Here is a 115,343-nt window from a genome sequence, read left to right as displayed (position 1 = left end):
TCGGCTGGGGCTCCCCCCGACTGGCGCTCTTCATGGGCGACTTCGGGCTCAGCGCCGCCGCGCTCACCGCCGCCGTCTCCTGCCTCCTCTACGGCCGGGCCCACCGCGACAGCGCCCGCCCGGCCTGGCTGCTCTTCGCCTTCTCCTCCTTCATGGCGGCCGCGGGGAACGCCGTCTGGGGCTGGTACGAGGTCGTGCTCCGCACCGACGTGCCGGACTTCTCCGTCGCCGACCTCTGCTTCCTGCTCTTCGCGCCGCCCGCCATCGTCGGCCTCCTCGTTCTCGCCAAGAAGCCCGTCACCCGGGCCGGCTGGGTGTGCCTGGGGCTCGACGCCTGGCTCATCGGCGGCTCCCTGCTCACGCTCTCCTGGAGCCTCGCCCTCGCCCGCACCGCGCACGTCGAGGGCGAGTCCGTCTCCCAGGCCGCGCTGTCGCTCGCGTACCCACTCCTCGACATCGTGCTCGTCAGCATGGTCCTCGTCCTGCACTTCCGCCGCTCCCAGGCGAACCGCTCGGCGACCAACACCGCGATCGCCGCACTCGCCCTGACCGTGCTGTGCGACGCCCTGTTCACCTCGCCGCTGCTCCGCGAGAGCTACGCCTCGGGGCAGCTCCTCGACGCCGGCTGGTTCGCCGGCTCCCTGCTGCTGGCCTACGCGCCCTGGGGCGTGCGCCGCCCGCCGGACGGCGCGGCCGCCGTGCGCGGTCCCCGGCTCCACAGCCGCCCGGTCGCAGGCTCGCTCGCCGCCCTCACCCCGTACCTCGCCGCCGCGGTCTGCACCCTCGGCATCCTGTACAACGTCGTGGAGGGGCGCCGGCCCGACCGCGTCGTCGTCCTCACCGGCTGCACGGTGGTCCTCGCCCTCGTCGTACGGCAGGGCATCATGCTCCTCGACAACATCGCCCTCACCCACGAACTGGCCCAGAAGGAGAACCACTTCAGGTCGCTCGTGCAGGGCTCCAGCGACGTCATCATGATCGCCGCGCCCACCGGGACGCTCCGCTACGTCAGCCCGGCCGCCTCCGGCGTGTACGGACGGGACGCCGAGGAGCTCATCGGCTCCGAGCTCTCCTCGCTCATCCACCCCGAGGACCTCGGCGCCGTCGTCCACGAGGTGCGGCGCTTCCTCGCCGTCTCGCCCGCCGAGGAACCCACCACCCGGATCGAGTGCCGCTTCCGCTCGGGCCGCGGCGACTGGCTCAACGTCGAGTCGACCGTCAACCGGCACCAGGGCGGCCTGATCTTCAACAGCCGCGACGTCACCGAACGCGTCCGCCTCCAGGCCCAGTTGCAGCACAACGCCGAGCACGACCCGCTCACCGACCTGCCCAACCGGGCCCTCTTCACCCGGCGGGTCCGGCAGGCGCTCGGCGGCCGCCGCTCCTCCGACCCCGGCACCGCCGTGCTCTTCATCGACCTGGACGGCTTCAAGGGGGTCAACGACCGCCTCGGCCACCAGGCGGGCGACGACCTCCTCGTCCAGGCCGCCCGCCGCCTCCACGACTCCGTACGGGCCGGGGACACCGCCGCCCGGCTCGGCGGCGACGAGTTCGCCGCGCTCATCCTCGGCGACGGCGGCCGCGACCGGGCGGCCCGCCGCAACCAGGTCCAGGAGATCGCCGACCGGCTCCGGCTCACCCTCTCCCAGCCCTACCGCGTCGACGGGGGCAACGAGGTGCGGGTCGCCGCCTCCATCGGCGTCGCCTTCGCCGAGCCCGGCATCGAGGCCGGCGACCTGCTGCGCAACGCCGACCTGGCCATGTACCGGGCCAAGGCCGCAGGCAAGGACCGCGTCGAGCTCTACGCCCCGCAGATGCAGGCCGAGGTCGTCCGGCGCACCGAGCTGACCGCCCGGCTGCGCTCCGCACTGCACGACGGCGAGTTCGCCCTGCTCCACCAGCCGGTCGTCGACCTCGCCACCGGCCGGATCTCCGCCGTCAGCGCCCAGGCGCGCTGGCGCTCCAGCCAGGGCATCCTCTTCACCCCGGCCGAGTACCTCCGCGTCACCGACGACGGGGAGCGCACCGCCGAGCTCGGCCGCTGGCTCCTGGAGGAGGCCGTGGAGCAGGCCGCCGAGCGGGCGGGAATCGGACACCGCGCGCCCGTGTCCATCCGGCTCTCCGCCCGGCGCCTCCTGGACCGCTCGCTGCCGCTCGGCTCGGTCGAGTCGCTCCTCACCCGGCACGGGCTGCCGTCCGGCTCGCTGATCGTCGAGCTCGCCGACAGCGACCCCCGGACCTCCCTCGACGAGCTGGAGCAGCGCCTGGTCGCGCTGCGCAGGCTCGGGGTGCGGATCGCGCTCGACGGCTTCGGCAGCGGACACGTGGCGATCAACGCCCTGCGGAGGCTCCCCGTCGACATACTGAAGCTGGACCGGGGGCTCGTCGAAGGCGTCGTCGAGTCGGCCAGGCTCCGCAAGATCACCCGCGGGGTGCTGCGCATCGCCGGCGAGCTCGGCATGCAGACCGTCGCCGACGGAGTCGACGTCCCGGAGCAGGTCGTCGCCCTGCGCGCGATGGGCTGCACGCACGCCCAGGGCATGGCCTTCTCGGGCCCGCTCGACGAGTACCGCCTGCGCAGGGCCCTCGTACGGGACGAATACCCACTGCCCGGAGCGGTCCCGGTCCGTGTCGGAAACCGTCCCCCGATCGGCTCACATACTGAGACGCCTGTCCCACCCACTTGACAGTGGTGAGGCCGGAGAGGGAGGGTCAGTGCCATGCGCACCCGAATTCTCGTACTTGGAAAGCGCGTCGGCTGAAGCCGGGCCTGAAGAAAGCCCGCTTGAAACGCACCCGACGCGCTCCCCTCGCTTGCCTCACGGCACGAGGGGTTTTTTGTTGCACCGGCTCACCCCAAAAACGACGCAAACCCCTGCAAAACACCTCGCAAAAACCCTCTGCTTCGAGAAGAGATGCTGATGACCGAGCAGGCCACCGGGCACCATCCGCAGCCGCGGCCCCGTAACGGCGCGCAGCCCGCCACCACCGTCGAGCACGTCACGGGTGCGCAGTCCCTCATCCGTTCTCTCGAGGAAGTGGGCGCCGACACCGTCTTCGGCATTCCCGGCGGCGCGATCCTCCCCGCCTACGACCCGATGATGGACTCGCAGCGGGTGCGTCACATCCTCGTCCGCCACGAGCAGGGGGCGGGCCACGCCGCCACCGGTTACGCCCAGGCCACCGGCAAGGTCGGCGTCTGCATGGCGACCTCCGGCCCCGGCGCGACCAACCTGGTCACCCCGATCGCCGACGCGCACATGGACTCGGTCCCGCTGGTCGCGATCACCGGCCAGGTCGCCTCGAAGGCGATCGGCACGGACGCCTTCCAGGAGGCGGACATCTGCGGCATCACGATGCCGATCACCAAGCACAACTTCCTCGTCACCAAGGCCGAGGACATCCCGCGGACGATCGCCGAGGCCTTCCACATCGCCTCCACCGGCCGCCCCGGCCCGGTCCTGGTCGACATCGCCAAGGACGCCCTCCAGGCGAAGACCACCTTCAGCTGGCCGCCGCAGACGGACCTGCCCGGCTACCGCCCGGTGACCAAGCCGCACGCCAAGCAGATCCGCGAGGCCGCCAAGCTGATCAGCGCCGCCAAGCGGCCCGTGCTCTACGTCGGCGGCGGTGTCATCAAGTCCGGCGCCACCGCCGAGCTGAGGATCCTCGCCGAGCTCACCGGCGCCCCGGTCACCACCACCCTGATGGCGCTCGGCGCGTTCCCCGACAGCCACCCGCTGCACGTCGGCATGCCCGGCATGCACGGCGCGGTCACCGCCGTCACCGCGCTGCAGAAGGCCGACCTGATCGTCGCCCTCGGCGCCCGCTTCGACGACCGCGTCACCGGCAGGCTCGACAGCTTCGCCCCGTACGCCAAGATCGTCCACGCGGACATCGACCCGGCCGAGATCGGCAAGAACCGCGCCGCCGACGTCCCGATCGTCGGTGACGCCCGCGAGGTCATCGCCGACCTGGTCCAGGCCGTCCAGGCCGAGCACAGCGAGGGCAACAAGGGCGACTACACCGCCTGGTGGAGCGACCTGAACCGCTGGCGCGAGACCTACCCGCTCGGCTACGACCTGCCGGAGGACGGCAGCCTCTCGCCGCAGCAGGTCATCCAGCGCATCGGCCAGCTCGCCCCCGAGGGCACGATCTTCGCCGCGGGCGTCGGCCAGCACCAGATGTGGGCCGCCCACTTCATCGACTACGAGCAGCCGGCCACCTGGCTGAACTCCGGCGGCGCCGGAACGATGGGCTACGCGGTCCCCGCCGCGATGGGCGCCAAGGCCGGCATGCCGGACCGCACGGTCTGGGCGGTCGACGGCGACGGCTGCTTCCAGATGACCAACCAGGAGCTCACCACCTGCGCCCTGAACAACATCCCGATCAAGGTCGCCATCATCAACAACGGCGCCCTGGGCATGGTCCGGCAGTGGCAGACGCTCTTCTACAACCAGCGCTACTCCAACACGGTCCTGCACTCCGGACCGGACGACATCCAGGCGAACAAGGGCACCCGCGTCCCCGACTTCGTCAAGCTCTCCGAGGCCATGGGCTGTGTCGCCCTGCGCTGTGAGGACCCGGCCGACCTGGACAAGGTCATCGCCGAGGCCAACGCCATCAACGACCGCCCGGTCGTGATCGACTTCATCGTCCACGAGGACGCCCAGGTCTGGCCGATGGTCGCCGCCGGCACCTCGAACGACGAGGTCATGGCCGCGCGGGGCGTCCGCCCCGACTTCGGCGACGGCGAAGACGACTGAGCGCGCAGAGCGAAAAGGAAGAGACCCAGACATGTCCACCAAGCACACGCTCTCCGTTCTCGTCGAGAACACGCCCGGCATCCTCGCCCGGATCGCCGCCCTGTTCTCCCGCCGCGGCTTCAACATCGACTCCCTCGCCGTGGGCGTCACCGAACACCCCGACATCTCCCGGATCACCATCGTGGTCGGTGTCGAGGACCTGCCCCTGGAGCAGGTCACCAAGCAGCTCAACAAGCTGGTCAACGTCCTGAAGATCGTCGAACTCGAGCCCAGCGCTGCGATCCAGCGCGAGCTCGTCCTGGTGAAGGTCCGCGCCGACAACGAGACCCGCTCCCAGATCGTCGAGATCGTGCAGCTGTTCCGCGCCAAGACGGTGGACGTCTCGCCCGAGGCGGTCACCATCGAGGCCACCGGTTCGAGTGACAAGCTCGAAGCGATGCTCAAGATGCTGGAGCAGTTCGGCATCAAGGAGCTCGTGCAGTCCGGCACGATCGCCATAGGGCGTGGCGCCCGGTCCATCACGGACCGGTCCCTGCGGGCCCTCGACCGCAGCGCCTGAGAGTCGTCGACGGTCAACCGCCGGTCCGTCCGGCGGTCCGACTGACGAGACCCGAAAACTTTCCTCCCGCACCCCGCCGTACGGTGGGACGCAACACCAGCACCTCAAGGAGAATCCCAGTGGCCGAGCTGTTCTACGACGCCGACGCCGACCTGTCCATCATCCAGGGCCGCAAGGTCGCTGTGATCGGCTACGGCAGCCAGGGCCACGCCCACGCGCTGTCGCTCCGTGACTCCGGCGTCGACGTCCGCGTCGGTCTCCAGGAGGGCTCGAAGTCCAAGGCCAAGGCCGAGGAGCAGGGCCTGCGCGTCGTCTCCGTCGCCCAGGCGGCCGAAGAGGCCGACCTCATCATGATCCTGACCCCGGACCCGATCCAGGCCCAGGTCTACGAGGAGTCCATCAAGGACCACCTGAAGGAGGGCGACGCGCTCTTCTTCGGTCACGGCCTGAACGTCCGCTACGGCTTCATCAAGGTGCCCGAGGGCATCGACGTCGCCCTGGTCGCCCCGAAGGGCCCGGGCCACCTGGTCCGCCGTCAGTACGAGGAGGGCCGCGGCGTTCCGTGCATCGCGGCCGTCGAGCAGGACGCCACCGGCAAGGCCTTCGACCTGGCGCTCTCGTACGCCAAGGGCATCGGCGGCACCCGCGCCGGCGTCATCAAGACCACCTTCAAGGAGGAGACGGAGACCGACCTGTTCGGTGAGCAGGCCGTCCTCTGCGGTGGCACCGCGGCTCTGGTCAAGGCGGGCTTCGAGACCCTGACCGAGGCCGGCTACCAGCCGGAGATCGCCTACTTCGAGTGCCTGCACGAGCTGAAGCTCATCGTCGACCTCATGTACGAGGGCGGCCTGGAGAAGATGCGCTGGTCGGTCTCCGAGACCGCCGAGTGGGGCGACTACGTCACGGGCCCGCGGATCATCACCGACGCCACCAAGGCCGAGATGAAGAAGGTCCTCGCGGAGATCCAGGACGGCACCTTCGCCAAGGAGTGGATGGCCGAGTACCACGGCGGTCTGAAGAAGTACAACGAGTACAAGACCCAGGACGCCAACCACCTCCTGGAGACCACCGGCAAGGAGCTGCGCAAGCTCATGAGCTGGGTGAACGACGAGGAGGCGTAAGCCTTCGGGCCGGGGGCCGGACACCGTGTCCGGCCCCCGGCCGCATCGTTGGACACCCCGTCCAACCACGGACGGGTGATCCTTCCAACGAGGCGCATGAACAGCGCCGATGCACCACTACACTGCTCAACAACATCGCGTCTGGCCCACAGCGTCGTGCGCTTTCACGCGGCAAGCCCCCTCCACCGCCTGCGGCCGTCGGGACGGCCGTCCGCACTGCCTCTGTGAGGACTCACGTGAGCTCGAAACCTGTCGTACTCATCGCTGAAGAGCTGTCGCCCGCCACCGTCGACGCCCTGGGACCGGACTTCGAGATCCGGCACTGCAACGGCGCCGACCGGGCCGAGCTGATCCCCGCCATCGCCGATGTGGACGCGATCCTGGTCCGCTCCGCGACCAAGGTCGACGCCGAGGCCATCGCCGCCGCGAACAAGCTCCGGGTCGTGGCCCGCGCCGGTGTCGGTCTGGACAACGTCGACGTCTCCGCCGCCACCAAGGCCGGCGTGATGGTCGTGAACGCCCCGACGTCCAACATCGTGACCGCGGCCGAGCTCGCCTGCGGCCTGCTCGTCGCCACCGCGCGCAACATCCCGCAGGCCAACACCGCGCTGAAGAACGGCGAGTGGAAGCGCTCGAAGTACACGGGCGTCGAGCTCAGCGAGAAGACCCTCGGCGTCGTCGGCCTCGGCCGCATCGGCGTCCTGGTCGCCCAGCGCATGTCCGCCTTCGGCATGAAGATCGTCGCGTACGACCCCTACGTGCAGCCGGCCCGCGCCGCCCAGATGGGGGTGAAGCTGCTGGCCCTGGACGAGCTCCTGGAGGTCGCCGACTTCATCACCGTCCACCTGCCCAAGACCCCGGAGACCATCGGTCTCATCGGCGACGAGGCGCTGCACAAGGTCAAGCCGTCGGTCCGCATCGTCAACGCCGCGCGCGGCGGGATCGTGGACGAGGCCGCGCTGTACTCGGCCATAAAGGAGGGCCGGGTCGCCGGCGCCGGCCTCGACGTGTACGCGAAGGAGCCCTGCACGGACTCCCCGCTCTTCGAGCTCGACCAGGTCGTCTGCACCCCGCACCTCGGCGCCTCCACGGACGAGGCCCAGGAGAAGGCGGGCATCGCCGTCGCCAGGTCGGTTCGCCTGGCGCTCGCGGGCGAGCTGGTCCCGGACGCGGTCAACGTCCAGGGCGGTGTCATCGCGGAGGACGTGAAGCCGGGCCTGCCGCTCGCCGAGAAGCTCGGCCGGATCTTCACCGCCCTCGCGGGCGAGGTCGCGGCCCGGCTCGACGTCGAGGTCTACGGCGAGATCACCCAGCACGACGTGAAGGTGCTCGAACTCTCCGCGCTCAAGGGCGTGTTCGAGGACGTGGTCGACGAGACCGTGTCGTACGTCAACGCCCCGCTGTTCGCGCAGGAGCGCGGTGTCGAGGTGCGCCTGACGACGAGCTCCGAGTCGCCCGACCACCGCAACATGGTCACCGTGCGCGGCACCCTGTCGGACGGCCAGGAGGTCTCGGTCTCCGGCACGCTGGCCGGCCCCAAGCACCTGCAGAAGATCGTCGCGGTCGGCGACTACGACGTGGACCTGGCGCTCGCCGACCACATGGTCGTGCTGCGCTACGAGGACCGCCCGGGCGTCGTCGGCACCGTCGGCCGGATCCTCGGCGAGGCCGGTATGAACATCGCCGGCATGCAGGTCTCCCGCGCGGAGGAGGGCGGCGAGGCGCTCGTCGTGCTCACCGTGGACGACACCGTCCCGGCCTCCGTGATCGCGGAGATCGCGGAGGAGATCGGCGCGGCCTCGGCCCGCTCGGTCAACCTGATCTGACGCACGCCACCTCGTACCCGGTCTCTAGACGCTCGTCTTACACAAGCGTCTAGAGACCGGGTACAGTGCTGTCATGGGACACAAGGAAGACCTCCTCGAAGGCGCCAAGCGCTGCCTCCTGGAGAAGGGGTACGGGCGGACCACGGCACGCGACATCGTCGCCGCCTCGGGGACCAACCTCGCCTCCATCGGCTACCACTACGGCTCCAAGGACGCCCTGCTCCAGCAGGCCTTCCTCGCCGTCACGGAGGAGTGGGGGGAGCGGGTCAGCCTCCCGGACGGGGAGGAGGAGGGCGCCGTCACCCTTCCGGCCGATCCGTACGAGCGCTTCCGCGCGACCTGGGCGCAGCTCATCGGCGCCGCCGAGGCCAGCCGCCCGGTCTGGAAGCTCCAGACCGAGGTCGTCACCCGGCTCGACGACGACGAGAAGCTCCGCGAGGCGATCAAGGAGCCGCAGCGGGAGGGCCGGCTCGGCATCGCCGAGGGCATGCTCGGCATCGACCCGGAGGCGGAGCCGGAGAAGGCCCGGGTGGCCGGACTGCTGCTCCAGGCCCTGGCGACCGGCGTCATGATCCAGTGGATGGTCGACCCGGAGACGGCGCCGAGCGCGGACGACCTCACCGAAGGGCTCAAGGTCCTGATGGAGGGTCGGTAGGGGCGGATCCGGTCGGAGCCGTCGCCTCCGCCGGCGTCGGGCTGCTGTGATGGCCGGGACCACGGGAGTCCGGAGTCCACGCCAGGAGGCATCCATGCGCACGCGCCGCCGCACCACCGCGATCCTCGCCGGGTTCTTCGCCGCGGGCCTGCTGATCGGGGCCGCCGCCCAGCTCGCGAAGGTCTCCGCGGACGCGTCGGCGGCGCGGACGGTCGCCGTGAACGGGGCGGAACCCGTCGTCGCCTGACGCGGACCGCTACAGCCGGGCCGCCTTGAGCGCCATGTGCAGCAGCAGGCGGTCCTCGCCGGCGTCCAGATCGAGGCCGGTGAGCTGTTCGACCCGGGAGAGGCGGTAGTAGAGCGTCTGCCGGTGGATGCCCAGGGCCGCCGCCGTGCGGCCCGCCTGGCCCGCGTGGTCGAGGAACACCTCGGCCGTGCGGGCCAGTTCCGTGTGCGCCGGGGTGAGCAGCGCGCGGACCGCCGGGTCCGGCTCGGCCGGGGGCAGCGCGGTGAGCAGCCGGTACGGGCCGATGGCCGCCCACTCGGCGACCGGCCCGAGCGCCGGCTGCACGAGCGCGGCCCGCGCCCCGGAGCAGGCCTCCCGCCAGGCGGTGTCGAGCTCCGCGAGCCCCCGCCGGGGGGTGGCCACCCCCGCGACGGCGGAGCCGCGCAGCCGGGTCGCCGCGGCGGTGGCGGGGGAGAGGTTGTCGGCCGACCGCAGCCGCACGAGGACGGCGAGCGCGCGGGCCGCCCCGCCGTCGGTGGGGGCGGAGCCCGGGACGTAGGGGCTGGGGGCGGCGTCGGGGGCGGCGCCCGCGATGGCCCGGCCGGCGCCGGCCCCGGTCCGGCCCACCGGGCCCGAAGCCTGTCGGCCGTAGCCGGTCTGAGCTCCCGGGCCCGACGCCTGCCCGCCGGAGGCGGAACCGGGGCCGCTCGTGGTCCCGCTCCTGCCCGCCGGGCCCGGCGCCTGCCGGCCCTGGCCCGCTCCCGTCGCCGCACCCTGGCCGAGGGGCGGGCCCGCCGCCGGGCGCCACGGCAAGGCGCACAGGGCCGCCGCGCCCGGGATCGTGCGGGGGGACGGGGTGTCCTCCGTCGGCCAGGGGGCCAGGCAGACCAGCGTGTGGAGGCCCTCCGCGTCCGGGCCGAGGGCCGTTCGCAGGGCGGTGAGGGCCATGTCGTACTGCCAGCCGCGCTCCGCCGTCAGGGCGGCCCGCAGTTCCCGGGAGAGGTCCGCGCCCGCCCGCTCCTCGTCGGCGAGCAGCTCGCCGATGCGGGCGGCGACCTCCATCGCGGCGGTGAGCTGCGCGTGCGAGGGGCCCGGCTCGGCGTCGAGCAGCCACACGTACCCGAGGACGACGCCCCGGTGGCGTACGGGCAGGCAGATGCGGTCCCGGAAGACGCCCGCGTCCGGGGCGGCCGGGATGCGGACGGGGCCGGTCGCCCGGGTGATGCCGAAGCCCTCGAACCAGGCGCGGACCGCGGGGGAGGACTTCCGGGTCAGGATCGAGCGGGTCCTGACCGGGTCCATCGCGCTGTCGTCGTCGCTGTCGTGGGCCCCGAAGGCGATCAGTCCGAAGTCGCGGTTCTCCAGTGTCGCCGGCTCGCCGAGCAGCGCCGAGATCTCGTCCACCAGCTCCTGGTAATCGCCCTTCACGGCCACATTCTCGCACCCGGCGCCGCGCCCGTCAGACAGATGTATGAGGCGCGGGCCACGGATGCGTGACAGCTGTAGATGGCGGACGATCGGAGCGATCCATAGGTTTCACGGTGGTTCTCCGTGCTGTTCCCGGTTCGTTCCTTTGGTCCGGTTACGGCCCCGTCCTACCTTTGCCCTCTGGAGGTGCCCCGTGCTGGGTCCCGTGATCCTCGCCGCGTCGCGCAGCGACAAGATGCGCCGTATCGTTTCGGCCGCCCCCGGGACCAAGCAGGTCGTCGCCCGCTTCATCGCCGGCGAGACGGTCGACGACGTCGTCCCGATCGTCTCCGAGCTGAGCGGCCGCGGCCTGGAGGTCACCCTCGACGTCGTCGGTGAGGACATCACCACCGTCGAGCAGTCGTACGCCGCCCGGGACGCCTACCTGGAGCTCATCGGCCGCCTCAAGGAGCTGGGCCTCGGCGCCCGCGCCGAGATGTCCGTGAAGCTGTCGATGTTCGGCCAGTCGCTGGAGAACGGCCACGAGCTGGCCCTCGCGAACGTCCGCCCGGTCGTCGCGGCCGCCGCCGAGATCGGCACCACCGTCACCCTGGACGCCGAGGACCACACCACCCTCGACTCGATGTTCGCCATCCACGAGGAGCTGCGGAAGGACTTCCCGCAGACCGGCTGCGTCATCCAGGCCTACCTCTTCCGCACCGAGGACGACGCCCGCCGCCTCGCCGCGAACGGCTCCCGCGTCCGGATCGTGAAGGGCGCCTACAAGGAGCCCGAGTCCGTCGCCATCCAGGACAAGCCCGAGATCGACAAGGCGTACGTCCGGATCATGAAGATCCTGATGGACGGCGAGGGCTACCCGATGATCGGCTCGCACGACCCGCGCCTGATCTCCATCGCCCAGGAGCTGGCCCGCCGCGCCGGGCGCAAGCTGGACGAGTACGAGTTCCAGATGCTGTACGGCATCCGCAGCGAGGAGCAGAACCGCCTCGCCGCCGAGGGCCACCGCATGCGCGTCTACACCGCCTACGGCACCGACTGGTACGGCTACTTCATGCGCCGCCTGGCGGAGAAGCCGGCCAACCTCCTCTTCTTCGTCCGCTCCATCCTCACCAAGGGCTGAGCCCACCTCTCACAAGGAGTCACGAGCCTCATGGACGCTGTCACCCAGGTCCCCGCTCCGGTCAACGAGCCGGTGCACAGCTACGCCCCCGGTTCCCCCGAGCGGGCCCGTCTGGAGACCAAGCTCAAGGAGCTGGCCGAGAACCCGCGCGAGCTGCCGATGACCATCGGCGGCGTGAAGCGCCTCGGCGGCGGCGAGGAGTTCAAGGTCGTCCAGCCGCACAACCACAAGGCCGTCATCGGCACCTTCCGCGGCGCCACCCAGCAGGACGCCCAGGACGCCATCGACGCCGCCCTGGCCGCCGCCCCGGCCTGGCGCGCGATGTCCTTCGACGACCGCGCCGCGATCATCCTGCGCGCCGCCGAGCTGCTCGCCGGCCCGTGGCGCGAGACGCTGGCCGCGTCCACGATGCTCGGCCAGTCGAAGACCGCGCAGCAGGCCGAGATCGACACCCCGTGCGAGCTCGTCGACTTCTGGCGCTTCAACGTGGCGTACGCCCGCCAGATCCTCGCCGAGCAGCCGCCGGCGAACTCCCCGGGCGTGTGGAACCGTCTGGACCACCGCCCGCTGGAGGGCTTCGTCTACGCGATCACGCCGTTCAACTTCACGGCCATCGCGGGCAACCTGCCCACCGCCCCCGCCCTCATGGGCAACGTGGTGGTCTGGAAGCCGTCGCCGACGCAGACCCACTCCGCCGTGCTCCTCATGGAGCTCCTGGAGGAGGCCGGCCTGCCGAAGGGCGTCATCAACCTGGTGACCGGCGACGGCATCGCCGTCTCCGAGGTGGCCCTGAACCACCGCGACCTGGCCGGCATCCACTTCACCGGCTCGACCAAGACCTTCCAGCACCTGTGGAAGACGGTCGGCAACAACATCGAGAAGTACCGCTCGTACCCGCGGATCGTCGGCGAGACCGGCGGCAAGGACTTCGTCGTCGCCCACCCCAGCGCCGACCGCGCCGTCCTGAAGACCGCGCTGAACCGCGGCTCCTTCGAGTTCCAGGGCCAGAAGTGCTCCGCGTCCTCCCGCGCGTACATCCCGGCGTCCATCTGGAACGACGGCTTCAAGGAGGAGTTCGCGGCCGAGATCGACGGCATCGCCATGGGTGACGTCACCGACCTGTCGAACTACATCGGCGCCGTCATCGACGAGCGTTCGTTCGCCAAGAACAAGGCGGCGATCGACCGTGCCGCGGCCGACCCGAGCTGCACGATCATCGCCGGCGGCACCTACGACGACTCGGTGGGCTACTTCGTCCGCCCGACCGTCATCGTCTGCGACGACCCGGAGAACGAGGTCTTCAAGGCCGAGTACTTCGGCCCGATCCTCGCGATCCACGTCTACGAGGACGACAAGTACGACGAGATGCTGACCCAGATGGAGTCGGTCTCGGACTACGCCCTCACCGGCTCGGTCATCTCCGGCGACCGCGCCGCCGCCGCGTACACGATGGAGAAGCTCCGCTTCGCCGCGGGCAACTTCTACATCAACGACAAGTCGACCGGCGCCGTCGTCGGCCAGCAGCCCTTCGGCGGCGGCCGCGCCTCCGGCACCAACGACAAGGCCGGTGCCCCGCAGAACCTGATGCGCTGGACGCTGACCCGCGCCATCAAGGAGACGCTGGTCCCGCCGACCGAGTACGGCTACCCGCACATGGGCTGACGCCCGCCCGTCGCGCGAGCGGCCCCTGATCACCGCCCCCCTCCCCGGTCCCCCAACCGAGGACGGGGGCGGTTCTCATTCCCCCGCGTGCCGCTTGAGGAAGTCGCCGATCAGCTCCGCGATCGCCGGCGCGTGGGTCTCCAGGGCGAAGTGGCCCGTGGGCAGGAGGTGGATCTCGGCGTCCGGGAGGTCGCGGCGGAAGGCCTCGGCGCCGGCGGGGACGAAGACCTGGTCGCCCTCGCCCCAGACGGCGAGGAGGGGGACCCGGGAGGTGCGGAAGTACTCCTGGAAGGCCGGGTAGAGGGAGAAGTTGGAGCCGTAGTCGGCGATCAGGTCCAACTGGATGTCGTCCTGGCCCTCGCGGGCCATCAGGGCGGCGTCGTGGTGCCAGGCGTCGGGGCTGAGCAGGTCCCGGTGCTCGGCGGGGACGCCCGTCTCGTACTGCCACCTGATGCCGTCCAGGGAGCGGATGGCGCGGACCGGCTCCTCCGTCTCGGGCGTGCGCTTCTCGATCAGGGCGAGGACGGGCGCCCAGGCCTCGGCGCCGAGGCCCTCCTCGTAGGCGTTGCCGTTCTGGGTGACGATCGCGGTGATCCGTTCGGGGTGCGCGAGCGCGAGGCGCAGGCCGATGGGGGAGCCGTAGTCCTGGATGTAGAGCGCGAACCGGTCCAGGCCGAGGGCCTCGGTGAACTCGGCGGTGAGCTCGGCGAGCGCGGCGAAGGTGTAGTCGAAGTCCTGCGGCGCCGCGCTGCGGCCGAAGCCCAGGTGGTCGGGGGCGATGAGCCGGTAGTCGTCGGCGAGCAGGGGGATCAGGTCGCGGAACATGTGCGAGCTGGTGGGGAAGCCGTGCAGCAGGAGCAGGACGGGGGCGTCGGCCGGACCGGCCTCGCGGTAGGCGATCTCGTGGCCCCGGACGGTGACGGTGCGGTGGTGGGTCGGCAGCACGGACATCGTTATAACCCCTTACTGGTCGCTCACTGGTTACGAGACGACTCAAGCAGGGATCGGTCTAACCTGTCAATGACTTTTTAATGGTTAGGTGGATGTGGGAGGGTGAGGCATGACCGTGAGGATCGCGCCCACCCATGAACTCGGGGCCGCCCGGCTCCGCTCCGTACGCGAGATGCTCGACACCGCCTTCGAGGGCGACTTCTCCGACGACGACTGGGACCACACCCTCGGCGGCGTCCACGCCTGGATCGAGGACGAGCGGGGCATCGCCGCCCACGGCGCCGTCGTGCAGCGCCGGGCCCTCCACCGGGGCCGCTCGCACCGCGTCGGATACGTCGAAGGGGTCGCCGTCCGGGACGGCCTCAGGCGGCGGGGGCTCGGCGGGGCCGTGATGGCCGAGCTGGAGCGGGTGATCGACGGCGCGTACGCCTTCGGGGCGCTCGGCGCCTCCGACGAGGGGGCCGCGCTCTACCGGGCGCGCGGCTGGCAGGTCTGGGCGGGGCGCCTCGAAGCGCTCGGGCCCGGGGGCATCGTCCACCTCGCCGAGGAGGAGGGCTTCGTCTTCCTGCGTCCCGCCGGCGGCCGTGCCCTGCCGGACCCCGCCGCCCCGCTGGTCTTCGACTGGCGGGACGGCGACGTCATGTGAGGGCGGGTCAGGCCCGGTTGCGGGCGCGGCCCGCGGCCGTCTCCAGGTGTGAGGTGTACGCGGCGGAGAGCGCCGACGTGAGGGCGATCGCGATCGCGAGCCCGGCCGAACCGAGCGCCCCGACGAAGAACGCCGTCAGCGCGCCGCCGACCAGGAGGCACCAGACCGCGAGCACCGCCTTGCCCCGGCGGCTCAGGAACAGCCACCGGTGCGGGGCGGCCGGAGGCCTGTCAACGGCGCCCTCGGGTCCCGCCGTCGCCGCGCGCGGCCGCTTGAAGTAGCCGTACACCAGCCACTCGCCGCACAGCTCCCAGCCCTCCGGCGTGAGCTCGTCGAGGAGGCGGGCCCGCCTGCGTCCCGCGATCACCTCGCGGCGGTACTCCCAGGTGAGCGCGACCCCGGGCGCCCGGCGGCAGACGAAGCGGCCGATGCCGTCCAGGCCCTCCACCTCCCAGCCCTGCGCGCCGTGGACGGCCAGCATCCGGCGGTCGTTGAAGAGGTCGGCGGTCCACGTCCAGTGCTCCGCCGCCCCGTCCGGCTCGCCGGGGGCCGGGGCGAGCCCGCCGAGGCTCGCCGCGAAGGCCTCGGCCGGCCCGAACTCCTCCTCCGGCGCGGTCCCCGTCTCCGCGAGGTGGCCGCGCAGTTCCTCGGCCGTCCGCGCGGCCTGCTCCTCGGGCACGCCCGCGGCGCGCAGCGCGTCGGTCAGTTCGGTGAAGTAGGCGACATGGGCGTCGGTGGTCATGGTGCGGTTCCCCCTGCGTGCAGTTGCGTCCGTACGGCCCGGTGGAACTCCGACCAGGCCTCGCTCTCGGCCGCGAGATACGTCCGGCCCTCGCCGGTGAGCCGGTAGTAGCGGCGCCCGGGCCCGCGCTCGGCGGCGCGGAACTCGGCCTCCACCAGACCGGCCTGCTCCAGGCGGTTCAGTACGGGATAGAGCGTCCCGCCCTTGATCTCGCCCAGGCCGGCCCCGTCGAGCGCCTTGGCGATCTCGTACCCGTAACTCTCGCCGTCGGTCAGGCAGGAGAGGACGAGCAGGTCGAGGACTCCCTTGAGCCAGCTGGGTCTGCGGTCTGCGGCCATGGGCACATCTGATCACTACCTAGGTAGGAATGCAATCTAGATGCCGTGGCTGAGTGTGCCGTCTCAGATAGTAGGAAGTCCGAGTAATTGTGGAGACAGATGCGGAGCCCTGCCCTAGCTTTGTAGGAGCCGAACGTCTCGCTTCATCAAGCGAAGGGCGGTCGAGAGCGCGATGCCCTGTGCAGGCAACCCCTGCGGCGGCGCTCCCCGCCCCTTCCGGCGCCTTCGATCACCACTGATCTCCGCACATCCGGATCACCACTGATCTCAAGGAGTCGATCCCCCATGGCCACTCAGACCGCCCGCCGCGTCCGCCACTCCGCCAACCGTCCCAGCGACGAGGCCCGTCAGAACGCCGCCGCCGCCCTCCAGCGTGCGCTCGACCGCCGTGACAACGGCGGTTCCACCGGCCACTGATCCTGTTCCACTTCCGTTCCGCGACATGGCGCTTCGTCCACATGGTGGACGTCACGTGTCAGACGATGGGACGAAGAGTAGGGTGCCGACATGTCTCACAGCATCAATCTCGCAGTCATCCCCGGCGACGGCATCGGCCAGGAGGTCGTGGCCCAGGGCCTCAAGATCCTCGCGGCCGTCCTTCCCCAGGACGTGAAGCTGGAGACCGAGGAGTACGACTTCGGCGCCAAGCGCTACCACGCCACCGGTGAGACCCTCACCGACGCCGACCTCGACTCCCTCAAGAAGCACGACGCCATCCTGCTCGGCGCCATCGGCGACCCGTCGGTGCCGTCCGGCGTCCTGGAGCGCGGCTTCCTGCTGAAGCTCCGCTTCGCCTTCGACCACCACGTGAACCTGCGTCCCTCGAAGCTGCTCCCCGGCGTCGCGACCCCGCTCGCCGGCCAGCCCGAGATCGACTTCGTCGTGGTCCGCGAGGGCACCGAGGGTCCGTACACGGGCAACGGCGGCACCATCCGCAAGGGCACCGAGCACGAGGTCGCCACCGAGGTCTCGGTCAACACCGCCTTCGGTGTCGAGCGCGTGGTCCGCGACGCCTTCGCCCGCGCCCAGGCCCGTCCGCGCAAGAAGCTGACGCTGGTCCACAAGAACAACGTGCTGACCTTCGCCGGCCACCTCTGGACGAACATCTTCACCAAGGTGGCGGCCGAGTTCCCCGAGGTCACCACCGACTACCTGCACGTCGACGCCGCGACGATCTTCCTCGTCACCGACCCGGCCCGCTTCGACGTCATCGTCACCGACAACCTCTTCGGCGACATCATCACCGACCTCGCCGCGGCCGTCTCCGGCGGCATCGGCGTCGCCGCCTCGGGCAACATCAACCCGAGCGGCGAGTTCCCGTCCATGTTCGAGCCGGTCCACGGCTCCGCGCCGGACATCGCGGGCCAGGGCAAGGCCGACCCCACGGCCACCGTCCTCTCCGTCGCCCTCCTGCTCCGCCACCTCGGCTACGAGGCCGAGGCCGCCCGGGTCGAGGAGGCCGTCGCGGCCGACCTCACCGAGCGCGGCGACTCCGTCCGTACGACGGACGAGATCGGCGACGCGCTCGCCGCGCGAGTAGCGAGCTGACCCGCGCCGACTGACAGCAGACAGCAGCCGCCGGGTCGCACCAGTGCCCGGCGGCTGTCCCATGCGCGGCCGCGGGGCCCCCCCGAACGCCGGACCGCGCCACCCGTTTTCCGCACAGGTCCCCACGGGCGATAATCGAACGTGGGGCCGCGGCATACGGGCACGCCCGTACGCCTGGCTCGTCAGGGACGACAGTCCCCGTCGACGGCGTGCGCGCGCGGTCCTCCCCATCACAACCGGTGAAGGACACGCACTCATGACGACGCCCACGATCGAGCTCAAGCCCTCCTCCAGCCCGCTGTCCGCCGCGGAGCGCGAGGCGATCCTGGCCAACCCGGGATTCGGCCGCTACTTCACCGACCACATGGTCACCATCCGGTGGACCGAGGGCCGCGGCTGGCACGACGCCCAGCTCGTGCCGTACGGCCCGCTCTCCCTGGACCCGGCCACGAACGTCCTGCACTACGCGCAGGAGATCTTCGAGGGCCTGAAGGCCTACCGCCGCCCCGACGGCTCGGTCGCCACCTTCCGTCCCGACGCCAACGCCCGCCGCTTCCAGCGCTCCGCGCACCGCCTCGGCATGCCCGAGCTGCCGGTGGAGACCTTCATCGAGGCCTGCGACGTCCTCGTCCGGCAGGACGAGGCCTGGGTTCCCGAGCACGGCGGCGAGTCCTCGCTCTACCTGCGTCCGTTCATGATCGCCACCGAGGTCGGCCTGGGCGTCCGCCCGGCCAACGAGTACCTCTTCGTCGTCATCGCCTCCCCGGCCGGCGCCTACTTCCCCGGCGGCGTCAAGCCCGTCTCCATCTGGGCCTCCGAGGACCGCGTCCGCGCCGTCCCCGGCGGCGTCGGCGACGCCAAGACCGGCGGCAACTACGCGGCCTCCCTGCTCGCGCAGGCCGAGGCGGCGGCCAAGGGCTGCGACCAGGTCTGCTACCTCGACGCGGTCGAGCACAAGTGGGTCGAGGAACTCGGCGGCATGAACCTGTACTTCGTGTACGGCGCTGTGTCCAATGAAAAGCCGAAGATCGTCACCCCGACCCTCACCGGTTCGCTGCTCGCGGGCGTCACCCGCGACTCGCTCCTCCAGGTCGCCAAGGACCTGGGCTACGAGTCCGAGGAGGCCCGCGTCTCCATCGACCAGTGGCAGGCCGACACCGAGAACGGCACCCTCACCGAGGTCTTCGCCTGCGGCACCGCCGCCGTCATCACCCCGGTCGGCACGGTCAAGTCGGCCCGGGGCGAGTGGCAGCAGTCGGGCGGCGAGCCCGGCGAGGTCACGCTGAAGCTGCGCGAGGCGCTGCTCGCCGTCCAGACCGGCAGGGCCGAGGACACGCACGGCTGGATGCATAAGCTCGGCTAGTCGTCAGTCCGCCTGGACCAGGGCTTCCGGGGCCGTCGTCACGGTCTCGGGAGCCCTGTTCGGCGTCAGGACGGCGTACAGCGCGCCGCCCACGATCCCCGAGAACACGAAGCTGCAGTCGATCCCGCCCGTCAGGGCGAGCAGCGGCCCCTCGTAGAGGGGTGTCGACACCGCGGCCAGGCCGACCGCCGCGCCGACCGCCCAGGAGAAGGTGGCGCGCGGGTGCCAGCCCGCCGAGAACCAGTAGGTCCCGCCGCGCGAGCGGTTGTTGAAGACCTGGAGCGCCTCCGGGTCGTACGCGCCGCCGCAGCGCGCGTGCCCGATCAGGGTGATCACCGCCCACGGGGTCCCGATCGCGGTGAGCAGCAGCACGAACGAGGTCATCGCCGTCTGGGCGTCCGAGGCGAAGTGGCCGAGGAAGACGAAGGCCGTCGCCACGGCCGCGACGACGAGGGTGGCACGCGCGCGCGTGGCCTTCGGCAGGATGGCGTCGAGGTCGAGGCCCATCGAGTACAGCATCAGCCCCGCGTTGCCGACGGAGCCGGCGGTGGCGGCGATCAGGAGCGGTACGAGGTACCAGACGGGGGACGCGGCGACGAGCGGGCCCGCGTACTCCAGGCCGCCGCGCGCCGCCAGCGCGGTGAACGTGCCGAAGAGCTGCGGGACGAGCAGGCCGACGGTCAGGCCCAGGCAGGTGGCGCGCCACACGGTCTTCGCGCTGTACCGCTCGGGGGAGACGTACCGGGTGTAGTCGCCGAGCAGGGTGATGAAGGCCACGGGTCCGCTGAGGCCCGCCGCGACGGCGGAGAGCAGCCAGGTCGGCCAGAAGGAGCCGAGCAGGTACGGGGTGTCCGGGACCGCTGCCGTGGTGAAGTCCCCGGCGTAGGCGGCCAGGCCGACGGCGAGGAGCACGGTCATGCCGATCGCGAGCGCCTTGCTCAGTCGGAGCAGCAGCCGGTAGCCGTACACCGCGCCGACCACCGTACAGGCGGCGAGGAACGCGTAGACGGCGGCGTGGGCGGCGCCTCCGGTCGGCAGGCCGACGAGGCGGGCGAGCGTGCCCACCATCACGTCGCCGCCGATCCAGAGGGTCAGCGCGGTGTAGCCGAGCGAGAGCAGCAGCCCGACCACGGAGCCGACGAGCCGGCCGCGGACGCCGAAGAAGGCGCCGGAGGACGTGGAGAGGTTGGTCGCGGTGCGCAGGGACACGAGCGCGAGCGGGGCGGTGACGGCGACGCCGACGAGGGTGCCGGTGATCACCGAGGTCACCGAGGCCCAGAAGCCGAGGCCGAAGGAGACCGGCAGCCAGCCGAAGACGATCACCCCCAGGCAGAGGTTGGATCCGAGCAGGATCGAGACGAGGTCGCGGGGGCCGCTGGTGCGTTCGGCCTCGGGGATGGTGTCGACTCCGCGCTGTTCTATCGGCATGAGGACTCCCTGCGGGGGCGGGTGTGGCAATTTTAGAGCGGCGCTCAATGTGACCTACGCCTGTCGGTGACGTCAATGCTTGGAGACTCGCGTCTCAACATTTAGAGTGTCGCTCAAACGTGTCGGAACTGCAGGAGGTGTTTGGGGCGTGCGACTGACCCCCACGGAACGCGATCGGCTGCTGCTCTTCGGCGCCGCCGAGCTCGCCCGCGCCCGCCGGGCCCGGGGCCTGCGGCTCAACGTGCCCGAGGCGACCGCGCTCATCGCGGACACCGTCTGCGAGGCGGCCCGCGACGGCAAGCGACTCGCCGAGGCGATCGAGGCGGCCCGCTCCGTCCTCGGCCCCGACGACGTCCTGCCCGGCGTCGCCGACGTCGTCACCGAGGTCCACGTCGAGGCCGTCTTCGACGACGGCTCGCGGCTCGCGGTCGTCTCCGCCCCCATCGGCGGGGGTCACCTGGGCGCCGAGGCGCCGGGCGCGCTGCTGCCCGGGCCCGGACACCCGGAGCCCGAACCGGCGCTCACCCTCCCCGTGCGGAACACGGCGACGGTGCCCGTGAGCGTGACCTCCCACTTCCACTTCTTCGAGGCCAATCCGCGCCTGGACTTCGACCGCGCCGCCGCCTACGGCATGCGCCTCGCCATCCCGGCCGGAGCCTCCTTCCGCTTCGACCCGGGCGGCGAGGCCGAGGTGGGGCTCGTCCCGATCGGCGGCGCCCGCGTCGCCATCGGCTTCGCGGGCCTGGTCGACGGCCCGCTGGACGCGCCCGGCGCGAAGGAGGAGGCCCTGCGGCGCGCGGCGGCCTGCGGCTACCTGGGAGTTCTGCCCGAGGAGGAGAAGGACTGATGGACCCGTACGAGTACGCATCCGTGCACGGCCCGCGCGCCGGCGACCGGGTCGTCCTGGGCGACTCCGGGCTCGTCGTCCGGGTCGAGTCCGACTCGCAGAAGCCGGGGGACGAGTTCCTCGCCGGCTTCGGCAAGACCGCCCGCGACGGCCTCCACCTCAAGGCCGCGGCCGTCCGCGAGACCTGTGACGTCGTGATCAGCAACGTGCTGGTGATCGACGCGGTGCTCGGCATCAGGAAGACGTCGATCGGCATCCGCGAGGGCCGCATCCACGCGATCGGGCGGGCCGGCAACCCCGACACCCTCGACGGGGTGGACGTCGTCGTCGGCACCGGCACCTCGATCGTCTCCGGCGAGGGCCTCATCGCCACCGCCGGAGCCGTCGACACCCACGTCCACCTCCTGTCGCCCCGGATCATGGAGGCCTCGCTCGCGAGCGGCGTCACCACGGTCATCGGCCAGGAGTTCGGCCCCGTCTGGGGTGTCGGGGTCAACTCGCCGTGGGCGCTCAAGCACGCGTTCGGCGCGTTCGACGCGTGGCCGGTGAACATCGGGTTCCTGGCGCGGGGTTCGTCCTCGGACCCGGCGCCGCTGGTGGAGGCGCTGGCCGAGGGCGGGGCCTCGGGCTTCAAGGTGCACGAGGACATGGGCGCGCACACCCGGGCCCTGGACACCGCGCTGCGGGTGGCCGAGGAGCACGACGTGCAGGTGGCGCTGCACTCGGACGGCCTGAACGAGTGCCTGTCGGTCGAGGACACCCTGAAGGTGCTGGAGGGCCGGACGATCCACGCCTTCCACATCGAGGGCTGCGGCGGCGGGCACGTGCCCAACGTGCTGAAGATGGCGGGCGTGCCGAACGTCATCGGCTCCTCCACCAACCCCACGCTGCCCTTCGGCCGCGACGCGGTCGCCGAGCACTACGGGATGATCGTCTCCGTCCACGACCTGAAGACCGACCTGCCCGGCGACGCGGCGATGGCGCGCGACCGGATCAGGGCCGGGACGATGGGCGCGGAGGACGTCCTGCACGACCTCGGCGCGATCGGGATCACCTCCTCCGACGCGCAGGGGATGGGAAGGGCCGGCGAGACCGTACGCCGGACCTTCGCCATGGCCGGGAAGATGAAGGCCGAGCTCGGCCCGCTGGAGGGCGACGGCGCGCACGACGACAACGCGCGCGTGCTGCGCTACATGGCCAAGCTCACCGTCAACCCGGCGATCGCCCACGGCCTGGCCCACGAGATCGGCTCGATCGAGGTCGGCAAGATGGCCGACATCGTGCTGTGGCGACCGGAGTACTTCGGCGCCAAGCCGCAGATGGTCATCAAGAACGGCTTCCCCGCGTGGGGGGTCGTGGGCGATCCGAACGCCGCCACCGACACCTGCGAACCGCTCGTCCTCGGCCCCCTCTTCGGCGCCCACGGCGCCGCGCCCGCCGACCTCTCCGTGGCCTTCGTCGCGCAGGCGGCCGTCGACCTCGGCTCCGACGCCATGCCCACCCGCCGCCGGCGCGTCGCCGTGCGCGGCACCCGCGGCATCGGCCCGGCCGACCTGCGGTTCAACTCCCGCGTCGGCGACGTCCAGGTCGACGGCCGCACGGGCCTCGTCTCGCTCGACGGGTCCCCGATCCGCTCCGAGGCGGCCGAGTCCGTCTCCCTCAACCGCCTCTACTTCCTCTAGGACCTGACTCATGACCTTCCGCATGCCCGCCGAGTGGATGCCGCACGAGCGCACCTGGATGGCCTGGCCCAGCCCCAACCCCACCTTCACGAACGAGGAGGAGCTCGGCGAGGCCCGCGCGGCCTGGGCGTCGGTGGCCCGCGCCGTCCGCCGCTTCGAGCCCGTGACGATGGTCGTCGCGCCCGGCGACGCCGAGTCGGCCGCGGCGCTCCTCGGCCCGGAGATCGACCTCGTCGAGCGCGAGCTCGACGACGCCTGGATGCGGGACATCGGCCCGACGTTCGTCACGAACGGGACCGAACTCGCCGCCGTGGACTGGGTGTTCAACGGCTGGGGCGCCCAGGACTGGGCCCGCTGGGAGCACGACTCCAAGATCGCCCGCCATGTCGCGGACGTCGCGGGAGTCCCCGTACAGTCGTCCCCGCTGGTCAACGAGGGCGGCGCGATCCACGTCGACGGCGAGGGCACCGTCCTCCTCACCGACACCGTCCAGCTCGGCTCCGGCCGCAACCCCGAGTGGACCCGCGAGCAGGTCGAGCAGGAGATCCACGCCAAGCTCGGCACCACGAAGGCGATCTGGCTGCCGCACGGCCTCTCCGGCGACTACGGCCTCTACGGCACCCAGGGCCACGTCGACATCGTCGCCGCCTTCGCCCGCCCCGGCACGGTCCTCGTCCACAGCCAGCAGGACCCGGCCCACCCGGACTACGTGCGCTCGAAGACGTACGTGGAGATCCTGCGCGGCCAGACCGACGCGAAGGGCCGCCCGCTGGAGGTCATCGAGGTCCCGGCGCCCACCGTCCTGAAGGACGAGGAGGGCGACTGGGTCGACTACTCGTACATCAACCACTACCTGTGCAACGGCGGCGTCGTCCTCTGCGCCTTCGACGACCCGCACGACGAGGTCGCGGCCGAGATCTTCCGCCGCCTCTTCCCGGACCGCGAGGTCGTCCTGGTCGACGCCCGCACGATCTTCGCGGGCGGCGGCGGCATCCACTGCATCACGCAGCAGCAGCCGAAGGTCTGAGCGCGGCAGGGGGAGGCGGAACGGGTGAGGTAGAACATACGGGTGAGTCAGAGCAGCAACCCCACCCCTTCCTCCTCCCACCCCCGTCGGCGCAACCAGGCCGCTCCTCCGCGGGAGGACGTGCTCGCCGCGGCGATGGACACGATCGCCGAGCGGGGGCTCGACGGGCTCACCATGGCCGGGCTCGGGCGGCAGGTGGGGATGAGCAGCGGGCACCTGCTGTACTACTTCCGCACCAAGGACGAGCTGCTGCTGCAGACCCTGGAGTGGAGCGAGGGGCGGCTCGGCGCTGAGCGGAGCGCGCTGCTGTCCCGCCCGGGGACCGCGCGCGACCGGCTCGACGGGTACGTCGACGTGTACGTGCCCGACGGGCCCCGCGACCCGCACTGGACGCTCTGGCTGGAGGTCTGGAACCGGTCGCAGAACGCCGACGACGACGCCCGCGCCCGGCAGGCCGCCATCGAGGGGGCCTGGCACCGGGACCTGGTCGCGATCCTCGCCGAGGGGGTCTCCCGGGGCGAGTTCCGCGCGGTCGACCCGGACCGCTCCGCCACCCGGATGCGGGCCCTCCTCGACGGCTTCAGCGTGCACGTCGCCGTCGGCATCCCGGGCACGGGGAGGGAGCAAGTCCTCTCCCACGTAAGGGAGTTCGTGGACGAAACGCTGATCTCGCGACCGTAACGCACGCAAGTACTCCCGATCGTTGCGCGCTGCACCCTTGTTGCCCCCGCGTGATCTCCGGCACGGTTCCTGCCCATGGGACGAGAGCACTGGAAGAAGATCTGGGTCGGCTCCGCCGGCAACATGGTCGAGTGGTTCGACTGGTTCGTGTACGCGAGCTTCGCCACCTACTTCGCGGGGGCCTTCTTCCCCGAGGGCGACGACACCGCCAAGCTCATGAACACCGCCGGCATCTTCGCCGTCGGCTTCTTCATGCGCCCCGTCGGCGGCTGGCTCCTCGGCCGGGTCGGCGACCGCAGGGGCCGCAAGGCGGCGCTCACCCTCACCGTGACCCTGATGTCCGCCTCCGCCGTCCTGATCGCGATCGCGCCGACGTACGCCGTCGCCGGGTACGGCGGCGCCGTCGTCCTCCTCGTCGCCCGCCTCCTCCAGGGCCTCTCCGTCGGCGGCGAGTACGCCGCCAGCGCCACCTACCTCACCGAGGCCTCCGCCCCGCGCCACCGCGGCTTCGCCTCCAGCTTCCAGTACGTGTCGATGACCGCCGGCCAGATCCTCGGCCTCGGCCTGCTGCTCGTCCTCCAGCACACCCTGTCCGCCGACGCCCTGCACGCCTGGGGCTGGCGCATCCCGTTCGTCGTCGGCGCCCTCGGCGCGGCCGTCGTCTTCTACCTGCGGCGGACCATGCTGGAGACCGAGGTGTACGAGGAGGGCTCCGGCGCCGACAGCGGCGACCGGGGCACCCTCAAGGCCCTGTGGGCGCACAAGCGGGAGGCCTTCCTCGTCGTCGCGCTCACCATGGGCGGGACCGTGGCGTACTACACGTACACCACCTACCTCACCAAGTACCTGTCCAACTCCGCCGGACTGCCCAAGCAGACCGCCACCCTGGTCTCCTTCTGCGCCCTGATCGTCTTCGCCTGCCTCCAGCCGCTCGCCGGCCGGCTGTCCGACCGGATCGGGCGCCGTCCGCTCCTCATCACCTTCGCGCTCGGCTCCACCCTCCTCACCGTCCCGATCCTGACGATGCTCAAGCACGCGGGCTCCTTCTGGCCGGCCCTCGGCCTCTCCCTCCTCGCGCTCGTCGTCGTCACCGGCTACACCTCCATCAACGCCTGCGTGAAGGCCGAGCTCTTCCCGACCGGCGTCCGCGCCCTCGGCGTCGCCCTGCCGTACGCGATCGCCAACGCCCTCTTCGGCGGCACCGCCGAGTACGTGGCGCTCTGGTTCAAGGACGCCGGCGTCGAGTCGGGCTTCTCCTGGTACGTGGCGGGCTGCGCGGCCGTCTCCCTGGTCGTCTACCTCGCGATGCGGGAGACCCGGGACATCGACCTGGGGCGCGTCGGCGCCACCGGTTCCCCGTCGGAGCGAGATCGACTGCCCGTATCGTGAGACCGGCGTCCATCTGATCCGGGACCTGTGCCAGACTTCCGGCGTGCTTGCTACCACGATGATTATCGGCAGCGGCGCGCCGGTCCGCAGTGGCCACTGAATCGCGGAACGACCCCCGCGGCAGTGGACACCGTGCCCCAGACCCGCGCGCAGACCTCTCGCACCCGCGAGGGGTTTTTTCGTTTTCCGGCCCCACCCACGCCGGAAGCGGACGACGCGTGAGAATGGGGGCAAGTGGATCCATACCTTCCGGAGCCACATCCGACAGGAGCCATCACAGCCATGACCACGGAGAACGCCGAGGGCTCGCGCCTCGACGACAGCTTCCATGTCTTCGACACGACCCTGCGCGACGGGGCGCAGCGTGAAGGCATCAACCTCACCGTCGCGGACAAGCTGACCATCGCCCGGCACCTCGACGAGTTCGGCGTGGGCTTCATCGAGGGCGGCTGGCCCGGCGCCAACCCGCGCGACACGGAGTTCTTCGCCCGCGCCCGGCAGGAGATCGCGTTCAAGAACGCGCAGCTCGTCGCCTTCGGCGCCACCCGCAGGGCCGGCGGCAGCGCCGCCGAGGACCCGCAGGTCAAGGCGCTCCTCGACTCCGGCGCCCCGGTGATCACCCTGGTCGCCAAGTCGCACGACCGGCACGTCGAACTCGCCCTGCGCACCACCCTCGACGAGAACCTGGAGATGGTCCGCGACACCGTCTCCCACCTGACCTCCCAGGGGCGCCGCGTCTTCGTCGACTGCGAGCACTTCTTCGACGGCTACAAGGCGAACCCGGACTACGCCAAGGCCGTCGTCCGCGCCGCGCACGAGGCCGGCGCCGACGTCGTCATCCTCTGCGACACCAACGGCGGCATGCTCCCCGCCCAGATCCAGGCCGTCGTCGCCACCGTCATCGCCGACACCGGCGCCCGCCTCGGCATCCACGCCCAGGACGACACCGGCTGCGCCGTCGCCAACACCCTCGCCGCCGTCGACGCGGGCGCCACCCACGTCCAGTGCACCGCCAACGGCTACGGCGAGCGGGTCGGCAACGCCAACCTCTTCCCCGTCGTGGCGGCCCTGGAGCTCAAGTACGGCAAGAAGGTCCTCCCCGACGGCGCCCTCGCCGAGATGACGCGGATCTCGCACGCCATCGCCGAGGTCGTCAACCTCACGCCCTCCACCCACCAGCCGTACGTCGGCGTCTCCGCCTTCGCCCACAAGGCCGGACTGCACGCCTCGGCGATCAAGGTGGACCCCGACCTCTACCAGCACATCGACCCCGAGCTGGTCGGCAACACCATGCGGATGCTCGTCTCCGACATGGCCGGCCGCGCCTCCATCGAGCTCAAGGGCAAGGAGCTCGGCGTCGACCTGGGCGGCGACCGCGAGCTCGTCGGCCGGGTCGTCGAGCGGGTCAAGGAGCGCGAGCTCAAGGGCTACACGTACGAGGCCGCCGACGCCTCCTTCGAGCTGCTGCTCCGCGAGGAGGCCGAGGGCCGGGCCCGCCGCTACTTCCGTACGGAGTCCTGGCGCGCGATCGTCGAGGACCGGCCCGACGGCACCCACGCCAACGAGGCGACCGTGAAGCTCTGGGCCAAGGGCGAGCGGATCGTCGCCACCGCCGAGGGCAACGGCCCGGTCAACGCCCTCGACCGGGCGATCCGGACCGGCCTGGAGCGGATCTACCCGCAGCTCGCCAAGTTCGAGCTGATCGACTACAAGGTCCGCATCCTGGAGGGCCGCCACGGCACCGAGTCCACGACCCGGGTCCTGGTCACCACCAGCGACGGCAACGGCGAGTGGTCCACGGTCGGCGTCGGCGAGAACGTCATCGCCGCGTCCTGGCAGGCCCTGGAGGACGCCTTCACGTACGGTCTGCTGCGCGCCGGGATCGACCCCGCCGAATAGTTCCGCTATGTCTCGTTCGGTCCGGTTCGGGTAGCGTCGAACCATGAGGACCAGGGCGATTTCCAGAGGGTCGGCCCTCGGCGGGCTGCTCCTGCTTCTGTCGCTGGTCCTGGCGCCCCTCGCGAGCGCCAGGGCCACCGGCGTGTCCGACGCGGCCGCCGCCCTGAAACAGGGCCCGGTCTACGTCGACCCGGGGGCCGCCGGCCAGCTCTCCACGGCCGACGCCAAGGCCCTCGCGCAGAAGATCAAGGACGCGGACAAGCCGCTCTTCGTGGCGGTGCTCCCCGCGAACGCGCAGTTCCCGCCGGAGAACCTCTTCCAGAACCTCCGCACGGAGACCGGCATCACCGGTCTGTACGCGATCCGCCTCGGCAACGGCTTCGACGCCCGCGCCGACCGTACGGTGCTGTCCCGGGACGCCGTGAACAACCTCGTCACCTCGGTGCGCCGGCCCGGCGCCGACGCCGCCACCGAGCTGAACAACTTCGTCGACCAGGCCCTGCCGGTGATGCGCGGCTCCGCCCCCGCCTCCTGGGGCTCCGTGGGGACGAACGACTCCGGGGTCCCCGTCGCCGGGCTCGTCGTCCTCGGCGGTGTCGTGGTCGCGGGCGGTGCGGCCGCCTACGCCGTCGTCCGCCGCAACCGGCTCCGCAAGGAGGCCGAGGAGCGCGCCGCCCTCGACCGGCTGCGGGTCGTCGTCGACGAGGACATCACCGCCTTCGGCGAGGAGCTCGAACGCCTCGACTTCCACCCCGCCGAGCCCGGCGCCGACGACGCGATGCGCGCCGACTACGAGCGCGCCCTCGACTCGTACGACAGCGCCAAGTCCCTCATGGGCGCGGTCACCCGGCCGCACGAGGTCCGCGCCGTCACCCAGGCCCTGGAGGACGGCCGCTTCTCCCTCGCGGTCCTGGCCGCCCGCCGCGAGTCCCGGCCGCTGCCCGAGCGCCGGCCGCCGTGCTTCTTCGACCCCCGGCACGGCCCCGCCGCCGACGACCGGACCTGGACCCCGCCCGGCGGCGCCCCCCGCCAGGTCCCGGTCTGCGCCGCCGACGCCGCCCGTCTCGACGACGGCCTCGACCCGGTGGCCCGGACCGTCGACACCGACACCGGCCGCCGCCCCTACTGGGAGGCGGGCCCCGCCTACGGCCCCTGGGCCGGCGGCTACTTCGGCGGCGGCATGCTCCCCGGCCTCCTCGTGGGCACCATGCTCGGCTCCATGCTCGCCACCCCCGCCTACGCCGCCGAGTACGGCGGCGCGGACTTCCAGGGCGGCGACTTCTCCGGCGCCGACTTCGGCTCCGGCGACTTCGGATCGAGCGACTTCGGCGGAGGCGACTTCGGGGGCGGCGGCGGTGACTTCGGCGGAGGCGGAGGGTTCGACGGGGGAGGCGGCTTCTAGACCGCCGGAGGTCACACCAGCGGCTTCACCGACATCAGCAGGTGGCGGTGGGTCTCCTTCGCGCCGTCGGTGAGGAGGGCGCGCTGGCCCGGGCCCAGGAGGTGGAAGCGGACCTCGGGGGCGTCCAGGGAGCCCAGCGCGTCCAGGAGGTAGCCCGGGTTGAAGGCGACCGTCAGGGAGTCCGGGCCCGTGAGCGTGGCGGGCAGGCGCTGGGACGCCACGTCGTCCTCGTACCCCGCCTGGAGGTGCAGGGCGGTGGGGGAGAAGGTCAGCTGGACCGGGCTGTCGCCCTCGGCGACGACCGCGACCCGCTTGACGGCCTCGGTCAGCGGGGCCCGCTCGGTGACCGCGAGGGCGTGCTCGCCGAGGGCGAAGAGCTTGTCGTGGCGGGGGAGCCGGCCGTCGAGCAGCCGGGTGGTGGTGCGGGTGCCGCCGCTCTCGAAGCCGAGGGAGCCGGAGTCGAGGGCGAGGCGCGCCGGGCCCGTGCCCGCGAGGGAGCGGGCGATCTCGGTGAGGCGGCGGGCCGGGACGACCACGTCCGCGCCCTCCTCGGAGGCGCCGGCCTCCGGCTTCCACTCCAGGGTGCGGACCGCGTACCGGTAGCGGTCGGTGGCGGCCAGCGTCATCGTGGCGCCGTCCAGGGCGAGCCGTATCCCGGTCAGGACGGGCAGCGAGTCGTCGCGGCCCGCGGCCACGGCGACCTGGCCGACCGCGGCGGCGAAGGCGTCCCCGTCGACGAGCCCGCGCACCTCGGGCAGCGCGGGCGCGGCGGGGTAGTCGTCGAGCGGCAGCAGGGAGAGGCCGAAGCGGGCGTCGCCCGAGGTCACCGAGAGCCGGGCGCCCTCCACGGCGAGCTCGGTGGCGCCCCGGGGGAGCACCTTGCAGATGTCGAGCAGGCGCCGGCCGAGGACCAGGGCCCGGCCCTCGACGGCGGTGTCGGCCTCGACCTCGACGCGGGCCGAGGCCTCGTGGTCGAGGCCCGAGACGCGCAGTCCGCCGTCCGCCGCCTCCAGGAGCAGCCCGCCGAGCACGGGCATGGGGGAGCGGGCGGGCAGGACGCGCGCGGCCCAGGCCACGGCGTCGGTCAACACGGCGCTGTCGATACGCAATTCCATGCCGACGACGCTAGCGGCCGCCACTGACAACGGCGTTGACCAGCGGGTTCGGGCGCTCCCGTCGTGGGTGGCCACGGCGCCCGGCACCTCCGTTTTCTAGCATCGCTAGACAAGAGTGCGGCGCTAGGTCTAGCGTTGCTGTCAGTCCTAGCAACGCTAGATCGATGCCTTGGGGGAATCCGTGACCATGCGCCGCCTCGCCACCGTCCTCTCCGTCCTCATCGGCCTCTTCTGCCTCTCGTTCGGCTCGCAGTTCCTCCTCGACCCCGAGACCGCCGCCGCCGGCTACGGCATCCCCGCCTGGCCCCAGGGCGACGCCGCCGGATACTTCTGGCTCAAGGCCTTCCGCGACCTCGCCGACGGCGTGGTCGTCCTCGCCCTCCTCGCGCTCGGCCACCGCCGTGCGCTGGCCTGGGTCCTGCTGCTCTTCGCGATCGCCCCCTTCGGCGACGCGACCACCGTCATCACCTACGGCGGCCCGTACGCCACCGCGCTCGGCGTCCACGCCGCCACCGGGGTGACGCTCCTCGTCACCGCCGGACTCCTCTTCGCGAGCTCGTCCGGGGGCGGGAAGAACGGAATCGTGTCGAACCCCCGTGAGCGGGAAGGGATTCGGCCCCTTGATCGTTCTGCTGTCTGACCGCGACAAGAGACCACGGGGGGAAAGATCATGTCCGACGTCCACGGCACGGTGGAGCCCGGATTCGAGTCCGTACGGGAGGTGTTCGCGGAGATCGCCGCGGACGAGGCGCGGGACGGCGGCGCCCAGCTCGCCGTCCACCACCACGGCCGGCTCGTCGTCGACCTGTGGGGCGGTGACGGCGTCGACGGCGACTCCCTGCTCGCGCTCTACTCCTCCTCCAAGGGCGCCGCGGCCCTGGTCGCCGCCCTCCTCGTCCAGGAGGGCGTCCTCGACCTGGACCGCGAAGTCGCCTCCTGGTGGCCCGAGTTCGCCGCCGAGGGCAAGGAGGGGATCACCCTGCGGCAGCTGCTCTCCCACCGTGCCGGACTGATCGGCGCCGACGGAGGCCTCTCGATGGAGGAGGCCTCCGACGACCGCCTGATCGCCGCGCGCCTCGCCGGCCAGCGCCCCTTCTGGGAGCCCGGCACCGGCCACGGCTACCACGCGGTGGTCTTCGGCTCCCTGGTCGGCGAGGTGGTGCTGCGGGCCACCGGCCGCACGGTCCACGAGCTGTTCGAGGAGCGGGTCCGCGCCCCGTACGCCCTCGACTACTACCTGGGCCTCCCCGAGGAGCTCGAACCCCGCTTCCGCACGGCCCTGCCGATGCGGCCCACCCCGGCCCAGCAGGCGTTCCTCGCCGAGAACCCGTTGAAGCCGGACAGCCTGACGGCCATCGCCTTCAACGCCCACGCCGAGCCGCCGTTCGACCTCGTCGCGTACGGCAACTCCCGGACCGTCCACGCGAAGTCGCCGCTCTCCGGCGGCGGCGTCGGCACCGCCCGCGGCCTGTCCCGGATGTACGCGGCGGTCGCGGGCGAGCTCGACGGCCGGGCCCCGCTGCTCGCGCCCGACACCCTGGCCGAGTTCGCCCGGATCCACTCCCGGGGCACCGACCTCGTCACCGGCAGCGAGAACGCCTTCGGCCTCGGCTTTGTCCCGCTCGCCACCCGCCACCCGTCGCTCGGTCCCGGTGCGATCGGCCACAGCGGCGCCCCCGGCTCCCAGGCCTTCGCCGACCCGGCCACCGGCCTCGCCTACAGCTACGCCCGCCGCCGCTTCGGCTTCATGTCCGGCCCGGGCGCCCCCGAGAACGACCGCCTGATCCCGGCCGTCGTCGAGGCGGCGGCCGGCCTGTAGTCACGACGAACGCCGAGCGCCCGCCTTCCGCTGCTGCGGAGGGCGGGCGCGCTCGTGTGTCCGGAGGTTCCCGGAAGGGGTCAGGCGGCGTTCTTGATGGCGGAGATGTCGAAGTTCAGCTTGACCTTGTCGCTGACCATGACGCCACCGGTCTCCAGGGCCGCGTTCCAGGTCAGGCCCCAGGCGGAGCGCAGGATCTCGGCGGAGCCCTCGAAGCCGACGCGCTCGTTGCCGTAGACGTCCGTCGCGGTGCCGTTGAACTCCAGGTCGATGGCGAGCGGCTTGGTGACGTCCTTGATGGTCAGGTCGCCGGTGATCCGGTACTTGTCGCCGCCCAGCTGCTCGGCGCTCGTGGAGCGGAAGCTCATCAGCGGGAACTGCTCGGCGTCGAAGAAGTCACCGCTGCGCAGGTGGCCGTCGCGGTCGCCGATGCCGGTGTCGATGGAGGCGATCTTGACGTCGATCGAGGCGGTGGAGGCGCCGGGGTCGGAGCCGTCGAGCTTCAGCGCGCCCTCGTGCTCGGCGAAGGTGCCGCGGACGTTGGTGACCATCGCGTGACGGACGGTGAAGCCGATGCTGCTGTGCGCCGGGTCGATGGTGTAGTCGCCGGTGAGGGCGGCGAGGGCCGGGTCCACCGGGAGGGCGGCGGTGGCGACGGCGGACTCGTTGTTCTTGCGGCTGAAGAGACCCATGACGTGCTCCTTGTCGGCGTTTGTTGAACCTTCAACGAGAACGACTGTAGCCCTATTCCGTTCAACATTCAACATCTGGGGAGGATGTTCATCCGGGCGAGGGCTCCAGGTCGCCGACGCCCTCTTTCGGACGCGCGTAGAACTACGGCACCATCTCCCTGCGCGACCGGATGCACCGGCTCCACGCGCGCCATCCGGCTCGACCCGCGCCACCGGTACCACGAGCACCACCTGCACAGCCGTCCCCAGCCGTCACGGTCACCCGCAGGAGGAACCCCCGTGAAGCTCCGCTCCGTCCTGACCGCAGTCGCCCTCGTCCTGGGCGCCCTCTTCGCCCCCGGCTTCGGCGCCCTCACCACCACCACCGACGCCCACGCCGTCACCAAGATCAGCCACGCCACCGCGACCTCGATGTTCCGGTCCTCCGGGATCACCTGGTCCTCGTCCGGCAACTGCTCGGACCGCTACAACTCCACGTGTACGTCCTTCGAGCAGCTCAACCTCGCCACCGCCCAGGGCGCCCAGACCCTCAAGAGCGCCAGCGGCTGCGCCCTCAACATCACCGGCGGCACCGAGGTCGGCCACGCGAGCGGCACGTACTCGCACTGGAACGGCTACAAGCTGGACCTCAGCAAGTACACCTGCGTCGGGAGCTACATCAAGAACACCTTCGCGTACATCGGGCTGCGCGGCGACGGAGCCCCGCAGTGGAAGTCCGGCGCCGGCAACGTCTACGCCGACGAGGGCAGCCACTGGGACGTGACCTTCTACAACTGCGGCGGCTGCTGAGCGACTTGGACTAACCGGAAGGGGTTGTTGGACTGGCGGGGCCCTCCGCGGACGATCTCGTTGACGGTGATCCGTCCCCCGGGCCAACTGGTGCGCATGTCGCACCCACACACCTCAGCCCCCTCCGCGGCGCGGCGGCTGCGCACGGCCTGTGCGCTGGCCGCCGCGTCGGCCACCGTGTTCGCCCTCTCCGGACCAGCCCTCGCGGAGGAAGCCCCCGCGGACCCCGTCATCGGCTCCGCCCAGCTCTCCGTCGCCGTCGCCGAGGACTTCCCCCGCGTCCTCTCGTACACCGACCGCGCGAGCGGCGCCCGTCTCCTCGGGAGTACGGCCCCGGTGACGCAGGTCGTGCTCAACGGCACCGCCCACGCCGTCCAGACCGAGGGCGCGCCCGTCCTGACCGCCGCCTCCGCCGCGTACACCCTCGTCTTCCCCGACCTGCCCGGCGTCGAGATCGACGCCCGGCTCGGCGTCGACGGCCGCACCACCACCTTCAAGGTCACCGCCGTCCGCGACACCGAGGCCTTCCGCGTCGGCACGATCGACATCCCCGGCCACGACCTGGTCTCCGTCGGCTCCTCGGACACCGGCGCCGCCACCGCCTTCACCCGGCTCGACCCGGACTCCACCCGCACCGCCGACGTCTTCGCCCGGGTCACCGACACCACCGCGGCCGAGCCGAACCCGGTCGGCGCGAGCTACGCGATCGTCAACACCGGCGCCCTCGCCGCGGCCGTCGAGTCGAACTCCTCGTACGACAAGCCCTCCGGCGCCTCCGCCCGCGACGGCGCCCGCTTCTGGCACCAGGCCCGCAGGAGCGGCGCCGAGACCCGCGTCGGCGTCTGGTCGGGCCAGTGGACCTACCGCGGCGCCGGCGCCCCGCAGCCCGAGAGCGGCGACGACCTGCCCTGGGCGAAGGTCGTCGTCACCCCCGACGCCAACGCCGACGGAGCCGTCGACTGGCAGGACGGCGCCGTCGCCTTCCGTGCGATCGGGATCAAGGCCCCCGGCAGCGACCGGACCCCGGACCGGGTCGTCGCCCACATCCCCTTCAACTTCGCCTCCCAGGCCACCCACCCCTTCCTGCGCACCCTCGACGACGTCAAGCGGATCTCGCTCTCCACCGACGGACTCGGCCAGTTCGCCCTGCTCAAGGGGTACGGCTCCGAGGGCCACGACTCCGCCCACCCCGACTACGGCGGCAACTACAACAAGCGCGCCGGCGGCCTCGCCGACCTCAACACCCTGCTGCGCGAGGGCAGGAAGTGGGGCGCCGGCTTCGGCGTCCACGTCAACGCCACCGAGTCGTACCCCGAGGCGAAGAACTTCAGCGAGACCCTCGTCGACAAGACGAAGCCCGGCTGGAACTGGCTCAACCAGAGCTACTACATCGACCAGCGCCGGGACGTGAACAGCGGCGACCTCGCCCGCCGCTTCCAGCAGCTCCGCGACGAGACCGACCCCAACCTGTCGATGCTCTACATCGACGTCTACTACACGCACGGCTGGATCGCCGACAAGACGATGCAGGCCGTCCGGGCACAGGGCTGGAACGTCGCCACCGAGTGGTCCGAGAAGTTCGAGCGGGCCTCCCTCTGGTCCCACTGGGCCAACGACCTCGACTACGGCGGCGCCACCAACAAGGGCCTCAACTCGCAGATCATCCGCTTCATCCGCAACGGCGAGAAGGACGTCTGGAACAACCACCCGGTCCTCGGCCAGACCGCCCTGGTCGACTTCGAGGGCTGGACCGGCGAGACCGACTGGAACGCCTTCTCCGCCAACATCTGGCAGCGCAACCTGCCCGCCAAGTACCTCCAGCAGCAGCAGATCACCCGCTGGGACGGCAACGACATCACCTTCACCGGAGGCGTCCGCGGCACCGTCGAGAACGGCCGCCGCACCTTCTACGACAACGGCCGCAAGGTCCTCGACGGCGACGGCTACCTGCTCCCCTGGGACGGCGGGAAGAAGCTCTACCACTACAACAGGACCGGCGGGACGACCAGCTGGGCCGTCCCCGGCGGCACGCGCGCGTACACCCTGTACAAGCTCACCGACAACGGGCGCGTGAAGACCGGCACCGTGCGCCCCTCCGGCGGACGGATCACCCTCGACGCCGTCGCCGGACAGCCCTACGTCCTCTATCCGGACAGCGCCCCCGCGCAGACCGCCCCGCGCTGGGGCCAGGGCACCCCGGTGAAGGACCCCGGCTTCAACGACGCCCGGCTCGGCGGCTGGACCAAGGCCGGCACCGTCGCCCGTGACACCGACGACCAGGGCCGCAACAGCGCGAAGCTCAGCGGCGCCGCCACCGCCTCGGTCCGCCAGCAGATCACCGGCCTCACCCCCGGCGCCCGGTACACGGCCTCCGCCCTCATCGAGGTCGAGCCCGGGAAGACCCGCCCCACCACCCTCTCCGCCGGGGGCGCGTCCGTCACCGTCGAGCGCTCCGCCCTGGAGGACCGGGTCGCCGCCTCCGACTGGAACGGCACCCGCTTCCAGCGCGCCAAGGTCACCTTCACCGCACCCGCCGACGGCTCCGTCCCGCTGCGGATCCAGGCCGCGGGCGGCAGCCCCGCGACCGTCCGGATCGACGACGTCCGGATCGTCGCCAACGCCCCCGCGACGAAGGCCGGGACGCTCGCCCACGAGGACTTCGAGGCCGTCGACCAGGGCTGGGGCCCCTTCCTCAAGGGCGACGCCGGCGGCACCACCGACCCCCGCACCCACATCGCGCAGCTGCACGCCCCGTACACCCAGGCCGGCTGGAACGGGAAACCGATCGACGACGTCATCGGCGGCGCCGAGAGCCTCAAGTCCCACGACGAGAACAGCGGACTCGTCTACCGGACCGCGCCCTGGACCGTCCCGATGAAGGACGGCCACGACTACCGCGTCGCGTACGACTACCAGTCCAGCCACGCGGGCGCGTACGAGTGGGTCACCGGCTACGACCGCGTGAACGGCACCTCTGTGGAGACCCGCCGCACGCCCCTCGGACAGCAGAGGACCACCGGGCACTTCTCCGAGACCGTCACCGCCGGCTGCGGCGACACCTGGACCGGCCTGCGCAAGCGCGAGGACGCCCCGGACGGCGCCGACTTCGTCCTCGACGGCTTCACCGTCACCGACCTCGGCCCCGCCGCCGAACCCGCCGCCTGCGGCACGCTCACCGTCACCGCGCCCGACAGCCTCGAACCCGGCCGCCCCAACCGGGTCACGGCCGCCTTCGCCAACGACGAGGCCGCCGACGTCACCGACGCCCGGGCCGTCCTCACCCTCCCCGAGGGCTGGACCGCCGAACCCGCCGCGCCCGTCGCCCTCGGCACGGTCGCCCCGGGCGCGCGGGCCACCGCCACCTGGCAGGTGACACCCCCGGCGGACGCGGCCTACCGGCCGTACCCGCTGGGCGCCTCCGTCACGTACGGCATCGGGGGAGGGCAGCGGAAGCTCACCGCCGCCACCACCGTCCGCACCCTGCCCCCGCCGCCCACCGCCGACAGCTGGGCCAGCGACCTGGACTGGACCTCGGCCGCCAACGGCTGGGGACCCGTCGAGCGGGACCTCTCCAACGGCGAGACCGGAACCGGCGACGGCACCCCGCTGCGGATCGGCGGAGTGAGCTACGCCAAGGGCCTCGGCACCCACGCCCCGGCGAAGGTCCGCTACTACCTCGGCGGCCGGTGCACCTCGCTCACCGCCGAGGTCGGGGTGGACGACGTCCAGACCACCCGCGGCAGCGTCCAGTTCAGCGTGCTCGCGGACGGTACGGAGAAGACGAAGTCCCCGGTCCTCAGGGCCGCCGACCCGGCCTGGCAGCTCACCGCCGACGTCACCGGCGCCTCCTACGTCGACCTCGTCGTCGGCGACGGCGGCGACGGGAACGGCAACGACCACGCGGACTGGGGGAGCGCCCGCTTCCACTGCGGGAACTGACACCCCCACAGGGACAGCAAGCGCTTGCCGTGCTCATTGATTGCGTCGGAAACAGGGTGTTACACCGGGCGCCGACCGGTCTCCACCACTTCCCCCGGGAGGCTCCCGTGTCCCTGCCCCTCTGGTCCCGACGCACCTTCCTGAGCACGACGACAGCGGCAGCCCTCACGCTCGCCCTCGCCCCGCAGGCCCACTCGGCCGACGAGTTCGAGGCGCTGCGGCTCCGCTGGCTCGACCTCCAGCTCGGCTCCGGCTTCGACGCCGGGGCCGAGCCCTACGCCGGCCGGCTCGCCGAGACGGGCACGCTCGCGCGTGCCTTCCGCGCCGGCATGGCCGCCACCCCCACCTCGCTCTGGCCCGACGCCCCCTTCGACCCGCCGGCCGGCATCACCCAGAGCTACAGCCGCCTGTGGACCATGACCCAGGCGTACGTACAGGCAGGCACCGGCCTCACCGGCGACGAGAGCCTGCTCGCCGACGTGCTGCGCGGCCTCGACCACCTCTCCGCCACCGTCTACCGGGCGGGCGCCCCGCGCTACGGCAACTGGTGGGAATGGCAGATCGGCAGCCCCCGCCTCCTCATGGACGTCGTCGCCGCGCTCCACCCCCGCCTCGGCGCCGAGCGCATCGCCGCCGCCTGCGCCGCCGTCGACCACTTCGTGCCCGACTCGGCCCTCCTGAACTACTCCGGCACCTCCACCGGTGCCAACCGCGTCGACCTCTGCCGCTCCGTGGCCCTGCGCGGGGTCCTCGGCGCGAACCCCGCCAAGATCGCCCTCGCCCGCGACGCCCTCTCGCCCGTCTTCCCGTACGTCACCCAGGGGGACGGCCTCTACGCCGACGGCTCCTTCGTCCAGCACGCCTGGGTCGCCTACTCCGGCACCTACGGGCAGGTCATGCTCGACGGCCTCGGCCGGCTCTTCACCCTCCTCGCCGGGTCCAGCTGGGCCGTCACCGACCCGAACCGGCAGATCGTCCTCGACAGCGTCGAGAGGGCGTACGCCCCCTTCATCTACGACGGCCTGATGATGGACGGCGTCAACGGGCGCGCGATCAGCCGCGGCTACCTCAAGAACGACGACCGTCGGATCATGCGCTCCGACCACTTCCACGGCCAGGGCGTCATCGCGGCCATCGCCCTCCTCGCGGGCGGGGCGTCGCCCGCCGAGCGCGACCGGTGGCACGCTCGCGTGAAGGGGTGGATCGAGCGCGACACCGTCTCCCCGATCCTCACCGCCCGCCAGTTCGGCGTCGCGGACCTCGCCCGGCTGCACGCCGTGGCCGCCTCTCCCGTCCCCGCCGCCCCCGAACCCACCGGCCACCGGCTGTTCCCCGCCATGGACCGGGCCGTGCACCGCCGCCCCGGCTGGGCCGCCTCCCTCTCGATGGCCTCGAACCGGATCACGTACTACGAGTGCGGCAACGGCGAGAACCCGCGCGGCTGGCACACCGGCGCCGGGATGCTCTCCTGGTGGACCCCGGACCTCGGCGACCAGTACACCGACTGGTTCTGGCCCACCGTCGACCCGTACCGCCTGCCCGGCACCACCGTCTCCACCAAGCGCCTCGCCGACCGGGCCGGCGGCGAGTGGGGCGCGCCCCGGCCGACCGTCCGCTGGGTCGGCGGGACCACCGACGGCGAGTACGCGGCCGTCGGCCAGCACCTCAAGGGCCTCGGCTCCACCCTGGAGGCCCGCAAGTCCTGGTTCTGCGCGGCGGACGCGGTCGTCTGCCTGGGCGCCGGGATCACCGCGACCGACGGCGTGCCCGTCGAGACGGTCGTCGACAACCGCCTCCTGGGGGAGTCCGGCACCCAGGCCCTCACCACCGGCGACGGCTGGGCGCACCTGGAGGGGCACGGCGGCTGGGTCCTCCCGCAGGGGGCCGGGAACCTCCGCACCCTGCGCGAGGACCGCACCGGCGCCTGGAGCGACATCAACACCACCAGCTCCACCGAGCGCCGGACCCGCCGCTACCAGACCCTCTGGCTCGACCACGGCACCGACCCGGTCGCCGCCTCCTACGCGTACGTCCTGATGCCGGGCGCCTCTCCGCGTACGGTCGCGGCCCGCGCCGCCGACCCCGGCTGGCTGCACGTTCTCGACAACACCGCCGAGCGGCAGGCGATCGCCGTCCCGTCCCTCGGACTGACCGCGGCGAACCTCTGGCAGGCCGGTACGGTGGGTCCGCTCACGGTCACCGCGCCCGCGAGCGTCCTCGTCCGGCGGAACCGCTCCGTCCTCTCTCTGCGGGTCTCCGAGCCGCTCCGCACCGGGCAGCCCTTCGAACTGGTGTGGAACCGTCCGGTCCGCCGGGTGGTCCGCCACGATCCCTCGGTGGAGGTCCTCGGCACCGGCTCCGAGCTGCGGCTGCGGATCACTCCGGGTACCGGGGGAGCGACCCACGGTTGTGAGGTCCTCGTCTAGGTCTATGTCGGAACCCAACAAACACGGGGGGTGTCTGGCTGTTGACTCGGGCTGGTCGGGTCTGGGTTCTGTCCAGCCCCACCAGGATTCGACACGCGAGACTGTACGGAGTCGACGGCGGGGTTTTCTTGTCCGACTTCGTAGGGTCGGTACATGACCGTTGTGGACCAGATCCCGAGCGAGCCCGCTGACGCCCGTGGCCGAGTGGCCGAGCTGCACGTCCTGCGCGAGCAGGCGCTCCGTGGCCCGAGTGAGCGCGCCACCGAGGCCCAGCACGCGAAGGGCAAGCTGACCGCTCGCGAGCGCATCGAGCTGCTGCTCGACCCTGGTTCCTTCAACGAGGTCGAGCAGCTGCGCCGGCACCGCGCGCAGGGCTTCGGCCTGGAGGCCAAGAAGCCGTACACCGACGGTGTCATCACCGGCTGGGGCACGGTCGAGGGCCGCACGGTCTTCGTCTACGCGCACGACTTCCGGATCTTCGGCGGCGCCCTCGGCGAGGCCCACGCCACCAAGATCCACAAGATCATGGACATGGCCATCGCGGCCGGTGCCCCGCTGGTCTCCCTGAACGACGGCGCCGGCGCCCGCATCCAGGAGGGCGTCTCCGCCCTCGCCGGCTACGGCGGCATCTTCCAGCGCAACACCAAGGCCTCGGGCGTCATCCCGCAGATCTCGGTGATGCTCGGCCCGTGCGCCGGCGGCGCCGCGTACAGCCCGGCCCTCACGGACTTCGTGTTCATGGTCCGCGAGACCTCGCAGATGTTCATCACCGGCCCGGACGTCGTCAAGGCAGTCACCGGCGAGGAGATCACCCAGAACGGCCTCGGCGGCGCCGACGTGCACGCCGAGACCTCGGGCGTCGCGCACTTCGCGTACGACGACGAGGAGACCTGCATCGCCGAGGTCCGCTACCTCCTGTCGATGCTCCCGCAGAACAACCGCGAGAACCCGCCGACCGTCGCCTCCGAGGACCCGGCCGACCGCCGCTCCGACGTCCTCCTCGACCTCGTGCCCGCCGACGGCAACCGCCCGTACGACATGCACAAGGTCATCGAGGAGCTCGTCGACGACGGCGACTACCTGGAGATCCACGAGCGCTGGGCCCGCAACATCATCTGCGCCCTGGCCCGGCTCGACGGCCAGGTCGTCGGCATCGTCGCCAACCAGCCGCAGTCGCTCGCCGGCGTCCTCGACATCGAGGCCTCCGAGAAGTCCGCGCGCTTCGTCCAGATGTGCGACGCCTTCAACATCCCGATCATCACCCTTCTGGACGTACCCGGCTTCCTGCCTGGTGTAGACCAGGAGCACGGTGGAATCATCAGGCACGGCGCGAAGCTGCTGTACGCGTACTGCAACGCGACCGTGCCCCGGATCTCCCTGATCCTGCGCAAGGCCTACGGCGGCGCCTACATCGTGATGGACTCCCAGTCCATCGGCGCCGACCTGACGTACGCCTGGCCCACCAACGAAATCGCGGTCATGGGCGCCGAAGGCGCCGCCAACGTCATCTTCCGCAAGCAGATCGCGGAGGCCGAGGACCCCGAGGCCATGCGGGCCCGCATGGTCAAGGAGTACAAGGCCGAGCTGATGCACCCGTACTACGCGGCGGAGCGCGGCCTGGTCGACGACGTCATCGACCCCGCCGACACCCGCCAGGTGCTCATCAGGTCCCTCGCGATGCTCCGCACCAAGCACGCCGACCTGCCGTCCCGCAAGCACGGCAACCCGCCTCAGTAAGAGGAGTCATCCACGTGACCACGCCTGCCAACCTTCTCCGCGTCGAGAAGGGCACCGCCGACCCCGAGGAGCTCGCCGCCATCACGGCCGTGCTGCTCGCCCGCGCCGCCTCCCAGCCCGCCGAGACCGCCGCGCACCGCCGCACCCAGGCCGGCTGGCGCCGCCTGGAGCGCGAGCACGGCTTCCGCGCCCCGCACAGCTGGCGCTGAACCGCAGCACCGAAGGGCCCCCGCTTCCCGCACAGGGAAACCGGGGGCCCTTCGCCGTCCCCGGCCCGTAGCATCGCCCGATGCGGAAGATCGACATGCTGATACCGGACCGGGGGCAGCCCGACACCGCCGCCCTGCGCGCCCACGACCCCGACGCCCTCGCCCGCTACGTCCTGGACCCCGGCAACGCCTGGTGGCGCCGCCGGATCTGCGCGGACGCGCTCGCCGGCCGGGTCCCGGAGGCCAGGGTCCACGGCCTCCTCGACCGGATCCGGGACGAGGACGAGACGGCCGAGGTGCGCATCGCGCTCCTCGACCTCCTCGCCGGCCGGACGGAACTCCTGCCCTGGCTGCGCGACGAGGAGCGGCACGGGGACGGTTCGTACGGGGTCGCCGAGGCGGTCCTCAAGGCCCGCGGCCTGCTCGGCGACCGCACGGCCGCCCCCGGCCTGTCCACGCTCGCCGCCTCGCCCTGGCAGCGGTGGCGGGAGACCGGGGAGGCCGGCCTCGACGGACTGGTGGAGCACCACGGTGCCGACGCGATCCTGGCCGACCTCGGCGAGGACCGGCCCGAGGACCGCCGCTTCGCGCTCCGGACCCGGCACCGCGCGGGTCTCGACGTGCTCCCGTACCTGGCCGACCCCGACCGCGGCGTCGCGGACCTCGCCCAGTCGCTCGCCGCGGACCCGGACCGGCTGCGCGCCTTCGTGGACCAGGCGCCCACCCCCGAGGCCGCCGTGCGGGCCGTCTGCGCCCTCCACGGACTCACCGAGGACCGCGCGGAGACCCGCCGGCTCGACGAGCGGCTCGGCGGTCCCCGGGTCGGGGTCGACGGCCTGGACGAGGAACTGCGCCGGGCGGTCGTCCACGAGTACGCCCCCCGGTGCGAGCGGAAGAGCGACCCCCGCTGGCGCCTGGAAGCCCTGTGCACCGAGCCGCCGGGCCACCAGGACGTGGACGCCCGGCTCACGCGTGCGACGGCCGCGCTGGCCGCCGCCGGTCTCGACCCGGCCCCGCCGGTCTCCGCCGGGGACCACCACCAGCAGGGCGACGGCAGCTATCACGTGATCCGGTGCGGAGACGAGCACGTCCTCATCAGCGTCCTCGGCCGCTTCGCCTCCGGTCACGACGACGGGCACCCCGCTCGGCGGGCCCTGGAGGAGGCCGGCTTCCGCTGGATCGACGGGGCCACCGGCGGCATCGAGGTCACCGACCTGTGCGTCTACCACTTCGGCGGACGCGAGCCCCTCGACGTCGACACCCTGCTCTTCTACTGGCAGGACTGAGAGGGCGGGACACGGAAAGGCCCCGCACACCGGATCCGGTGCGCGGGGCCTTTCCGTACCTCGTCCCGTCGGGACTACCGCAGGCGGGCCATGAGGGCGTGCTCGACGAGCGTGATGAGCGCGCTCTTGGCGTCCGCGCGGTGGCGGGCGTCGGTGGTGATGATGGGGGTGTCGGGGCCGATCTGGAGGGCCTCGCGGACTTCCTCGGGCTGGTAGGGCTGGTTGCCGTCGAAGCCGTTGAGGGCGATGACGAACGGGAGGCCCGAGTTCTCGAAGTAGTCGACCGCGGGGAAGCAGTCGGCGAGGCGGCGGGTGTCGACCAGGACGACGGCGCCGATGGCGCCGCGGACGAGGTCGTCCCACATGAACCAGAAGCGGTCCTGACCGGGCGTACCGAAGAGGTACAGGATCAGGTCCTGGTCGAGCGTGATGCGGCCGAAGTCCATGGCGACGGTCGTCGTCGTCTTGTCGCCGGTGTGGGTGAGGTCGTCGATGCCCGCGGAGGCGGAGGTCATGACGGCTTCGGTACGCAGCGGGTTGATCTCCGAGACGGCGCCGACGAACGTGGTCTTGCCCACGCCGAAGCCGCCCGCCACCACGATCTTCGCGCTGGTGGTTGAACGGGCCGCGCCGCCGCTAGAGCTTGCGAAGTCCACTGAGCACCCTTTCGAGCAGTGTCACGTCTGGCTGACCGCCGGCGGCCTCGTCGCCGCCGGGCTGGTGGATGGCGACGAGTCCGGCCTCGGCCAGGTCGGCGACGAGGATTCGGGCGACGCCGAGGGGGATGGAGAGAAGGGCCGAGATCTCCGCGACCGACTTGATCTCGAAGCAGAGCCGGCAGATCCGCTGGTGCTCGGGCAACTGCCCCTGCAGGCGGGCCGGGTCGGCCGTCGTGCTGACCAGCGCCTCGATGGCGAGCTGGTAACGCGGCCGGGTCCGGCCGCCGGTCATCGCGTACGGACGCACCAGCGGGTTGTGCCCGCCGGAACCGCCCGCGGCGGCCGGGCCGCGCGAGGCGGCCGGAGAACCCGCGGCCGACGGGACCTGAGGCTGCGCGTAGGGCTGAGACACGCCCTGTCTGCTCGGGGTGGAGGGAAAGTTGAACCGGTTCTGCGCGGCGTCGCCCAGCGGCGCCTGATGCGCGTCATATCCGTTGTACGGGCTCGCGCCCGGGGGTGTACCCACGTCTCCTCCTCCGACTGCCTCGCGGTCCATGTCCCTTGGACCGCGCCACCGCACCTTACGGTGCGGTGGCACGAAACGCACTGTCCGTCTGTTAGTTGAGAAGACTTCCCTGAAGTTCCGCCCGGAGGTCAGGCGTCAGAACCGTGCCCGCGCGGTCCACGAGCAGGGCCATCTCGTAGCCCACGAGACCGATGTCGGCCTCCGGGTGGGCGAGGACGGCCAGCGAGGAGCCGTCCGAGATCGACATGATGAAGAGGAAGCCGCGCTCCATCTCCACGACGGTCTGGTTGACCGCACCGCCCTCGAAGATCCGGGACGCGCCCGCGGTCAGCGAGGTCAGTCCGGAAGCGACGGCCGCCAGCTGGTCGGCGCGGTCACGGGGGAAACCCTCGGACATCGCCAGCAGGAGTCCGTCGGCGGAGACCACCACCGTGTGCGACACCCCGGGGGTGTTGTCCACGAAGTTGGTGATCAACCAGTTCAGATTCTGCGCCGCCTGGCTCATGCTCACACTAACGCTCCTGGTTGTAGGTACTGCCCGGGCCGAGGCCCGATCCGTTCGTGTCCGTTCCCGCGCTGCGTCCCTGCTGGACGCCCCGGCGCAGGTTGCTCAACCTGCCCCGGACGTCCTCGGGTGCGCGGGAGACCTGGGGGCCGCCCTGCGGGGTCTGCTCAGCGGTGCCCTCGACCAGGTTGGCCTTCGGCACCCGTCGGGGGAGACCGGACGAGGTGACCCCGCCCGCCTTGGGGTCCTTGAGCTTTCCGGCCCGCTGCCAGCGCTCGTCGTTGGTCGAGCGCCATTCCTCGGAGCCGTCGGCTTCGTCCTGCTGCTGCACCGGCTGCGCGGGCTTCGGCTGCTGCGGCGCCTGCTGCGTCTGCTGCGTCTGCGATCCGACGCTGCCGCGGCGCGGCAGACCGGCGTCGGTCAGCGCGTGGCCGGCGTCCGGGGCGGGACTCGGAGTCGGACCCGGACGGTCGAAGCCTACGCGGTCGGGGGCCTGTTCGGGAGCGCTCGGAGCAGATTCCGGTTCCGCTCCGAAATCCTGACCGTAGCCGCCCTGGTAAGCGTTCTGATCCGGCCACTCTGCCTGGTGGGGCTGGGGATCGAACGCATTGCCGTACTGCTGGTGTTCGGTTTCCGGAGCCTCGTACGAGGCTTCCGCATAGCCCTGCTGCGGGTACGCCTCGTAGCCCTGCTCCGGGTAGGCGTAACCATCCTGCCGAGCGAAACCGTCCTGCGGCTGCGCGTAGCCGTTCTGCTGCGGGTAGCCGTCCTGCTGCTGGGCGTAGCCGTCCGCGTACTCCTGGCCGTACTCCTGCCCCGGGTACTGCTCCGCCGGGTACTGCTCGGCGGGGTACTCCTGGGCCTGCGGCTGCTCGTACTGCTCCGCCGGCTCCGCCTCGTCGTGGAAGAGCGGACGGTCGCCGCCCTGCGCCTGGGCCTCCAGGGCCGCACGGCGCTCCTCGCGCTGGAGCGAGCGGTTGACCGGGTCGAGCTGGCGGTCGTCCTCGGCCGGCTGCTCGTAGCGCGAGTCGTCGAAGCCGAGGTCGGCCGCGGTGAGCATCGGCTGCTGCTGCGGGGCGGCCTCGAAGGCGTTCTGCTGCTGCTGCTGCGGGATGATCTGCGAGACGGTGAAGTCGTCGTGGAGCGGCTGCTCGCCGCCACCGCCGTGCGTGATCGCGTCCGGCAGCATGACCAGCGAGGTCGTCCCGGCCTGCTCGCCCGAGGGACGGAGCTGGACCCGGATGCCGTGCCGGTCGGCGAGGCGGCCGACCACGAAGAGGCCCATGCGCTGCGAGACGGCGGCGTCCACGGTCGGCGGGTTGGCCAGCTTGTGGTTGATGTCCGCGAAGTCCTCGGCGGTGAGGCCGATGCCCTTGTCGTGGATCTCGACCATCACACGGCCGTCGGGGAGACGCGTCGCGGTGACGCGCACCTTGGTCTGCGGGGAGGAGAACGTGGTGGCGTTCTCCAGGAGCTCGGCGAGCAGGTGCACGAGGTCGGTCACGGCCTGGCCGTGGATCTCGGCCTCCGGCACGCCGGCCAGCTCGATGCGCTCGTACTGCTCCACCTCGGAGGAGGCGGCGCGCATGACGTCGACCAGCGGGACCGGCTGGTCCCAGCGGCGGCCCGGCTCCTCGCCGGCGAGGACGAGGAGGTTCTCGCCGTTGCGGCGCATGCGGGTGGCCAGGTGGTCCAGGCGGAAGAGGTTCTCCAGCTGGTCCGGGTCCGCCTCGTTGTTCTCCAGGTCGGTGATGAGGGTCAGCTGGCCCTCGATCAGCGACTGGTTGCGGCGCGAGAGGTTCGTGAAGATCGCGTTGACGTTGCCGCGGAGCATGGCCTGCTCGGCGGCGAGCCGGACGGCCTCGCGGTGGACCTGGTCGAAGGCGCGGGCGACCTCGCCGATCTCGTCCTGCGAGTCGATCGGGATGGGCTGGACGCGGGTGTCGACCCGGCCCGGCTCCGTACGGGAGAGCTGGTCGACGAGCATCGGCAGGCGCTGCTCGGCGATGCTGAACGCGGCGGTCCGCAGCTCGCGCATCGAGCGGCTCATCTGGCGGGCCATCATCCCGGCCAGGATGAAGGCGGCGAGCAGGGCGACGACGACGATGCCGCCGTTGACCCAGGCGTCCGTCTTGGCCTCGTCGGAGATGTCGGCGGCCTCGGTCACGGCCTTGTCGACGAGGGTCTTCTCGACCTCGCTGTAGCCGTCGAACTTGGCGGTGGCGACGGCCATCCAGGTCTCGGGCGTGATGCCCTGGCCCTTCAGGTCCTTGATGCCCTCGGGACCCTTGGCGGTGCCGATCTGGGAGGCGACGCCGGAGTAGACGGAGCCGTCCTTGCCCTTGGGCAGCTCGACGCCGGCCGCGGACATCCGCTTCTCGCCCTCGGCGGCCTTGCCGGCCATGACCTTCTTGAGGAGGTCGACGTCCTCGGGCAGACCGCCGGAGTTGAACTCGCCGAGGGCGATCTGCTCCAGGTAGTTGTACGAGTTGAACGCCACGGACTGCTGGGCGAAGACCGCCTCGTCCCGGCTGGGCCGGACGAGGAGCTGCGTGCCGATGGAGCGCTGGAGGGACTCCGCGCCCTTCGACAGCTGGATCGCGTAGACCGTGCGGCCGTAGCTGGTGATGTTGCCGGTGCCCAGACCGAGCTCGTTCGAGAACTCCATCAGGTAGTGCTGCACGCCCGTGTAGCCGAGCTGCGTGTTCACCGGGTCGAGGGAGCGGGTGTACGCGGCCTTGCGCAGCGTCTCCAGCTTCGGCTCCTCGTCCTGGAACAGCCGCAGACGGCGCTCCAGGCCCTGGCCCGACGGCATGTTCTTGACGGCCTCGTCGAACTTCGCCTTGGCGGAGTCGGTCGCGGCGTACGCCCGCGTGACCTCGTCGGCCTTGCGGTCCTCGGGGGTCTTCGCGGCGAGCAGGGGGCCGGCGGTCAGGTCGCGCTCGTTGAGGAGGGCGGTGCTGTACTCCGAGGCGGCGCGCACGATGAGCGCCGTCTTCTCGGCGTCCTGCGCCTCCTGCCAGGTGTCGATGGCCGACTTCACCTGGAAGCTGCCCATGACGAGGCCGGTGAGCACGGGTATGCAGAGGATCGCGTTCAGGCGCGTGGGCACCCGCCAGTTGCGGGGCGAGAGCTTGCTGGAGCTGCCCTTGACCGGCTCGACGGGGGGCGGCGTCACGGGCACGTCCGCGGGCGACATCGCCGTGCGCGACGGCGGCGTGAAGTTGCCCCGCGTCTCCTGCTCCGCGGAGCTTTCCTTGCTTCGCCTCACTCGACCAACAACCTCTCGGCGTCGGCACCTACGTTGTGCCGGTGTTTCGTTCAGGGCCGTACTACTCGGGAGTTCATGAATTGCAGCACGTGAAGGGGGTCGGTTCCAAACAGTGGGAAACGGCCGCTTTCAGTGGTCCAGGCCTCGCATAAAACGGGCATAAAGAGCGAGCCCCGCCAAATGGCGGGGCTCAGGTGAGCGCAGTGACACCGGGCGGATGCGTCGGGTGTCCGAGGCGGCCCAATTCTCTGTCGAAATGTTATGAACCCGGGGGCGGCCGTGTCGAAGGACACAGACCGCCCCTGGCAGAGGCATATGACAACCGCCCTGGGCCGTCCCGTTACTTGAGGCGGGCCATGAGGGCGTGCTCGACGAGCGTGATGAGCGCGCTCTTGGCGTCCGCGCGGTGGCGGGCGTCGGTGGTGATGATGGGGGTGTCGGGGCCGATCTGGAGGGCCTCGCGGACTTCCTCGGGCTGGTAGGGCTGGTTGCCGTCGAAGCCGTTGAGGGCGATGACGAACGGGAGGCCCGAGTTCTCGAAGTAGTCGACCGCGGGGAAGCAGTCGGCGAGGCGGCGGGTGTCGACCAGGACGACGGCGCCGATGGCGCCGCGGACGAGGTCGTCCCACATGAACCAGAAGCGGTCCTGACCGGGCGTACCGAAGAGGTACAGGATCAGGTCCTGGTCGAGCGTGATGCGGCCGAAGTCCATGGCGACGGTCGTCGTCGTCTTGCCGCCGGTGTGCGTCAGATCGTCGATGCCGGCCGACGCGGAGGTCATGACGGCTTCGGTACGCAGCGGGTTGATCTCCGAGACGGCGCCGACGAACGTGGTCTTGCCCACGCCGAAGCCGCCCGCCACCACGATCTTCGCGCTGGTGGTCGATCTGGCCGCGCCGCCGCTAGAGCTTGCGAAGTCCACTGAGCACCCTTTCGAGCAGTGTCACGTCCGGCGTGCCGCCGGTCTCTCCGTTGCCCGGCTGGTGGATCGCCACCATGCCGGCCTCCGCCAGGTCGGCCACGAGGATCCGGGCGACACCGAGCGGCATCGACAGGAGGGCCGACACCTCGGCCACCGACTTGACCTCGCGGCAGAGGTGGCAGATCCGCTGGTGCTCCGGAAGGAGCGTGGCGAGGTGCGCCGGGTCGGCCGTGGTGCTGACCAGCGCCTCGATGGCGAGCTGGTAACGCGGCCGGGTCCGGCCGCCGGTCATCGCGTACGGACGCACCAGCGGCTGGTCGCCCTCATGCCCGTACTCGTCGACTGATGCGCCGTACGGATCGTGAGAGGCGGGGGGCGGGGTCATGAATCCTCCGGGCGTGACAGCAAGACTTCTGCCGTCTGATGGGGCCGGTGGGGGGCCGGGTGGGGCGGCCGGACGATGAACAGTGCCAGGGCGGTACGGAGGGGCGTACCGCCCTGTCGGTCGGTCGTGCGAACGTGGGGTGTCCGGTGTGCGTGACCTAGTGGAGCAGGCTGCCCTGGAGCTCCGCACGGAGATCCGGGGTGAGGACGCTGCCGGCCCGGTCGACCAGCAGCGCCATCTCGTAGCCCACGAGGCCGATGTCGCACTCGGGGTGGGCGAGCACGGCCAGCGAGGAGCCGTCGGAGACCTGCATGAGGAAGAGGAAGCCGCGCTCCATCTCCACCACGGTCTGTGCCACGGGACCGCCCTCGAAGATCCGGGACGCGCCCGCGGTCAGCGAGGTCAGTCCGGATGCGACCGCCGCCAGCTGGTCGGCGCGGTCGCGGGGGAATCCTTCGGACATGGCCAGCAGGAGTCCGTCGGCGGAGACCACCACCGTGTGGGACACCCCGGGGGTGTTGTCCACGAAGTTGGTGATCAACCAGTTCAGATTCTGCGCCGCCTGGCTCATCGCGTTCAACTAACGCTCCTGCTGATGGTTCGGACCGAGGTGGTGGCTACCCGTGGTCGAGTTGCCGGCCTGACGGCCCTGCTGAATGCCGCGGCGCAGATTGGTGAGCCGGCCGCGGACGTCGTCGGGTGCACGCGAGACCTGGGGGCCGGCCGTGTGGGCCTGCTCCTGTGCGGTCCCGGGTACGAGGTTGGCCTTCGGCACACGGCGCGGAAGACCGGAGGTGGTGACGCCGCCGGCAGCGGGCTTGCGCACCCGCTCCGCCTGGCGCACCAGCTCGTCGTTGGGCGAGGTCCGCCAGGCGGCCCCGTTCTGGCGGCCGCCGTCACCGGCCGGGTCGGCGGCCGGGCGGGGCGCCGGAGCGGACGGCTGCGAGACCACCGGGGTCTGCATCGTCTGCGTCAGGTCCGCCTGGTAGCCCTGCTGCTGCGGCTGCCCCTGCTGCGCCCAGTCGGACCCCAGCGCGTCGTACTGCGGGGTACGGCCGTCACGCGCGCCACCGGCCGGCGGCAGGGCCTCCGGACGGCGCGGCTGCTGCGGCTGCTGCGGCTGCTGCCGTACGGCCGGCTCGGCCGGACGCGGGGCGCCGAAGTCGTTGCCGCCCCGCTGTCGCGGCGCCGGCGGCTGGGGCTGCTGCTGCGCCTGCGGCACGAAGGGCTGCCGGCCGTACTGCTGCTCCTGGCCGTACTGCTGCTGCTGACCGAACTGCTGCTGGCCGTCCTGGTACGCCTGGGGCTGCGGGGCACCGAAGTCCGGGCGCGGGAACTGGCCGGTGGAGCCGGGACCCTGCGGGGCACCGAAGTCCGGGCGCGGGAACTGCGCCGTCGACGCCGGGTCCTGCTGGTAGGCCTGCTGCTGCGGGACCTGCGGCTGCTGCTGCGGGGCACCGAAGTCCGGGCGCGGGAACTGGCCCGTGGAACCGGGGCCCTGCGGCGCGCCGAACAGGCCCGCCGACTCCGGCTCCTCGTGACCGCGCGGGGCGTCCAGCGGGGACATCTCCTGCTGCGGGCGCCGGACCGGCTGCTGCTGCGGGTCGTTGCCCCAGCTCGCGGCCTGCGGGCGCTGCTGCTGCGGGGCGCCGCCGGGCAGCTCGGCACGCGGGAAGTCGTACCCGGCCTGCTGGTTGCCCTGGGGCTGCTGGTTGCCCTGCGGCTGCTGGGGCTGCTGCTGCGGTGCCGACTGGTTGCCCCACACGTCCGTACGGGACGGGATGGCGCTCGCGGCGCCGCCGATGAGGCCGCCTCCGCCGGGGCCCGGACGCAGCGCGTCGGGCGACTGGGGAGCCTGCGGGATCTGCGGCAGCTGGCCGGTCTGCTCCAGGGCCGCGTTGGCCGCGTTGGCTGCGTTCTGCGGCTGCGGGGTGCGGGACTGCGGCGCGCCCTGCGGGCCGCCGGCGAGCGGCGCACCGTCACGGGCGGGCAGCGCGGCCCGGGGACCGCCCGTACCGACCTGGCCGCGCGCGGCACCGGCACCGGTGCCGAGACGGCCGGCCGCCGAGGACGGGGCACCGCCCTGGCCGGGACGTCCGCCACCGGGGCCACCGGCCGCGCCGGGACCGCCGGGGAGACGCCCGCCGGGGGCGGAGGCACCCTGCGGCATCGCGCCCTGACCGCCCGCGCCCGGCTTGGGCATGGGCTTCTTGCCGCCCTGGGCGACGTCGACGGGGAGCATGACGAGCGCGGTGGTGCCGCCCGAGTCGGACGGGCGCAGCTGGATCCGGATGCCGTGTCGCAGGGACAGGCGGCCGACCACGAACAGACCCATGCGGCGCGAGACCGAGACGTCCACGGTGGGCGGCGAGGCGAGCCGCTCGTTGATCGCGGCGAGGTCCTCGGGGGAGAGGCCGATGCCGGTGTCGTGGATCTCGACGAGCACGCGGCCGTCGGGCAGGGCGTGACCGGTGACCCGGACCTTGGTCTGCGGGGAGGAGAACGACGTGGCGTTCTCGAGGAGCTCGGCGAGGAGGTGCACGAGGTCGTTGACGACCCGGCCGGCGACCTCGGTCGCCGGGACCGCGGCCAGTTCGATGCGCTCGTACTGCTCCACCTCGGAGGCGGCGGCACGGAGGACGTCGACCAGCGGGACCGGGCGGGTCCAGCGGCGGCCCGGCTCCTCACCGGCGAGGACGAGGAGGTTCTCGCCGTTCCGGCGCATACGGGTCGCGAGGTGGTCGAGCTTGAACAGCGAGGACAGCTGGTCCGGGTCGGCCTCGCGGGACTCCAGCTCGGAGATGAGCGAGAGCTGACGCTGGATGAGGCCCTGGGAACGCCGCGAGAGGTTGGTGAACATCGCGTTGACGTTGCCCCGGAGGAGGGCCTGCTCGGCGGCGAGGCGGACCGCCTCGCGGTGCACGTCGTCGAAGGCCGCGGCCACCTGGCCGATCTCGTCCCGGGAGTGCACACCGACGGACTCGACGGAGGTGTCGACGTCCTGCGGGTCGGACTCGGAGAGCTGCTTGACGAGCTCGGGCAGGCGGTCCTGGGCGACCTTGGTCGCGGTGTCCTGGAGTCGCCGCAGCGACCGGATCATGGACCGGGCCACGACGAAGGCGCCGATGAGCGAGACGCCGAGGACGAGGAGGATCAGCGCACCGTTGATGATGGCGTCGCGCTGCGACTCCTGCTTCAGCTCACGGGCCATCGTCTCCATGTCGCCGAGCAGACCCGCCTCGATGCGGTTCATGGCGGAGATCTTGGTGCTGTACTCGTCGGTGAAGTTCAGGTGACCGCGCTTGACGCCGGTGGGCATCGCGTCGTCCGAGTTCAGCACGCGCTCGGCGTACTTGTTCGCGGCGTTGATCGACGGGTCGCCGCTGTTCAGCGACTCGGTCCGCTCGGCGGCGTCACCGCCGGTGGACTCGTAGATCGCCTGGAACGACTTGAGCTCGACGGCCTCACTGTTGAGGGCGGCCTCGCCGTAGAGGCGGTCACCCTGCTGGATCCGTCCGGCGGTCCGGTCGCTCGGCGGGAGCGCGGCGGCGATGATCGCCTGCTGGATGGAGGCGTACTCCTTGGCGGACGAGAACGCGGCGAGCGCGCGGGTCCGCTTGATCATCTCGGGGTTGCTGGTCGCCTGCGCCATGTCCTGGGACAGGCTGAGCAGCGAGCGGATGAGGCGGCTGTACGCCTCGACCGTCACCGAGTGGGACACGCCCTTCTCGTAGGCGGCGCCCCGGATGGAGTGGAGCTCGGTGACCTGCGAGGCGATCTGGCTGACGTTCTGGCGGATGCTGCGCAGCGCCTCGTCGCCCTCGGTGGCCGGGATGTCCTCGGTGGCGTCGAGGAAGGCCTTGTACTCGCGGTCCGTCTTCCGGCGCGGGTTGGCGACCTGGTAGTCGCTGACCGGGCGGCCGTTGGCCAGCGGACCCGCGGACAGGTCGCGCTCGGCCTGCAGGGCCTGCGCGAGGCCGGTCGCCTCACGGGTCAGCTTGGTGAGCAGCTGCATGTGGTCGAGCTGCTCCATGTCCTGGAGCGAGTCGCTGATGCGGATGCCGCCCAGGGTGGTCGCCGCGACCACGGGGAGGGTGAGGAGCGCGACGAGGCGCGTGGAGATGCGCCAGTTGCGCAGGGCTATTCGGGGTCCGACCTCGTTCTCGGCCCGGACCTTGGGGGGTGCGGCGGCGGGCTCGGCGGACGAGGCCGCGGCGCTTGAGCGCCTGCCGCCCTTGTCGCCGCCCTCGCCGGACGGTCCCTGACCCTGGTTCGGGGTGTGCGAGGCCGAGGGACCGCGGTCGGTCCCGGCACGCGGTTCCTGCTCCGCCGGAGCATCCGCTCGGCCCTGGCGGGCCTGGGAAGACCCCGAGCCATCCCTCTTGAAACGTCCCTGCACTAGCGTCGCAACCTCTGGACCAGGCGTCCTTCCGGATGAACGGAGAGGACGGTGTCGGCGTCGATCGGGGTGTGTGGAGCACCCCAGGTGGTCGTCGGTGACCGGCGCAGTTCCCCCTTCTTTCCCGCCACTCGGCCGGCGCTGCGTTGCGCCCCTTGCGCGCCGGCTTGAAACCCGCGGCGGTGCGTGGAATTCCAGCACAGTGCCGGATCTCCAACAAGGGCCGCGTGTCGTGGCGGGAGGGGTATGACAAAGCGTGCACGACGTGTCACCCCATGTAGAAGATGATCACGGAGGATTCGGACTTTTCAGTCCCAATGGTCGGGCGTCCCCGTGTGTCCCAGTCGCCATGATCAGGAGCGGAATAGCTCGTTCAGTGGCGGAATGCCCCTTTCCGTGACGACCGGAGACGGTCCGTAATGCCCGGAATGAGACCCGAGTGGTGAGCAAACTCACACGCTGATCGATGTCTCAGCCATGCATTCGAAGGGAAGGGCGTGTTTAGCCTGGCGCTTTACACCGCTTCGCGCCCGTACGGGCGCCCCTCCCGGAACAAGGTCTGATCAGCGCGATGAAGACGACGACGCTCCGCACCACGGCCAACCCCCGCCGTTCCACCCTCGTCCACCTCGCGGACGCCGCAGAGCTCGGCCGCGGTGCCCAGCCGGAGTACGCCACGGAGCTGCCCGGCAACACGGCCAACCCGCGCCGCACGATCCTGATGCAGGCCCCGGCCCCCTACGAGCCCCAGCCGTACGCCTCCGCGACGCGCTGACCCGGGACGCGGCAGGCCCCGCCCCCACCCATAGGCACCGGTGATAACGCCGGTCGACCGCCCTCTCGCCGCGTTAGCCTGGAGCGTCAGACTCCAGCCAGCACCAAGTGAGGGGCGACAGCACTCGTGCGCATCGCCAGATTCTCCATCGACGGCAATGTGGCCTTCGGCGCGGTCGAGGGCGAGGGAACCGTCGAGTCCGGCGGCCTCGTCCTCGACATCATCAAGGGCATCCCGTACACCGACTTCGAGCTCAGCGGCACCAAGGTCCCGCTGAGCAAGGTACGGCTCCTGCCGCCCGTGCTCCCCAACAAGGTCGTGGCCATCGGCCGCAACTACGCCGAGCACGCCGCCGAACTCGGCAACGAGGTCCCCGACGTCCCCGTCGCCTTCTTCAAGCCCACCACCTCGGTGATCGGCCCCGGCGACGCCATCGAGTACCCCTCCTTCTCCAACGAGCTGCACCACGAGGCCGAACTGGCCGTGGTCATCGGCCGCATGTGCCGCGAGGTGCCCCGCGAGCGCGTGAAGGACGTCATCTTCGGCTACACCTGCGCCAATGACGTCACCGCCCGCGACGCGCAGCAGCGCGAGAAGCAGTGGGCCCGCGCGAAGGGCTTCGACACCTCCTGCCCGCTGGGCCCCTGGGTGGAGACCGACCTCGACCCGAGCGACCTGACCATCCAGGCCACGGTCAACGGCGAACAACGCCAGCTGGGTCGGACGAGCGACATGATCCGCTCCATCGAGGACCTGGTCGTCCACATCACCGAGGCCATGACGCTGCTCCCCGGCGACGTCATCCTCACCGGCACCCCCGCCGGGGTCGGCCCCCTCAACGTCGGCGACGAGGTCGCCGTCACCATCGAAGGCATCGGCACTCTCACCAACAAGGTGATCAAGCGTGGCTAACGCGAACATCCGCGTCCGTTTCTGTCCCTCCCCGACCGGCAACCCCCACGTGGGCCTGGTCCGCACCGCCCTCTTCAACTGGGCCTTCGCCCGGCACAACCAGGGCACCATGGTCTTCCGCATCGAGGACACCGACGCTGCGCGCGACTCCGAGGAGTCGTACAACCAGCTCCTCGACTCGCTGAAGTGGCTCGGCCTCGACTGGGACGAGGGCCCCGAGGTCGGCGGCCCGCACGCGCCGTACCGCCAGTCGCAGCGGATGGACATCTACAAGGACGTCGCCGCCAAGCTGCTCGCCGGCGGGTACGCGTACCCCTGCTACTGCACCACCGAGGAGCTCGACGAGCGCCGCGAGGCCGCCCGCGCCGCCGGCCGCCCCTCCGGCTACGACGGCCACTGCCGCGACCTCACCGACGAGCAGAAGGCCGCGTACGAGGCCGAGGGCCGCGCGTCGATCGTCCGCTTCCGGATGCCCGACGAGCCGATCACCTTCACCGACCTGGTCCGCGGCGAGCTCACCTTCACCCCGGAGAACGTGCCGGACTACGGCATCCTCCGGGCCAACGGCGCCCCGCTCTACACCCTCGTCAACCCGGTCGACGACGCCCTCATGGAGATCACCCACGTCCTGCGCGGCGAGGACCTGCTCTCCTCCACCCCGCGCCAGGTCGCGCTCTACAAGGCGCTGATCGAGCTCGGCATCGCCAAGGAGATCCCCTCCTTCGGCCACCTGCCGTACGTGATGGGCGAGGGCAACAAGAAGCTCTCCAAGCGCGACCCGCAGGCCTCCCTCAACCTCTACCGGGAGCGCGGCTTCCTCCCCGAGGGCCTGCTCAACTACCTGTCGCTCCTCGGCTGGTCCTTCTCGGCCGACCAGGACCTCTTCACCATCCCCGAGATGGTGGCGAAGTTCGACATCGCCGACGTCAACGCCAACCCGGCGCGCTTCGACCTCAAGAAGGCCGAGTCGATCAACGCCGACCACATCCGGATGCTCAAGGTCGAGGACTTCGCCGCGGCCTGCGAGCCCTGGCTGCAGGCCCCGCACGCCCCCTGGGCGCCGGAGGACTTCGACAAGGCCGCCTGGGAGGCCATCGCGCCGCACGCCCAGACCCGCCTGACCGTCCTCTCGGACATCACGGCCAACGTGGACTTCCTGTTCCTGTCCGAGCCGGTCTTCGACCAGCCCTCGTGGGACAAGGCCATGAAGGGCGAGCCCGCGGCGCTGCTCACCACCGCCCGCGAGAAGCTCGAGGCGGCCGACTGGAGCGACCCCGAGTCCCTCAAGAACGCCGTCCTGGCCGCCGGCGAGGCCCACGGCCTCAAGCTCGGCAAGGCGCAGGCCCCGGTCCGCGTCGCGGTCACCGGCCGCACGGTCGGCCTGCCGCTCTTCGAGTCCCTGGAGATCCTGGGCAAGGAGAAGACCCTGACCCGCATCGACGCGGCCCTGGCGAAGCTCGCCGGCTGATCCGCGCCGTACGCACCGGTACCCCCGTCCCGCGCCCGGGACGGGGGTACCGTCGTCTCCATGGCCATCCGCGCGGTGCTCTGGGACATCGACGACACGATCTTCGACTACGCGGCCGCCGACCGGGCCGGGATGCGGGCGCACCTCGCGGCCGAGGGGCTGCTCGGGGCCTGGGGCTCCGTCGAGGAGGCCCTGGGGCGCTGGAAGGAGCTCACGGAACTGCACTGGCGCCGGTACGAGGCCGAGGGCGGGGACTTCCGGGAGCAGCGGCGCGAGCGCGTGCGGGACTTCCTCGGCCGGCCGGGGCTCACCGCCGCCGAGGCCGACGACTGGTTCGACCGGTACGTGGTCCATTACGAGGCCGCCTGGGAGCTCTTCCCCGACACCGTGCCCGCCCTCGACCTGCTCGCCCGTGACTACCGTCACGGCGTGCTGTCCAACTCCAGCATCCACAACCAGGACCACAAGCTCCGTGCGCTGGGCGTGCGGGACCGCTTCGAGGCCGTGGTGTGCGCCGCCGAGCTCGGGGTGGCCAAGCCGGCCCCGGAGGCCTTCCACGCCGCCTGTGCCGCCCTGGGCCTGCGCCCCGACCAGGTGGCGTACGTCGGTGACCAGCCGGACATCGACGCCCGGGGCGCCGTGGAGGCGGGCCTGCGGGGCATCTGGCTGGATCGCGCGGGGACCGGCGGGAGACCCGAGCTGACCCGGATCACCGGCCTCCGCGAGCTGCCCGCGCTGCTGCGTGCGGATACGCGTTTTGGAGCACCGTCCACCTTCGGGTAATGTTCTTCCTGCGCCGAGGGGAACGGGCCGAAAGGCCGGAAAGCCCCGGAAGCGCAAGCCGAACAAGATCGCTTCTCGAAGTGATCGAGTCCCGGTGGCCTATGGTGTAATTGGCAGCACGACTGATTCTGGTTCAGTTAGTCTTGGTTCGAGTCCAGGTAGGCCAGCTCGCAGAGCTCATCTGCAACCGTGGATTGGCATCCACAAAGCCCCCGTTGTGTAGCGGCCTAGCACGCCGCCCTCTCAAGGCGGTAGCGCCGGTTCGAATCCGGTCGGGGGTACAGATCCTTCCCGCGGGATCACCTGGGTAGCTCCCGGTGAACCCGATGCAGGATCGCTAGGGCCCCCGTTGTGTAGCGGCCTAGCACGCCGCCCTCTCAAGGCGGTAGCGCCGGTTCGAATCCGGTCGGGGGTACGAGTTGGTCTAAACCACTTTGGTCTATGGTGTAATTGGCAGCACGACTGATTCTGGTTCAGTTAGTCTAGGTTCGAGTCCTGGTAGACCAGCTTGGATCTGCGGCGGTGTTCATCAACCGCATGCAGGATCCGCGCCCCCGTTGTGTAGCGGCCTAGCACGCCGCCCTCTCAAGGCGGTAGCGCCGGTTCGAATCCGGTCGGGGGTACAAGACGAAGAAGCCCTTCCCTTCGGGGGAGGGCTTCTTCGCTGTTCCCGGCCTCGCGCACACAACTCCGGCCCACCGCTGCGGCGTTGGAACGGTGGGCCGGGAACGTACAGGTGAACAGGGAGACGTCAGCCGTTGCGGCGGAGCGCCTCGGAGAGACGGGCGGCGGCGTCGATGACCGCCTGGGCGTGCATGCGGCCGGGGTGGCGCGTCAGACGCTCGATGGGACCCGAGACCGACACGGCGGCCACCACGCGGTTCGAGGGGCCGCGTACGGGCGCGGAGACGGACGCGACGCCCGGCTCCCGCTCGCCGATCGACTGGGCCCAGCCACGGCGCCGTACGCCCGACAGGGCCGTCGCCGTGAAGCGGGCGCCCTGGAGGCCGCGGTGCAGCCGCTCGGGCTCCTCCCAGGCCATCAGGATCTGCGCGGACGAGCCGGCCTTCATGGTCAGCGTCGAGCCGACCGGGACCGTGTCCCGCAGGCCCGAGAGCCGCTCGGCCGCCGCCACGCAGATGCGCATGTCGCCCTGGCGCCGGTAGAGCTGGGCGCTCTCGCCGGTGACGTCGCGCAGATGCGTCAGAACCGGGCCCGCGGTCGCGAGCAGGCGGTCCTCGCCGGCCGCGGCGGCGAGCTCCGCCAGGCGCGGTCCGAGGATGAACCGGCCCTGCATGTCACGCGCCACCATCCGGTGGTGTTCCAGTGCCACGGCCAGTCGATGGGCCGTGGGTCGTGCGAGTCCCGTCGCCGCGACCAGTCCTGCGAGGGTGGCCGGACCGGACTCCAGGGCGCTCAGGACAAGGGCTGCCTTGTCGAGAACGCCTACGCCGCTAGAGTTGTCCATGCAACGATATTCGCGTCTCACTCTGTGAAACGCAAGTTCAATTTTTCTCGGAACCTGTGACCCTGGTGATGCGGCCGCACAACGGCCCGCGAAACGGGTCTCTAGTTGTGCCGGCGCAGCCGCCGGCCGGAGGGAAAGCGATGGGTAGGACACTCGCGGAGAAGGTCTGGGACGACCATGTCGTCCGGCGCGCCGAGGGCGAGCCCGACCTCCTCTTCATCGATCTGCACCTGCTGCACGAGGTCACCAGCCCCCAGGCCTTCGACGGCCTCCGGCAGAACGGCCGGCAGGTGCGGCGCCTCGACCTCACCATCGCCACCGAGGACCACAACACCCCGACCCTCGACATCGACAAGCCGATCGCGGACCCCGTCTCCCGCGCCCAGCTGGAGACCCTCCGCAAGAACTGTGCCGAGTTCGGCGTCCGGCTGCACCCGCTGGGCGACGTCGAGCAGGGCGTCGTCCACGTCGTGGGCCCCCAGCTGGGCCTGACCCAGCCCGGCACCACCGTGGTCTGCGGCGACTCGCACACCTCCACGCACGGCGCTTTCGGCGCGCTGGCGTTCGGCATCGGCACCAGCCAGGTCGAGCACGTGCTCGCCACCCAGACGCTGCCGCTGGCCCGCCCCAAGACCATGGCGATCACCGTCGACGGCGAGCTGCCCGAGGACGTCACCGCCAAGGACCTGATCCTGGCGATCATCGCGAAGATCGGCACCGGCGGCGGCCAGGGCTACATCCTGGAGTACCGCGGCTCCGCCATCGAGAAGCTCTCGATGGAGGCCCGGATGACCATCTGCAACATGTCGATCGAGGCCGGCGCCCGCGCGGGCATGATCGCCCCCGACGAGACGACCTTCGCCTACCTGAAGGGCCGCGCCCACGCCCCCGAGGGCGAGGACTGGGACGCCGCCGTCGCGTACTGGAAGACCCTGAAGTCCGACGAGGACGCGGTCTTCGACGCCGAGGTCGTCATCGACGGGCCCTCGCTGGCGCCGTTCGTCACCTGGGGCACCAACCCCGGCCAGGGCGCGCCGCTTTCGGCGAACGTCCCCGACCCGGCTTCGTACGAAGACGCTTCGGAGCGCCTCGCCGCCGAAAAGGCCCTGGAGTACATGGGGTTGACCGCCGGGCAGCCGCTGCGCGACATCAAGGTCGACACCGTCTTCGTAGGCTCCTGCACCAACGGCCGCATCGAGGACCTGCGCAACGCCGCCTCGCTCCTGGAGGGCCGCAAGGTCGCCGACGGCGTCCGCATGCTGGTCGTCCCCGGTTCGGTCCGGGTCGCCCTGCAGGCCGTCGAGGAGGGCCTGGACAAGGTCTTCAAGGAGGCCGGCGCCGAATGGCGGCACGCGGGCTGCTCGATGTGCCTGGGCATGAACCCCGACCAACTGGCTCCGGGTGAGCGTTCCGCGTCCACCTCCAACCGCAACTTCGAGGGCCGGCAGGGCAAGGGCGGCCGCACCCACCTGGTCTCCCCCCAGGTCGCCGCCGCCACCGCCGTCCTGGGCCACCTGGCCTCCCCGGCCGATCTGTCCGACGTCGCCACCACCGCGGGGGTCTGAGGAACCATGGAAGCTTTCACCACGCACACCGGCCGGGCCGTCCCGCTGCGCCGCAGCAACGTCGACACCGACCAGATCATCCCGGCGCACTGGCTCAAGAAGGTCACCCGCGACGGCTTCGAGGACGGCCTCTTCGAGGCCTGGCGCAAGGACTCCGAGTTCGTCCTCAACCGCCCGGAGCGGCAGGGCGCCACGGTCCTGGTCGCCGGCCCCGACTTCGGCACCGGCTCCTCCCGTGAGCACGCCGTCTGGGCGCTCCAGAACTACGGCTTCCAGGCGGTCATCTCCTCCCGGTTCGCCGACATCTTCCGCGGCAACTCGCTGAAGAACGGCCTGCTGACCGTCGTCCTCCCGCAGGAGACGGTGGACGCCCTCTGGGAGCTGACCGAGGCCGACCCGACCGCCGAGATCACCGTCGACCTGGAGGCCCGCAAGGTCCTCGCCGAGGGGATCGACGCCGACTTCGAGCTCGACGAGAACGCCCGCTGGCGTCTGCTCAACGGCCTCGACGACATCAGCCTCACCCTTCAGAACGAAGCCGACATCGCGGCCTACGAGGCTGCTCGACCGGCCTTCAAGCCCCGTACAATTACGGCCTGAGCAGCGCTTTTCCACGACTGCGCCCCCCACCGCCCGGTGGGGGGCGCAGTCGCTTGTTGAGACCCTGTCGGGCGACAACTCGCCCTAGATGGCACAATCGGTGCATGGAACGCGACAGCCAACTCGAGCTCTACGAGGCAGTCGCCGCCCGATTGAAGGAAGCGCACACAAGGGTGCGCTCACTGCAAGTCCCGGAGGGCGTAAGGATGGCGCTGTCCCGGAAGCTGCTGGTCGTCACGGCCGCGGCGAAGCACGATCTCAAGGACGCGGCAACGCGTCTCGACCGGTTGATGAAGGACCTCGATGAGGGCCGATTCCCAGAGGACGACTGACACCAGGAACTCCGCAACGGCACTTCCGCGTTGCGGCACTAGGGTGATTAGACCGTTTCGTGTTTGATTTGCGGTATATACATGCCTAACGTGCGAAAAAGCTTGAACACTTTCGTTCTGGCAATGTCTCCGAAGGGGAAGACGTGAACAAGGCGCAGCTCGTAGAAGCGATTGCCGACAAGATGGGCGGTCGTCAGCAGGCCGCCGATGCCGTCGACCACGTGCTCGACGCCATCGTGCGTGCCGTGGTGTCCGGCGACCGGGTCTCGGTCACGGGTTTCGGCTCGTTCGAGAAGGTCGACCGTCCGGCCCGCTACGCCCGCAACCCGCAGACGGGTGAGCGCGTCCGGGTCAAGAAGACCTCCGTCCCGCGCTTCCGTGCAGGTCAGGGCTTCAAGGACCTGGTCAGCGGCTCGAAGAAGCTCCCCAAGGGCGGCGAGGTCTCCGTCAAGAAGGCCCCCAAGGGCAGCCTCACCGGTGGCGCCTCCGCGACGGTGAAGAAGGCCGCCGCGAAGAAGGCCACCACCGCCAAGAAGGCCGCCGCGAAGAAGGCGATGCCCGCGAAGAAGGCCACGACGGCCGCGGCGAAGAAGACCACGGCCGCCGCGAAGAAGGCCACCACGGCCGCCGCGAAGAAGGCGACGCCCGCGAAGAAGGCCACCACGGCCGCGGCGAAGAAGACCACCGCCGCCGCGAAGAAGGCCACCACGGCCGCCGCGAAGAAGACGGTCGCCAAGAAGACCGCTCCGGCCAAGAAGGCCACGGCGAAGAAGGCGCCCGCCAAGAAGACGACGGCGCGCAAGACCACCGCCGCCAAGAAGACCGCCGCCAAGAAGTAGGACGCGCGGTACCGACCCGCCGGGCCGGGCTCCCCCTGGGGAGCCCGGCCCGCGGCGCTTCTTCCCTACCTGCTCAGAACGTCTGCAGCGTCACCAGCGTGATCCGCAGCCCCGCGCCCGAGGTGCCGGGCTCGGCCTCGATCCGCACCCGCTGCCCCGGCCGCAGCAGCCGCAGCCCGCCCGCCTCGAAGGCCTCCGCCCCGAACTCCACGGGGGTGCCGTCGTCGAGCAGCACACTGCCGCTGCGGGTCTCGGGGTCGTACGTGAACGCGGTCGCCTGCATGGACCGCAGCCTATCCGGCCGCCGTCAGCCACCGTGCGGCCGTCCGTGGACCGAGCCCCAGGGCCAGGGCCGCCGCCAGATCCTCCCCGGTGTCCACGTCCCGGCGCACGGAATCCACCCCGGCGATCCCGATTTCCACCGCCCCCGAAGACAAATGCCGCAGCCTCGACGCGCCCCCGAATGCCGGTTCCAATTCCACCCCCGGAGCCGCCGAGAGGAATGTCGTACCTATTTCGGCGGCATCCGCGAGAAAAGCCCTCGGAAAATCGCCGGCCGCGTCCAGGACCCGCGTCAGCTCCTCGGGCCGCAGCGCCGGAAGGTCCGCGTTGAGCGCCGCCACGCGCGCGTGCGGCCGCCCGGCCCGCACGGCACGGGCCCCGTGCGCGAGCGCCGCGTTGAGCCCCGCCGCGGGGGAGTCCGGCACGATCCGCGCGCCGAGCGCCGCGAGCGCCGCGCCGGCCACCGGATCGTCCGTGACGACGGCCACATCGCGCACGCGCGCGCAGTTCAGCACCGCACCCACGGTGTCCTCGGCGAACGCCAGCGCGAGCCGGGGCCGCAGCCGCGCGCCCGCCGCCGCGGCGAGCCTGCTCTTCGCCAGGGCGAGGGGCTTCAGGGGGACGACCAGGGACCAGCCGTCGTCGGCGCCGGTGCGCACCGGGGGCAGCGTCTTCATCGGAGCCATTCTGTCCCGCCCACGCGGTCCGCCCCAGGCCTCGGGGCGTACGGTGTCACTCGACAGAGCAGGAGCAGGGGGCGACACTTGACCCCCTGCCAGCCAGTCCCGGAGAAAGGTGTCCGAGTGCCCCGCCGCAGAATCGGCTTCTGGTACCGCCTCGCGGCGGTCATCGCCAAACCCCCCCTGGTGGTTCTGTTCAAGCGGGACTGGCGCGGCATGGAGCACATTCCGGCCGACGGCGGTTTCATCACCGCGGTCAACCACAACTCCTACCTGGACCCGCTGTCGTACGCGCACTACCAGTACAACACCGGTCGCGTCCCGCGCTTCCTCGCCAAGGCGGGCCTCTTCAAGGGCGGCTTCGTCGCCACCATGCTCCGGAACACCGGGCAGATCCCCGTCTACCGCGAGACGACCAACGCGCTGGACGCCTTCCGCGCGGCCGTCGACGCCATCGAGCGCGGCGAGTGCGTGGCCTTCTACCCGGAGGGCACCCTCACCCGCGACCCCGAGATGTGGCCCATGGCCGGCAAGACCGGCGCCGCCCGCGTCGCGCTGATGACCAAGGTCCCCGTCATCCCGGTGGCCCAGTGGGGCGCCAACCTCGCGATGCCGCCGTACGCCAAGGAGAACAAGCTCAGCCTGTTCCCCCGCAAGACGCTGATCGTGCAGGCGGGACCGCCCGTCGACCTCTCCCGCTTCGACGGCCTGGAGCCGACGCCCGAGGTCCTGCGCGAGGCCACCGAGGTCATCATGGCCGCCATCACCGCCCTCCTGGAGGAGGTCCGCGGCGAGAAGGCGCCCGCCGAGCCGTACGACCACCGCAAGGCCCGCCTGGAGCAGCGGCGCAGGGCCGCCGAGGAGGGCACCAAGTGACCAAGGCAGCCGTCTTCGGCAACGGATCCTGGGGCACCGCCTTCGCCATGGTGCTCGCCGACGCGGGCTGCGAGGTGAGCCTCTGGGGCCGCCGTGCCGAACTCGCCGAGGAGATCAACGCCACCCGGACCAACCCCGACTACCTGCCGGGCGTCGAACTCCCGAAGGGGATCACGGCCACCGCGGACCCCGCCGAGGCCGCCGCGGACGCCGACTTCACCGTCCTCGTCGTCCCCTCCCAGACCCTGCGCGGCAACCTCGCCGCCTGGAAGCCGGTCCTCGCCCCCGACACCGTCCTCGTCTCCCTCATGAAGGGCGTCGAACTCGGCACCGCCAAGCGGATGAGCGAGGTCATCACCGAGGTCGCCGACGTGCCCGCCGACCGCGTCGCCGTCCTCACCGGCCCCAACCTGGCCAAGGAGATCGCCGCCCGGCAGCCCGCCGCCGCCGTCGTCGCCTGCTCCGACGAGACGGTCGCCCAGCGGCTCCAGACCGCCTGCATGACCCCGTACTTCCGCCCGTACACCAACACCGACGTGGTGGGCTGCGAGCTCGGCGGCGCCGTCAAGAACGTCATCGGCCTCGCCGTCGGCATCGCCAACGGCATGGGCCTCGGCGACAACTCCAAGGCCACGCTCATCACCCGCGGCCTCGCCGAGACCACCCGCCTCGGCCTCGCCATGGGCGCCGACCCGCTGACCTTCTCCGGCCTCGCGGGCCTCGGCGACCTCGTCGCCACCTGCTCCTCGCCGCTCTCCCGGAACAACACCTTCGGCACCAACCTCGGCCGCGGGATGACCCTCCAGGAGACCATCGCGGCCACCAAGCAGACCGCCGAGGGCGTCAAGTCCTGCGAGTCCGTGCTCGATCTGGGCCGCCGCCACGGCGTCGACATGCCCATCACCGAGACCGTCGTCTCGATCGTCCACGACGGCAAGCCGCCCGTCGTCGCGCTCAAGGAACTGATGTCGCGCTCGGCCAAGCCCGAGCGCCGCTGAACCGGCCCGGTTGACCCGTACGCGCAAGGCGACAGCGGGGCGCTCAGCAGTTCGGGAGTCGCAAGGTACGCTCATCGCGATATGAGCGAGAACACCCAGAGCCCCCGCAAGCCGCGCGTGGCCGTCGTCTTCGGCGGCCGCAGCTCCGAGCACGCCATCTCCGTCGTCACGGCGGGCGCCGTCCTGAGCGCCATCGACCGGGACAAGTACGACGTGCTGCCCATCGGCATCACGACGGACGGGCGCTGGGCGCTCACCGCCGACGCCCCCGAGCGGATGGCGATCGCCGACCGGAAGCTGCCCAACGTCGCCGAACTGGCCGAGTCCGAGCAGGGCGGCGTCGTCCTCCCCGTCGACCCGTCCAGCCGCGAGGTCGTCCTCACCGAGCCGGGGCAGGTCCCCACGGCCCTCGGCGAGGTCGACGTGGTCTTCCCGATGCTCCACGGCCCCTACGGCGAGGACGGCACCCTCCAGGGCCTCCTGGAGCTCTCCGGCGTCCCCTACGTCGGCGCGGGCGTCCTCGCCTCCGCCGTCGGCCAGGACAAGGAGTACATGAAGCGGGTCTTCACCTCCTTCGGCCTCCCGGTCGGCCCGTACGAGGTCATCCGGCCGCGCGAGTGGGAGCAGAACCCCGCCGCCGCCCGCAAGAAGATCGTCGAGTTCGCCGCCGACCACGGCTGGCCGCTCTTCGTGAAGCCGGCCCGCGGCGGCTCCTCCATGGGCATCACCAAGGTCGACGACCTCTCCGGCCTGGACGAGGCCATCGAGGAGGCCCGCCGCCACGACCCCAAGATCCTCGTCGAGTCGCTGCTGCGCGGCCGCGAGATCGAGTGCGGCGTCCTGGAGTTCGAGGACGGCCCGCGCGCCAGCGTCCCGGCCGAGATCCCGCCGGTCACGAACCACGACTTCTACGACTTCGAGGCCAAGTACATCGACTCGGCCTCCGGCATCGTGCCCGCCCCCATCGGGGACGAGGCCACCGCCGAGGTCCAGCGCCTCGCCGTCCTCGCCTACGAGGCCGTGTCCTGCGAGGGCCTGGTCCGCGCCGACTTCTTCCTCACCGAGGACGGCGACTTCGTCATCAACGAGATCAACACCATGCCGGGCTTCACGCCCATCTCCATGTACCCGCGCATGTGGCAGGAGAGCGGCGTCAGCTACCCCGAGCTCGTCGACCGGCTCATCCAGGCCGCGCTGACCCGCTCCACGGGCCTGCGCTGACCAAGAAGCACGGCCCCGTGCCGCCGCGCCTCTCAGAGGCTCGGCGGCACCGCCTTGCGCACCGGGGCGGCGAGATCCGCGAGCGGCGTGGCGTCGTGCGCGTACCGCTCGTCGAGCGTCACCTCGACATACGCCTTCCGGTACGTGGTGGTGAAGCGCGGCCCGCTGCCCTCGGGGCGCTCCAGCATCCAGTTGACGCCGTTCGCCTCGATGGCCTGCGCCTTCGGATCGCTCATCTTTTCGGGCCGGGGGACCCCGCAGCGCAGTACGATCGCACCGTCACCCCACCCGGCGGTCAACTCGGAGCCGGGCTCCGGGTCACTCCGCGCCAGACCCGCCACGGTGCCGGGAAGCTCCTTCGCCAGTGCCTGGCAGAAGGCGGCCTCCTCCGCCGGCGGGCTCGGGACCACGACGGACGCCGTGGCGTCCGGCGAGGAGCACCCGGCGGCGGCCGACAGCAGGACGGCGGCCGCGACGGCGGCGGGCAGGCCGAAGGGCCGGTGGGAAGACGTCACCGGCCAAGCGTAGACGGGGGCTACAGATGAACGACCGGGCAGGTGAGGGTGCGCGTGATGCCGTCCACTTGCTGGACCTTGGCGACCACCATGCGGCCCAGCTCGTCGACGGTGTCCGCCTGTGCGCGCACGATCACGTCGTACGGGCCTGTGACGTCTTCGGCCTGGATGACCCCCGGGATCTTGGAGATGGTGTCGGCGACGGTCGACGCCTTGCCCACCTCGGTCTGGATGAGGATGTACGCCTGAACCACGGAACCTCCAGGGCGACCACGAGGATCTTGTGGGAGAAAGGGACGCCACGGTACCGCGTCGCCGCGGGCCACGGGGAGACCCGCGCGTCCGGAGGCGCTCGGGGTGTGGCGTACGCAGGACAGAAGTTGACGGTCTACTTGACGGTACCCAGCACGGTGACGGCCCGCGACCCGCGGCGCGCCCAGACGCGCCCCCGCCCGCTCGCCGGCACGAAGACACGAGGTGAGACGCGGTGAAGGGCACAGTCGGAGAGCTGGGCGAGTTCGGGCTCATCAGGGAGCTCACGTCCCGGCTCACCTCCACCCCGGCGGTACGGATCGGGCCCGGCGACGACGCCGCGGTCGTCTCCGCGCCCGACCGGCGCGTGGTGGCCAGCACGGACATCCTGCTCGAAGGACGTCACTTCCGCCGCGACTGGTCGACGGCGTACGACGTCGGCCGCAAGGCCGCCGCACAGAACCTGGCCGACATCGCGGCCATGGGCGCGGTGCCCACCGCGCTCCTCCTCGGCCTCGTCGTCCCCGCCGAACTCCCTGTGACATGGCCCACGGAACTGATGGACGGACTGCGCGACGAATGTCAGGTCGCGGGCGCGGCGGTGGTCGGCGGAGACGTCGTACGCGGCGACACGATCATGGTCTCCATCACCGCGCTCGGCGACCTCCGCAACCACGACCCGGTCACCCGGGGCGGCGCCCAGCCCGGCGACGTCGTCGCCTACACCGGCTGGCTCGGCTGGTCCGCCGCCGGATACGCGGTCCTCTCCCGCGGCTTCCGCTCCCCGCGCGCCTTCGTCGAGGCCCACCGCAGGCCCGAGCCGCCGTACCACGCGGGCCCGGCCGCCGCGGGGCTCGGCGCCACCGCCATGTGCGACGTCAGCGACGGCCTCATCGCCGACCTCGGGCACATCGCCGAGGCCAGCAAGGTCCGCATCGACCTGCGCTCGGGCCTCATCGACATCCCCACCCAGATGAACGACATCGGCCAGGCCGTCGGCGTCGACCCCATGCAGTGGGTGCTCACCGGGGGAGAGGACCACGCCATCGTGGCCACCTTCCCGCCGGACGTGAAGCTCCCCGCCCGCTGGAAGGTCATCGGCGAGGTCCTCCATCCCTCGGCGCTGCCGCAGGTCACCGTGGACGGCGCGCCCTGGCACAGCGTGGGCGGCTGGGACCACTTCGGAGAGACGGAGTGAATCCGCCCCTCGCGCTGACCGTCGCCGGATCCGACTCCGGCGGCGGCGCCGGCATCCAGGCCGACCTGAAGACGATGCTCGCGCTCGGCGTCCACGGCATGAGCGTCGTCACCGCCGTCACCGCCCAGAACTCGCGGGGCGTCCAGGGCGTCTGGGAGCTTCCCGTGGAGGCCGTGCGCGCCCAGTTCCGGGCCGTCGTCGACGACATCGGCGTCCAGGCGGTGAAGACCGGCATGCTCGCCTCGGCCCCGCTCGTGGAGACCGTCGCCGAGCTCCTCGCCTCCGTGGAGGCCCCCGTGGTCGTCGACCCGGTCGGCGTCTCCAAGCACGGCGACCCGCTCCTGGCCGAGGCCGCGCTCGACTCGGTCCGTACGAAGCTGCTGCCGGCCGCGACCGTCGCCACGCCCAACCTGGACGAGGTGACGCAGCTCACGGGCCTGGTGGTCGAGGACGAGAGCGGAATGCGGAGGGCGGCCGAGGCGATCCTCGCGTACGGGCCGCGCTGGGCACTGATCAAGGGCGGCCACCTCCCCGGAGACTTCGCCGAGGTCGTGGACCTGCTCACCGACGGCACCGAGGAGCACTGGCTGTACGCCCCCAGGTACGACAACCGGCACACCCACGGGACGGGCTGCACGCTCGCCTCGGCGGTCGCGTCGGGACTCGCCAAGGGACTGGCCGTGCCGGAGGCGGTGCGGGAGGCGAAGTCGTACGTGACCGGGGCGATCGCGGCCGGGTTCGCGCTGGGGTCGGGCATCGGCCCGGTGGACCACGGCTGGCAGACGCGCTGAGGGCGCCCACCTCCTCCCGGATACGTTTCCGGGCATGGCAAAAGGCCGGTTCACCGAGGTGAACCGGCCTTTCAAGGCAACCGCAGGGGCTGCGCTACGACAGAACGTCGCGATTAGCGCGAGACCTTGCCGGCCTTGATGCACGAGGTGCAGACGTTGAGCCGCTTCGGCGTCCGACCGACCACGGCACGCACGCGCTGGATGTTCGGGTTCCAGCGACGGGACGTACGGCGGTGCGAGTGCGAAATGTTGTTGCCGAAGCCCGGCCCCTTGCCGCAGACGTCGCAGTTGGCAGCCACGGGTCACTCCAAAGACTTCAGAATTACAGTGAAATCCGGCGCACCGGAATCAGGAGTCTGAAGTGGCTTGCCGGGGAACGGCCCGGTTTGAACCGGGCAACCGAAGCAGCATACAACGCCTGCTTCCGTGGAACGAAACTACCATGGTCTCCGCGGACCTCGCCCCGGGCCCCGGTCACGAGCGGGTCACCCCCGGTCTACCCTGCGGTGAGCTCACCGCCGAAGGAGGACCCCCCGTTGTCGCGAGCCCTTCAGCCCGACGAGGAGCTCGTCGAGCTCGACGCCGCAGCGGTCCGCACCTGGTGCGCGCGGGCCCTCGACGCCCTCGGACGGGAGCGCGAGGAGATCGACGCGATCAACGTCTACCCGGTCGCTGACGGGGACACCGGCACCAACCTCTACCTGACGGCCGAGGCCGCCCACCAGGCCGTCGAGGCCGTCTTCGCCGCCTCCGCGCCCGACACCGCCGAGACCGTACGGGCCATGGCGCACGGCGCCCTGCTCGGCGCCCGGGGCAACTCCGGCACGATCCTCGCCCAGCTCCTGCGCGGCATGGCCGCGGTCCTCGCCGAAGGACGTGACGGCGATCACCTCGCCCGCGCCCTCGCCGAGGCCTCCACCGCCGCCCGGCAGGCCGTCGCCCACCCCGTGGAGGGCACCGTCCTCACCGTGGCCGCCGCGGCCGCGGACGGCTGCGCGGGCGGCGGCACCCTCGTGGAGGTGGCCGCACGGGCCCACGAGCGCGCCAGGACCGCCCTGGAGGCGACCCCGCGCCAACTGGACGTGCTCGGCCGGGCCGGGGTCGTGGACGCCGGTGGACGCGGTCTGCTCGCCGTCCTCGGCGCGCTCGTCGAGACCGTGAGCGGCCGGACGCCGGAGCCCGCGGAGACCGCGCCGGGCGGGGTACGGCTCCTCGGGGACGTACGGGCCGTGCCGGCCGCCGCCCCGCCCTGCGACGGCGAGGCCGGACCCGCCTACGAGGTGATCTACCTCCTGGAGGCCCAGGACGCCGCCGTGGAGCTGCTGCGGGCCCGGCTCGACGCCCTCGGCGACTCCCTCGTCGTCGTCGGCGGCGACGGACTGTGGAACGTCCACGTCCACGTCGACGACGCGGGCGCCGCCGTCGAGGCCGGAGTCGAGGCCGGCCGGCCCCACCGCATCCGCATCACCCACTTCGCGGCCGACGCCGCGGCCGCGACCGTACGCGGGGAACGCGCCCAGCGCGCGGTCGTCGCCGTCGTCCCCGGCGAGGGCCTCGCCGGACTCTGCGCCGAGGCCGGCGCGACCACCGTCCGCAGCAGGCCCGGCGAACCGCCCGCCGGCGACGAACTCCTGGAGGCCATCCGGCGGGCGCACGCCCGCGAGGTCGTCCTCCTGCCCAACGACACCGAACTGCGCCAGACGGCGACCGCCGCCGCCGAACGCGCCAGGGCCGAGGGCATCCGCGTCGCCCTCATCCCGACCCGGGCCGCCGTCCAGGGCATCGCCGCCCTCGCCGTCCACGAACCCGACCGGCGCTTCGACGAGGACGTCGTCGCCATGACGGCCGCCGCCGGAGCCACCCGCTACGCCGAACTCGCCGTCGCCGAACGCCGGTCCTTCACCTCCGCCGGCGTCTGCCAGGCCGGCGACGTCCTCGGCCTCATCGAGGGCGACGTCGCCGTCATCGGCAAGGACCTCACCGAGACCGCCCGCACCGTCCTGGACCGCATGCTCTCGGCCGGCGGCGAACTCGTCACCCTCGTCGTCGCCGACGACACCCCGCCCGACCTCGCCCCCGACCTGGAGCGGCACGTCCGGCGCGGCTACCTGGCCGTCGACACCACCACGTACCACGCGGGCGCGGGGGCCCCGCCGCTGCTCATCGGGGTGGAATAGGGCACGGACCCGGCGGTCGTCCACGGGCCTCGGCCCGGCTGTCGGTCCCGTGGTCTTCAATGGAAGGCGTGCCCGCGCTCGACGAACCACTCAAGAAGTCCCTCGGCCCCGCCACCGCCAAGGTCATGGCCGAGGCGCTCGACCTGCACACGGTCGGGGACCTCCTCCACCACTACCCCCGCCGGTACGCCGAGCGGGGGGAGCTGACGACCCTCTCCGACCTGCCGCTCGACGAGCACGTCACGGTGGTCGCGCAGGTCGCCGACGCGCGCGTGCTGACCTTCAACGGACCCAAGGGACGCGGCCAGCGCCTCGAAGTGACCATCACCGACGGCAGTGGCCGGGTGCAGCTGGTCTTCTTCGGCAAGGGCGTGCACAAACCGCACAAGGACCTGCTGCCCGGCACCCGCGCGATGTTCGCCGGCAAGGTCTCGCTCTTCAACCGGCGCCTCCAGCTCGCCCACCCCGCGTACGAACTCCTCCGCGGCGACGGCGACGAGTCCGCCGAAAGCGCGGTCACCTGGGCCGGCGCCCTCATCCCGATCTACCCGGCCGCCGCCAAACTGGAGTCCTGGAAGATCGCCAAGGCCGTCGACGCCGTCCTGCCCAGCGCCGGCGACGCCGTCGACCCGCTGCCGCCCGCCCTGCGCGAGGGCCGCGGCCTCACCGACCTCCCCGACGCCCTGCGGAGGATCCACCGCCCCCGTACCAAGGCGGACATCGCCGACGCGCGCGAGCGGCTCAAGTGGGACGAGGCCTTCGTCCTCCAGGTCGCCCTCGCCCGCCGCCGGCACGCCGACACCCAACTGCCCGCCGTCGCCCGTCGCCCGGCCCCCGACGGCATCCTCGACGCCTTCGACGCCAAGCTGCCCTTCACCCTCACCGACGGCCAGACGAAGGTCTCGAAGGAGATCTTCGACGACCTCGGCACCGAACACCCCATGCACCGCCTCCTCCAGGGCGAGGTCGGATCGGGTAAGGCGCAGCCTCTGGACTCCCTCGTGTTGACCCCTGGGGGATTCCGACGGATGGGCGACATGCGGGTGGGGGACGAAGTGATCGTGCCCACGGGAGAGACCGCGGTCGTCGACGGAGTCTTTCCGCAGGGGGAGCGCGAGGTGTGGCGGATCCTTCTCTCGGACGGAACCGCCGTGGAGTGCGACGACGAGCATTTGTGGATCGTGGGAACGAGTTGCGCGTGGCACCGAGGCCAGGCCCCCGAGGTGCTGACCACAAGGGAGATCCGGCATGACCTCGTGAAGGCGAACGGCTCTCCGAAGTGGTACATCCCCGCCGCCGCGCCAGTGGACCTCGGAGACGGGTCCACACTGCCGCTCGATCCGTATCTGCTCGGTGTGCTCCTGGGCGACGGCTCGTTCCGGCACGACCTACGGCTCTCCACGACCGACGCCGAGATCCATGACGCCGTCGCGATGTCCGTAGAGCCGGACTGCAGGCTCACCCCCGTGGTCGGCTCGCGTTGCGACTACACGATCCAGCTCGTCCGGCGTGCGGGCGGCGCGCGGAATCCTGTGATCCAAGCGCTGCGCGACCTGGAGCTGTGGGGCGCCACATCGCATGACAAGTTCATCCCCGAGCAGTTCAAGAACGCCACGATCAAGGACCGTCTCGCGGTTCTCCAAGGGCTCCTGGACACCGACGGCACCGTGCACCAGGACGGCATGAGTGTGTCGCTCTGCTCCGCTTCGCGCTTGCTCGCGGAGGACGTGGCGTGGCTCGTGCGCTCGCTCGGCGGGCGAGCGCGGGTTCTGCCGGAGAAGACCGCCTTCAATGTCTCGGTGGCTCTGCCCGACGAGCACCCCCCGTTCCGGCTCACCCGCAAGGCCGAGCGGATGCGTCCGAGGCCCGAGTACAACACCTTCCGGCGTGGCATCCGTGCTGTGGAGTACGTCGGCCGGAAGGCCGTGCAGTGCATCAGCGTCGCGCATGCCGACCACGCCTACGTGACGGATCACTTCACCGTGACGCACAACACGATGGTCGCGCTGCGCGCCATGCTCACCGTCGTCGACTCCGGCGGGCAGGCCGCGATGCTCGCCCCCACCGAGGTCCTCGCCCAGCAGCACCACCGCTCCGTCACCGAGATGATGGGCGAGCTCGCCGAGGGAGGCATGCTCGGCGGCGCCGACCGCGCCACCAAGGTCGTGCTGCTCACCGGCTCCATGGGCGTCGCCGCCCGCCGCCAGGCCCTGCTCGACCTGGTCACCGGCGAGGCCGGCATCGTCATCGGCACGCACGCGCTGATCGAGGACAAGGTCCAGTTCCACGACCTCGGCCTGGTCGTCGTCGACGAGCAGCACCGCTTCGGCGTCGAGCAGCGCGACGCGCTCCGGGGCAAGGGCAAGCAGCCCCCGCACCTCCTCGTCATGACGGCGACGCCCATCCCGCGCACGGTCGCCATGACCGTCTTCGGCGACCTGGAGACCTCCGTCCTCGACCAGCTGCCCGCCGGCCGCTCGCCGATCGCCAGCCACGTCGTCCCCGCCGCCGACAAGCCGCACTTCCTCACGCGCGCGTGGGAACGGGTCCGCGAGGAGGTGGCGAACGGGCACCAGGCGTACGTCGTCTGCCCGCGCATCGGCGACGAGGAGGACCAGAAGAAGAAGTCCAAGGCGTCCCCCGAGGACGAGGCCGAGAAGCGCCCGCCGCTCGCCGTCCTCGACGTCGCCGAGAAGCTCCGCACCGGCCCCCTCGCCGGCCTGCGGATCGCCGTCCTGCACGGCCGCATGCACCCGGACGACAAGGACGACGTCATGCGCCGCTTCGCCGCCGGCGAGCTCGACGTCCTCGTCGCCACCACCGTCATCGAGGTCGGCGTCAACGTGCCCAACGCCACCGCGATGGTGATCATGGACGCCGACCGCTTCGGCGTCTCCCAGCTCCACCAGCTCCGCGGCCGCGTCGGCCGCGGCTCCGCCCCCGGCCTCTGCCTCCTGGTCAGCGAGATGCCCGAGGCGAGCCCCGCCCGCCAGCGGCTCAACGCCGTCGCCACCACCCTCGACGGCTTCGAACTCTCCCGCATCGACCTCGAACAGCGCCGCGAGGGCGACGTCCTCGGCCAGGCCCAGTCCGGCGTCCGCTCCTCCCTGCGGATGCTCACCGTCATCGACGACGAGGAGGTCATCGCCGCCGCCCGCGAGGAGGCCACCGCCCTCGTCCTCGCCGACCCCGACCTCACCGCCCACCCGGGCCTGCGCACCGCGCTCGACGCCCTGCTCAGCGAGGAGCGGGAGGAGTACCTGGAGAAGGGCTGAGCACCCGGCCGCGCGCGGGCCGAGCACCGGGACGGAGGCCGAGCGCCCCGCCGCGCGTCGCGGGGCGCGTACCGGGACACGGGCTGTGCGCCCGAACGCGGCCATATCCTGGGACCTACGCATTCGACGACGCAGGACGAGGACACCGATGACCCGCGTGATCGCCGGCAGTGCCGGCGGACGGCGCCTGGCCGTGCCCCCCGGCAACGGCACCCGCCCCACCTCCGACCGGGCACGGGAAGGCCTCTTCTCCACCTGGGAGTCGTTCCAGGGCCTCGCCGGGGCCCGGGTCGCCGACCTGTACGCGGGCTCCGGAGCCGTCGGCCTGGAGGCGCTCTCCCGGGGCGCCGCCCACGCCCTCCTCGTCGAGGCCGACCCCCGCGCGGCGAAGACGATCCGGGACAACGTCCGCTCGATCGGCCTGCCCGGAGCCGAACTCCGCACCGGCAGGGCCGAGCAGATCGTGACGGGACCGGCCCCGGCCGATCCGTACGACCTGGTCTTCCTCGACCCGCCCTACGCCGTCTCCGACGACGATCTCCGCGAGATTCTCCTCACACTGCGCTCGGGGGGCTGGCTGAGCGAGGATGCCCTCGTCACGGTGGAGCGCAGCACCCGAGGCGGGGAATTCGGCTGGCCCGAGGGCTTCGAACCCCTGCGGTCCCGTCGCTACGGCGAGGGAACGTTTTGGTACGGTCGCGCCGCCTCTACGTGCGAAGACGCACGATGACCGGACCGGAGAGCGAGGGACCCAAGTTGCGCCGCGCCGTCTGTCCGGGGTCATTCGACCCCATCACCAACGGACATCTCGACATCATCGCCCGCGCCTCCAAGCTGTACGACGTCGTACACGTGGCCGTGATGATCAACCAGTCGAAGAAGGGCCTCTTCACGGTCGACGAGCGGATAGAGCTCATCCGCGAAGTCACCGCCGACTTCGGCAACGTCGAGGTGGAGTCCTTCCACGGCCTCCTCGTCGACTTCTGCAAGCAGCGCGACATCCCCGCGATCGTCAAGGGACTGCGCGCCGTCAGCGACTTCGACTACGAGCTGCAGATGGCCCAGATGAACATCGGCCTCTCGGGCGTCGAGACCCTGTTCGTCCCCACCAACCCGACGTACAGCTTCCTCTCCTCCTCTTTGGTGAAGGAAGTGGCCGCCTGGGGCGGCGACGTCTCCCACCTCGTCCCGCCGACGGTCCTGCCGAAGCTCACCGAGCGGCTCGCGCAGAAGTGACGCGCGGCCACCGCTGCTGACGCTCCGTCACCTGGTGTCGGACGGGCACCGACTGCCCGTACAGTCGTCCCGTCCGTCTCCATCCAGCTGTAGAGAGTGGCGAGCACCAGGTGGACGTGCAGAAGAAGCTCGACGAGATCGTCGCGACCGTGCAGGGCGCCCGTTCCATGCCCATGTCGGCATCCTGCGTGGTCAACCGCGCCGAGCTGCTCGCCCTGCTCGAAGAGGTGCGGGAGGCCCTGCCCGGCTCCCTCGCCCAGGCCCAGGAGCTCATCGGGGGCCGCGAGCAGATGGTCGAGCGGGCACGCCAGGAGGCCGAGCGGATCATCGAGGCCGCCCACGCCGAGCGCGGCTCGATCGTCTCCGACACCCAGGTCGCCCGCGAGTCGCAGGAGGAGGCCGACCGGATCCTCTCCGAGGCCCGCCGCGAGGCCGAGGAGGTACGGGCCGAGGCCGACGACTACGTCGACTCCAAGCTCGCCAACTTCGAGGTCGTCCTCAACAAGACCATCGGCTCCGTCGACCGCGGCCGCGAGAAGCTCCTCGGCCGCGGCCCGGGCCTCGACCAGGACGGCTACGCCGACGCGGACGCCCCCGAGTACAGCGCCGACCCGCAGACCCTCATCCGGCGCGCCGACGAGTACGTGGACGCCAAGCTGGGCGCCTTCGAGGCCGTCCTCAGCAAGACCCTGGAGGCCGTCGGGCGGGGCCGGCAGAAGCTGCACGGCCGGATCGCCACCGACGACCTCGGCGAGCACATGGCCGCGCAGGACGGCCTCGGCGGCGCGGCCCACACCAGCGACGCCGACTACCTGGCCGGGCTCGCGGAGCTGGCCACCCCCGAACCCGTACAGGCCCCGCAGATCCCCGCGCAGCAGCCCGACCCGTACGGCTACCCGCAGCAGCCCCAGCAGGACCCCGCCTACGGCTACCAGCAGCAGGACGCCTACGGTTACCCGCAGCAGGACCCCTACGCGTACCAGGGGCAGTACGGCGGCTACGAACAGCAGCAGTACGCCCAGCCGCAGCAGGCCGCCGCGCTCGACGAGACCAGCTTCTTCGACACGAGCATGATCGACCTGGAGCAGCTGCGCCGGTACGAACAGGGGCAGTAAGGGGCACGGGGCCCGGATTGGGCCCTGAGCGAAGCGTCCAGTATCCTGGCTCTTCGGTCGCGCTATGTCCGCGATCCTTGCTGCCCACGTCTGGCAGCCTCCTCTACGCCGCAGAACGATCCGAAAGCAGGAAGAGCCCTGAGTACGCGCCTCGACCACCGCAACCCCCTCGTGTTCGACACACACGAGCTGGGGCGGCGTCCTGGTGCCCTCCAGCGGCTCTCGCGTTCGGTCGAGGCTCCTGCGGAGCTCGGCGTCGAAGGAGTCATCGGAGTGCCCCAGGGCTCCCCGGTGGACATCGATCTCCGTCTTGAGTCGGTCATGGAAGGGGTGCTCGTCACAGGCACCGCCCGTGCATCGGCCGAGGGGGAGTGCGTAAGGTGTCTGGAGCCCGTCGAGCTCGATCTCGACGTGGACTTCCAGGAGATGTTCTCGTACCCCGACTCCGACGACCGGGGCCGCTCCAAGGCGGCCGCGGACGACGAAGCCGAGGACGACGAGGACATGATCCCCCTCGAGGACGGCATGTTCGACCTCGAACCCTTGCTGCGTGATGCGGTGGTGCTCGCACTGCCGATGCAGCCGGTGTGCCGGGAGGACTGTGCGGGTCTGTGCTCCGACTGCGGAGCCAACCTGAACGAGAACCCCGACCACCACCATGACGCCGTCGACATCCGTTGGGCGGCACTGCAGGGACTCGCCGGTTCGCTGGGAACCGATGAGAAGGACAACATGAGCGGCAAAGCCTCTGACGGGGACGTCCGAAGCGCCGCCGAGAAGCAGGAGAAGTAGCCGTGGCTGTTCCGAAGCGGAAGATGTCGCGCAGCAACACGCGCCACCGCCGGTCGCAGTGGAAGGCTGCGGTCCCCACCCTGGTTTCGTGTGAGCGTTGCCAGGAGCCGAAGCTGCAGCACATCGCGTGCCCGAGCTGCGGCACCTACAACAAGCGCCAGGTCCTCTCGGTCTGAGTGGCTGGTGAGAGGCACGATGTCTGAGAACATCAGCGCAGCCTCGTCCCACACGCTTCTGGAAGGGCGGCTCGGGTATCAGCTCGAGTCCGCCCTTCTGGTGCGTGCGCTGACCCACCGTTCGTACGCGTACGAGAACGGCGGTCTGCCCACCAACGAGCGTCTGGAGTTCCTCGGGGACTCCGTGCTCGGCCTGGTGGTCACGGACACGCTGTACCGCACCCACCCCGATCTGCCGGAAGGCCAGCTGGCCAAACTGCGGGCCGCGGTGGTCAACTCGCGTGCGCTGGCGGAGGTCGGTCGCGGACTCGAACTCGGCTCCTTCATCCGGCTCGGCCGGGGCGAAGAGGGCACGGGCGGCCGGGACAAGGCGTCCATCCTCGCCGACACCCTTGAAGCGGTGATCGGCGCGGTCTATCTCGACCAGGGCCTCGACGCGGCGTCCGAGCTGGTGCACCGGCTCTTCGACCCGCTGATCGAGAAGTCCTCGAACCTCGGTGCCGGCCTGGACTGGAAGACCAGCCTCCAGGAGCTCACCGCGGCCGAGGGTCTTGGCGTCCCGGAGTACCTCGTCTCCGAAGAGGGTCCGGACCACGAGAAGACCTTCACTGCTGCCGCCCGCGTCGGTGGTGTCTCGTACGGCACCGGCACCGGCCGCAGCAAGAAGGAAGCGGAACAGCAGGCGGCGGAGTCCGCGTGGCGCGCGATCCGCGCGGCCGCGGACGAGCGCGCGGCGGCGGCGAAGGCCGCGGCCGACGCCGGCGGGCAGGACGGGGCCACCCCGGCCACCGTCTGACCGCGACGCGGTGCGGTGAGGACGGGGCCCGCGGCCACCGTCCGACCGTGATCCCGCGGCTCCGGCTTTCCTTCAGTGCAGTCTTCCCGCCCGCCCCCGCCAGGGGCGGGCGGAGTCGTTTCCGGGGGAGCGGGACGGGCCCTCCCGGGCGGTAGGCTGGCTGGGCCTGCCCGGTGGACCGGGGCCGGAAACGCCCTGGGATCACCACCCGTACCCCCTCCGGAGGAACCCCGTGCCCGAGCTGCCCGAGGTCGAGGTCGTACGACGCGGTCTGGAGCGCTGGGTCGCCGGACGGACCGTGGCCGAGGTCGAGGTGCTGCACCCCCGGGCCGTACGGCGCCACCCGGCGGGCGGCGAGGACTTCGCGGCCCGGCTGAAGGGGCAGCGCTTCGAGGGGGCGCGGCGGCGCGGGAAGTACCTCTGGCTGCCGCTCGCGGAGACCGGCACCGCCGTCCTGGGACACCTCGGCATGAGCGGTCAGCTGCTGGTGCAGCCCGTGGACGCCCCGGACGAGAAGCACCTGCGCATCCGGGTCCGCTTCGCCGACGACACGGGCAGCGAGCTGCGCTTCGTCGACCAGCGCACCTTCGGCGGGCTCTCGCTCCACGACCAGACCCCCGACGGGCTCCCGGACGTCATCGCGCACATCGCCCGCGACCCGCTGGACCCGGCGTTCGACGACGCCGCCTTCCAGGGCGCGCTGCGACTGCGCCGTACGACGATCAAGCGGGCGCTGCTCGACCAGTCGCTGATCAGCGGCGTCGGGAACATCTACGCCGACGAGGCGCTCTGGCGGTCGAAGCTGCACTACGACCGGCCGACCGCCACCCTGACCCGGCCGCGCTCGGCCGAGCTCCTCGGGCACGTCAGGGACGTGATGAACGCGGCGCTCGACGCCGGCGGCACCAGCTTCGACAGCCTGTACGTGAACGTCAACGGCGAGTCCGGCTACTTCGACCGCTCCCTCGACGCGTACGGACGCGAGGACGAGCCCTGCCGCCGCTGCGGCACGCCGATGCGGCGGCGCGCCTGGATGAACCGGTCCAGCTACTTCTGCCCGCGCTGCCAGCGCCCGCCGCGCGCCACCGGCTGAGCCGTCAGGCCGTGACGGTCCCGGCGCGCTCCGCGTCGTAGCTCTCGCGGGCGGTCATGACCTGGTCCATCCGCCCCTCCACCAGTTCGATCAGACCGATCAGCCGCTCCGCGACCTCGCGGCCGAGCGGGGTGAGCCGGTAGTCGACCCGCGGCGGGTTCGTGGGCTGGGCCTCGCGGTGGACGAGGCCGTCGCGCTCCAGTGCGTGCAGGGTCTGCGACAGCATCTTCTCGCTCACGCCGTCGACCCGTCGCCGCAACTCGTTGAAGCGGAACGTCCCTTCGTGCAGGGCGCCCAGGGTCAGGCTGCCCCAGCGGCCCGTCACGTGCTCCAGCGTGCCGCGCGAGGGGCAGGCGCGCGCGAACACGTCGTAGGCGAGGTCGTCAGTCATGCCCTCCACCGTACTCGGACGCAGCGCTTACCGCCATGGGTGCGCTTACTGGTGGCTTGCGCTATCCAAAAGTTAGTGCTCTACTTCTGGTCATCACCCCGTACGCCTTTTCGAGGAGTCCTCTGTGACCACCCCCGTCGTCTCCATCGCCTACCACTCCGGCTTCGGCCACACCGCGGTCCTGGCCGAGGCCGTCCGTGACGGCGCCGCCGACGCGGGCGCCACCGTCCACCTGATCAAGGTCGACGAGATCACCGACGCCGAGTGGGAGCTGCTCGACGCCTCCGACGCGATCGTCTTCGGCTCCCCGACCTACATGGGCACCGCCTCCGGCGCCTTCCACCAGTTCGCCGAGGCCACCTCGAAGCGCTGGTTCACCGACGCCTGGCTGGACAAGCTCGCCGCCGGCTTCACCAACTCCGGCTCCAAGAGCGGCGACAAGCTGCACACCCTGCAGTTCTTCCAGACCCTTGCCGGCCAGCACGGCATGACCTGGGTCAACCTCGGCCTGAAGCCCGGCTGGAACACCAGCGAGGCCTCCGAGAACGACCTCAACCGCCTCGGCTTCTTCGCCGGCGCCGGCGCCCAGACCCACAACGACCTCGGCCCGGACGGCGTCCACAAGGCCGACATCGCGACCGCCGAGCACCTCGGCCGCCGCGTCGCCGCGACCGCCCGCACCTTCGCGGCCGGCAAGGCCGCCGCCTGACGCTCCCCGCGCCCATATGCGGAAGGGCCCCGTCACCTTCAGGTGACGGGGCCCTTCCGCATATGGGGCTCCCGGCTCAGTAGCCGAAGTCCTGGGTCCACCACGGGCCGCCGTCGCCGAAGGCGACGCCCACGCCCAGGGTGGTGAAGTCGCAGTTCAGGATGTTGGCGCGGTGGCCGTCGCTGTTCATCCAGGACGCCATCACCGCGGCCGCGTCCACCTGGCCGCGGGCTATGTTCTCGCCGCCCATGGCCGAGATGCCCGCCTGCGCGGCGCGGACCCACGGGGTGTCGCCGTCCGGGTCGGTGTGGTCGAAGAAGCCGCGGGTCGCCATGTCCGCGCTGAACGCGCCGGCCAGCGCCGCGAGCTTCGCGTCCGCGTGGACCGGGGTGCAGCCCACCTTCGCGCGCTCGGAATTCACCAGGCGGATCACCTCGGCCTCGGCGGCCTCGCTGCGGTCCGCGGTGGAGGTGACCGTGGTCTTCTCGGTCGGCGCCGCGGTCGTCGGGGCCGGCCTCGGCGCGGGGGCCTTCGTCGTGGGCGCGGCGGTGACCTTGGGCGCCACCGGCTCGGCGGTGGGCTCCTTGGACTTCGTCGGGGTGGGCTTCGGCGTCGTCTTCGGCGTCGTCTTCGGCTTCGGCTTCGGGGTGGCCTTCGCGCTCGGCTTCGCCGACGGGGAGACGTGGATCTTTCCGCCGCCCGTCACGGGGCCGCCCGACTCCCCGGCGGGGGTCTGGGTGGCGCCGCCCTGCGTCGTCAGCTCCGGGGCCTGCCGGGTCTGGACCTGGCGCTCGCTCGTACCGGCGTTGCCGACGGTGAACGTGTCCCCGCCGGGAAGCAGACCCGAGGCGACGGCGACGGCGCCGACCGCGACCGCGGCCGAGGCGCCGAGCAGGCCGGTGCGCACGGGCCGCCGCCGGCCGGTACCCCGGCGCGGGCGGCCCGAACCGGCCGCGTAATCTTCTGCGGCGGGCGTGGCGCCGGAGCGACGGTGGCGTCCCATCTGCTCTGCCTTCCTCTTGCTGGTCTTTGCTGATCTTTGCTGTCGGTATCGTTCCGGGTGACAGTCGAACGGCGCGCGCCCGAACGGGTGAGGCCTGTTCGGTCCGGACTGTACGCGATGAGAAGCGGGGGCGATGTGCTCATCCGGCAACCCGCCCGTTAGCGTGCAGCCATGAGTGACGACGTACGGATGACCGCCTGGGTGCGCGGCCGGGTACAGGGAGTGGGCTTCCGCTGGTTCACCAGGGCAAACGCCTTGGAGATCGGCGGCCTGGTGGGCTTCGCCCTGAACCTCGACGACGGCCGGGTGCAGGTGGTGGCCGAGGGGCCGCGTGAGAATTGCCACCGTCTGCTCGACTGGCTCCAGTCGGACGACACACCCGGACGTGTGGACGGTGTCACTGAGATCTGGGACACGCCGCGCGGCGGTTACGACGGCTTCGCCATCCGCTGACGATCACGCTCCGACACCCCGCCCGGTGACCGAGAGCGGCTCCGGGCGGACGCGCGGTAACAGGGGTGTGACCAGCGAAGCACCTGATGGTTGCCATCTGGCGCCGGGCGTGCAAGGCTGCCCGGTAAGGATGATCGCGACGCCCCCGATGCTCCGAGTTCGAAGGCCCAGCCGCCCGCTGAGCGGCCGTGGACTCCTCGGTAGCCCTTCAAACGGGGCGTGATCGTGTTGACCGTCAAACTTTTTGGTGAGACTCTGGAAGCCCCGCGCACCTTAGCTGTTTGGCAGTGGAACCGGCACGACAAGCAGTACTGCCGAGCACCGCGGGTGCGAATCCCTCACGACCCACACCGCTTCGGTCGGTCACTCATTGTGGAGGACCATCCATCATGGCAAAGGCGCTTCTCGGTTACGTCGGCGGCTCCGACCCGCGACTCCTCGCCGAGATGCGACGGCTTCAGCAGCGTGTCCAGGACCTCGAATCCGAGCTGGTACGGATCCAGTCCGAGAACGACACGCTCGCCGCTGCCGCCGCTCAGCACCAGGGAGAGTCGCTGCTGAACAGCATCGACCTCGACGTACCCCAGGCAGAGCCTGCGCTCACCTGACAACCCAGCCCCCAGGGGCCAGGTGGAAAGCATTCTCGTCGGCGCAGCCGAACACCCACCACAGCCGATCGTGCCGAACGACGCATGTGCACGACGGCTGGACCTGCAAGGGGCGCTCCGGCGTCCCTTCTCTCTTTCACCCGTTGTTTCCCCCGCGTCCCACCCCTCCTCATCCGAGGATCTGCCCCACGTCATCGCGGGTGAAACGCACGGGCCCCGGTAGAGTCCCCGGAGTGCACCTCAAGGCCCTGACGCTCCGCGGATTCAAGTCGTTCGCCTCCGCGACCACACTGCGGTTCGAACCCGGAATCACCTGTGTCGTGGGCCCCAACGGATCGGGCAAGTCCAATGTCGTGGACGCGCTCTCCTGGGTCATGGGCGAGCAGGGCGCCAAGTCGCTGCGCGGCGGCAAGATGGAGGACGTCATCTTCGCCGGCACGACCGGGCGCCCTCCGCTCGGCCGAGCCGAGGTCTCGCTGACCATCGACAACTCCGACGGCGCCCTGCCCATCGACTACGCCGAGGTCACCCTCACCCGGATCATGTTCCGCGGCGGCAGCAGCGAGTACCAGATCAACGGCGACACCTGCCGGCTGCTCGACTTCCAGGACCTGCTCTCCGACTCCGGCATCGGACGCGAGATGCACGTCATCGTCGGACAGGGCCAGCTCGACTCCGTGCTGCACGCCGACCCGATGGGCCGCCGCGCCTTCATCGAGGAGGCCGCCGGCGTCCTCAAGCACCGCAAACGCAAAGAGAAGGCGTTGCGGAAGCTGGACGCGATGCAGGCCAACCTCGCGCGCGTGCAGGACCTCACCGACGAACTCCGCCGCCGGCTCAAGCCGCTCGGCCGGCAGGCCGCCGTCGCCCGCCGCGCCGTCGTCATCCAGGCCGACCTGCGCGACGCCCGCCTCCGCATCCTCGCCGACGACCTCGTCCGCCTCCAGGAGGCGCTGACCGCCGAGGTCGCCGACGAAGCCGCCCTCCTCGCCCGCAAGGAGGCCACCGAGACCGAACTGCGCGCCGCCCTCGCGAAGGAGGCCGACCTGGAGGCGGAGGCCCGCACCCTGGTGCCCCGCCTGGAGCGCGCGCAGCAGAACTGGTACGACCTCTCCCAGTTCGCCGAACGCGTCCGCGGCACCGTCTCCCTCGCCGACGCGCGCGTGAAGAGCGCCACCACCGCCCCCGCCGAGGAACGCCGCGGCCGCGACCCGGAGGACCTGGAGCGCGAGGCGACCCGCGTCCGCGAACAGGAGGCGGAACTCGAAGCCGCCCTGGAGGTCGCCGAACGCGCCCTGGAGGACAGCGTCGCCCACCGCGCCGACCTGGAACGGACGCTCGCCGACGAGGAGCGCCGCCTCAAGGACCTGGCCCGCGCCATCGCCGACCGGCGCGAAGGCCTCGCCCGGCTGCACGGCCAGGTCAACGCCGCCCGCTCGCGCGCCGCCTCCGCCCAGGCCGAGATCGACCGGCTCGCCACCGCCCGCGACGAGGCCGCCGAGCGCGCGGCCGCGGCCCAGGAGGAGTACGAGCAGCTCAAGGCCGAGGTCGACGGCCTCGACGCGGAGGACACCGAGCACGGCGAGCGGTACGAGGCCGCCCGCCGCGAACTCGCCGACGCCGAGGCCGCGCTGACCGCCGCCCGCGAAGCCGCCGCCACCACCGAACGCCGCCGCGCCGCCACCCGCGCCCGGCACGACACCCTCGCCCTCGGACTGCGCCGCAAGGACGGCACCGGCACGCTGCTCTCCGCGGACCTCGCCGGAATCCTCGGCCCGGCGGCCGAACTCCTCACCGTCACCCCGGGGTACGAGATCCCCGTCGCCGCCGCCCTCGGCACGGCCGCCGACGCACTCGCCGCCGACGGGCCCTCCGCCGCCGCCGAGGCCCTGCGCCTGCTCCGCAAGCAGGACGCGGGCCGCGCCTCCCTGATCCTGGCCGGAGCCCCCGAGCCCGAACCCGCGGCGGCGGCCGAGCGACACCCGTACGCCGCCGACCTCGTCCGCGGACCCGCCGGACTCCTCGGCGCCGTCCGCCGCCTGCTCGCCGGAATCGTCGTCGTCGGGGACCTCGACGAGGCCGTCGAACTGCTCAGGTCCCGGCCCGAGCTGACCGCCGTCACCGCCGAAGGGGACCTGCTCGGGGCGCACTTCGCGCACGGCGGCTCCGCCGGCGCGCCCAGCCTCCTCGAAGTCCAGGCCTCCGTCGCCGAGGCCGCCGCCGAACTCGGCGAACTGGCCGTACGGTGCGAGGAACTGACGGCCGCCCAGGAGGAGGCCGCCGAGCGGCGGCGCCACGCCGCCGCGCTCGTCGAGGAGCTCGACGCCCGGCGCCGCGCCGGCGAGCGCGAGCGCTCCGACGTGGCCCAGCGACTCGGACGGCTCGCCGGGCAGGCCAGGGGGGCGGCGGGGGAGGCCGAGCGCACGGCTGCGGCCGCCGCCCGCGCCCAGGAAGCCCTGGAGAAGGCCACCGCCGAAGCCGAGGAGCTGGCCGAACGGCTCCTCGTGGCCGAGGAGACGCCGACCGAGGACGAGCCCGACACCGCCACCCGCGACCGGCTCGCGAGCGAGGGCACCCGGGCGCGCCAGACCGAGATGGAGGCGCGGCTCCAGGTCCGTACCCACGAGGAGCGGGTCAAGGGGCTCGCCGGACGGGCCGACTCGCTCGACCGGGCGGCCCGCGCCGAACGGGAGGCACGCGCGCGTGCCGAGCAGCGCCGGGCCCGGCTGCGCCACGAGGAGCGGGTCGCCGGCGCCGTCGCCGCGGGCGCCCGCGGCCTCCTCGCCCACGTCGAGGTGTCCCTGCTGCGCGCCGAGCGCGAGCGGGTGGCGGCCGAGGCGGCGCGGGCCGAGCGGGAGCAGGGCCTGACGGCCGCCCGGGCCCGGGCCCGGGACCTCAAGGCGGAGCTCGACAAGCTGACCGACTCCGTCCACCGGGGCGAGGTGCTCGGCGCCGAGAAGCGGCTGCGGATCGAGCAGTTGGAGGCGAAGGCCCTCGAGGAGTTCGGCGTGGAGTCGGGCGACCTCGTCGCCGAGTACGGCCCCGACCAGCCCGTGCCCCCGTCGCCGACCGCCGAGGGCGACCCGGAGGAGGCGGCCGAGGCCCGGCCGCGCCCGTTCGTCCGTTCGGAGCAGGAGAAGCGGCTGAAGGCCGCCGAGCGGGCGTACCACCAGCTCGGCAAGGTCAATCCGCTGGCCCTGGAGGAGTTCGCGGCCCTGGAGGAGCGGCACAAGTTCCTCTCGGAGCAGTTGGAGGACCTGAAGAAGACCCGTACCGACCTGCTTCAGGTCGTGAAGGAGGTCGACCTGCGCGTCGAGCAGGTCTTCGCCGAGGCCTACCGGGACACCGCCCGCGAGTTCGAGGGCGTCTTCTCGCGGCTCTTCCCGGGCGGCGAGGGCCGGCTCGTCCTCACCGACCCGGACAACATGCTCACCACCGGCGTCGAGGTGGAGGCCCGCCCGCCGGGCAAGAAGGTCAAGCGGCTCTCGCTGCTCTCCGGCGGCGAGCGCTCCCTCACCGCCGTGGCGCTGCTCGTCTCGATCTTCAAGGCCAGGCCCAGCCCGTTCTACGTGATGGACGAGGTCGAGGCGGCGCTCGACGACACCAACCTCCAGCGGCTGATCGCGATCATGCGGGAGCTCCAGGAGTCCTCGCAGCTGATCGTGATCACGCACCAGAAGCGGACGATGGAGGTCGCGGACGCGCTGTACGGCGTGTCCATGCAGGGCGACGGCGTCTCGAAGGTGATCAGCCAGCGCCTCCGCTGAGAGACATTCGTTCAAGTTCTGAACTCAAGCGCCATCGCTGTGCTCATAAAGTCACATGACATCGGCTATTGACTTCGAAACTTGAAGGCATAGTCTCTGCAACGTTGCTTTTACCTTCACGTGGTGGGCGGCGTGAAGTTGTGCGCCACTGGAAGGGCTCGCCCGCCCCACCGAGGAGTCCATGTGACCAGCACCGCGCAGGCGCCCACGCCGCCGCCTTCCGAAGGCCGGGCGGCTCACCCGGACCACCTCGGCCACGTCATCTTCATCACCGCCTCCGCCGCCATGGGCGGCTTCCTCTTCGGCTACGACAGCTCCGTCATCAACGGCGCCGTCGAGGCGATCCGCGACCGCTACGACATCGGCTCCGGCACCCTCGCGCAGGTCATCGCCATCGCCCTGATCGGCTGCGCCATCGGCGCCGCCACCGCAGGACGCATCGCCGACCGCATCGGCCGCATCCGCTGCATGCAGATCTCCGCGGTCCTCTTCGCCGTCAGCGCCGTCGGCTCCGCGCTGCCCTTCGCCCTCTGGGACCTCGCCCTCTGGCGGATCATCGGCGGCTTCGCCATCGGCATGGCCTCCGTCATCGGCCCCGCGTACATCGCCGAGGTCGCCCCCGCCGCCTACCGCGGCCGCCTCGGCTCCTTCCAGCAGGCCGCGATCGTCATCGGCATCGCCATCTCCCAGCTCGTCAACTACGGCATCCTCCAGCTCGCCGACGGCGACCAGCGCGGCGAGATCGGCGGCCTGGAGGCCTGGCAGTGGATGCTCGGCGTGATGGTCGTCCCCGCGATCCTCTACGGCATGCTGTCCCTCGCGATCCCCGAGTCCCCGCGCTTCCTCATCTCCGTCGGGAAGACCGACCGGGCCAAGGAGGTCCTCGCCGAGGTCGAGGGCCACGGCGTCGACCTCGACCACCGCGTCGCCGAGATCGACGCGGCCATGCGCAGCGAGCACAAGTCCACCTTCAGGGACCTGCTCGTCGCCGGAAGCAGGTTCAAGCTGCTGCCCATCGTCTGGGTCGGCATCGGACTCTCGGTCTTCCAGCAGCTCGTCGGCATCAACGTCGCCTTCTACTACTCCGCGACCCTCTGGCAGTCCGTCGGCATCGACCCGTCCGGCTCGTTCTTCTACTCGTTCACCACGTCGATCATCAACATCATCGGCACCGTGATCGCGATGGTCCTGGTCGACCGCGTCGGCCGCAAGCCGCTCGCCCTCGTCGGCTCCGTCGGCATGGCGATCGCCCTCGGCTTCGAGGCCTGGGCCTTCTCCGCCGACCTCGTCGACGGCAAGCTGCCCCAGACCCAGGGCGTCGTGGCCCTCGTCGCCGCCCACGTCTTCGTCCTCTTCTTCGCCCTCTCGTGGGGCGTGGTGGTCTGGGTCTTCCTCGGCGAGATGTTCCCCAACCGGATCCGCGCCGCGGCCCTCGGCGTCGCCGCCTCCGCCCAGTGGATCGCCAACTGGGCCATCACCGCCAGCTTCCCGTCCCTCGCGGACTGGAACCTCTCCGGCACCTACGTCATCTACACGGTCTTCGCCGTGCTCTCGATCCCCTTCGTACTGCGGTACGTCAAGGAGACGAAGGGCAAGGCGTTGGAGGAGATGGGCTAAACCCCGCTGCCCCTCTCCTCACGACGACTGCCCCGGCCCACGCGCTGAGCCGGGGCAGTGCGCCGTTCCTCACGCCGCGAGCCGCGGCAGTACGTCCCCGCAGAACAGCCGCAGGCTCCGCCACCCCTCCTCGACCGGCATCCCGCCGCACAGCGGATGCAGCACCAGGCTCTCCAGACCGAGCGCCAGGCACTCCTCCGGGGTGACCACCCGGTACACCCCCTCCGCCCGCAGCTCCTCCACCGTCGTCGCCGTCGACTTCACCGCCGAGCGGATGTCCTTCGACTGCCAGGAGGCGTACGTCCGCGCCTCGTGCAGGAAGTGCTCGCCGTGCTCCGCCCAGGTCCGGTCCGGGTCCTCCGACAGGTGCAGCAGCGGGGTCTCCTCGGCCGGCATCATCGTCCAGCCCTCCGTGCCGTACTCCGCGCACCTCTCCCGGTAGTACGTCTCGAGCTCCGGCAGGTGCGCGCTCGGGAAGAACGGCAGCCCGAGCCGGGCCGCCCGCCGCGCCGCCGCCCGCGAGGAACCCCCGACGAGCAGCAGCGGATGCGGCCGGGTGAAGGGCCGCGGGGTGACCCGTACCGTACGGCCCTGATACGTGAACGGCTCCCCGGTCCAGGCCGTGAGCAGGGTCTCCAGGAGCAGGTCCTGGAGCTTGCCGCGCCGCCCCCAGTCGACCCCGCGCTCCTCGTACTCCTCCGGCCGGTACCCGATCCCGGCCACCGTCACGAGCCGGCCCCCGCTCAGCAGGTCCAGGACCGCGATGTCCTCGGCCAGGCGCAGCGGATCGTGCAGCGGGCCGATGATCGCCGAGACGGTGACCGCGATCCTGCGGGTCGCGCCGAAGACCGCGCCGGCGAAGGCGAAGGGGGAGGGGAGCCAGTTGTTCTCGACGCCGTGGTGCTCCTCGGTCTGCACGGTGTCGACGCCGTGCCCGTCGGCGTACGCGGCCATCTCGACGGCCGCGCGGTAGCGGGCCGACAGGGAGACGGGGTCGGCGTGCGGATCGACGAGGTTGAACCGGACGACGGTGAACGGCATGGGGACCCCTCCGTGGCGGACGGCACCGGCGGGAGGGACGGTAGCTGACGGATCGTCAGATGGGAACGGCTCCGTCACGCCCGGGACGCGCCCGGAACGGCCCCGGCCCGGCACAAGGGGCACCCGGCGGGATCACGCCATACTGGAGAGGTTATGGAACTCATCCTTGCTGTAGTCATCGCTCTGGTCGTCGCGGTCGCCGTGACGAGCGGGCTCGTGATCAGCGGTCGCAAGAAGAAGCAGCTGCCGCCGGCCGAGCCGCCGTCCACCACGCCGACCATCACCGCTCCGCCCGCAGAGCCGCACGTCGGCGAGGAGGCGGAGACGCCGCGGGAGGAACCGCGCCGCACCGTCGAGGAGGTCGAGCTCCCCACCGCCGAGGCCCCCGAGGCCCCGGCCGCGGTCGAGGAGCCGCTCGTCGAGGAGCCCGTCGCTCCCGAGATCGAGGTACCCGAGCCGACCGCCGGCCGTCTCGTACGGCTCCGGGCCCGGCTCGCCCGCTCCCAGAACTCGCTCGGCAAGGGGCTGCTCACGCTCCTGTCCCGCGAGCACCTCGACGAGGACACCTGGGAGGAGATCGAGGAGACCCTCCTCACGGCCGACGTCGGCGTCGCCCCCACCCAGGAGCTCGTCGACCGGCTGCGCGAGCGCGTCAAGGTGCTCGGCACCCGCACCCCCGACGAGCTGCGCGGCCTGCTCCGCGAGGAGCTCGTCGCCCTCCTCGGAGACTTCGACCGCTCGGTGAAGACCGAGAGCCCCGAGGACACCCCGGGCGTGGTCATGGTCGTCGGCGTCAACGGCACCGGCAAGACCACCACCACCGGCAAGCTGGCCCGTGTCCTCGTCGCCGACGGCAAGTCCGTCGTCCTCGGCGCCGCCGACACCTTCCGCGCCGCCGCCGCCGACCAGCTCCAGACCTGGGGCGAGCGCGTCGGCGCCCGCACGGTCCGCGGCCCCGAGGGCGGCGACCCGGCGTCGATCGCCTTCGACGCGGTCAAGGAGGGCATCGCCGAGAACGCCGACGTCGTCCTCATCGACACCGCCGGCCGGCTGCACACCAAGACCGGCCTCATGGACGAGCTCGGCAAGGTCAAGCGCGTCGTCGAGAAGCACGGCCCGCTCGACGAGATCCTCCTCGTCCTCGACGCCACCACCGGCCAGAACGGCCTGATCCAGGCCCGCGTCTTCGCCGAGGTCGTGGACATCACCGGCATCGTGCTGACCAAGCTCGACGGCACCGCCAAGGGCGGCATCGTCGTCGCCGTCCAGCGCGAGCTGGGCGTCCCGGTCAAGCTGGTCGGCCTCGGCGAGGGCCCGGACGACCTGGCGCCCTTCGAGCCGGGCGCCTTCGTCGACGCCCTGATCGGCGACTGACGCCTCGTACGGCATGCGGAAGGGCCCCCACCACCTCGTGGCGGGGGCCCTTCCGCATGTCTCAGAAGTGCGTCCGGTGGCAGATGTACGCCAGGGTGCCGAGCAGCAGCCGGGCCTGCGGCGGCGCGCCCGCCGTGTCCAGCGTCGGCGGCCGCAGCCAGCGCACCGGACCGAGCCCGCCCAGGTCCGACGGGGGAGCGGTGACGTGGGAACCGGGGCCCAGACAGTGCAGGTCCAGATCGGCGTCGTCCCAGCCCATCCGGTACAGCAGCTGCGGCAGCTCGGCCGCCGCGCCCGGGGCCACGAAGAACCGCGCCCGGCCGGTCGGGGTCGCGCACACCGGGCCGAGCGGCAGCCCCATGCGCTCGAGGCGCACCAGCGCCCGCCGGCCCGCCGCCTCGGCGACCTCGATCACGTCGAAGGCCCGGCCGACCGGGAGGAGCAGCGCCGCGCCCGGGTACTCGGACCAGGCCTTGACGGCGTCGTCGAGGCCGGCGCCGGCCGGGACCGGTTCCGCGAACGCGAGGGGATGCGCGCCGGGGGCCGCGCAGGCCGGATCCCCGCAGGAGCACCGGCCGGAGACGGCCCGCACGCCGGGGACGACGTCCCAGCCCCAGAGTCCCGTGTACTCCGCCACCGCTGTGCACTCCGTGGTGCGTACGCGGCGGCGTGCGCCGGACCGCATCTCACGAATGCCGCCGATCGTGAAACCCATGCCCCCTCCAACGGGTCGAGCGCGCCGGTGGTTACGACCCGGAGCACCGTCGTCACCCTTCGTCACGCCCCGTCCGCCGAAAATGGCGCACGGTGGTGCGTGGGGTGGTGCGGACCCTGGCGCACGCCTCTCCGCGCTTCCGTCCGCCGACTCCGGTTCGTCGCATGTCAAGTGAATCGCGTTCCACGCGTGGCGAGTTCATTCGAAGGGGTGGCGAATGGTGGCGTTTCTTGAATCGACCTCGTGGAGGGGTGATCGTAGGATTACTTTCGGTACTCGAACCCCCGGGGCCGTCAGCACGCGTGGGTATGCCGGAGGCAACCCGGTTTCCAGTTCGAAGGAGTGCGAACGTCGGACGGGTGCCGCGAGAGGCGGCATTCTGATAGGGGTTCGGACGACAGTTTTTCAGGTGGATGGGGGCGTTCCAGTGAGCGGCAACGGCGCAGACGGTACGACTGCCGGCAAGCGCCCGAACGAGCAGCTGGGCTCGTGGTTCGTGCGCAGCGGCTGGTCGAAGGGCGAACTGGCACGCCAAGTGAACCGCCGGGCGCGCCAGATGGGCGCGCACCACATCTCCACCGACACCTCGCGCGTGCGCCGCTGGCTCGACGGCGAGCAGCCCCGCGAGCCCATCCCGCGGATCCTCTCCGAGCTCTTCTCCGAGCGCTTCGGCTCCGTCGTCGCCGTCGAGGACCTCGGGCTGCGCACCGCCCACCAGTCGCCCTCCGTCTCCGGCGTCGACCTGCCCTGGGCCGGCCCGCAGACCGTCGCCCTGCTCAGCGAGTTCTCCCGCAGCGACCTCATGCTCGCCCGCCGGGGCTTCCTCGGCTCCTCGCTCCAGCTCGCCGCGGGACCCGCCCTCATCGAACCGATGCAGCGCTGGCTCGTCCCGACGCCCGTCGGCGACATCGAGCGCCCCGAGCCCCTCGTGGACTCCCGCCGCCCGAACCGGCTCTCCGAGATCGAGCTCGACCTCCTGGAGTCCACCACCGCCATGTTCCGCAAGTGGGACGCCCAGTGCGGCGGCGGACTGCGCCGCAAGGCGGTCGTCGGCCAGCTCCACGAGGTCACCGACCTCCTCCAGGAGCCCCAGCCCGCCGCCACCGCCAAGCGCCTCTTCACCTGCGCCGCCGAACTCGCCGAGCTCGCCGGCTGGATGAGCTACGACGTCGGACTCCAGCCCACCGCCCAGAAGTACTTCGTGCTCGCCCTGCACGCCGCCAAGGAGGCCGGCGACAAGCCCCTCGGCTCGTACATCCTGTCCTCGATGAGCCGCCAGATGATCCACCTCGGCCGACCCGACGACGCCCTCGAACTCATCCACCTCGCCCAGTACGGCAGTCGGGACTGCGCCACCGCCCGCACCCAGGCCATGCTGTATGCGATGGAGGCCCGCGCCTACGCCAACATGGGGCAGCCCTCCAAGTGCAAGCGGGCCGTCCGGATGGCCGAGGACACCTTCGCCGACGTCGGCCTCGACGGCGAGCCCGAGCCCGACTGGATCGGCTTCTTCTCCGAGGCCGAGCTCAACGGCGAGAACTCCCACTCCTACCGCGACCTCGCCTACGTCGCCGGCCGCTCCCCGACGTACGCCTCGCTGGCCGAGCCCGTCATGGAGCGGGCCGTCGAACTCTTCGAGAAGGACCCCGACCACCAGCGGTCGTACGCGCTCAACCTGATCGGCATGGCCACCGTCCACCTCCTCAAGCGCGAGCCCGAGCAGTCCGTGGTCCTCGCCGAGAAGGCCCTCGGAGTCGCCCGCAGCATCCGCTCCGAGCGGGTCAACACCCGGCTCCGCAAGACCGTCGACCACGCGGCCCGCAACTACAGCGACGTCGCCGAGGTCGTCCAGCTCACCGACCGGCTCACCCTGCTCCTCCCCGAGGCCGCCGAAGCGGTCTGACCCCACCGGAAAAGGGCCCCAGGGCCCGCCCGGCCCCGCTGCGGGGCCCGCACAGACCCCGGCCGCGCCGGCCGTCCCGTAAAGCCCGACTCGGCTCCCCCGCCGCAAGGTCACACGGACGCCGGCGCGGCCGGTCCCGTCCCCCCCGGGCCTTCTCCCGGCGGCGTACGGACGTCCCCTCGCCGTGATCCGGGCGTTCACGGTCGCGTAACACGCCCCACCCCTTCGTCACGGCTCCGAAACATCGAGCGGCATCGGCGGAAACCGCGCTGCGCGAATCTCTGGCGCATAACCGGCCACCCCTCACGGCCGGACGCTCCCCGGCCCCGCCCCGCACAGGCCGCTTCGACGACGAGGAGACGCCGATGGCATCAGCCATCACGACCCTGGCAGCAGACGCCCCCCAGCTGTCCGCCGCCAACACCGGGTTCATGCTCATCTGCTCCGCCCTGGTCATGCTGATGACCCCGGCACTCGCCTTCTTCTACGGAGGCATGGTCCGCGTCAAGTCCACCCTCAACATGCTGATGATGAGCTTCATCAGCCTCGGGATCGTCACGGTCCTCTGGGTGCTCTTCGGCTTCAGCCTCGCCTTCGGCACCGACTCGGGCTCGATCATCGGCTGGTCCTCCGACTACGTCGGCCTCAGCGGCATCGGCATCACCGAGCTCTGGGACGGCTACACCATCCCGGTCTACGTCTTCGCCGTCTTCCAGCTGATGTTCGCGATCATCACGCCCGCCCTCATCAGCGGCGCCCTCGCCGACCGCGTCAAGTTCACCGCCTGGGCCCTCTTCATCACCCTCTGGGTCACGCTCGTCTACTTCCCCGTCGCCCACTGGGTCTGGGGCGCCGGCGGCTGGCTCTTCGAGATGGGCGTCATCGACTTCGCCGGCGGCACCGCCGTCCACATCAACGCCGGCGCCGCCGCCCTCGGCGTGATCCTCGTCATCGGCAAGCGCGTCGGCTTCAAGAAGGACCCGATGCGCCCGCACAGCCTCCCGCTGGTCATGCTCGGCGCCGGTCTCCTCTGGTTCGGCTGGTTCGGCTTCAACGCCGGCTCCTGGCTCGGCAACGACGACGGCGTCGGCGCCGTGATGTTCGTCAACACCCAGGTCGCCACCGCCGCCGCCATGCTCGCCTGGCTCGCGTACGAGAAGATCCGCCACGGCTCCTTCACCACCCTCGGCGCCGCCTCCGGCGCGGTCGCCGGCCTCGTCGCCATCACCCCGTCCGGCGGCTCCTGCTCCCCGCTCGGCGCGATCGCCATCGGCGCCATCGCCGGTCTCCTCTGCGCCATGGCCGTCGGCCTCAAGTACAAGTTCGGCTACGACGACTCCCTCGACGTCGTCGGCGTCCACCTCGTCGGCGGTGTCGCGGGCTCCCTCCTCGTCGGCCTCTTCGCCACCGGCGGCGTCCAGTCCGACGCCAAGGGCCTCTTCTACGGCGGCGGACTGGAACAGCTCGGCAAGCAGGCCGTCGGCGTCTTCGCGGTCCTCGCCTACTCCCTCGTCGCCTCCGCGATCCTCGCCCTGATCATCGACAAGACCATGGGGATGCGCGTCAGCGAGGACGACGAGGTCTCCGGCATCGACCAGGTCGAGCACGCCGAGACCGCGTACGACTTCAGCGGAGCCGGCGGCGGCATCGCCCGCACCGCCGCCGCACCCGCCGCCGCCCCCACGCAGAACACGAAGGTGGACGCATGAAGCTCATCACCGCGGTCGTGAAGCCGCACCGGCTCGACGAGATCAAGGAGGCACTCCAGGCCTTCGGCGTCCACGGCCTCACCGTCACCGAGGCCAGCGGATACGGCCGCCAGCGCGGCCACACCGAGGTCTACCGGGGCGCCGAGTACACCGTCGACCTCGTCCCCAAGATCCGCGTCGAGGTCCTCGTCGAGGACGAGGACGCCGAACAGCTCATCGACGTCGTCGTGAAGGCCGCCCGGACCGGCAAGATCGGAGACGGCAAGGTGTGGAGCGTGCCGGTCGAGACCGCCGTACGGGTCCGCACCGGCGAGCGCGGACCGGACGCACTGTAAGCACGGATGGGAGCCGCCGGGTGACGAACCTCGACACGAGCGACACGACCGAAGAATCGGGACCCGACGGTTACGCGGCGGCCCGGCTGCTCCTCCTCCAGGAGAAGGAGCGGCCCGGGCCGCCGCGCCGTGCCGCCCTGGCCCGCCTCACCGACGACTGGCTGGCCGGCCTCTTCGCCGCCGCCGCACCGCCCCGCGGGACCGCCCTCGTCGCCGTCGGCGGCTACGGGCGCGCCGAACTCTCCCCGCGCAGCGACCTCGACCTCCTCCTGCTCCACGACGGCACCGCCGACAAGGCCGCCGTCGCCGCCCTCGCCGACCGGATCTGGTACCCCGTCTGGGACCTCGGCCTCGCCCTCGACCACTCCGTCCGCACCCCCGCCGAAGCCCGCGCCACCGCCGGCGAGGACCTCAAGGCCCACCTCGGCCTCCTCGACGCCCGCACCGTCGCGGGCGACGCCGGACTCGTCGCCGCCCTGCGCACCACCGTCCTCGCCGACTGGCGCAACCAGGCCGCCCGGCGCCTCCCCGAACTCGACGCGCTCTGCCGGGAGCGCGCCGAACGCGTGGGGGAGCTGCAGTACCTCCTCGAACCCGACCTCAAGGAGGCCAGGGGCGGCCTCCGCGACGCCCAGGTCCTGCGCGCCGTCGCCGCCTCCTGGGTCGCCGACGCCCCCCGCGAAGGCCTCGACACCGCCCGCCGCCGCCTCCTCGACGCCCGCGACGCCCTCCACCTCGCCACCGGCCGCGCCACCGACCGGCTCGCCCTCCAGGAACAGGACGCCGTCGCCGCCCGACTCGGCCTCCTCGACGCCGACACCCTGCTGCGCGAGGTGTACGAGGCCGCCCGGACCATCTCGTACGCCACCGACGTCACCTGGCGCGAGGTCAACCGCGTCCTCAAGGCCCGCTCCGCGCGCCCGAGGCTCCGCTCCCTCCTCGGCAGGGGCGGCGGCGCGAAGGCCCCCGTCGAGCGCACCCCGCTCGCCGAGGGCGTCGTCGAGATGGACGGCGAGGCCGTCCTCGCGCTCAGTGCCCGGCCCGAGCGCGACCCCGTCCTGCCCCTGCGGGCCGCCGCCGCGGCCGCCCAGTCCGCCCTCCCGATCTCCCTCCACGCCGTACGCCGCCTCGCGGCCGCCGCACGGCCCCTGCCGGTGCCCTGGCCCGCCGAGGCCCGCGAGGAGCTCGTCACCCTCCTCGGCGCGGGCGAGGCCACCGTCCCCGTCTGGGAGGCCCTGGAGGCCGAAGGGCTCATCACCCAGCTCCTGCCCGACTGGGAGCGCGTCCGCTGCCGCCCCCAGCGCAACCCCGTCCACACCTGGACCGTCGACCGGCACCTCGTCGAGACCGCCGTCCGCGCCTCCTCCCTCACCCGCCGCGTCGGCCGCCCCGACCTCCTCCTCGTCGCCGCCCTCCTCCACGACATCGGCAAGGGCTGGCCCGGCGACCACTCCGTCGCCGGCGAGACCATCGCCCGCGACCTCGCCGCCCGCATCGGCTTCGACCGCACCGACACCGCCGTCATCGCCACCGCCGTCCGCCACCACCTGCTCCTCGTCGAGACCGCCACCCGGCGCGACCTCGACGACCCCGCCACCGTCCAGTCCGTCGCCACCGCCGTCGGAACCCTCGGCACCCTGGAGCTCCTGCACGCCCTCACCGAGGCCGACGCGCTGGCGACCGGCCCCGCCGCCTGGTCCTCCTGGCGCGCCTCACTCGTCGCCGACCTGGTCAAACGCGTCGCCGGCGTCCTCGCGGGCGCACCCCTGCCCGACCCCGAGGCCGCAGCCCCCAGCGCCGAACAGGAACGCCTCGCGATCGAGGCCCTGCGCACGGGCGAACCCGTCCTGGCCCTGCGTACCGAGCCCGTCGTCGCGGAGCCGGAGGGACCCGAACCCGTCGGCGTCGAACTCCTCATCGCCCTGCCCGACCAGCCCGGCGTCCTGCCCGCCGTCGCCGGCGTCCTCGCCCTCCACCGGCTCACCGTCCGCGCCGCCGACCTCCGCGCCGTCGAACTCCCCACCGGCCTCGGCTCCGGCTCCGTCCTCGTCCTCGACTGGCGCGTCGCCGCCGAGTACGGCTCCCTGCCCGAGGCCGCCCGGCTCCGCGCCGACCTCGTCCGGGCCCTCGACGGATCCCTCGACATCCCCGCCCGCCTCGCCGAACGCGAGGCGGCCTACCCGCGCCGCCGGGGCCTGGCCGCCCCGCCGCCCCGCGTCACCGTCGCCGCCGCCGACTCCCGCCTCGCCACCGTCATCGAGGTCCGCGCCCAGGACGCCCCCGGCCTCCTCCACCGCATCGGCCGCGCCCTGGAGGGCGCGACGGTACGGGTCCGCAGCGCCCACGTCTCCACCCTGGGCGCCAACGCCGTCGACACCTTGTACGTGACCCGCCCGGACGGCTCCCTCCTCCCGGACGAGGAGGCGATCGACCTGGCCCGGGCCTTGGAGGAGGCGCTGCGGTGAGGCCCCTTCCGTACCGCCCCCGCGCGCCGGATTCGGCGGGCGGGGGCACACACTTCGAGCGGCCCGATACCCTGGAGGGCAATCCGACCGCCCCCGACACCGACGAGGATCCGCGACCGCCGTGTTCGATACCCTCTCCGACCGCCTTGCAGCGACCTTCAAGAACCTCCGCGGCAAGGGCCGTCTGTCCGAGGCGGACATCGACGCCACCGCGCGCGAGATCCGTATCGCGCTGCTCGAAGCGGACGTCGCCCTGCCGGTCGTCCGTGCCTTCATCAAGCAGGTCAAGGAGCGCTCGCTGGGCTCCGAGGTCTCCCAGGCCCTCAACCCCGCCCAGCAGGTCATCAAGATCGTCAACGACGAGCTGATCTCGATCCTCGGCGGCGAGACCCGCCGACTGCGGTTCGCCAAGACCGCGCCGACCGTGATCATGCTCGCCGGTCTCCAGGGTGCCGGTAAGACCACCCTCGCCGGAAAGCTGGGCGTCTGGCTGAAGGCCCAGGGCCACTCCCCGCTGCTCGTCGCCTGCGACCTCCAGCGCCCCAACGCCGTCAACCAGCTCTCCGTCGTCGCCGACCGCGCCGGCGTCGCCTTCTACGGCCCGCAGCCGGGCAACGGCGTCGGTGACCCGGTCCAGGTCGCGAAGGACTCGATCGAGTACGCGCGGACCAAGCTGTACGACGTCGTGATCGTCGACACCGCCGGCCGCCTCGGCATCGACCAGGAGCTGATGCAGCAGGCCGCGGACATCCGCGACGCCGTCAGCCCCGACGAGGTCCTCTTCGTCGTCGACGCCATGATCGGTCAGGACGCGGTCAACACCGCCGAGGCCTTCCGCGACGGCGTCGGCTTCGACGGCGTCGTGCTCTCCAAGCTCGACGGCGACGCCCGCGGTGGTGCCGCGCTCTCCATCGCGCACGTCACCGGCAAGCAGATCATGTTCGCCTCCAACGGCGAGAAGCTGGACGACTTCGACGCGTTCCACCCGGACCGCATGGCGTCCCGCATCCTCGGCATGGGCGACATGCTCTCCCTCATCGAGAAGGCGCAGCAGACCTTCGACGAGGAAGAGGCCGCCAAGATGGCCTCGAAGCTCGCCTCGAAGAAGGGCGAGGGCTTCACGCTCGACGACTTCCTGGCCCAGATGGAGCAGGTCCGCAAGATGGGCTCCATCTCGAAGCTGCTCGGGATGCTGCCCGGCATGGGCCAGATGAAGGAGCAGATCGCCAACATCGACGAGCGGGACGTCGACCGTACGGCCGCCATCATCAAGTCGATGACCCCGGCCGAGCGCCAGGACCCGACCATCATCAACGGCTCCCGGCGTGCCCGTATCGCCAAGGGTTCCGGCGTCGAGGTCAGCGCGGTCAAGAGCCTGGTCGAGCGGTTCTTCGAGGCCCGCAAGATGATGTCCCGCATGGCGCAGGGCGGCGGCATGCCGGGGATGCCGGGCATCCCGGGCATGGGCGGCGGCCCCGGCCGGCAGAAGAAGCAGGTCAAGCAGGCCAAGGGCAAGCGCAAGAGCGGCAACCCGATGAAGCGGAAGGCCGAGGAGCAGGCCGCGGCCGAGCGCCGCGAGCAGGCGCAGGCGGGCGGCGCCTTCGGGCTCCCGGCGGCGGGGCAGACCCCGAAGGACTTCGAGCTCCCGGAGGAGTTCAAGAAGTTCATGGGCTGATCAGTCCGGTGTGAGGGGCCCGGGGCGGTGCGAAACCGCCCCGGGCCCTTCTTCATCCCTCCGGACCGCCCGCGATGCCCGCTTCATCCCGCTCTTCGATACTGGGGCCATTGCTGCCCCGAGGAGAGCCACGTGGCCAACCCCGTACCCCCGCGCGACCGGACCGACCAGCCCTGGCGCTCGGAAGGGGCCCCGCCGCCCCCGTCGCCGAAGAAGAGGATGCCGGGAGGCTGGGGCGGCCTCGTCCTCACGGCCCTGATCGTGTACCTGATCGCCAACATCGTGCTGTCGTTCTTCAACGAGGGCGACGGGCCGACCATCTCGTACACCGAGTTCGACAAGCAGGTCGCCGCCGGGAACGTCACCAAGATCTACTCCAAGGGCGACGCGATCCAGGGGCAGCTGAAGAACAAGCAGCCCATCCCCGACGGCGACGGCGACTACACCAAGTTCCAGACCCAGCGGCCCGCCTTCGCCGACGACGACCTGTGGGCGCAGCTGACCAAGCAGAACGTCACGGTCACCGCGCAGCCCGTCGTCCAGGAGCGCAGCTTCCTCGCCAACCTCCTGATCTCGCTCGCGCCGATGCTGCTGCTCGTCCTGCTGTGGGTGTTCATCGCCCGCCGGATGAGCGCGGGCATGGGCGGCGCGGGCGGCATGCTCGGCCGCAAACAGCCGCCGAAACCGGTCGAACTGGAGAGCGGCAAGCGCACCACCTTCCAGGACGTCGCCGGCATCGACGAGGTCGAGGGCGAGCTCAACGACGTCGTCGACTTCCTGAAGAACCCGCAGGCCTACCGCGAGATGGGCGCCAAGATGCCCCGCGGCGTGCTCCTCGCGGGCCCTCCCGGCACCGGCAAGACGCTGCTCGCGCGGGCCGTCGCGGGCGAGGCGGGGGTGCCGTTCTTCTCGGCCTCCGCGTCCGAGTTCATCGAGATGATCGTGGGCGTCGGCGCCTCCCGGGTCCGCGAGCTGTTCGCCGAGGCCCGCAAGGTCGCCCCCGCGATCATCTTCATCGACGAGATCGACACCATCGGCCGGGCCCGGGGCGGCGGTTCCGGGATGGGCGGGCACGACGAGCGCGAGCAGACCCTCAACCAGATCCTCACCGAGATGGACGGCTTCACCGGCTCCGAGGGCGTCATCGTCCTCGCCGCGACCAACCGGGCCGACGTCCTCGACCCGGCCCTCACCCGGCCGGGCCGCTTCGACCGGATCGTCCACGTCAACCCGCCCGACCGGGGCGGCCGCGCGGCCATCCTCAGGATCCACACCCGGGAGATCCCGCTCGCCAAGGACGTCGACCTGGAGCACGTCGCCCGCACCACCCCCGGCATGACCGGCGCCGAGCTCGCCAACCTCGCCAACGAGGCCGCCCTCCTCGCCGTCAAGCGCGAGCAGAAGGCCGTCACCCAGTCCGATCTGTCCGACGCCCTGGAGAAGGTCCAGCTCGGCGCCGAACGGCCGCTCGTGATGCCCCTGGAGGAACGGCGCCGGACCGCGTACCACGAGAGCGGGCACGCCCTGCTCGGCATGCTCCAGCCCGGCGCCGACCCGGTCCGCAAGATCACCATCGTGCCGCGCGGCCGGGCCCTCGGCGTCACCCTCTCCACCCCCGACTCCGACAAGTACGCCTACACCGAGGACTACCTGCGCGGCCGGATCATCGGTGCCCTCGGCGGGATGGCGGCCGAGCAGGTCGTCTTCGGCGTCATCACCACCGGCGCCGAGAGCGACCTCGAACAGGTCACCAACATCGCCCGCGGCATGGCCGGCCGCTGGGGCATGAGCGAACGCGTCGGCCGCCTCACCGCCATCCCGAGCGACGCCCAGCAGGCGTACGGGCTCTCCGCCGCTCCCGCGACCCTCGACACCGTCGACGAGGAGATGCGCCGCATCGTCGACGAGTGCTACGAGAGCGCGGTACGCCAACTCCGCGAACACCGCGACCAACTGGACGCCCTCGCCGAGGCCCTCCTGGCCAACGAGACCCTGGAGGAGGCCGAGGCCTACCGCGCGGCGGGCATCACGCGCGAGGGGCGGGAGGGGGAGGAGCGGGGCTGAGCCGGTGGGTTGGATCCCGGATGCTGGATCCAACATCCCGGATCCAATGTCCTGGCCCCTGGATCCCGCATCCAATGCCCTGGATCCAACATCTCGGATCCAACGTTCTGGCCCCGGATCCCGGATCCAACCTTCTGGCCCCGGATCCCGGATCCAATGTTCTGGATCCACCATCCCGGATCCCGGATCCACGACCTGACGGACTACCCCACCCGGGCCACCACATAGCGGAAGACGTTCGGCATCCACACCGTTCCGTCCGGGCGGACGTACGGGGCGAGGGCCTCCTCGATCTCCTTCTCCACCTGGGGGAGGTCCGTCGCGCGGACCGCCTCGTCGAAGACGCCCGTCGAGAGCAGCCCGCGCACCGCGCTGCCCTCGTCCGCGTAGCCGAAGGGGCAGGCCACCCGGCCCGAGCCGGCCGGTCGCAGCCCCGCCCCGGCCGCCAGCGCGTCGAGGTCGGGGCCCGGCACGGGCCCGCGGTCCGAGAGGCGGGCCGCGACCCGCAGCACCGGCTCCGTGGCGCACCGCTCCGGCGGCCCCCACCCGGCGAGGACGACCGCCGTGCCCGGTTGGGCCGTACGGGTGAGACCCCGCAGTTCGGAGAGGGTCCCGTCCGTCGCGTGGAAGGCCGTGATCACGTCGTACGGAAGGTCCTCCGGCGGCTCCTGCGTGACCGTGACGCCCTCCGGCAGCCGCTCCCTCGCCAGCTCCACGCGCGCGTGGTCCCGGTCCGCGCCGGCGACCCGCGCGCCCCGTGCCGCCGCCATCAGGAGGGCGAGCCCGGAGCCGCAGCCCAGGCCGAGCAGCCGGGTACCCGCGCCCACGCCCAGGCGGTCGTACACCGCCTCGTACAACGGGACCAGCATGCGTTCCTGGATCTCGGCCCAGTCGCGCGCGGGGTGGTGCGGGACGAGCGTAGGTGTCATGGAAAAGCGCCCCAATCCGTGCTCGGACGACAGCCCCCCGTAGCCAGGGAACTGCGCTTCCCGGGCCGCGTCCAGTGCTCGCGCCGGACCGATTCGTCCGGGGGAGGGGCGGTGCGCCGCCTTGCCTCCGGAGCCGGTAATGTCCTCGCAACATCCCCCGGGCCGCTCCGGCCCCTCGGGGGCGCGCGCACCGCAGCCACGCGCCGGGGCGTATGCGCCACTACGCACCGGCTTGACGATCCCTGCGTGACTTCTCCGCAGATCGGGGCACTGGCCCGCGTCGGGACACATCAAGGCAACTGACGGGTACGTGCAAAATATTTGGGATGCCCCGGAATGGAACCCGGGGGCACTCCGGCTCGTTGTACGCGACGTGAGCACGACACCCCCTGTTCTCGCCGCAGAGCTGGCACAGGCGTGGGCCGACATTCAGCGGCACCACCCCGAGCTGCCCGATCTTGCCGCGCCCGAGTCCCTGATCGGAGAGTCCTCGTCCGCCTGCGGCGCCGAGCTCTCCTTCGAGCGACTGCTCCACGAGGCAGTCCACGGCATCGCCGCCGCCCGAGGTGTCCGCGACACCTCCCGCGCCGGCCGCTACCACAACCGCAGATTCCTCGCGATCGCCGAGGAGATGGGCCTCGACCATCCCGAGGAGCCGCACGCCAGCAGCGGCTTCTCCCTGGTCACGCTCAACCCCGAGGCCAGGCGCCGCTACCGGCCCACCATCGAGCGGCTCCAGCGCGCCCTCAAGGCGCACACGGTCGCCACGGCCGCCGACACCAAGCGCTCCTTCCGCGGACCGGCCGCCCGGCACGGCTCCTCGGGCGGCGGCGTGCGCGTCAAGGCCGTCTGCGACTGCGGGCGCAACGTGCGCGTGGTCCCGTCGGTGCTGGCCCAGGCCCCGATCGTCTGCGGCGGCTGCGGCAAGCCCTTCCGTATCCCAGAGACAGTGGGCGCCGCCAACTGAGTCGGCGGCGTGTGGCACAATGGCTAGCTGTACTCGACAGTCGCATAGGACCCCTCTCTCCTCCGGCTGACGCGTCCATCGGGCATCCGAGTACCGCAACCCCACGTGGCATCTCAAGTGCCCAACCACGTCAAGACCAGGAGACACCACTCCAGTGGCAGTCAAGATCAAGCTCAAGCGCCTCGGCAAGATCCGCCAGCCGCACTACCGCATCGTCGTCGCCGACTCGCGCACCCGTCGTGACGGTCGCGCGATCGAGGAGATCGGCCTCTACCACCCGACGTACAACCCGTCGCGTATCGAGGTCGACTCCGAGCGTGCGCAGTACTGGCTGTCCGTCGGCGCCCAGCCGACCGAGCCGGTTCTCGCCATCCTGAAGCTCACCGGCGACTGGCAGAAGCACAAGGGTCTGCCGGCCCCCGAGAAGGCTCTGCTCGTCCCCGCCACCAAGGAAGCCAAGCGCGCCTCGTTCGACGAGTTCGCGAAGGCCCTCGAGGGCGGCGACGACAAGGGTGAGGCCATCACCCCGAAGGCCAAGAAGGCCGACAAGAAGGCGGACGAGGCCGAGGCCGCGTCCACCGAGTCGACCGAGGCCTGATCATGCTCGAGGAGGCTCTCGAGCACCTCGTGAAGGGCATCGTCGACAACCCCGACGAGGTGCAGGTCGCCTCGCGCAACCTGCGCCGGGGCCGCGTGCTGGAGGTCCGGGTCCACCCCGACGACCTCGGCAAGGTGATCGGCCGCAACGGCCGCACCGCGCGTGCGCTGCGCACCGTCGTGGGTGCCATCGGCGGCCGGGGGATCCGCGTCGACCTCGTCGACGTGGACCAGGTCCGCTGAGCAGGTCGGCAGCATCACCTTAGTTGTGCCGGCACGGGCCGGGGAGGGCTGAAGAGCCCACCCCGGCCCGTTGTCGTACGTACGAGCTGTGTGACAGGAGAGTGTGGAGCAGTGCAGTTGGTAGTCGCGCGGATCGGCCGCGCCCACGGCATCAAGGGCGAGGTCACCGTCGAGGTGCGGACGGACGAGCCCGAGCTCAGGCTCGGCCCCGGTGCCGTGCTGTTCACCGACCCGGCCTCCGCCGGGCCGCTGACCATCGAGACCGGCCGCGTCCACAGCGGCCGGCTGTTGCTGCGCTTCGAGGGCGTCCGCGACCGCAACGCCGCCGAGGCCCTGCGCAACATCCTCCTCATCGCCGAGGTCGACCCCACGGAGATGCCCGAGGAGGAGGACGAGTACTACGACCACCAGCTGATCGACCTCGACGTCGTCCTCGCCGACGGCACCGAGATCGGCGTGATCACCGAGATCTCCCACCTGCCCTCGCAGGACCTCTTCATCGTCGAGCGCCCCGACGGCACCGAGCTGATGATCCCCTTCGTCGAGGAGATCGTCACCGAGATCGACCTGGAGGAGCAGCGGGCCGTGATCGACCCGCCGCCCGGCCTGATCGACGACCGCGCCGAGATCGTCTCCTCCCGGGACGACGGCGAGCAGTCCGGCGACGAGGCCGGCGGGGAGCAGGCATGAGGCTCGACGTCGTCACGATCTTCCCCGAGTACCTCGAACCGCTGAACGTCTCCCTCGTCGGCAAGGCACGCGCGCGCGGACAGCTCGACGTCCACGTGCACCACCTGCGCGACTGGACGTACGACCGGCACAACACGGTCGACGACACCCCCTACGGCGGCGGCCCCGGCATGGTCATGAAGACCGAGCCCTGGGGCGACGCGCTCGACCAGACCCTCGCCGACGGCTACGAGGCCGGCGCGCACGGCCCGGTCATGGTCGTCCCCACCCCCAGCGGCCGCCCCTTCACCCAGGAGCTCGCCGTCGAGCTCTCCGAGCGGCCCTGGCTGATCTTCACGCCGGCCCGCTACGAGGGCATCGACCGGCGCGTCATGGACGAGTACGCGACCCGGATGCCGGTGTACGAGGTCTCCATCGGCGACTACGTGCTCGCCGGCGGGGAAGCGGCCGTCCTCGTCATCACCGAGGCCGTGGCCCGCCTGCTGCCCGGCGTCCTCGGCAACGCCGAGTCCCACCGGGACGACTCCTTCGCCCCCGGCGCCATGGCCAACCTCCTGGAGGGCCCCGTCTACACCAAGCCCCCCGAGTGGCGCGGCCGGGGCATCCCCGACGTCCTCCTCAGCGGGCACCACGGCAAGATCGCCCGCTGGCGGCGCGACGAGGCCTTCCGGCGTACGGTCGCCAACCGGCCCGACCTCATCGAGCGCTGCGACCCGTCCGCCTTCGACAAGAAGGACCGCGAGGTCCTGTCGATGATGGGGTGGGCGCCCGAGCCCGGCGGCCGATTTTGGCGCAGGGTCGAGGGCGTGGAAGAATAGGCCGCTGTCGTCCGTCCGGCGCGCGCCCCTGCCACAGGGGGAACGACGCCGCCAGAAACGGACGACATCCCCATCATTCGAACGTACCGCTGATGACCTGTGGCATCAGCGAGGAAAGAGACCTCCATGGCCTCCCTGCTCGACCAGGTCAACGCGGGTTCGCTCCGCTCCGACCTCCCCGCCTTCCGTCCGGGCGACACCGTCAACGTGCACGTCCGCGTCATCGAGGGCAACCGCTCCCGTATCCAGCAGTTCAAGGGTGTCGTCATCCGCCGTCAGGGCTCGGGCGTCTCCGAGACCTTCACGGTCCGCAAGGTCTCGTTCTCCGTCGGCGTCGAGCGCACCTTCCCGGTGAACTCCCCGATCTTCGAGAAGATCGAGCTCGTGACCCGCGGTGACGTCCGTCGCGCCAAGCTCTACTACCTGCGTGAGCTGCGCGGCAAGGCTGCCAAGATCAAGGAGAAGCGCGACCGCTGAGCCCCGGCTCCCGGCACGCCCCACGCTTCCCGCTCCCCGCACAGACAGGCCGGATAGGCTCTGCCAGCGATGGACACCGAAGCACAGCACACGGAGCGCGACCCCTCCTCCCTCACGGATTCGTCCGGTACGGAGGAAGGGTCGCGCTCCGCGCGCGTTTCCGACGACTCGGGGCGCGGCCCCTCCTGGCGGCGCACCGGCCTCGTGGGCGGCGCCTGCGTGGCCTTCCTGCTGCTCCTGAGCCACTTCGTCATCCAGCCGTTCCTGATCCCCAGCGGTTCCATGGAGCCCACGCTCCAGGTCGGCGACCGGATCCTCGTGAACAAGCTGGCGTACCGTTTCGGCAGCGAGCCCGCCCGGGGTGACGTCGTCGTCTTCGACGGCACCGGCTCCTTCGTGGACGAACAGCCCCGGGGCAATCCGGTCACCGGGCTCCTGCACGACGGGGCGGCCGCCCTCGGCCTCGCCGAGCCCGACGAGACCGACTTCGTGAAGCGGGTCGTCGGCGTCGGCGGCGACCGGGTCGTCTGCTGCGACAAGGACGGCCGGCTCACCGTGAACGGCGTCCCCGTCCAGGAGCGGTACGTGATGTTGGGCGACCAGCCGTCCAGCGTGCCCTTCGACATCGTCGTCCCGCAGGACCGGCTCTGGGTCATGGGCGACCACCGCAGCCAGTCCAGCGACTCCCGCGACCACCTGGGCAGCGCCGGCGGCGGGATGGTCCCCGTCGACAAGGTCGTCGGCCGCGCCGACTGGATCGCCTGGCCCTTCGGCCGCTGGTCCACCGTGCCCGGCACCGACGCCTTCCACGCCGTACCGGCACCGCCGGCCGGCGGACACGGAACGGGAGCCCATGGGTAGCCGGGGCCGGCCATCCGGCGGGTCCGCTCAGAGCCCCGCCGCCGCCCCGCCGGGCCGGGCCGAGCGCCGCAGGCTCGCCCGCAAGGTCAAGCGGCGCCGTCAGCGCTCCGCGCTCCGGGAGATCCCGATCCTGGTCACGGTGGCCGTGCTCATCGCGCTCGTCCTCAAGACCTTCCTGGTCCAGGCGTTCGTCATCCCCTCCGGCTCCATGGAGCAGACGATCCAGATCTCCGACCGGGTCCTCGTCGACAAGCTCTCGCCCTGGTTCGGCGCCCGTCCGGAGCGCGGCGACGTCGTCGTCTTCAAGGACCCCGGCAGCTGGCTCCAGCAGGAGACGACGCCGCCCGCCGACGACCCGATCGGCATCAAGCAGGCCAAGCAGGCCCTGACCTTCATCGGCCTGCTTCCCTCGGCCGACGACCGGGACCTGATCAAGCGGGTGATCGCCGTCGGCGGGGACACCGTCCGCTGCTGCGGCGAGGACGGGCGGATCAGCGTCAACGGCGTGCCGCTCGACGAGCCGTACCTCCATCCCGGGAACCCGCCGTCGAAGATCCCCTTCGAGGTGAAGGTCCCCGAGGGCCGCATCTTCGTCATGGGGGACCACCGTTCCGACTCGGCCGACTCCCGCTTCCACCTCGACGAGGAGGGCCACGGCACCGTCTCCGAGGAGCAGGTCGTCGGGCGGGCCGTGGTGATCGCCTGGCCCTTCGGGCACTGGCGCACCCTGGAGCAACGGGACACCTTCTCCGCCGTACCGAACGCAGGTGCGAGTTCCGCGACCGCATCCGGTCTGTCGCATAGTGTGTCCCCGCGCATTCTGAACGGATTGCCCGGGCTCCCGACCCCTGCGGAACTTCTGCTCGTTATGGGAGTGGTGGGCCTGTCCCTGACCCGGGGCGGGCGTTCGCACGGACTGAGGAGTGGATGTGGGGGATTTGGCCGTCGGCGCACGATCCGGACACGATGAGCCCGACAAGAGGGCCGACGGGGCCTTCGGCGATGACACGACGGGTGACGACGTGACGGGTGACGAGCAGGCGCAGCCGCCGGGCGGCGGTACGCCGGGCGAGGGCGGCGACGAGGCGGCGGGCGGACCCGCCAGGGGCCCGAAGAAGCCCCGTTCCTTCTGGAAGGAGCTGCCCCTCCTCATCGGCATCGCACTGGTGCTCGCCCTGCTGATCAAGACCTTCCTGGTGCAGGCGTTCTCGATCCCCTCGGAATCGATGATGAACACCCTCCAGAAGGGCGACCGGGTCCTCGTCGACAAACTGACCCCGTGGTTCGGCTCCGAGCCCGAGCGCGGCGAGGTCGTCGTCTTCCACGACCCGGGCGGCTGGCTCGAGGGCCAGGAGACGCCCAAGCCGAACGTCGTGCAGAAGTTCCTCAGCTTCATCGGCCTCATGCCGTCCGCCGAGGAGAAGGACCTCATCAAGCGCGTCATCGCGGTCGGCGGCGACACCGTCTCCTGCAAGGAGGGCGGCAAGGTCGTCCTCAACGGCGTGGCGCTCGACGAGAGCGCGTACCTCGCCCCCGGCGCGGTGCCCTGCCAGGACTCCTTCGGCCCGATCAAGGTCCCCAAGGGCCGCATCTGGGTCATGGGCGACAACCGCCAGAACTCCCTGGACTCCCGCTTCCACCAGCAGCTCCCCGGCGGCGGCACCGTCTCCAACGACGAGGTCGTGGGCCGCGCCGTCGTGATCGCCTGGCCCGTCACCCGCTGGGCCACGCTCCCCGTGCCCGACGTCTTCGACAACCCCGCGCTCAACAAGGCCATGGGCGCCGCCCCCCTCGGGGCGGCCGGTCTCGCCGGAGCGCTCCCGCTGGTGCTGTGGCGCCGGAAGAGGCAGGCCGCAGGGCATACCGCCGAGTAGCGACCCGCGGGTAGGGTGCCGTCCCGGGCCGTCGAGAGACCTGCGGTCCGCCGACAGACCTGCGGGGTGCGCACATGAGCGGAACCATACGGACCAAGGGCGGCCACGGCCGCCTCGGCAGCGTGCTGTCGGGGCTGGCCGTGGCCGTCGGCTGTGTGCTCTTCCTCGGCGGCTTCGTCTGGGGAGCCGTGCTCTACCAGCCGTTCACCGTCCCCACCGACTCCATGACCCCGACCATCGACGTCGGGTCCAAGATCCTCGCCGAGCGGATCGACGGGGACGAGGTGCGGCGCGGTGACGTCGTCGTCTTCAAGGACCCCCTCTGGGGCGCCTCGCCCATGGTCAAGCGGGTCGCCGGCGTCGGCGGCGACACCGTCGCCTGCTGCGACCGGAACGGGCGGCTCACCGTGAACGGCACGCCCGTCGTCGAGCCGTACCTGGGGCCCGGCGCCGACGGCCGGATCGTCGCCTCGGGCCGGGAGTTCTCCGTGACCGTCCCCAAGGACAGCCTCTTCCTCCTCGGCGACGACCGGAACGTCTCGCTCGACTCCCGTACGCACCTGGAGGACGCCGGACAGGGCTCCGTGCCCCGCTCCATGGTCGTGGGCAGGGTCGACGCCGTCGTGTGGCCCGCCAAGGGCCTTCTGGAGCCCGCCACGGGCTTCGCCGGCCTGCCGGGCGGCAGCTCGCGGCCGGGACCGTTCGAGGCGCTCCTCACGGCGATCGCGGCCGGCACCGCGCTGATCCTCCTGGGGTCCGCGTACGGTCCGGTGGCACGCCTCCTGACCCGCCGCCCGTCCGAGGGGCCGAGGCAGGGCACGAGGGAGAAGGTGGAGGCATGACGGACATGGCGAACGCGGGGGCTTCGGGGCCCGCGCCGGGCGCCGGGTCCCTGCCGGATCCGGGTTCCGCGATGGGCGCCGGGCCCCTGCCGGATCCGGGTTCCGAGCCGGGGGACGCGACCGTGCGGCGGCGGGTCGCGCGGGTCGTGCTGCTCGACCCCGACGACCGTGTCCTGCTCCTGCACGGCTACGAGCCCGAGGACCCCGACGACACCTGGTGGTTCACCCCCGGCGGTGGCCTGGAGGGCGACGAGACCCGGGAGGAGGCGGCGCTCCGCGAGCTCGCGGAGGAGACCGGCATCACCGAGGTCGACCTCGGCCCCGTGCTCTGGAAGCGGTACTGCTCCTTCCCCTTCGACGGGCGCCGCTACGACCAGGACGAGTGGTACTACCTGGCCCGCACCCGCGGAACCGGGGCCGCACCCGGGCCGCAGGCCCTCACGGAGCTGGAGACCCGCAGTATCGAGGGACTGAGATGGTGGACCTCCGCCGAACTGTCGGCGGCCCATGAGACGGTGTACCCGACCAGGCTCGCCGAGCTGCTGCGCACGCTGCTCGACGAGGGACCTCCGAGTGCACCGGTGGTTCTCGCCCCGGAAATCGTTTAGGGGCGCGTACGACTGGCGCACAATAGGGGGACGCACGGCTGAAGGGGAACATGCCATGAGCGCCGAGGACCTCGAGAAGTACGAGACCGAGATGGAGCTGAAGCTCTACCGGGAGTACCGCGACGTCGTCGGGCTGTTCAAATACGTGATCGAGACCGAGCGCCGCTTCTACCTCACCAACGACTACGAGATGCAGGTGCACTCGGTGCAGGGCGAGGTGTTCTTCGAGGTCAGCATGGCCGACGCCTGGGTCTGGGACATGTACCGGCCCGCCAGGTTCGTCAAGCAGGTCCGGGTCCTGACCTTCAAGGACGTGAACATCGAGGAGCTCAACAAGAGCGACCTCGAACTCCCCGGCAGCTGAGGCCGCCGCTCCCGCGCCACACCCGCGGAAATCACCCGCAAGGGTGACGGCGTTCTCCACAGCCTCCAGGCCGTCCACAGCGCCGCACGCGGTCCGCCGCACTCCGTCACAGTCGGTGACGGAGGTGGTACCGCATGAACAGGACCCAAGCACTCGGACGGTACGGGGAGGAGCTGGCGACCCGCCGGCTCACCGCGACCGGCATGCACATCCTCGCCCGCAACTGGCGCTGCGGCCGGACCGGCGAGATCGACATCGTCGCCCGCGACGGCGACACCCTCGTCATCTGCGAGGTCAAGACCCGGCGCGACGGCGCCTACGAACACCCGATGGCCGCCGTCACACCCCGCAAGGCCGAGCGGCTCCGCCGCCTCGCCGCCTGCTGGCTCGACCGCAACGACACCCCTGCCCCCGCCGGCGGCGTCCGCATCGACCTCGTCGGCATCGTCCTGCCGCGCAAGGGCGCCCCCGTCCTCACCCACGCCCAGGGGGTGGCCTGATGGGATTCGCCCGCACCTGCTCCGTCGCCCTCGTCGGCGTCGAAGGCGTCGTCGTCGAGGTCCAGGCCGACCTCGAACCGGGCGTCGCCGCCTTCACCCTCGTCGGCCTCCCCGACAAGAGCCTCAGCGAGAGCCGCGACCGGGTCCGCGCCGCCGTCGTCAACTCCGGCGCCGAATGGCCCCAGAGGAAGCTGACCGTCGGCCTCAGCCCGGCCTCCGTCCCGAAGGGCGGCAGTGGATTCGACCTGGCCGTCGCGGCTGCCGTCCTCGGAGCCGCCGAGCGGATCGACCCCCGCACCATCGCCGACCTCGTCCTCATCGGAGAACTCGGCCTCGACGGGCGCGTCCGGCCCGTCCGCGGAGTCCTGCCCGCCGTCCTCGCCGCCGCCGAAGCCGGATACAGCCAGGTCGTCGTCCCCGAACAGACCGCCGGAGAGGCCTCGCTCGTCCCCGGCGTCTCCGTCCTCGGCGTCCGCACGCTCCGCCAACTGATCGCGGTCCTCACCGACGAACCCGTCCCCGACGAGGAACCCTGCGAGGAAGGCCGACCCGACGCCATGCTCGCCGGACTCCTCGTCCCCGGCGCCGGCATCGGCACCGGACTCGCCGCCGACCCCCTCGAAGGACCCGACCTCGCCGACGTCGCCGGACAGCACCGGGCCCGCCTCGCCCTGGAGGTCGCCGCCGCGGGCAGCCACCACCTGCTCCTCTCCGGCCCGCCGGGCGCCGGCAAGACCATGCTGGCCGAGCGCCTGCCCGGCATCCTCCCGCCCCTCACCCGGCAGGAATCCCTGGAGGTCACCGCCGTCCACTCCGTCGCCGGGATCCTCCCGCCCGGCGAACCCCTCGTCCACCGCGCCCCCTACTGCGCACCCCACCACTCCGCCACCATGCAGTCCCTCGTCGGCGGCGGGAACGGCCTCCCCAAGCCCGGCGCCGTCTCCCTGGCCCACCGAGGGGTCCTGTTCCTGGACGAGGCGCCGGAGTTCTCCGGCAAGGCCCTCGACGCCCTCCGCCAGCCCCTCGAATCCGGGCACGTCGTCATCGCCCGCGCCGCCGGCGTCGTCCGCCTCCCCGCCCGCTTCCTCCTCGCCCTCGCCGCCAACCCCTGCCCCTGCGGCCGCCACACGCTGTACGGCGCGGGCTGCGAATGCCCCGCCTCCCTCATCCGCCGCTACCAGGCACGACTCTCCGGACCCCTGCTCGACCGCGTCGACCTCCGCGTCGAGGTCGAACCCGTCACCCGCGCCGACCTCATCGGACAGGGCGGCCGGGGCGAGACCACCGCCGCCGTCGCCGCCCGGGTCCACAAAGCCCGCGCCAGGGCCGCCGCGCGCCTCGCCGGCACCCCCTGGAGGGTGAACAGCGAGATCCCCGGGCACCAGCTCCGCACCCGCTACCTCGCCGCACCCGGAGCCCTGGCCGACGCCGAACGCGACGTCGAGCGCGGACTGCTCACCGCCCGAGGCCTCGACCGCGTGCTCCGCGTCGCCTGGACCGTGGCCGACCTGAACGGACACGACCGGCCCGAAAGCCAGGACATCGGCCTCGCCCTCGAACTACGCACCGGCGTCGCCCGCGGCGTGCCCGTCGGAGCGGGGGAGCCCGCATGACCACCACGCCCGCCCCGACCGCCCCCGGCGACGAGCGCCTGGCCCGCGCCGCCCTCAGCCGCGCCGTCGAACCCGGAGACGAACACGCCGGCCGCTGGCTCCGCCGGTACGGCGCCATCGGTTTCCTCGACCGCCTCCTCGACACCGGGAGCACCGGGAGCACCCGGCACGCCGGGGACGCCGGGGAGGACACCTCCCCCTTCCCCGGCACGAGCGCCAAACGCGTCGCCTCCTGGCGACAACGCGCCGCCGCCGCCCGCCCCGGCGACGACCTCGACACCGTCCAGCGCCTCGGCGGCCGCTTCCTCGTCCCCGGCGACAGCGAATGGCCCCGTCAACTCGACGACCTCGGCGACGCCCGTCCGATCGGACTCTGGGTCAGAGGCCCCGCCGACCTGCGCACCTGGGCCCTGCGCTCCGTCGCCCTCGTCGGCGCCCGCGCCTGCACCCCGTACGGCGCCCACACCGCCGCCGACCTCGCCACCGGCCTCAGCCGACAGGGCTGGGTCGTCGTCTCCGGAGCCGCCTACGGCATCGACGGCGCCGCCCACCGGGGCGCCCTCGCCGCCGACGGCGCCACCGTCGCCGTCCTCGCCTGCGGCGTCGACACCCCCTACCCCCGCGGCCACGACCGGCTCATCCGACGCGTCGCGGAACAGGGCCTCGTCGTCGGCGAGTTGCCACCCGACAGCCACCCCACACCCAGCCGCTTCATCCTCCGCAACCGCGTCATCGCCGCCCTCACCAGAGGAACGGTCGTCGTCGAGGCCCAGCACCGCAGCGGCTCCCTCGTCACCGCCCGCGCCGCCGCCCGGCTCGGCCGCCACACCATGGGCGTGCCAGGCCCCGTGACCAGCGCACTCTCCGCCGGCGTTCACGAACTCCTGCGCGGCGACGCCACCCTCGTCACCGACGCCGACGAGATCATCGAGCTCATCGGCGAGATCGGCCGGCTCGCCCCGGCCCGCCGGGGCCCCGTCCTGCCCCGCGACCTCCTCGCCCCCGCCACCGCGCACATCCTCGAAGCGCTCCCCGCCCGCGGCCCCACCCCCGCCACCGTCATCGCCCGCCGCGCCGGGACCACCCCCGACGACACCCTCGCCAAGCTGTACGAACTCCACTCGCTCGGCTTCGTCGAGCGGCACGGGGAGGGCTGGAGGTTGACGAACACCGCGACAGAAGCGTCGAACGCGCGGCGAGGCGGTACTTGACCTGGAGCATTCGGGTGAAAGGGTGAAGGCGATGAACAACCGAGTCCTCTCGGCCGCGCCCGAGGGGCCGACACGCGCCGCGGCCCCGGTTCGAAGACGTGGTCGACGGCGTCCACTCGCAGCGGCGCGATCCACCGATGTTCGCGCACCGCGACGGTGCACTCACGCTACGCTCACCAGGATTCCCTCCAGGACACCCATCAGGACACCCACTCCGACACACCCGACAGCAGAACGGCTCAAGGCAACGCATGCCCCAGCACACCTCCGGGTCTGACCGCGCTGCGGTGCCCCCAGCAGCCCGGGGCACCGTGCGACCGGCCGCACCGACCTCACTCGACGAGCTGTGGCGCTCGTACAAGGACACCGGCGACGAGCGGCTGCGGGAGCAGCTGATCCTGCACTACTCGCCGCTCGTCAAGTACGTGGCCGGACGGGTCAGCGTGGGGCTGCCGTCCAACGTGGAACAGGCCGACTTCGTCTCCTCCGGGGTCTTCGGCCTCATCGACGCCATCGAGAAGTTCGACGTCGAGCGGGCGATCAAGTTCGAGACGTACGCCATCACCCGCATCCGCGGCGCCATGATCGACGAACTCCGCGCCCTGGACTGGATCCCGCGCTCCGTCCGGCAGAAGGCCCGCAACGTCGAGCGCGCCTACGCCACCCTCGAAGCCCAGCTCCGCCGGACCCCCTCCGAGAGCGAGGTCGCCGCGGAGATGG

104 protein-coding genes and 5 tRNA genes (2 of these 109 running past the window's edge) are annotated in these 115,343 nt (G+C 71.7%); 83 read left to right on the top strand and 26 right to left on the bottom strand.

The window, feature by feature from the left end; all coding sequences use genetic code 11:
- The 7 genes from GGE06_RS18625 to GGE06_RS18595 all read left to right on the top strand — a co-directional run.
- Positions 1–2,687, top strand: the 3' portion of a protein-coding gene (locus GGE06_RS18625; protein ID WP_184931426.1) for a putative bifunctional diguanylate cyclase/phosphodiesterase. The gene continues 145 nt to the left of window position 1, outside the view; 2,687 of the gene's 2,832 nt are visible here — the last part of the coding sequence; its start codon lies off the left edge, out of view; it ends in the stop codon at positions 2,685–2,687.
- 228 nt (positions 2,688–2,915) lie between these two features.
- On the top strand, positions 2,916–4,766 hold the full coding sequence (locus GGE06_RS18620) for an acetolactate synthase large subunit (protein WP_116158692.1): 1,851 nt from the start codon (positions 2,916–2,918) through the stop codon (positions 4,764–4,766).
- A 31-nt stretch (positions 4,767–4,797) separates the two neighbouring features.
- Positions 4,798–5,325, top strand: a complete 528-nt coding sequence (ilvN, locus tag GGE06_RS18615; RefSeq protein ID WP_116158691.1) for an acetolactate synthase small subunit — start codon at positions 4,798–4,800, stop codon at positions 5,323–5,325.
- 119 nt (positions 5,326–5,444) lie between these two features.
- Positions 5,445–6,446 (top strand): ketol-acid reductoisomerase, encoded by a 1,002-nt coding sequence (gene ilvC, locus GGE06_RS18610; RefSeq protein ID WP_041131381.1) that lies wholly within the window; start codon positions 5,445–5,447, stop codon positions 6,444–6,446.
- A 236-nt stretch (positions 6,447–6,682) separates the two neighbouring features.
- Entirely contained in the window at positions 6,683–8,272 is a 1,590-nt protein-coding gene (serA, locus tag GGE06_RS18605) for a phosphoglycerate dehydrogenase (protein WP_116158690.1), read from the top strand.
- Positions 8,273–8,345: 73 nt separating this feature from the next.
- The gene (locus tag GGE06_RS18600) at positions 8,346–8,927 is read left to right on the top strand and encodes a TetR/AcrR family transcriptional regulator (RefSeq protein ID WP_184931296.1); all 582 of its coding nucleotides are present in this window, start codon (positions 8,346–8,348) and stop codon (positions 8,925–8,927) included.
- A 94-nt stretch (positions 8,928–9,021) separates the two neighbouring features.
- Entirely contained in the window at positions 9,022–9,174 is a 153-nt protein-coding gene (locus GGE06_RS18595; RefSeq protein ID WP_184931295.1) for a hypothetical protein, read from the top strand.
- A 9-nt stretch (positions 9,175–9,183) separates the two neighbouring features.
- Here GGE06_RS18595 and GGE06_RS18590 read toward each other — a convergent pair whose 3' ends face one another.
- Entirely contained in the window at positions 9,184–10,581 is a 1,398-nt protein-coding gene (locus GGE06_RS18590) for a PucR family transcriptional regulator (RefSeq protein ID WP_312883182.1), read from the bottom strand.
- Between the two features lie 193 nt (positions 10,582–10,774).
- Here GGE06_RS18590 and GGE06_RS18585 point away from each other — a divergent pair, with 193 nt between their 5' ends.
- The gene (locus GGE06_RS18585; RefSeq protein WP_116158688.1) at positions 10,775–11,701 is read left to right on the top strand and encodes a proline dehydrogenase family protein; all 927 of its coding nucleotides are present in this window, start codon (positions 10,775–10,777) and stop codon (positions 11,699–11,701) included.
- Positions 11,702–11,731: 30 nt separating this feature from the next.
- Positions 11,732–13,363 carry an L-glutamate gamma-semialdehyde dehydrogenase gene (gene pruA / locus GGE06_RS18580; protein WP_116158687.1) on the top strand — a complete coding sequence of 544 codons (1,632 nt, stop codon included), beginning with the start codon at positions 11,732–11,734 and terminating at the stop codon, positions 13,361–13,363.
- Positions 13,364–13,438: 75 nt separating this feature from the next.
- Here pruA and GGE06_RS18575 read toward each other — a convergent pair whose 3' ends face one another.
- Positions 13,439–14,314 carry an alpha/beta fold hydrolase gene (locus GGE06_RS18575; RefSeq protein WP_184931294.1) on the bottom strand — a complete coding sequence of 292 codons (876 nt, stop codon included), beginning with the start codon at positions 14,312–14,314 and terminating at the stop codon, positions 13,439–13,441.
- A gap of 109 nt (positions 14,315–14,423) precedes the next feature.
- Between GGE06_RS18575 and GGE06_RS18570 the strand changes: the two genes are divergently transcribed.
- Complete coding sequence (locus tag GGE06_RS18570) at positions 14,424–14,960, top strand: GNAT family N-acetyltransferase (RefSeq protein ID WP_116158686.1); 537 nt, start codon at positions 14,424–14,426, stop codon at positions 14,958–14,960.
- Positions 14,961–14,967: 7 nt separating this feature from the next.
- Here the strand turns inward: GGE06_RS18570 and GGE06_RS18565 are convergent, their stop codons facing one another.
- On the bottom strand, positions 14,968–15,702 hold the full coding sequence (locus GGE06_RS18565; RefSeq protein ID WP_116158685.1) for a hypothetical protein: 735 nt from the start codon (positions 15,700–15,702) through the stop codon (positions 14,968–14,970).
- Positions 15,699–16,040: a PadR family transcriptional regulator gene (locus GGE06_RS18560; RefSeq protein ID WP_116158684.1), complete on the bottom strand. Its 342-nt coding sequence runs from the start codon at positions 16,038–16,040 to the stop codon at positions 15,699–15,701. Before GGE06_RS18560 ends, GGE06_RS18565 begins: the two co-directional genes overlap by 4 nt.
- Before the next feature lie 285 nt (positions 16,041–16,325).
- On the opposite strand from GGE06_RS18560, the gene GGE06_RS43465 reads away from it, so the two are divergent.
- From GGE06_RS43465 to GGE06_RS18550, 3 genes are all read left to right on the top strand, one after another.
- Positions 16,326–16,457 (top strand): hypothetical protein, encoded by a 132-nt coding sequence (locus tag GGE06_RS43465; RefSeq protein ID WP_260461862.1) that lies wholly within the window; start codon positions 16,326–16,328, stop codon positions 16,455–16,457.
- Positions 16,458–16,547: 90 nt separating this feature from the next.
- Positions 16,548–17,588 carry a 3-isopropylmalate dehydrogenase gene (locus tag GGE06_RS18555; protein ID WP_116158683.1) on the top strand — a complete coding sequence of 347 codons (1,041 nt, stop codon included), beginning with the start codon at positions 16,548–16,550 and terminating at the stop codon, positions 17,586–17,588.
- A gap of 256 nt (positions 17,589–17,844) precedes the next feature.
- Positions 17,845–18,951, top strand: a complete 1,107-nt coding sequence (locus GGE06_RS18550) for a branched-chain amino acid aminotransferase (protein WP_184931293.1) — start codon at positions 17,845–17,847, stop codon at positions 18,949–18,951.
- A gap of 3 nt (positions 18,952–18,954) precedes the next feature.
- Here GGE06_RS18550 and GGE06_RS18545 read toward each other — a convergent pair whose 3' ends face one another.
- Positions 18,955–20,379, bottom strand: coding sequence for a cytosine permease (locus GGE06_RS18545; RefSeq protein WP_184931292.1), 1,425 nt, complete (start codon positions 20,377–20,379; stop codon positions 18,955–18,957).
- 148 nt (positions 20,380–20,527) lie between these two features.
- Between GGE06_RS18545 and ureA the strand changes: the two genes are divergently transcribed.
- The 7 genes from ureA to GGE06_RS18510 all read left to right on the top strand — a co-directional run bounded on the left by ureA (position 20,528) and on the right by GGE06_RS18510 (position 29,306).
- Complete coding sequence (gene ureA / locus GGE06_RS18540) at positions 20,528–21,226, top strand: urease subunit gamma (protein ID WP_184931291.1); 699 nt, start codon at positions 20,528–20,530, stop codon at positions 21,224–21,226.
- A complete protein-coding gene (locus GGE06_RS18535; RefSeq protein WP_116158679.1) occupies positions 21,226–22,908 on the top strand; it encodes an urease subunit alpha in 1,683 nt (560 codons plus the stop codon). The genes ureA and GGE06_RS18535 overlap by 1 nt, the downstream gene beginning before the upstream one ends.
- A gap of 10 nt (positions 22,909–22,918) precedes the next feature.
- Complete coding sequence (locus GGE06_RS18530) at positions 22,919–23,935, top strand: agmatine deiminase family protein (protein WP_116158678.1); 1,017 nt, start codon at positions 22,919–22,921, stop codon at positions 23,933–23,935.
- 135 nt (positions 23,936–24,070) lie between these two features.
- A complete protein-coding gene (locus tag GGE06_RS18525; protein ID WP_221518322.1) occupies positions 24,071–24,616 on the top strand; it encodes a TetR/AcrR family transcriptional regulator in 546 nt (181 codons plus the stop codon).
- Positions 24,617–24,691: 75 nt separating this feature from the next.
- Positions 24,692–26,005: an MFS transporter gene (locus GGE06_RS18520; RefSeq protein ID WP_184931289.1), complete on the top strand. Its 1,314-nt coding sequence runs from the start codon at positions 24,692–24,694 to the stop codon at positions 26,003–26,005.
- A 282-nt stretch (positions 26,006–26,287) separates the two neighbouring features.
- Complete coding sequence (gene cimA, locus GGE06_RS18515) at positions 26,288–27,904, top strand: citramalate synthase (protein ID WP_116158675.1); 1,617 nt, start codon at positions 26,288–26,290, stop codon at positions 27,902–27,904.
- A gap of 43 nt (positions 27,905–27,947) precedes the next feature.
- The gene (locus tag GGE06_RS18510; RefSeq protein ID WP_116158674.1) at positions 27,948–29,306 is read left to right on the top strand and encodes a hypothetical protein; all 1,359 of its coding nucleotides are present in this window, start codon (positions 27,948–27,950) and stop codon (positions 29,304–29,306) included.
- A gap of 11 nt (positions 29,307–29,317) precedes the next feature.
- Here the strand turns inward: GGE06_RS18510 and dnaN are convergent, their stop codons facing one another.
- Positions 29,318–30,421 carry a DNA polymerase III subunit beta gene (gene dnaN, locus GGE06_RS18505; RefSeq protein WP_116158673.1) on the bottom strand — a complete coding sequence of 368 codons (1,104 nt, stop codon included), beginning with the start codon at positions 30,419–30,421 and terminating at the stop codon, positions 29,318–29,320.
- A 187-nt stretch (positions 30,422–30,608) separates the two neighbouring features.
- Here dnaN and GGE06_RS18500 point away from each other — a divergent pair, with 187 nt between their 5' ends.
- Together GGE06_RS18500 and GGE06_RS18495 are read left to right on the top strand one after the other, a co-directional pair.
- Positions 30,609–31,061 (top strand): DUF4267 domain-containing protein, encoded by a 453-nt coding sequence (locus tag GGE06_RS18500; protein ID WP_220378587.1) that lies wholly within the window; start codon positions 30,609–30,611, stop codon positions 31,059–31,061.
- Positions 31,062–31,091: 30 nt separating this feature from the next.
- The gene (locus GGE06_RS18495) at positions 31,092–32,240 is read left to right on the top strand and encodes a serine hydrolase domain-containing protein (protein WP_116158671.1); all 1,149 of its coding nucleotides are present in this window, start codon (positions 31,092–31,094) and stop codon (positions 32,238–32,240) included.
- An 80-nt stretch (positions 32,241–32,320) separates the two neighbouring features.
- Here the strand turns inward: GGE06_RS18495 and GGE06_RS18490 are convergent, their stop codons facing one another.
- Positions 32,321–32,932: a YceI family protein gene (locus GGE06_RS18490; protein WP_116158670.1), complete on the bottom strand. Its 612-nt coding sequence runs from the start codon at positions 32,930–32,932 to the stop codon at positions 32,321–32,323.
- A gap of 279 nt (positions 32,933–33,211) precedes the next feature.
- Here GGE06_RS18490 and GGE06_RS18485 point away from each other — a divergent pair, with 279 nt between their 5' ends.
- The 6 genes from GGE06_RS18485 to GGE06_RS18460 all read left to right on the top strand — a co-directional run bounded on the left by GGE06_RS18485 (position 33,212) and on the right by GGE06_RS18460 (position 43,318).
- Positions 33,212–33,721 carry a hypothetical protein gene (locus GGE06_RS18485; RefSeq protein WP_116158669.1) on the top strand — a complete coding sequence of 170 codons (510 nt, stop codon included), beginning with the start codon at positions 33,212–33,214 and terminating at the stop codon, positions 33,719–33,721.
- Between the two features lie 96 nt (positions 33,722–33,817).
- On the top strand, positions 33,818–37,660 hold the full coding sequence (locus GGE06_RS18480) for an endo-alpha-N-acetylgalactosaminidase family protein (RefSeq protein WP_184931288.1): 3,843 nt from the start codon (positions 33,818–33,820) through the stop codon (positions 37,658–37,660).
- A gap of 113 nt (positions 37,661–37,773) precedes the next feature.
- Positions 37,774–40,086: a polysaccharide lyase 8 family protein gene (locus GGE06_RS18475; protein WP_221518320.1), complete on the top strand. Its 2,313-nt coding sequence runs from the start codon at positions 37,774–37,776 to the stop codon at positions 40,084–40,086.
- A gap of 153 nt (positions 40,087–40,239) precedes the next feature.
- Complete coding sequence (locus GGE06_RS18470; RefSeq protein WP_116158667.1) at positions 40,240–41,823, top strand: acyl-CoA carboxylase subunit beta; 1,584 nt, start codon at positions 40,240–40,242, stop codon at positions 41,821–41,823.
- Between the two features lie 14 nt (positions 41,824–41,837).
- On the top strand, positions 41,838–42,032 hold the full coding sequence (locus GGE06_RS18465) for an acyl-CoA carboxylase subunit epsilon (protein ID WP_116158666.1): 195 nt from the start codon (positions 41,838–41,840) through the stop codon (positions 42,030–42,032).
- Between the two features lie 80 nt (positions 42,033–42,112).
- Positions 42,113–43,318: a hypothetical protein gene (locus tag GGE06_RS18460; protein ID WP_116158665.1), complete on the top strand. Its 1,206-nt coding sequence runs from the start codon at positions 42,113–42,115 to the stop codon at positions 43,316–43,318.
- A gap of 74 nt (positions 43,319–43,392) precedes the next feature.
- On the opposite strand, the gene GGE06_RS18455 is transcribed toward GGE06_RS18460, so the two are convergent.
- The 8 genes from GGE06_RS18455 to GGE06_RS18420 all read right to left on the bottom strand — a co-directional run bounded on the left by GGE06_RS18455 (position 43,393) and on the right by GGE06_RS18420 (position 53,985).
- The gene (locus GGE06_RS18455) at positions 43,393–43,974 is read right to left on the bottom strand and encodes a GTP-binding protein (protein ID WP_015036414.1); all 582 of its coding nucleotides are present in this window, start codon (positions 43,972–43,974) and stop codon (positions 43,393–43,395) included.
- A complete protein-coding gene (locus GGE06_RS18450; protein ID WP_116158664.1) occupies positions 43,955–44,503 on the bottom strand; it encodes a DUF742 domain-containing protein in 549 nt (182 codons plus the stop codon). Before GGE06_RS18450 ends, GGE06_RS18455 begins: the two co-directional genes overlap by 20 nt.
- A 91-nt stretch (positions 44,504–44,594) precedes the next feature.
- Positions 44,595–45,008: a roadblock/LC7 domain-containing protein gene (locus GGE06_RS18445; protein WP_026057603.1), complete on the bottom strand. Its 414-nt coding sequence runs from the start codon at positions 45,006–45,008 to the stop codon at positions 44,595–44,597.
- 7 nt (positions 45,009–45,015) lie between these two features.
- Positions 45,016–48,279 (bottom strand): sensor histidine kinase, encoded by a 3,264-nt coding sequence (locus GGE06_RS18440; protein WP_184931286.1) that lies wholly within the window; start codon positions 48,277–48,279, stop codon positions 45,016–45,018.
- Positions 48,280–48,619: 340 nt separating this feature from the next.
- On the bottom strand, positions 48,620–49,201 hold the full coding sequence (locus tag GGE06_RS18435) for a GTP-binding protein (RefSeq protein ID WP_116158662.1): 582 nt from the start codon (positions 49,199–49,201) through the stop codon (positions 48,620–48,622).
- Entirely contained in the window at positions 49,182–49,586 is a 405-nt protein-coding gene (locus GGE06_RS18430) for a DUF742 domain-containing protein (RefSeq protein ID WP_017235980.1), read from the bottom strand. The genes GGE06_RS18435 and GGE06_RS18430 overlap by 20 nt, the downstream gene beginning before the upstream one ends.
- Positions 49,587–49,743: 157 nt before the next feature.
- The gene (locus GGE06_RS18425; RefSeq protein ID WP_015036421.1) at positions 49,744–50,157 is read right to left on the bottom strand and encodes a roadblock/LC7 domain-containing protein; all 414 of its coding nucleotides are present in this window, start codon (positions 50,155–50,157) and stop codon (positions 49,744–49,746) included.
- 9 nt (positions 50,158–50,166) lie between these two features.
- Positions 50,167–53,985, bottom strand: a complete 3,819-nt coding sequence (locus tag GGE06_RS18420; protein ID WP_184931285.1) for a sensor histidine kinase — start codon at positions 53,983–53,985, stop codon at positions 50,167–50,169.
- A gap of 571 nt (positions 53,986–54,556) precedes the next feature.
- Here GGE06_RS18420 and GGE06_RS18415 point away from each other — a divergent pair.
- From GGE06_RS18415 to GGE06_RS18375, 9 genes are all read left to right on the top strand, one after another.
- Entirely contained in the window at positions 54,557–54,760 is a 204-nt protein-coding gene (locus GGE06_RS18415; protein ID WP_116158660.1) for a hypothetical protein, read from the top strand.
- 126 nt (positions 54,761–54,886) lie between these two features.
- Positions 54,887–55,672 carry a fumarylacetoacetate hydrolase family protein gene (locus GGE06_RS18410; RefSeq protein ID WP_041131422.1) on the top strand — a complete coding sequence of 262 codons (786 nt, stop codon included), beginning with the start codon at positions 54,887–54,889 and terminating at the stop codon, positions 55,670–55,672.
- On the top strand, positions 55,665–57,140 hold the full coding sequence (gltX, locus tag GGE06_RS18405) for a glutamate--tRNA ligase (protein ID WP_116158659.1): 1,476 nt from the start codon (positions 55,665–55,667) through the stop codon (positions 57,138–57,140). Before GGE06_RS18410 ends, gltX begins: the two co-directional genes overlap by 8 nt.
- 60 nt (positions 57,141–57,200) lie before the next feature.
- Positions 57,201–57,923, top strand: coding sequence for an HAD family hydrolase (locus GGE06_RS18400; RefSeq protein WP_116158658.1), 723 nt, complete (start codon positions 57,201–57,203; stop codon positions 57,921–57,923).
- A gap of 95 nt (positions 57,924–58,018) precedes the next feature.
- Positions 58,019–58,090 (top strand) — tRNA-Gln (locus GGE06_RS18395).
- Between the two features lie 41 nt (positions 58,091–58,131).
- Positions 58,132–58,204: transfer RNA gene (locus tag GGE06_RS18390), tRNA-Glu, on the top strand.
- A gap of 61 nt (positions 58,205–58,265) precedes the next feature.
- A tRNA-Glu gene (locus GGE06_RS18385) sits at positions 58,266–58,338 on the top strand.
- Positions 58,339–58,358: 20 nt separating this feature from the next.
- A tRNA-Gln gene (locus tag GGE06_RS18380) sits at positions 58,359–58,430 on the top strand.
- Positions 58,431–58,473: 43 nt separating this feature from the next.
- Positions 58,474–58,546 (top strand) — tRNA-Glu (locus tag GGE06_RS18375).
- Between the two features lie 128 nt (positions 58,547–58,674).
- On the opposite strand, the gene ndgR is transcribed toward GGE06_RS18375, so the two are convergent.
- Complete coding sequence (gene ndgR, locus GGE06_RS18370) at positions 58,675–59,391, bottom strand: IclR family transcriptional regulator NdgR (protein ID WP_005311436.1); 717 nt, start codon at positions 59,389–59,391, stop codon at positions 58,675–58,677.
- A gap of 140 nt (positions 59,392–59,531) precedes the next feature.
- On the opposite strand from ndgR, the gene leuC reads away from it, so the two are divergent.
- The 4 genes from leuC (at position 59,532) to GGE06_RS18350 (ending at position 62,727) form a co-directional block, all read left to right on the top strand.
- Positions 59,532–60,956, top strand: a complete 1,425-nt coding sequence (gene leuC, locus GGE06_RS18365; protein ID WP_116158657.1) for a 3-isopropylmalate dehydratase large subunit — start codon at positions 59,532–59,534, stop codon at positions 60,954–60,956.
- Between the two features lie 6 nt (positions 60,957–60,962).
- Positions 60,963–61,556 carry a 3-isopropylmalate dehydratase small subunit gene (gene leuD / locus GGE06_RS18360; RefSeq protein WP_116158656.1) on the top strand — a complete coding sequence of 198 codons (594 nt, stop codon included), beginning with the start codon at positions 60,963–60,965 and terminating at the stop codon, positions 61,554–61,556.
- Positions 61,557–61,660: 104 nt separating this feature from the next.
- Positions 61,661–61,888, top strand: a complete 228-nt coding sequence (locus GGE06_RS18355) for an SCO5555 family protein (RefSeq protein WP_015036430.1) — start codon at positions 61,661–61,663, stop codon at positions 61,886–61,888.
- A gap of 143 nt (positions 61,889–62,031) precedes the next feature.
- Complete coding sequence (locus GGE06_RS18350; protein WP_116158655.1) at positions 62,032–62,727, top strand: HU family DNA-binding protein; 696 nt, start codon at positions 62,032–62,034, stop codon at positions 62,725–62,727.
- Positions 62,728–62,800: 73 nt separating this feature from the next.
- Here the strand turns inward: GGE06_RS18350 and GGE06_RS18345 are convergent, their stop codons facing one another.
- Both GGE06_RS18345 and cofC read right to left on the bottom strand, forming a co-directional pair.
- Entirely contained in the window at positions 62,801–63,010 is a 210-nt protein-coding gene (locus GGE06_RS18345; protein ID WP_030551092.1) for a hypothetical protein, read from the bottom strand.
- 10 nt (positions 63,011–63,020) lie between these two features.
- A complete protein-coding gene (gene cofC / locus GGE06_RS18340) occupies positions 63,021–63,686 on the bottom strand; it encodes a 2-phospho-L-lactate guanylyltransferase (RefSeq protein WP_116158654.1) in 666 nt (221 codons plus the stop codon).
- Between the two features lie 126 nt (positions 63,687–63,812).
- Here cofC and GGE06_RS18335 point away from each other — a divergent pair, with 126 nt between their 5' ends.
- The 3 genes from GGE06_RS18335 (at position 63,813) to GGE06_RS18325 (ending at position 66,784) form a co-directional block, all read left to right on the top strand.
- Positions 63,813–64,565, top strand: coding sequence for a lysophospholipid acyltransferase family protein (locus GGE06_RS18335; RefSeq protein WP_116158653.1), 753 nt, complete (start codon positions 63,813–63,815; stop codon positions 64,563–64,565).
- Positions 64,562–65,563, top strand: coding sequence for an NAD(P)H-dependent glycerol-3-phosphate dehydrogenase (locus tag GGE06_RS18330; protein WP_116158652.1), 1,002 nt, complete (start codon positions 64,562–64,564; stop codon positions 65,561–65,563). Before GGE06_RS18335 ends, GGE06_RS18330 begins: the two co-directional genes overlap by 4 nt.
- A gap of 81 nt (positions 65,564–65,644) precedes the next feature.
- A complete protein-coding gene (locus tag GGE06_RS18325) occupies positions 65,645–66,784 on the top strand; it encodes a D-alanine--D-alanine ligase family protein (protein ID WP_116158651.1) in 1,140 nt (379 codons plus the stop codon).
- A gap of 32 nt (positions 66,785–66,816) precedes the next feature.
- On the opposite strand, the gene GGE06_RS18320 is transcribed toward GGE06_RS18325, so the two are convergent.
- Positions 66,817–67,299 (bottom strand): DUF3515 domain-containing protein, encoded by a 483-nt coding sequence (locus tag GGE06_RS18320; RefSeq protein WP_181924494.1) that lies wholly within the window; start codon positions 67,297–67,299, stop codon positions 66,817–66,819.
- Positions 67,300–67,319: 20 nt separating this feature from the next.
- Positions 67,320–67,553: an Lrp/AsnC family transcriptional regulator gene (locus tag GGE06_RS18315; RefSeq protein ID WP_017947604.1), complete on the bottom strand. Its 234-nt coding sequence runs from the start codon at positions 67,551–67,553 to the stop codon at positions 67,320–67,322.
- Between the two features lie 233 nt (positions 67,554–67,786).
- Between GGE06_RS18315 and GGE06_RS18310 the strand changes: the two genes are divergently transcribed.
- Positions 67,787–68,749 carry a thiamine-phosphate kinase gene (locus GGE06_RS18310; protein WP_116158650.1) on the top strand — a complete coding sequence of 321 codons (963 nt, stop codon included), beginning with the start codon at positions 67,787–67,789 and terminating at the stop codon, positions 68,747–68,749.
- Positions 68,746–69,540 (top strand): bifunctional hydroxymethylpyrimidine kinase/phosphomethylpyrimidine kinase, encoded by a 795-nt coding sequence (thiD, locus tag GGE06_RS18305; RefSeq protein WP_184931284.1) that lies wholly within the window; start codon positions 68,746–68,748, stop codon positions 69,538–69,540. Before GGE06_RS18310 ends, thiD begins: the two co-directional genes overlap by 4 nt.
- A gap of 113 nt (positions 69,541–69,653) precedes the next feature.
- On the opposite strand, the gene rpmB is transcribed toward thiD, so the two are convergent.
- Positions 69,654–69,839, bottom strand: a complete 186-nt coding sequence (gene rpmB, locus GGE06_RS18300) for a 50S ribosomal protein L28 (protein ID WP_003957616.1) — start codon at positions 69,837–69,839, stop codon at positions 69,654–69,656.
- 237 nt (positions 69,840–70,076) lie between these two features.
- Between rpmB and GGE06_RS18295 the strand changes: the two genes are divergently transcribed.
- The 9 genes from GGE06_RS18295 (at position 70,077) to mutM (ending at position 80,200) form a co-directional block, all read left to right on the top strand.
- Positions 70,077–71,717: a fatty acid kinase ATP-binding subunit FakA gene (locus tag GGE06_RS18295; RefSeq protein ID WP_184931283.1), complete on the top strand. Its 1,641-nt coding sequence runs from the start codon at positions 70,077–70,079 to the stop codon at positions 71,715–71,717.
- 59 nt (positions 71,718–71,776) lie between these two features.
- On the top strand, positions 71,777–74,992 hold the full coding sequence (locus tag GGE06_RS18290) for a helicase-related protein (protein WP_184931282.1): 3,216 nt from the start codon (positions 71,777–71,779) through the stop codon (positions 74,990–74,992).
- Positions 74,993–75,140: 148 nt separating this feature from the next.
- Entirely contained in the window at positions 75,141–75,722 is a 582-nt protein-coding gene (gene rsmD, locus GGE06_RS18285; RefSeq protein ID WP_116158646.1) for a 16S rRNA (guanine(966)-N(2))-methyltransferase RsmD, read from the top strand.
- Positions 75,723–75,748: 26 nt separating this feature from the next.
- A complete protein-coding gene (gene coaD / locus GGE06_RS18280) occupies positions 75,749–76,228 on the top strand; it encodes a pantetheine-phosphate adenylyltransferase (RefSeq protein ID WP_181924849.1) in 480 nt (159 codons plus the stop codon).
- 110 nt (positions 76,229–76,338) lie between these two features.
- The gene (locus GGE06_RS18275) at positions 76,339–77,343 is read left to right on the top strand and encodes a F0F1 ATP synthase subunit B (protein ID WP_116158644.1); all 1,005 of its coding nucleotides are present in this window, start codon (positions 76,339–76,341) and stop codon (positions 77,341–77,343) included.
- Positions 77,344–77,481: 138 nt separating this feature from the next.
- Positions 77,482–78,135, top strand: coding sequence for a YceD family protein (locus GGE06_RS18270; RefSeq protein ID WP_181924848.1), 654 nt, complete (start codon positions 77,482–77,484; stop codon positions 78,133–78,135).
- 2 nt (positions 78,136–78,137) lie between these two features.
- Complete coding sequence (rpmF, locus tag GGE06_RS18265; protein WP_015036448.1) at positions 78,138–78,311, top strand: 50S ribosomal protein L32; 174 nt, start codon at positions 78,138–78,140, stop codon at positions 78,309–78,311.
- Between the two features lie 19 nt (positions 78,312–78,330).
- Positions 78,331–79,107: a ribonuclease III gene (gene rnc, locus GGE06_RS18260; protein ID WP_116158642.1), complete on the top strand. Its 777-nt coding sequence runs from the start codon at positions 78,331–78,333 to the stop codon at positions 79,105–79,107.
- A gap of 232 nt (positions 79,108–79,339) precedes the next feature.
- On the top strand, positions 79,340–80,200 hold the full coding sequence (mutM, locus tag GGE06_RS18255) for a bifunctional DNA-formamidopyrimidine glycosylase/DNA-(apurinic or apyrimidinic site) lyase (RefSeq protein WP_184931281.1): 861 nt from the start codon (positions 79,340–79,342) through the stop codon (positions 80,198–80,200).
- Between the two features lie 4 nt (positions 80,201–80,204).
- Here the strand turns inward: mutM and GGE06_RS18250 are convergent, their stop codons facing one another.
- On the bottom strand, positions 80,205–80,591 hold the full coding sequence (locus tag GGE06_RS18250; protein WP_116158640.1) for a winged helix-turn-helix transcriptional regulator: 387 nt from the start codon (positions 80,589–80,591) through the stop codon (positions 80,205–80,207).
- A 124-nt stretch (positions 80,592–80,715) separates the two neighbouring features.
- On the opposite strand from GGE06_RS18250, the gene GGE06_RS18245 reads away from it, so the two are divergent.
- Complete coding sequence (locus GGE06_RS18245) at positions 80,716–81,300, top strand: flavodoxin family protein (RefSeq protein ID WP_116158639.1); 585 nt, start codon at positions 80,716–80,718, stop codon at positions 81,298–81,300.
- 76 nt (positions 81,301–81,376) lie between these two features.
- Here GGE06_RS18245 and GGE06_RS18240 read toward each other — a convergent pair whose 3' ends face one another.
- Entirely contained in the window at positions 81,377–82,303 is a 927-nt protein-coding gene (locus GGE06_RS18240; protein ID WP_184931280.1) for a CAP domain-containing protein, read from the bottom strand.
- A gap of 171 nt (positions 82,304–82,474) precedes the next feature.
- Between GGE06_RS18240 and GGE06_RS18235 the strand changes: the two genes are divergently transcribed.
- The 4 genes from GGE06_RS18235 (at position 82,475) to GGE06_RS18220 (ending at position 88,748) form a co-directional block, all read left to right on the top strand.
- Positions 82,475–82,756, top strand: a complete 282-nt coding sequence (locus tag GGE06_RS18235; protein WP_116158637.1) for an acylphosphatase — start codon at positions 82,475–82,477, stop codon at positions 82,754–82,756.
- Positions 82,757–83,145: 389 nt separating this feature from the next.
- Positions 83,146–83,364, top strand: coding sequence for a hypothetical protein (locus GGE06_RS18230; protein WP_030690660.1), 219 nt, complete (start codon positions 83,146–83,148; stop codon positions 83,362–83,364).
- A gap of 233 nt (positions 83,365–83,597) precedes the next feature.
- Positions 83,598–87,131, top strand: coding sequence for a chromosome segregation protein SMC (gene smc / locus GGE06_RS18225; RefSeq protein ID WP_184931279.1), 3,534 nt, complete (start codon positions 83,598–83,600; stop codon positions 87,129–87,131).
- 183 nt (positions 87,132–87,314) lie between these two features.
- Positions 87,315–88,748 carry a sugar porter family MFS transporter gene (locus tag GGE06_RS18220; protein WP_116158635.1) on the top strand — a complete coding sequence of 478 codons (1,434 nt, stop codon included), beginning with the start codon at positions 87,315–87,317 and terminating at the stop codon, positions 88,746–88,748.
- 69 nt (positions 88,749–88,817) lie between these two features.
- On the opposite strand, the gene GGE06_RS18215 is transcribed toward GGE06_RS18220, so the two are convergent.
- The gene (locus GGE06_RS18215; protein ID WP_184931278.1) at positions 88,818–89,789 is read right to left on the bottom strand and encodes an LLM class flavin-dependent oxidoreductase; all 972 of its coding nucleotides are present in this window, start codon (positions 89,787–89,789) and stop codon (positions 88,818–88,820) included.
- 153 nt (positions 89,790–89,942) lie between these two features.
- Here GGE06_RS18215 and ftsY point away from each other — a divergent pair, with 153 nt between their 5' ends.
- Entirely contained in the window at positions 89,943–91,163 is a 1,221-nt protein-coding gene (ftsY, locus tag GGE06_RS18210; protein ID WP_116158633.1) for a signal recognition particle-docking protein FtsY, read from the top strand.
- Positions 91,164–91,224: 61 nt separating this feature from the next.
- Here ftsY and GGE06_RS18205 read toward each other — a convergent pair whose 3' ends face one another.
- Positions 91,225–91,878 carry a bifunctional DNA primase/polymerase gene (locus GGE06_RS18205; protein WP_116158632.1) on the bottom strand — a complete coding sequence of 218 codons (654 nt, stop codon included), beginning with the start codon at positions 91,876–91,878 and terminating at the stop codon, positions 91,225–91,227.
- Between the two features lie 427 nt (positions 91,879–92,305).
- Between GGE06_RS18205 and nsdA the strand changes: the two genes are divergently transcribed.
- From nsdA to ftsH, 6 genes are all read left to right on the top strand, one after another.
- Positions 92,306–93,781 (top strand): transcriptional repressor NsdA, encoded by a 1,476-nt coding sequence (nsdA, locus tag GGE06_RS18200; RefSeq protein WP_116158631.1) that lies wholly within the window; start codon positions 92,306–92,308, stop codon positions 93,779–93,781.
- 365 nt (positions 93,782–94,146) lie between these two features.
- The gene (locus GGE06_RS18195) at positions 94,147–95,490 is read left to right on the top strand and encodes an ammonium transporter (protein WP_184931277.1); all 1,344 of its coding nucleotides are present in this window, start codon (positions 94,147–94,149) and stop codon (positions 95,488–95,490) included.
- Positions 95,487–95,825 (top strand): P-II family nitrogen regulator, encoded by a 339-nt coding sequence (locus tag GGE06_RS18190; protein ID WP_116158629.1) that lies wholly within the window; start codon positions 95,487–95,489, stop codon positions 95,823–95,825. The genes GGE06_RS18195 and GGE06_RS18190 overlap by 4 nt, the downstream gene beginning before the upstream one ends.
- A 20-nt stretch (positions 95,826–95,845) precedes the next feature.
- Positions 95,846–98,290, top strand: coding sequence for a [protein-PII] uridylyltransferase (locus GGE06_RS18185; RefSeq protein ID WP_184931276.1), 2,445 nt, complete (start codon positions 95,846–95,848; stop codon positions 98,288–98,290).
- A gap of 121 nt (positions 98,291–98,411) precedes the next feature.
- Positions 98,412–99,965 (top strand): signal recognition particle protein, encoded by a 1,554-nt coding sequence (ffh, locus tag GGE06_RS18180; RefSeq protein WP_116158627.1) that lies wholly within the window; start codon positions 98,412–98,414, stop codon positions 99,963–99,965.
- 132 nt (positions 99,966–100,097) lie between these two features.
- A complete protein-coding gene (ftsH, locus tag GGE06_RS18175; RefSeq protein ID WP_184931275.1) occupies positions 100,098–102,029 on the top strand; it encodes an ATP-dependent zinc metalloprotease FtsH in 1,932 nt (643 codons plus the stop codon).
- Positions 102,030–102,232: 203 nt separating this feature from the next.
- Here the strand turns inward: ftsH and GGE06_RS18170 are convergent, their stop codons facing one another.
- Complete coding sequence (locus GGE06_RS18170) at positions 102,233–102,958, bottom strand: methyltransferase domain-containing protein (RefSeq protein WP_116158625.1); 726 nt, start codon at positions 102,956–102,958, stop codon at positions 102,233–102,235.
- Positions 102,959–103,331: 373 nt separating this feature from the next.
- On the opposite strand from GGE06_RS18170, the gene GGE06_RS18165 reads away from it, so the two are divergent.
- From GGE06_RS18165 to whiG, 16 genes are all read left to right on the top strand, one after another.
- A complete protein-coding gene (locus GGE06_RS18165) occupies positions 103,332–103,925 on the top strand; it encodes a hypothetical protein (RefSeq protein WP_030690647.1) in 594 nt (197 codons plus the stop codon).
- Positions 103,926–104,079: 154 nt separating this feature from the next.
- Positions 104,080–104,523, top strand: a complete 444-nt coding sequence (gene rpsP / locus GGE06_RS18160; RefSeq protein ID WP_030325634.1) for a 30S ribosomal protein S16 — start codon at positions 104,080–104,082, stop codon at positions 104,521–104,523.
- A 2-nt stretch (positions 104,524–104,525) separates the two neighbouring features.
- On the top strand, positions 104,526–104,765 hold the full coding sequence (locus GGE06_RS18155; protein ID WP_020868149.1) for an RNA-binding protein: 240 nt from the start codon (positions 104,526–104,528) through the stop codon (positions 104,763–104,765).
- Between the two features lie 111 nt (positions 104,766–104,876).
- Positions 104,877–105,455 (top strand): ribosome maturation factor RimM, encoded by a 579-nt coding sequence (gene rimM / locus GGE06_RS18150; RefSeq protein WP_116158624.1) that lies wholly within the window; start codon positions 104,877–104,879, stop codon positions 105,453–105,455.
- Positions 105,452–106,273: a tRNA (guanosine(37)-N1)-methyltransferase TrmD gene (gene trmD / locus GGE06_RS18145; RefSeq protein WP_116158623.1), complete on the top strand. Its 822-nt coding sequence runs from the start codon at positions 105,452–105,454 to the stop codon at positions 106,271–106,273. Before rimM ends, trmD begins: the two co-directional genes overlap by 4 nt.
- A gap of 126 nt (positions 106,274–106,399) precedes the next feature.
- On the top strand, positions 106,400–106,750 hold the full coding sequence (rplS, locus tag GGE06_RS18140; protein ID WP_015036473.1) for a 50S ribosomal protein L19: 351 nt from the start codon (positions 106,400–106,402) through the stop codon (positions 106,748–106,750).
- Between the two features lie 69 nt (positions 106,751–106,819).
- Positions 106,820–107,611, top strand: coding sequence for a signal peptidase I (gene lepB, locus GGE06_RS18135; RefSeq protein ID WP_116158622.1), 792 nt, complete (start codon positions 106,820–106,822; stop codon positions 107,609–107,611).
- Positions 107,604–108,581: a signal peptidase I gene (gene lepB / locus GGE06_RS18130; RefSeq protein WP_116158621.1), complete on the top strand. Its 978-nt coding sequence runs from the start codon at positions 107,604–107,606 to the stop codon at positions 108,579–108,581. The genes lepB (GGE06_RS18135) and lepB (GGE06_RS18130) overlap by 8 nt, the downstream gene beginning before the upstream one ends.
- The gene (gene lepB, locus GGE06_RS18125) at positions 108,550–109,485 is read left to right on the top strand and encodes a signal peptidase I (protein ID WP_116158620.1); all 936 of its coding nucleotides are present in this window, start codon (positions 108,550–108,552) and stop codon (positions 109,483–109,485) included. Before lepB (GGE06_RS18130) ends, lepB (GGE06_RS18125) begins: the two co-directional genes overlap by 32 nt.
- Before the next feature lie 74 nt (positions 109,486–109,559).
- Positions 109,560–110,327, top strand: coding sequence for a signal peptidase I (gene lepB, locus GGE06_RS18120; RefSeq protein WP_184931274.1), 768 nt, complete (start codon positions 109,560–109,562; stop codon positions 110,325–110,327).
- A 71-nt stretch (positions 110,328–110,398) separates the two neighbouring features.
- On the top strand, positions 110,399–110,935 hold the full coding sequence (locus GGE06_RS18115; RefSeq protein ID WP_116165291.1) for an NUDIX hydrolase: 537 nt from the start codon (positions 110,399–110,401) through the stop codon (positions 110,933–110,935).
- A gap of 55 nt (positions 110,936–110,990) precedes the next feature.
- Positions 110,991–111,299, top strand: coding sequence for a DUF2469 domain-containing protein (locus GGE06_RS18110; protein WP_005311352.1), 309 nt, complete (start codon positions 110,991–110,993; stop codon positions 111,297–111,299).
- A 134-nt stretch (positions 111,300–111,433) separates the two neighbouring features.
- Positions 111,434–111,799: a YraN family protein gene (locus GGE06_RS18105; RefSeq protein ID WP_116158618.1), complete on the top strand. Its 366-nt coding sequence runs from the start codon at positions 111,434–111,436 to the stop codon at positions 111,797–111,799.
- On the top strand, positions 111,799–113,412 hold the full coding sequence (locus GGE06_RS18100; RefSeq protein WP_184931273.1) for a YifB family Mg chelatase-like AAA ATPase: 1,614 nt from the start codon (positions 111,799–111,801) through the stop codon (positions 113,410–113,412). The genes GGE06_RS18105 and GGE06_RS18100 overlap by 1 nt, the downstream gene beginning before the upstream one ends.
- The gene (gene dprA, locus GGE06_RS18095) at positions 113,409–114,623 is read left to right on the top strand and encodes a DNA-processing protein DprA (RefSeq protein WP_184931272.1); all 1,215 of its coding nucleotides are present in this window, start codon (positions 113,409–113,411) and stop codon (positions 114,621–114,623) included. Before GGE06_RS18100 ends, dprA begins: the two co-directional genes overlap by 4 nt.
- Before the next feature lie 251 nt (positions 114,624–114,874).
- Positions 114,875–115,343 carry the 5' portion of an RNA polymerase sigma factor WhiG gene (whiG, locus tag GGE06_RS18090; RefSeq protein ID WP_116158615.1) on the top strand. It continues 368 nt past the right edge of the window, so 469 of the gene's 837 nt are visible here — the first part of the coding sequence; the start codon lies at positions 114,875–114,877; the stop codon falls past the right edge of the window.

The sequence above is a fragment of the Streptomyces nymphaeiformis genome (genome assembly GCF_014203895.1).
Lineage (GTDB): Bacteria > Actinomycetota > Actinomycetes > Streptomycetales > Streptomycetaceae > Streptomyces > Streptomyces nymphaeiformis.
Note: the sequence above shows the minus strand (reverse complement) of the source record. Positions and strands in the feature narration are given on the sequence as shown.

Bases quoted from the DNA above. Each gene is read 5' to 3' on its own strand.
- GGE06_RS43465 (WP_260461862.1), top strand. From the start codon at position 16,326: ATGGCCACTCAGACCGCCCGCCGCGTCCGCCACTCCGCCAACCGTCCC.
- GGE06_RS18525 (WP_221518322.1), top strand. From the start codon at position 24,071: ATGGACACGATCGCCGAGCGGGGGCTCGACGGGCTCACCATGGCCGGG.
- GGE06_RS18490 (WP_116158670.1), bottom strand. From the start codon at position 32,932: ATGGGTCTCTTCAGCCGCAAGAACAACGAGTCCGCCGTCGCCACCGCC.
- lepB (WP_116158621.1), top strand. From the start codon at position 107,604: ATGGGTAGCCGGGGCCGGCCATCCGGCGGGTCCGCTCAGAGCCCCGCC.
- GGE06_RS18190 (WP_116158629.1), top strand. From the start codon at position 95,487: ATGAAGCTCATCACCGCGGTCGTGAAGCCGCACCGGCTCGACGAGATC.
- GGE06_RS18115 (WP_116165291.1), top strand. From the start codon at position 110,399: ATGGGCGCCGGGCCCCTGCCGGATCCGGGTTCCGAGCCGGGGGACGCG.
- GGE06_RS18495 (WP_116158671.1), top strand. From the start codon at position 31,092: ATGTCCGACGTCCACGGCACGGTGGAGCCCGGATTCGAGTCCGTACGG.
- GGE06_RS18100 (WP_184931273.1), top strand. From the start codon at position 111,799: ATGGGATTCGCCCGCACCTGCTCCGTCGCCCTCGTCGGCGTCGAAGGC.
- GGE06_RS18325 (WP_116158651.1), top strand. From the start codon at position 65,645: ATGAGCGAGAACACCCAGAGCCCCCGCAAGCCGCGCGTGGCCGTCGTC.
- trmD (WP_116158623.1), top strand. From the start codon at position 105,452: ATGAGGCTCGACGTCGTCACGATCTTCCCCGAGTACCTCGAACCGCTG.
- GGE06_RS18195 (WP_184931277.1), top strand. From the start codon at position 94,147: ATGGCATCAGCCATCACGACCCTGGCAGCAGACGCCCCCCAGCTGTCC.
- GGE06_RS18480 (WP_184931288.1), top strand. From the start codon at position 33,818: ATGTCGCACCCACACACCTCAGCCCCCTCCGCGGCGCGGCGGCTGCGC.
- GGE06_RS18155 (WP_020868149.1), top strand. From the start codon at position 104,526: ATGCTCGAGGAGGCTCTCGAGCACCTCGTGAAGGGCATCGTCGACAAC.
- GGE06_RS18530 (WP_116158678.1), top strand. From the start codon at position 22,919: ATGACCTTCCGCATGCCCGCCGAGTGGATGCCGCACGAGCGCACCTGG.
- ftsY (WP_116158633.1), top strand. From the start codon at position 89,943: ATGGAACTCATCCTTGCTGTAGTCATCGCTCTGGTCGTCGCGGTCGCC.
- GGE06_RS18445 (WP_026057603.1), bottom strand. From the start codon at position 45,008: ATGAGCCAGGCGGCGCAGAATCTGAACTGGTTGATCACCAACTTCGTG.
- GGE06_RS18250 (WP_116158640.1), bottom strand. From the start codon at position 80,591: ATGACTGACGACCTCGCCTACGACGTGTTCGCGCGCGCCTGCCCCTCG.
- rsmD (WP_116158646.1), top strand. From the start codon at position 75,141: ATGACCCGCGTGATCGCCGGCAGTGCCGGCGGACGGCGCCTGGCCGTG.
- GGE06_RS18575 (WP_184931294.1), bottom strand. From the start codon at position 14,314: ATGTCCGTGCTGCCGACCCACCACCGCACCGTCACCGTCCGGGGCCAC.
- GGE06_RS18425 (WP_015036421.1), bottom strand. From the start codon at position 50,157: ATGAGCCAGGCGGCGCAGAATCTGAACTGGTTGATCACCAACTTCGTG.
- GGE06_RS18215 (WP_184931278.1), bottom strand. From the start codon at position 89,789: ATGCCGTTCACCGTCGTCCGGTTCAACCTCGTCGATCCGCACGCCGAC.
- lepB (WP_184931274.1), top strand. From the start codon at position 109,560: ATGAGCGGAACCATACGGACCAAGGGCGGCCACGGCCGCCTCGGCAGC.
- GGE06_RS18240 (WP_184931280.1), bottom strand. From the start codon at position 82,303: ATGGGACGCCACCGTCGCTCCGGCGCCACGCCCGCCGCAGAAGATTAC.
- GGE06_RS18570 (WP_116158686.1), top strand. From the start codon at position 14,424: ATGACCGTGAGGATCGCGCCCACCCATGAACTCGGGGCCGCCCGGCTC.
- leuD (WP_116158656.1), top strand. From the start codon at position 60,963: ATGGAAGCTTTCACCACGCACACCGGCCGGGCCGTCCCGCTGCGCCGC.
- GGE06_RS18170 (WP_116158625.1), bottom strand. From the start codon at position 102,958: ATGACACCTACGCTCGTCCCGCACCACCCCGCGCGCGACTGGGCCGAG.
- GGE06_RS18230 (WP_030690660.1), top strand. From the start codon at position 83,146: ATGGCAAAGGCGCTTCTCGGTTACGTCGGCGGCTCCGACCCGCGACTC.
- GGE06_RS18400 (WP_116158658.1), top strand. From the start codon at position 57,201: ATGGCCATCCGCGCGGTGCTCTGGGACATCGACGACACGATCTTCGAC.
- ilvN (WP_116158691.1), top strand. From the start codon at position 4,798: ATGTCCACCAAGCACACGCTCTCCGTTCTCGTCGAGAACACGCCCGGC.
- GGE06_RS18460 (WP_116158665.1), top strand. From the start codon at position 42,113: ATGCGGAAGATCGACATGCTGATACCGGACCGGGGGCAGCCCGACACC.
- cimA (WP_116158675.1), top strand. From the start codon at position 26,288: ATGACCACGGAGAACGCCGAGGGCTCGCGCCTCGACGACAGCTTCCAT.
- ndgR (WP_005311436.1), bottom strand. From the start codon at position 59,391: ATGGACAACTCTAGCGGCGTAGGCGTTCTCGACAAGGCAGCCCTTGTC.
- dprA (WP_184931272.1), top strand. From the start codon at position 113,409: ATGACCACCACGCCCGCCCCGACCGCCCCCGGCGACGAGCGCCTGGCC.
- GGE06_RS18500 (WP_220378587.1), top strand. From the start codon at position 30,609: ATGCGCCGCCTCGCCACCGTCCTCTCCGTCCTCATCGGCCTCTTCTGC.
- lepB (WP_116158622.1), top strand. From the start codon at position 106,820: ATGGACACCGAAGCACAGCACACGGAGCGCGACCCCTCCTCCCTCACG.
- GGE06_RS18535 (WP_116158679.1), top strand. From the start codon at position 21,226: ATGGACCCGTACGAGTACGCATCCGTGCACGGCCCGCGCGCCGGCGAC.
- GGE06_RS18510 (WP_116158674.1), top strand. From the start codon at position 27,948: ATGAGGACCAGGGCGATTTCCAGAGGGTCGGCCCTCGGCGGGCTGCTC.
- GGE06_RS18550 (WP_184931293.1), top strand. From the start codon at position 17,845: ATGACGACGCCCACGATCGAGCTCAAGCCCTCCTCCAGCCCGCTGTCC.
- GGE06_RS18520 (WP_184931289.1), top strand. From the start codon at position 24,692: ATGGGACGAGAGCACTGGAAGAAGATCTGGGTCGGCTCCGCCGGCAAC.
- GGE06_RS18345 (WP_030551092.1), bottom strand. From the start codon at position 63,010: ATGCAGGCGACCGCGTTCACGTACGACCCCGAGACCCGCAGCGGCAGT.
- GGE06_RS18560 (WP_116158684.1), bottom strand. From the start codon at position 16,040: ATGGCCGCAGACCGCAGACCCAGCTGGCTCAAGGGAGTCCTCGACCTG.
- GGE06_RS18595 (WP_184931295.1), top strand. From the start codon at position 9,022: ATGCGCACGCGCCGCCGCACCACCGCGATCCTCGCCGGGTTCTTCGCC.
- rplS (WP_015036473.1), top strand. From the start codon at position 106,400: ATGGCCTCCCTGCTCGACCAGGTCAACGCGGGTTCGCTCCGCTCCGAC.
- GGE06_RS18545 (WP_184931292.1), bottom strand. From the start codon at position 20,379: ATGCCGATAGAACAGCGCGGAGTCGACACCATCCCCGAGGCCGAACGC.
- dnaN (WP_116158673.1), bottom strand. From the start codon at position 30,421: ATGGAATTGCGTATCGACAGCGCCGTGTTGACCGACGCCGTGGCCTGG.
- GGE06_RS18110 (WP_005311352.1), top strand. From the start codon at position 110,991: ATGAGCGCCGAGGACCTCGAGAAGTACGAGACCGAGATGGAGCTGAAG.
- GGE06_RS18555 (WP_116158683.1), top strand. From the start codon at position 16,548: ATGTCTCACAGCATCAATCTCGCAGTCATCCCCGGCGACGGCATCGGC.
- GGE06_RS18235 (WP_116158637.1), top strand. From the start codon at position 82,475: ATGAGTGACGACGTACGGATGACCGCCTGGGTGCGCGGCCGGGTACAG.
- GGE06_RS18470 (WP_116158667.1), top strand. From the start codon at position 40,240: ATGACCGTTGTGGACCAGATCCCGAGCGAGCCCGCTGACGCCCGTGGC.
- GGE06_RS18290 (WP_184931282.1), top strand. From the start codon at position 71,777: ATGGAAGGCGTGCCCGCGCTCGACGAACCACTCAAGAAGTCCCTCGGC.
- GGE06_RS18415 (WP_116158660.1), top strand. From the start codon at position 54,557: ATGAAGACGACGACGCTCCGCACCACGGCCAACCCCCGCCGTTCCACC.
- GGE06_RS18430 (WP_017235980.1), bottom strand. From the start codon at position 49,586: ATGACCCCGCCCCCCGCCTCTCACGATCCGTACGGCGCATCAGTCGAC.
- GGE06_RS18205 (WP_116158632.1), bottom strand. From the start codon at position 91,878: ATGGGTTTCACGATCGGCGGCATTCGTGAGATGCGGTCCGGCGCACGC.
- pruA (WP_116158687.1), top strand. From the start codon at position 11,732: ATGGACGCTGTCACCCAGGTCCCCGCTCCGGTCAACGAGCCGGTGCAC.
- cofC (WP_116158654.1), bottom strand. From the start codon at position 63,686: ATGAAGACGCTGCCCCCGGTGCGCACCGGCGCCGACGACGGCTGGTCC.
- GGE06_RS18105 (WP_116158618.1), top strand. From the start codon at position 111,434: ATGAACAGGACCCAAGCACTCGGACGGTACGGGGAGGAGCTGGCGACC.
- GGE06_RS18600 (WP_184931296.1), top strand. From the start codon at position 8,346: ATGGGACACAAGGAAGACCTCCTCGAAGGCGCCAAGCGCTGCCTCCTG.
- GGE06_RS18565 (WP_116158685.1), bottom strand. From the start codon at position 15,702: ATGACCACCGACGCCCATGTCGCCTACTTCACCGAACTGACCGACGCG.
- rnc (WP_116158642.1), top strand. From the start codon at position 78,331: ATGTCTGAGAACATCAGCGCAGCCTCGTCCCACACGCTTCTGGAAGGG.
- leuC (WP_116158657.1), top strand. From the start codon at position 59,532: ATGGGTAGGACACTCGCGGAGAAGGTCTGGGACGACCATGTCGTCCGG.
- GGE06_RS18355 (WP_015036430.1), top strand. From the start codon at position 61,661: ATGGAACGCGACAGCCAACTCGAGCTCTACGAGGCAGTCGCCGCCCGA.
- GGE06_RS18620 (WP_116158692.1), top strand. From the start codon at position 2,916: ATGCTGATGACCGAGCAGGCCACCGGGCACCATCCGCAGCCGCGGCCC.